Origin of the sequence: Streptococcus sp. HMSC065E03 (assembly GCF_001815045.1) — a bacterium.
In the GTDB taxonomy this organism is placed as follows: Bacteria; Bacillota; Bacilli; order Lactobacillales; family Streptococcaceae; genus Streptococcus; species Streptococcus parasanguinis_AD.
Genome location: NZ_KV818853.1, coordinates 385,934 through 484,817, shown reverse-complemented (window position 1 = coordinate 484,817; position 98,884 = coordinate 385,934). Strand labels below are relative to the sequence as shown.

Below are 98,884 nucleotides of genomic sequence, written 5' to 3'. Positions count from 1 at the left end.
ATTCACTAAATCTTAAAAAATAGCCATCTGGATCTAAAACTGCAAATTCATGAGGATAGATATACTGTTCACCAACACGAAATTTTCTTTTGTTATACCCTATGCTTTTTAGTGAAAGCGTTTCCTGTTTTAATTTAAATAAACTATAAAAAATGATATAATACATGTGAGTCAACCACTTTAAGGAGAACAATCCTGATGAAAAACAAAATAATATTAAGCTCTGTAATGCTTCTATCTGCATTTATACTAGCAGCATGCGGAAACGGAGAGAAGAAAGCAGCAGAAACTACGGCTGCATCAACGACAAAAGCTCAAACAACAACTCCTGGGTCTTCTTCTGGGTCAAAAGAAATATCCCTTGCAGATACTCAACGTATCGGAAATGAAAAATTTGGTTATATCAATATCCCTAAAGATTGGGTCGTATACAATGACAAAACTCAAAGTAGCCAAACGCTCAAATATTCATCACCAGACAAACACAATGCGTTAATAATGGGCTCAAACACTAAAGATACTGTTGAACTTGGCCCCAACGAAACCTTTGACGCAGAGTTATTTGCGAACCGTTTATATAGCTCATTCGGAAAACACAAAAATCGAACTAGTATAGAAGGTGTAAAAGCTATATTTGCCGGTGGGGACGCTTTCTTAATAAAAGTAACAGTTAAAGATGGGAGTACTTTATACGTATGGGTATTCCAAAAAGGAGATAAAGTATACACAATCATAATCCAAGGTTCAGAAGATATGATTAAATCCTTAAGACCTGTTCTCGAGCAATCTTGGGGATTAGATCCAAATATTCCTGGGAAATAATCCCCAAAAGACTAAAAGAGAGTGGGACAGAAATTGGTAATTCGTTAGAATTCGATTTCGTCGTCCCTCCTTCGCACAGTTGAGTAGGGCTGTAAAAGCTGATGAAATCAGCGTAGTAGAGCCCATCAACCACTGCGTCTTGCTCGACAATCCAAAAATAATTGAGAGGCTAGGACTTTTGTCCCAGTCTCTTTCTTTTTTTGTTTCTTTTTCTACTCTAGTGATCTATTTTCTTATTCACTAAATCTTAAAAAATAGCCATCTGGATCCAGAACTGCAAATTCATGAGGATAGATATAATGATCACCAACACGAAATTTTCTTTTAATTAATGGGCGATGAATTGGATAGTTAGACTCGATTACTTTTTGATAGAGTCTAGGGACATCTTTTATGCCGAAGGAGATATTAACTCCACGACCAAAGGGGTAGGTCAGTTCAGCTAGTTCCTCCTTACTCCCCTCCTCTATCATGAGCTGGCACTCTTCAAGAGAAAGAAAGAGGAAGTTCTCTTCTGGTCGCCCGTATTCGATGGTAAAACCCAGTAAATCACAGTAGAAGGAACGGGACTGCTCTATATTCGATACAATAAACTCAGGAATCACTGCATTGAAATTCATAAAGAACATCCTTACAAATCAATTTCTAATACAATTGGTGTATGATCTTGACGAGCGCCTGAGTCAATCATATCTGATTTAGTGACCTTGTCAGCAATGCGGTTTGAGGTCAACCAATAGTCGATTCTCCAGCCTGTGTTGTTGATTTTTGATGTCTTGCTACGTTGTGCCCACCAAGTGTAGCGTTCTGGGACATCACCATGGACATGGCGGAAGGTATCTGTAAATCCTTTGGCTAAAAGATTTGTAAATCCTTCGCGTTCTTCGTCTGTGAAACCTGGTGAACGGCGGTTGCTGGCAGGGTTGGCGAGGTCGATTTCCTTGTGAGCGACATTGTAGTCACCTGTAGCAAGAACAGGCTTTTGCTTGTCTAGTTCAGTCAAGTATTCCGCATATTTGACATCCCAGACTTGACGTTCTTCCAAACGTTTGAGTCCATCACCAGCGTTAGGTGTGTATACCTGTGTAACGAAAAATTTATCAAATTCCAAGGTAATGATCCGACCTTCCAAGTCCATGGTCGAAGGAGCTCCGATCTCTGGGAAAGTCACAACTGGAGTAAGCTCTTTTTTATAGAGGAACATGGTTCCAGCGTAGCCTTTGCGAGCTGGCTCTTGAGAAGAGCGCCAAGTGTTTTCATATTGAGGGAAGAGCTCCTCAAGGATTTCGAGGTGTTTTTTAGTAGGACCTTTGGCGGATAACTTGGTTTCTTGAATGGCAATGATATCCGCATCCTCAGCAACCAAGGTTTGGAGGACTTCTTGAGAGAGTTTGGCGCGTGCTGAATCACTAGTTAATGCAGCATTAAGCGAGTCGATATTCCATGAAATGAGTTTCATTGTATTTCCTTTTCTTGACATGATAGATTACTTTATTATAACAAAAAATATATTTTTTTCTGATTAGAATGCCTTGAATTCTCTCCTGAAATACATTATAATAGCTTGAATTCATTTGGAGAAAGGGAGTTCATTATGAAATTTTACTCTTATGATTATGTATTGAGTCAGATCAGTCAGCAAAATTGGGTGACCATTGGGATCTCTGGTTTGCTCATTCTACTGACTGGTTTTTTTGCGGTGAAAGCCTATCGGGATAAGCACGATAGCAAATTCCGTGAATTATCCATTATCTCGATTTTGACTCTGGTTGCAGTGGTCTTGATCGGCATCAGCAGTTTCCAAAATAGCCAAAGTAATAATGACCAATTTCAACGTTCTCTGCATTTTATTGAGGTCATCTCAAAGGAGTTGGATGTCAAAAAAGAAGACGTCTATGTCAATACTTCAGCAGCCACAGATGGGGCGATCCTGAAGGTTGGAGAGGTTTATTACCGAGCTATCGCAGGATCTGACCCAGATAGCTACCTATTAGAAAAGATGGATCTGTATAAAACAGACGTGGAACTTGTGGAGGTGAACAAATGATAGTAAATTTTTTAAACATCTTGATTAAATTAGCTTTGGGCTTGATTTCCTTGGTATTTGTCATCAATGTGACCGGGAAAGGAAACTTAGCACCAAATTCTGCAGTAGACCAGATACAGAACTTTGTTCTTGGGGGCATTATTGGTGGGGTCATCTACAATAGCTCCATTACCATTCTTCAATACATTGTGATTCTCTTAATGTGGACTATTTTGATCTTGCTCTTAAAATGGCTCAATACCAATGTTCGTTTTATGAAGCACTTGATTGATGGAAAACCAACTGTCATCATTAAAAATGGGAAACTGGATCCGGAAGCGTGTCGTTCCAAAGGACTTTCTGCTTCAGATGTTGCTTTGAAACTACGTGGACAAGGGATTTTTCAATTAAAAGATGTGAAGCGCGCTGTTATTGAACAAAATGGTCAATTGATCGTTGTCCGTGCGGGGGATGAGAATCCTAAATACCCAATCATTATGGATGGTGTGGTTCAGCTTGAAATTTTGGAAACAATTGGGAAAAGTGAAGAGTGGTTGCTAGCTGAATTGGAAAAAGAAGGCTATGACAACGTTTTGGATATTTTCATTGCTGAGTATGACAAAGGAAAAATCAATGTTGTGACTTATTAGAAAAAAAGATTGGGCGAGCATGTCCAATCTCAAATTGAAGACAAAATAGTCTTAAAAACTTTCCTTAGGTGAGTACGGACGTCAGCGAACTTCTACGAAGTTCCATGACTTAGTTTTGAACCTAAAGTTTCAAAACTCCCGAGTTCCTGAAACAATTGTGTTTCAGGAACTTTTCTCACGGCGGAAAGTTTCGACATATGCTTGAATAAGCTTAAAAATTAAAAATCAATATTTTTTCAACCACCTCACATAAGGTTGTACATGTAAAAAAGTTTGTGTTAATTTCAAGATTGGGCGAGCAGGTCCAATCTTTTTTCTTCATAAAATTCCAGGAAAGGTCCCTTCCTTTTCTTGAGATACTCTTGGAAAAATAGTAAAATGGAAGGTAAGTGTTGATTAGAAAAGAAGGATAGAACATTTCATGAAGAAGAAAATACGGAAGTTTGAGAATCATTCGATAACACGCAGACTCTATCTGCTGTTTAGTTTGATTTGCCTTCTTTTTTTGGTTCTGATTGCCCGACTTGGCTATATGCAGATCTCTCACCAAGCCTACTATACGGATAAATTGGCAAAAGCTACCAAAAAGACGGTCAAACAAGGGAGTGTGCGAGGGCAAATCTATGATGCTTCTGGTAAGCCCTTGGTGGAAAATGTGGGAAAACAAGTCCTGACTTTTACGCGCGATCGTAAAATGACGGCCCAAGAAATGCGAGAGACAGCTGGGAAACTCCTGCAGTATGTCGACGTAGAAAATCCTCAAGTAACCGAACGGCAAGAAGTGGATTACTATCTAGCCAATACCAAGGTCTACCAAGAGGTCGTGGAACACCTGCCTGAGAAAAAGAAATTTGATACTGATGGCAATCGTCTACCAGAAGCTAAAATCTATCAAGCGGCAGTGGACAGCATTGACCCTTCAAAACTCGGTTACACAGATGATGAGAAAAAGATTATCTATCTTTATAGCCAAATGAATGCTGTGGAGAATTTTGCGACGGGGATTATTTCGACGCAAGCACTAGGAGCTGAGCAGATTGCGACCATCGCGGCTGACAGTCGGGACCTTCCTGGAATTGCGATCACGACCAGCTGGGACCGCAAGGTTTTGGATACTCCTTTAGCTTCTATCATCGGAACGGTTTCGACTGAGCAGGCAGGACTTCCAGCAGAAGAAGTCGAGGAATATGTCAAAAAAGGTTATGCCCTCAATGACCGGGTTGGAACATCTTATCTCGAAAAGGAATACGAAAACGTCCTTCAAGGAAAACGCAGTGAAAAAGAAATTCTCCTAGATAAAAATGGCAACATGGATAAAGTTGTAGACATTTCAAAAGGAGCTAAGGGAGAAAACCTCAAGCTCTCGATTGACTTGGATTTCCAAAAAGGGGTGGAAGATATTCTCCGCTCCGCCTTTAGCGCAGAGTTGCAAGCTGGAAATGCGACCTACTCCGAAGGTGTCTATGCTGTAGCCCTTGAGCCTGATACAGGGAAAGTCCTTGCCATGGCAGGGATCAAACACCAGGCTGGTAGTCAAGATTTATCAACCGATGCTTTGGGAACAGTCACCAATGTTTTCGTCCCAGGATCGGTCGTTAAAGGAGCAACCTTGACTTCAGGATGGGAAAATGGTGCCATTTCCGGCAATCAGGTACTGACCGATCAGCCCATTGTTTTTGCAGGATCAGCTCCTATCAATTCTTGGTTTACCCAATACGGCAGTCGCTCCATCAATGCAGTAGAAGCTTTGGAATATTCTTCTAATACCTACATGGTCCAGATTGCTCTTAAGATGATGGGGCAACCCTACACTCCCAATATGACCTTACAAGTGGATCAGGTGGACCCTGCAATGAAAAAATTGCGTTCTACTTTTGCAGAGTATGGTCTTGGAACATCAACGGGGATTGACCTTCCCAATGAATCGACTGGTTTTATTCCAAAAGACTACACAGTCGGCAATTATTTGACCAATGCCTTTGGCCAGTTTGACAACTACACCCCTATGCAATTGGCTCAGTATGCGGCAACCGTTGCAAATGATGGGAAGCGGGTGAGTCCTCATGTCGTCGAAGGCATCTATGACAATAATGATCAAGGTGGCCTCGGTCAGTTGAAAAAAGCGATCGAAGCCAAGGAGCTCAATCAAGTCCATATCTCAGCGGAGAACATGGCTTTGATCAAGCAAGGGTTTTACCAAGTGGCCAATGGTACGAGTGGGTTGACGACAGGAAAAACCGTTGGTCGTGGGGCCAGTGTGCCCATCAGTGCAAAGACTGGTACAGCTGAAACTACTGTCGATGGAGGCAAACAAGCCATTAATACCAATGTGGTGGCGTATGCACCATCGAATAATCCAAAGATTGCGGTAGCGGTGGTCTTTCCACATAATACCAATCTACAGGCGACGGTTAGTCATTCCATTACGCGTGACATTATTAACTTATACAATCAGAAACACCCCATGAATTAGAAAGGAAACTATGCTTTATCCAGCACCTATTGCAAAATTAATTGACAGCTATTCCAAGTTGCCAGGAATTGGGATCAAAACAGCGACCCGTTTGGCTTTTTACACCATTGGTATGTCAGATGATGATGTCAATGAATTTGCCAAGAACTTACTCAATGCCAAGCGCGAGCTAGGGTATTGCAGTATTTGTGGCAATTTAACCGATGAAGAAACCTGCGAGATTTGTCGAGATGAAACGCGGGATCCATCCCTCATACTTGTTGTAGAAGATAGCCGGGATGTATCTGCTATGGAAAATATCCAGGAATACCATGGCCGTTACCATGTCTTGCATGGCTTGATCTCGCCCATGAATGGCGTGGGACCCGATGATATCAATCTCAAGAGTTTGATTAGTCGCTTGATGGATGGAACAGTCACAGAGGTCATTGTTGCGACCAATGCGACAGCAGACGGGGAAGCAACATCTATGTATATCTCGCGCGTGCTCAAGCCAGCAGGGATCAAAGTGACACGTTTGGCACGTGGTCTGGCAGTTGGAGCCGATATCGAGTATGCGGACGAAGTGACCTTGCTTCGCGCGATTGAAAATCGGACAGAATTATAAGAGAAGTTCTTTCGAAAGGGCTATCATTGTGGTATACTATCAAGTAAGAAATCAAGGGAACAATTAGGGAGAAACTATGAGTAAACAAGACTTAATCCTGTTGTATGGTGGACGTAGTGCAGAACGTGAAGTTTCTGTTCTTTCAGCAGAAAGCGTGATGCGCGCGATTGATTACCAAGCATTTTCGGTTCAAACCTACTTTATTACGCAGTCAGGAGACTTCATCCAGACGCAAGCTTTTGAAGAGAAACCAGCGGATGATGAGAAATTGATGACCAATGAGACAGTGGACTGGTCTAAAAAAGTGGCACCATCTGCGATTTACAAGGAAGGAGCAGTAGTCTTTCCAGTTCTTCATGGACCAATGGGAGAAGATGGTTCCATTCAAGGCTTCTTAGAAGTCTTGAAGATGCCTTATGTTGGCTGTGGTATCCTAGCTTCTAGTGTTGCGATGGACAAGATCACGACCAAACGGGTCTTGGAGTCTGCAGGGATTCCACAAGTTCCTTATGTAGCTGTAGTGGAAGGCGATGACTTGGAGGAGAAAATTGCTACAATTGAAGCTAATCTCCCTTATCCTGTCTTTACCAAACCATCCAATATGGGTTCAAGCGTAGGGATTTCAAAATCTGAAAACCAAACAGAACTTCGGGCTGCTCTCGAATTGGCCTTCAAATACGATAGCCGTGTCTTGGTAGAGCAAGGAGTCAATGCGCGTGAGATCGAAGTTGGACTGCTTGGAAACTATGATGTGAAGAGTACCTTGCCAGGTGAAGTTGTGAAAGATGTGGCCTTCTATGATTATGATGCCAAATACATCGACAACAAAATTACCATGGCGATTCCGGCTCAATTGGACCCTGAGGTTGTGAAAACCATGCGGACCAACGCAGAAAAAGCCTTTCGTGCGATCGGTGGTCTAGGTTTAGCACGTTGTGATTTCTTCTATACCGATAAAGGAGAGATCTTCTTAAACGAACTCAATACCATGCCAGGATTTACTCAATGGTCTATGTATCCCTTGCTTTGGGACAATATGGGACTCAACTATACAGATTTGATTACCAAGTTAGTAGAGCTTGGAAAAGAAGTCTTCCAAAAACACGAAGCGCATTTGTTGTAAGCAAAGAGAGAGTGGGACAGAAATCGGTAATTCGTTAGAATTCGATTTCGTCGTCCCTCCTTCGCACAGTTGAGTAGGGCTGTAAAAGCTGATGAAATCAGCGTAGTAGAGCCCCTTAACCACTGCGTCTTGCTCGACAATCCAAAAACAATCAAGAGGTTAGGACTTCTGTCCCAGCCACTTTTTTTGTGGTCTAGAATATGGTATAATGAGAAGAATTTGATAGGAGCGTCCAAATTTTTGAAGACGCTACGGAGAACTGAGGAGTCGGATATGAATCTCACATTACATGAAGTTGCTCATCTAGTACATGCAAAAAATGATATCAGCCAATTTGAAGATGTGGCCCTCGTCAAGCCTGAATTTGACAGCCGTTTGATTGGGCCTGGAGATCTGTTTGTTCCTTTAAAGGGAGCGCGTGATGGTCATGACTTTATTGAGACTGCTTTTGAAAATGGAGCTGTAGCCACTTTTTCAGAGAAAGTGGTAGAAGGCCACCCTTATATTTTGGTGGAAGATGTATTGAGCGCTTTTCAAACACTAGCTGCAGCCTATCTTCAAAAGACAAAAGTGGATGTTTTTGCAGTGACGGGGTCAAATGGTAAAACCACCACAAAAGATATGTTGGCACAGCTTTTGTCCACTACTTACCTGACCTATAAAACACAAGGGAACTATAATAACGAAATTGGTCTGCCTTATACGGTTTTGCATATGCCAGAAGGGATAGACAAACTCGTCCTTGAAATGGGGCAAGACCATCTAGGAGATATCCATCTCTTGTCAGAACTGGCGCATCCAAAAGCTGCTATTGTCACCTTGATTGGGGAAGCCCATTTGGAATTCTTTAAAGATCGAAGTGAGATCGCAAAAGGAAAACTCCAGATTGCGGACGGGATGCCAGAAGGCGGTCTTCTGGTAGTTCCAGCTGATCCGATCGTCAATGCCTACCTCCCTGAAAATCAAACAGTCGTTCGCTTTGGGCCAGACGAGGAGATTTTTATTACTGAGTTAATTGAGCGAAAGGATAGCTTAACTTTCCGAGCTAATTTCTTAGAAGAAGCGATTGATCTTCCGGTAACAGGAAAATACAATGCGACCAATGCCATGATTGCAGCTTATGTTGCTTTGAAAGAAGGAGTGAGTGAAGCTGCGATTCGTGACAGTTTTGAAACCTTGCAATTGACGCGCAACCGGACAGAATGGAAGAAGGCCAGTAACGGAGCGGATATCCTATCCGATGTCTACAATGCCAATCCAACGGCTATGCGCCTAATCTTAGAAACTTTCTCTACCATTCCTGCTAATCCAAATGGTCGAAAATTAGCCGTCCTGGCAGATATGAAAGAACTAGGGGAGCAATCCATTGATCTGCACAATCAAATGATCCTCAGCCTGTCGCCGGATGTTTTGGATACGGTTATTTTCTACGGCCAAGACATTGCAGGATTGGCTCAGTTAGCGAGCCAGATGTTCCCACTCGGACATGTCTATTATTTCAAGAAGACAGCTGAGGAAGATCAGTTTGAGGACATGGTCAAACAAGTCAAGGAAAGCTTGAAAGAGCAAGACCAAATCCTTATCAAGGGAAGCAATTCCATGAATCTGGCAAAATTGGTAGAGGAGTTGGAGAAAGCCTAGTGAAAAGAGAGGATTCATCTCTCCAAGGATAGGCTATTATAAACTAAAGGAATGTGAAAATGACACTTTGGGATTTATTGTTTACGAACCAAAAATCAGCCCCGCCTGAGTTTGGACTCTGGTATGTTTTCCTACCAGCTTCCTTGTTGGTGGTTGGCTACTTTTCTATCAAATATGCACAGTCTAAAAGCTACCAACGCTTTTGGTATTGGGCGCAGTTGATCCAAGTCTTGACTATTAATGCTTGGTATATTCTCGCCCACATGCCTTTGACGGATAATTTGCCTTTCTATCATTGCCGCTTGGCCATGCTTGCGATCCTCTTTGCGCCTAGAGGGACCTATATCAAGCAATATTTTGCCTTGTTGGGTGTTCTAGGATCCATTGCGGCTTTGGTTTATCCGGCCTTTGACCCCTTCCCATTCCCTCATATTACTGTACTCAATCTGATTTTTAGTCACTGGGCTTTGTTTGCCAATAGTTTGATTTACCTGCAGGATTTTTACCAGTCGGAAAAACAGGACACCTTACGAATTGTTAAGATCACCTTTGGTATGAATGCAGTCATCTTTTTGGTCAATCTCTTGACAAGTGGAGATTACGGCTTCTTAAAGCGTCCACCAATCATTGGAGACCATGGTTCTCTCTTAAACTACCTCTTGGTCAGCATCGTGATGGTGGCTGGTATTTGCTTGGTCAACCAGCGCTACAAATACAAGATGGCTGAAGAGACTGTTGTTTCGCGTTCGGAATAGAAAAAAGAGTAGATGAGGGAAAAAAATCATGGCACTTTGGAACTTATTTTTCACTAGTCAACCAACATCCCCTCCTCAATTGGGGGTCTGGTATTTCTTATTGCCGACTTCTTTGGTAGTGGTGGGAGTTCTGTCCGTTCGATTTGCTCACTCCAAAAGCTACCAAACCTTTTGGTATTGGGGACAGTTGATCCAGTTGCTGATTATCAACGCTTGGTATCTAGCTGCTCGCTTGCCTCTTTCAGAGAGTCTTCCTTTCTATCATAGCCGGATGGCCATGTGGATCATTCTTTTGGCGCCCAAGGGCAGCTTCAAACAATATTTTGCCCTTGTGGGAGTCTTTGGCTCCATTATGGCCTTGGTTCATCCTGTTTTTTATCCCTACCCTTTTCCTCACGTTTCCTCGATCAACAATGTCTTTGGTCACTGGGCCCTCTTGGCCAACTGTTTGATCTATCTGGTTCAATCCTACCAGGTGGAAGAAGGGGCTGTTTGGAAGATCTGTCAGATGACTTTTGGAGTCAATGCTATTATTGTTCTAGCCAACCTTGTAACGGGCGGAAACTATGGCTTTCTGCGTCGGCCACCTGTGCTAGGAGACCATGGCCTTGTGCTCAACTATTTCATCGTGACAGTCCTAATGACGGGGACACTGATCCTCATCAATACGATCGTTCAGTACAGTAAGAAAAGAAGAATACCTGAATCTGTTTAAATAAGGAGACTTTATGCATCATTTTTTCACTACAGAATCAACAGCACCACCAGCAATCTCAGCACTTTGGTATAGTGTGATGGTCTTGTTCGTTGTGACAGCGATCATGATGTCACTTCGCTATTATCAGAATGAGCAATTTCGCAAATGCTTTCAATACTTACAAGGCTTCCAGTTAATTTGCTTGTATCTTTGGTATTTTGCCTACCACATTCCTTGGTCCAACAGTTTACCATTTTATCATTGCCGCTTGGCCATGTTTGCGGTCTTGTTTTTACCAGACAGATGGAAAAGCAAACAGTTCTTTGCCTTGATGGGAGTGAGTGGAGCCATCTTTGCTTTGGGCTATCCAGTCTTTGATCCCTATACTTTCCCTCATATTACAAGCTTTTCTTTCCTCCTCGGACATTACTGTCTTTTAATCAATTCCTTGATTTATCTCTTGAGATGGTATGATCGAAACCTCTTAAAAAATAGTCAGATTGTTCTCTATACCTTTGCCTTAGATTTATTCCTGGTTGGAGTCAATCAATTGACGGGAGGAAATTATGGCTTGATGGCCCGCCCTCCGATTATGAGAGGGGATAAGGTGTGGCTCAATTATCTGGTTGTATCCAGTATTTTAGCCCTTGCTTTATTACTCTTTAATCAGTTCTTCAGTCGCAGAAGTGAGCGGGTGAAAGTGAGAAAATAACAAGTAGGAAGGTTGGGATATCTCGGTCTCAACCCTGTTTTATATCAAAGGAGAATATATGAAGCGTTTCTTGCTAATGATCTCCCTCGTTTGGAGTTTGTTTTGTACAATAACGACAGCACATGCAGATGATGAAGTTCGCTATTCGATTGAATCCTATGTAGGACACCTCCAATTGCAGGAAGATAGCCAAGCAACATTTACACAAGAGATTACCTATCAGTTTCAGACAGGCTATCATGGTCAATATGTGACCCTAGGAAGCGCAGATCCTCTTCCAAAAGGGTTTAAGATTCATCGTCATCCTGAGGTGGAAGCCTATGTGGATGGGGAAAAACGTGAGATTCGTGTAGAGGAGACAGACCTGGAAGATGGTCGGCAATTAAAAATATACAATGCCCGTATCGTCGGAGGAACGGTCAAGATCAAAGTAAAATGGAAGATTGATCATCTCTTGACTTTCTACAAGGATATTGCAGAACTGAATTGGTTTCCTATTTCAGATGGAGATGAGAAAGTCGCGAAATTAGATTTTTATGTAGATGGCTTGGATGCCAAGCAGGGAAAACTGTATGCCCATACTGGTTACTTTAATCCACCAGCCCAAGTCGAACGGACTGCAACTGGTTATCATATTTGGACAAAGGATTTTCCCAAAAATGGTAAGCTCGAACTGCATGCCTATTGGCCAATGACAGAGGCCCTGCGTCGAGACCAAGCAAATGAGATTGACAAGGGAAATGGAAAAGAGAAATTTCTCAAAAAAGAGAAATCCATTAAACAAAAAACGTTCCTCTATCGGACCCTTCTACTCAAGGTCGTTCCAATTGTATCGGTTCTTTTATTTATCCTAGCTTTCATTCCATGGATCCGGTATTTTATCAGTACCAGAACTCGTCGGATTGCAAAAGGAGTACGATTATACGAACCACCACAGAATTTACCTCCTCTTGTCCTAGCTAAGGCACTGTATCAACTTGATTTTGAACGGATGGTGATGTCTAGAGAGAAGGGGCAACTAAAATTTAATCATCTCATCCAGGCAACCATGTTAGATCTTATTGATCGAGGAAATCTTCGGTTGACTAGGGATGAAAATGGGGAAACCTTGACCTGTCTCCATTATGAAGGCTTGGCTGATTTTGAATTGAAGTTTATTGAAATGATCTTTGATCAAGAATCTCAAATCAATATCAGTGAAGTATTTTCAAGGTATAAAATCGACAAAGTAGCCCTAAAAAAAGACTTTCGAGCTGCTAAATCAGACACCCAACGAGACCGTATTCGAAAGGTCGGAAATGACGTTCAATCACTGTTAAAAAAAGATGCCCAGCAATTGTCAAAAGGGGTAGAGAAGGAGATTGCGAAATTAGGATTGCCTTCTTATTTTAGAGACTTATCTGAAAAAGAAGAAGCTTTTTCAAAAACAGGCTGTGCCTTACATTTTTGGCTCTTACTGATCTTATTTGTGAGCATGTGTTTCTTATCTTTTGGATTTGGTTCCCACCTATCTTCCTTCTATTTTTGGATGATTGTATTGTTGGTCGTTCTCTTCATTCCATTTTATATTCTTGTGAAAATTCGCGAAGAACATCTCCAATCCTTAGAAAACTTGGATTCACAATTCCAATGGATGGCCTTTCGAAATATGATCGAAAGTATTCCAAATTTCAACCAAGCAGAACTTGAGAGTGTCATCCTATGGAATCGTATCCTAGTCTATGCAACTATGTATGGTCAAGCTAAAAAAGTGAGTCAGGTACTCAAAAATCATCAGATTTCCTTACCATATGAGGATTGGGATGCTGTTGTTTGGATAACGACCTCTTCAAATTCCTTCCTAGACGGCTCTACCTTGATGAGTTATGCAGATGATTCCTATAGCGTTTCAAGCTTCTCTACTAACTCCTCAGATGGCAGTGGCGGTTTTGACGGCGGTGGCTTTTCTGATGGTGGCGGTGGCGGAGGATTTGGAGCCTTCTAACAGTCATGATAAGAGGACTAGAATCGACGGATTTTGGTCTTTCTTTTTGCTCTCAAAGAAGAATCATCGTTGAAAAAAGTGCCTATTTTCGCTATAATAGGACAGATAGAGAAATTGAGGAGAAATCCGATGTAGAGATGAATTTATAAATTTATCAAAAAATAAGAAGAGAAAGAATTAGGAACATGAACGTACAAGAAGAAATTAAAAAACGCCGTACCTTTGCCATCATCTCCCACCCGGATGCTGGTAAAACGACGATTACAGAGCAGTTGCTCTACTTTGGGGGAGAGATTCGGGAAGCTGGTACCGTAAAAGGAAAGAAAACAGGAAACTTTGCTAAATCTGACTGGATGGACATCGAGAAACAACGTGGGATTTCGGTAACCTCATCTGTCATGCAGTTTGACTACGATGGCAAGCGCGTTAATATCCTAGATACCCCAGGGCACGAGGACTTCTCAGAAGATACTTATCGGACCTTGATGGCGGTGGATGCTGCCGTCATGGTGGTAGACTCTGCCAAAGGGATTGAGGCTCAAACCAAGAAATTGTTTGAGGTTGTGAAACACCGTGGCATTCCCGTCTTTACCTTTATGAATAAGCTAGACCGGGACGGTCGTGAGCCACTGGATCTCTTGCAAGAATTGGAAGAAGTCTTAGGCATCGCGAGTTACCCGATGAACTGGCCGATTGGGATGGGGAAGGCCTTTGAGGGACTCTATGACCTCTATAACCAACGCTTGGAACTCTATAAAGGAGACGAGCGTTTTGCGAGTCTAGAAGACGGAGACAAGCTCTTTGCTAACAATCCTTTCTACGAGCAAGTGAAAGACGACATCGAACTCTTGCAAGAAGCTGGGAATGAATTCTCAGAAGAAGCCATCCTTGCGGGTGAATTAACACCAGTCTTCTTCGGATCCGCTTTGACGAACTTTGGGGTACAGACTTTCTTGGAAACCTTCTTGAAATTTGCTCCAGAACCACACGGACACAAGAAAACAGACGGTGAACTTGTCGATCCTTACGATAAGGATTTCTCAGGCTTTGTCTTTAAAATCCAAGCCAATATGGACCCTCGTCACCGTGACCGGATTGCCTTTGTGCGGATCGTATCTGGCGAATTTGAGCGTGGCATGAGCGTCAACCTGCCTCGTACCGGTAAGGGCGCTAAGTTATCTAACGTGACTCAATTTATGGCCGAAAGCCGTGAAAATGTCAGCAATGCTGTAGCAGGAGACATCATCGGGGTTTACGATACCGGGACTTATCAGGTTGGAGATACTTTGACAGTGGGCAAAAACAAGTTTGAATTTGAACCCCTGCCAACCTTTACGCCTGAAATCTTCATGAAAGTGTCAGCTAAGAACGTCATGAAGCAAAAATCCTTCCACAAAGGGATTGAGCAATTGGTGCAAGAAGGAGCTATTCAGCTCTATACCAACTACCAAACAGGTGAATACATGCTTGGTGCCGTTGGTCAACTTCAGTTTGAAGTCTTTAAGCACCGGATGGAAAATGAATACAATGCCGAAGTGGTCATGAGCCCAATGGGTAAAAAGACCGTTCGCTGGATCAAACCAGAAGACTTAGATGAGCGCATGTCTTCAAGCCGAAACATCTTGGCCAAGGACCGCTTTGACCAACCAGTCTTCCTCTTTGAAAACGACTTTGCCCTCCGTTGGTTTGCGGATAAGTATCCAGACGTTGAGCTGGAAGAAAAGATGGGGTAAGGAACGTTTTCAAAACTGATCCATAACAATAGAAATAAGAAAACGGAAGCTTATCTGTTTTCGCTTTTAAAGGAGAAATGATGGGATTACTAAGTGGTTTGATGGGCAATGCCTCTCAAAAGAATGTTGATAAAGTAGAAAGAGATCTGGAAGATATCTTGGTGCCGGGAGAGCAAGTCACACTTGCTTTTAGCTTGATTCGTGATTTAATCGTCTTTACAGAGTTTCGTTTGATCTTGGTGGATAAGCAAGGAGTAACAGGAAAGAAAACTTCCTACAAATCCCTTCCTTATCGCTCCATCTCTCGATTTTCAGTAGAAACTTCCGGTCATTTTGATTTGGATGCTGAATTAAAAATCTGGGTCTCTTCAGCAGTGGAACCTTCAGAAGTTTTACAATTCAAGAGTGACAACAGTGTCATTGAAATCCAGCAAGCATTAGCCAGTGCGGTCTTTAAATAAAAAATCATGTTGATAGAGAACAGTTGAGAAAGGAGACGGAATGTTTATCGATAAACAATTGGGTCAAGATCGGAAATGGATCAATATCGACTCGGATTTGATTGCTGAAAATTCATATCTTTATAAAAAATACGATATTGACAAAGAAACCATTGAGTACGCGATGGATAAGAACGAACGTGCCCATATGGATTACAATCGAGAAAACGGAACGATCACCTTTATCTACAATGTATTGGATTTAGAAAAGGACAAGGAATACTACGAAACCATCCCCATGACCTTTATCGTTCAAGATACGCGACTCGTGACCATCAGTAACCAGGACAATGCCTATATCATTGAACAAATGGTTCGTTATTTGGAAAGCCATGAGGAGCTGTCGATCTATAAGTTGCTTTTTGCAGGTCTTGAAATGATCAGTAATGCTTATTATCCGATTATTGATCGCTTAGATAAGCATAAAGATGAACTCAATCGTTTGCTTCGAAAGACAACGACGACAAAGAATCTTTATGCCCTGTCTGACCTTGAGACCGGTATGGTGTATCTGGTCGCGGCAGCCAAGCAAAATCGGATGTTGCTAGAACATATCAAAGCACATGTCATTTATCGCAGGATGAATGATGTTGAAAAAGAGCAGTTTGATGATGCCATGATCGAAGCGCGTCAGTTGGTTTCAATGACCGAGTTGATTTCCAATGTCTTACAGCAGTTGTCTGGATCATACAACAATATCCTAAACAACAACTTGAATGACAACTTGACAACCCTAACCATCTTTGAAGCCTTGTTGGCGGTCTTAGCCGTTATCACCGGTTTCTTCGGAATGAATATCCCTCTTCCTATGACAGAGGATCCCAATGCTTGGATCTATGTATCCCTATGTAGCTTTATATTATGGCTCATTTTGGCAAAGGTCATGCGTTGGATTGTGAAAAAAAGATAAAAAAAAGAGGCTTGGAGAAATCCGAGCCTCTTCGTATCTAGAATAATCTGAGAAATAGGAACCATCTAGACACCTGCCCTCCTCTCCAAAGAAGGGGCAGTGTGAATAGTTCATCGACTGTACAAAATCTTCTTGGAAATAGTAGGAATAGATTTAATAGTACTGAGTGGTTCTAAATAAATCAGAACTTAGAATAAATCGTTGAATCAGATAAAATGATCCTATTTCTTTATACAGAAATATTTTAGATACTAACTGTATTATACATATTTATTTGTAAAAACGCAAGATAAGAGTTACCAAAAAATAAAAGTTTTCCGATTTTTTTATACTCCAATGATGAAGTATATAAAATGGTCGCAAGAAGAAAACCAGTCCTGGCTAGGATTTGCGTCACTTTTCTGATTTCAAGCGATCCAGGATTTTTTCCTAAAAAATAAAATTAATCTCCTTTGACTATCATTTGCCTCTTCATTATGTTATACTAGATAAGTTGCAAACTTGTATGAGAGAAATGGTGGGGAGACTGAACAGATGGAAGGCTTCTGTTCGAAAGAAGACTCCCGCAAATAGGATCATGTTGCCTATTTGTTTGAAAAAACGATTCTAGTCAACAACATCCGTTAGGACGCAAAACATTTTTCTCTAAAGAAAATGTAGTCTTAAACAGACGGACTAGTTTTTCTTTAGATGAGTCTTGCGACAGGTAACCGGGAAGATGACTTCCTATGCAATCAGTGCGTATTCGCATTGAAAGAAGTTTGATAAAGTGGCTTCGCACCACTTTTTAGAAAGAAGAAAGAATTGAAATTCAATGAATTTAACTTATCTGCTGAATTATTAGCAGAAATCGAAAAAGCTGGCTTTGTAGAAGCAAGCCCAATCCAAGAACAAACCATTCCGTTGGCTCTTGAAGGAAAAGATGTCATCGGTCAAGCGCAAACAGGGACTGGTAAAACAGCCGCTTTCGGTCTTCCAACTTTGGAGAAGATCGATGTCGATAACACAGTGATTCAAGCACTTGTCATTGCTCCGACGCGTGAATTGGCGGTTCAAAGTCAGGAAGAACTCTTCCGCTTTGGACGCAGTAAGGGTGTCAAAGTGCGCTCTGTCTATGGTGGATCAAGCATTGAAAAGCAAATTAAAGCTTTGAAGTCAGGCGCTCACATCGTTGTGGGAACACCTGGACGTTTGCTAGATTTGATCAAGCGCAAGGCCTTGAAGCTCGATCATATTGAAACCTTGATCCTGGATGAAGCAGATGAAATGCTCAACATGGGCTTCTTGGAAGATATCGAAGCCATCATTAGCCGTGTTCCAGAAACACGCCAAACCTTGCTCTTTTCAGCAACGATGCCAGAAGCCATCAAACGCATTGGTGTTCAGTTTATGAAAGAACCCGAACACGTTAAGATTGCGGCCAAAGAATTGACAACTGATTTGGTCGATCAATACTATATTCGTGTCAAAGAAGGCGAAAAATTTGATACCATGACTCGATTGATGGATGTCGAGCAACCTGAACTTGCCATCGTCTTTGGTCGGACCAAACGCCGGGTCGATGAATTGACTCGTGGCTTGAAGATTCGTGGTTTCCGGGCAGAAGGAATTCACGGAGATTTGGATCAAAACAAACGCCTCCGAGTGCTTCGTGACTTTAAAAATGGGAACTTGGACGTCTTGGTAGCAACAGACGTTGCGGCACGTGGCTTGGATATTTCAGGTGTTACCCATGTCTACAACTACGATATTCCACAAGATCCAGAAAGCTATGTTCACCGGATCGGACGGACAGGTCGTGCTGGGAAAACAGGGCAATCCATTACCTTTGTATCGCCAAATGAAATGGGCTATTTGCAAATCATTGAGAACTTGACTAAAAAGCGGATGAAGGGAATGAAACCTGCAACAGAGGAAGAAGCCTTCCAAGCGAAAAAACAAGTAGCGCTGAAGAAAATTGAGCGAGACTTTGAGGATGAAAAAATCCGAACGAACTTTGAGAAGTTTGGTAAGGATGCTCGCAAATTGGCTACAGAATTCACTCCTGAAGAATTGGCTATGTATATCTTGAGCTTGACTGTTCAAGATCCAGACAGTCTTCCAGAGGTCGAAATTGCGCGTGAAAAACCATTGCCATTTAAACCATCTGGTGGTGGCTTTGGTGGGAAAGGCAAAGGCGGCCGTGGGAATGGCCGTCGTGGAGACCAACGCCGTGACCGAAATCGCAGAGATGACCGTGAAGGTAGACGCCGTGATTTCAAACGCAAGTCAAATAAAAATAGCCGAGATTTTGAGGGCAAAGGCAACAAACGTCCTCATCGTACTTCCAATGAAAAGAAAAATGGATTTGTCATCCGCAATAAAGGGGATAAATAAGTCCGAAGGAACGGTCTAGCAATAGGCCTTTTTTTTATATGAAAAATAAAAAATACAAGGGTTAACCAGCTGTTAACCCTTGTATATTTATAAGGAGACCTAAATGATAACTGACTCTTTTAGAAAAATGTATCATGATAAGGAGCATCCAAAAAAGTCAGACAACAGAAAGAATGAATTCCTAAAACGGAATATTTCTGTTAACATATTAAGTCTACAATTATTTCTAAGCTTTGTCAAGAATTTTTTCTTATTTTTTTAAAATTTTTAACTAGAAAAATAAAAATTGACAATCTCTTCTAAAAGGTTATAATGAATATAATAACTATACTAATTATAAAGAGGTGTCGTCCATGTTGATTGCATTAAAAAATGATGATCTAGAACTACAATTTAAAACATTTGGAGGGGAATTGAGCTCCATTCGAAGTAAAGAAGGCATAGAATATCTTTGGCAAGGGGATCCAGAGTATTGGTCAGGACAAGCGCCGGTTCTGTTTCCGATTTGCGGGAGCGTTCGTAATGGTCAAGTGCAGTATCATCTAAAAGATGGAGTGAAGACAGGCCAGCTTCCAAGACACGGTCTTATTCGCAAGAGAGAGTTTGAACTCAAAGAACAGACAGACCATCGTCTTGTCTTTGAAATCAGCTCTAACGACGAAAGCTTACAAAATTATCCCTACCATTTTCGAGTGGAAATCGCTTATGAATTGAAAGGGAAAGAAATCACCATCACCTATCGCGTGCAAAATCTAGAGTCAGATCAAGTCATGCCTTATTTCATTGGGGGGCATCCAGCCTTTCGTTGTCCCCTTTTAGCAGATGAAGACTATGAAGACTACGAGTTGATTTTTGAAAAAGAAGAAAGCTGTAGCGTTCCTCTCTTGTTCACAGAAACCGGTTTGGTTGATCGCCTGCAGCGGACGCCATTTTTAGACCATAGTCGTAGCCTACCTTTGCGCCATGAACTGTTTGAAAAAGACGCCATTATTTTAGATCAATTAGCTTCTAAATCTGTGCAGCTCCTCTCGAAAAAATCTGGTAAAGGTTTGGAATTTGCCTTTGCAGATTTTGAGAATCTCGTCCTTTGGTCTACCAATAACAAGGGTCCTTTCATTGCCTTGGAGCCTTGGACGGGTATTTCCACATCTGCAGAAGAGGGCGATTTCTTCGAAGATAAAAAAGGTGTGATCCAGTTGGCTCCCCAAGAGACACGGAGTCACCAGTACCGTATCACCATTTTGTAAATGAAAAACCGTTGGACTATGGAGTTCGACGGTTCTTTTTGATATAGTTTAGCTTTGCTTGGCGCGATTTCTTTTTAAAGAGAGCCTCGGCAGACATAGCAGAGGGTTTATCTGGATAGGATTCTTGGTAAAGAAGTTTAACAGGGAGACGAGCCCGTGTGTATTTGGCGCCTTTTCCAGCATTGTGAGTCTTTAGGCGTTTTTCGACATCCGTGGTGTAGCCAGTGTAGAGGGAGCCATCCGCACACTCTAGGACATACATGTAAGCTTTAGTTTCCATAGTAGATCTCATGAATCTCGTCTGTATAGCTGCCGTCTTCATTGTGAATAAAGAGGGGAGGCAGAATTTTTAAACCATCCAGTGAGCCATCCTTGATCGCCTCAATCAACAACATATTCGCCTCTTTGGTCACTTTTGGATAGACAAACTGGATCCGTTTAGGTGCAAGATTGTATCGTTTCATAGTTTCGATGATATCTAAAAAGCGATCTGGACGATGGACCATCGCTAAGCGACCATTTGATTTGAGAACCCGCTGAGCCACATGGCAAATCTCATCTAAATTGGTGGTAATTTCATGCCGAGCTAAGAGGTAGTGTTCACTCTCATTGAGATTGGAATGCTCATCCACCTTGAAATAAGGAGGATTGCAGAGGATAATATCCACCTTACTGCCCTTGATATGTTGGGGTAAATGCTTGAGGTCATCGGTGATCATGGACATTTGCTGGTTCAAGCCATTGAGAGCAATGGAGCGGGTTGCCATATCCGCCAGACGTTCCTGAATTTCGACACCAATGATCTGGGCCTCTGTCCGAGTACTCGCAAAAAGTCCCACAGCCCCATTTCCAGCGCAGAGATCTACGATCAAGCCCCGCTTGGGCAATTTTGGAAAGCGTGAGAGCAGGACGCTATCCACGGAGTAACTAAAGACTTCCCGATTCTGTATAATTTTCACATCACTTGAAAAGAGTTGATTGACGCGCTCACCGTCTTTTAATTCGATATCTGTCATGGCTCTATTATAGCATGAAAAGAGGCTTGGGGAAAGATGATAATTTTTAATATATTAAAATGATATATTTTTGTAAAAACGCTTTCTTTTCTTGTTTAAATATGTTACTATATATTAAAAAAAGTGGGAGGTTTTGTAAATGAGCAAAACGAAAAAATGGTTTGGCTTGGGGGTAACATTGCTTTCAGCAAGTATACTAGTAGCCTGTGGAAATTCTAGTAGTAAGTCTGATGATACTTCAAAAGAAGCTAAAACAGAGAAAAAGGCATCTACTGAAAAGAGTAGTGAAAAGAAATCAACCTATGCAATTGGTGATAAGATTGTTTTTGATAAACAAGCTGAGTACACTATTACAAATGTTGAATGGACTGATGAACGGAATGATTTTGATAAAACAAATCCCGATAAAGTATTAAAAGTGACCTATAATGTGAAAAATCTATCAGATAGTGATCTAGCAGTTGGGGTTGACATTGATCTATTTGTTGGTGGAAATAAAATGGAGACTTATCCTAATACAAATACAATGGGGTCAATTTCACCGGGTCGATCAATGGAAGGTGCTGTACAACATTTTGGTGTAAAAGGGGATGGCAAATTAGAACTGGAAATAAAACCATTTGCTGCATTTAATGAAAAACCTGCGATTGTTGCTTTTGATGCACCGTAAAAAAAGTTGAGAGTAAAACTCTCAACTTTTTTTAATCAAATTCATATTTTTGGAGAATCGTAGTGAGGATAAAGATTCCTGTAAAGATAGCCATCAATGCCAGATAAACTGGGAAAGTAGTGGCTGTAAGGAGGGAAATCTCGATCAAGTTTTTCAACACGACCGCAGATGCGTAGAATCCTACTACAGAGAAGAGGATGAGGAGGGCCCGCCAGATATTTAGTGGCAGGCAAGCACGGATAACGGATAGGAAACCGATGGATCCAAGTAAGTAGTAGGATACAGTAGACATATCGGCTGCAGACCAACCATGGCTTGCTCCCCAAAGGCGAATGAACAAGACACTAAAGACGACCATCAAGGCGCTTGGTAAGGCTAACAGAAGGGAACGTCTCAAGAAGTGCTTTTCAACAGGTTTGATATTGCGTTCAAAGGTCAACACAAATGGTGGGAATCCTTCGACGAATTGGTCAATCAGGGTGATTTGAATAGGGATGAAAGGGAAAATCAGCAAATAGTTGACGTTAAAGAAGAGAGCACTGGCAATACAGATGATAGCCAAGAGGAAGGAATAGATCGTTTTGATAAAGAAGATTGGAGCGATTCGTCCAATGTTGTTCACCACACGACGGCCTTCAAAAAGAATTTCTGGAACGTCATTAAAGTCAGAGTTCAAAAGAACAATATTGGCAATCTGACGGGTTGCTGGATCTCCTTCAGCCATCACGATGGAGCAGTCTGCTTCACGAAGAGCAAGGATATCATTGACCCCATCTCCTGTCATAGCAGTTGTCCGACCAGCTGCTTTCAAAGTTTGGATGAGCAGTTTTTTCTGGTAAGGAGACACGCGCCCAAAGATAGCTGTTTCTTCTGCTTGATCCACTAATTGATCATCAGAAATTTTTGAACAATCGATGTAGTTCTCATAATTTTTGAAGCCAGCTTGTTGAGCGATATAAGAGACCGTCACAGGGTTGTCACCGGAGATGATTTTGAGATCCACTCCTTGAGAGCGCAAATACTCAAGAGTATCTGAAGCCCCTTCACGAATGGGGTCTGTAATCTCAATAACCGCAATCCCTTCAAGATTTTCAGGCAGTTTCAATTCCTGCATGCTGATCAGTTCTGAACTATGTGCCAATACGAGAACGCGCGATCCACGGCCTTGTGCTTCGACGACAGCAGTTGGATTTTCTTGAAGGAGCATTTCAGGAGCACCGAGAAAGACAGTTCCGAGGTTGGATAGATGCATAGCTCCCCATTTTCGATCACTTGAGAAAGGAATAATGTTTTCCGCAGTATAAGCATGCTCCAACTCCCCATAAGCCTTACGAATAGCTTGAGCAGTAGGATTGGTGTCCTCACTATTTTGCATGTAAGCAGAGAGGATGACCTGGATCGTTTCCTCAGAAAAATGCTCGGATAAGCTATGGAGAGCTTCGACTGTCATCTTTCCTTGAGTGATGGTCCCGGTCTTATCTAGACACAAGGTATCCACACGCGCCAGGGTTTCCACTGAATACATTTCTTGAACAAGAACCTTGCGCATGCCGAGCTTAATAACCGCCGTCAAAAGAGACGTAACCGTCAGTAGGGCAATTCCTTTTGGCAACATTCCCAGGAGAGCTGTGGAAGAATTCACGACAGAATCCTTGATCGGCAGCATCTTGATCAACAATGCTTCAAAGAAGAGGGCAAGGCCAAATGGGATGATAATTTTACCAGTGAAGCTTGAAATTTTCGCTAAGTTATAAAGAATACGCGAATTGATAGGCTTCAAGGTTTTAGCTTCCATCATCAGTTTGTTGGCATAGTTGTTTGCTCCAACTCGCTTGACACGGGCATAGACTTGACCACTGGCAATATAACTACCAGAAAGCAGTTCATCACCAACTTCTTTTAAGACCAGATCACTCTCACCAGTTAGCATAGCCTCATTGGCTTCTGCGATACCTGACATGACTTCGGCATCACTAGGGATCTGCTCACCCGAAGATAAAAGCATTAAATCACCCAGAACAAGCTTTTCGGGTGGAATCGCATCTTTTTCCCCGTCTCGAATGACAGTCACTAGCTCACGACTCATGAGGTTGAGTTTATCAATCATCCGCTTGGCGCGCATCTCGGTCATGATCCCTGTAATGGCATTGAAGCAAATGACTGCGAAAAAGATCATATTGCTCCAGGCCTGTACAGCAGCCAAGGCCACGGCAATCACAAAGTTTAAGGTATTAAACAAGGTGAAGACGTTGCGCTTGATAATTTGCCAGGTACTGGTACTTGTATTCGTTGTAAAATCATTGGTTTGTCCGCGATCCATTTTCTTGCGGACTTCACTGAGGGACAAGCCCTTTAAATCAATAGTTTCCATAGACAATATGATATCATTTTTTTGAGAAAAAGACTATCTAGAATCGGTCCGCTGAGACAATTTTTATCTAAAAAAGGTTTGCGGTCAAAATCAGGATACGGTATAATAAGAAAGAACCTTTTACAGGATGGAATATCTTGTAGAGAGACGAATGAAATGGATTTGAGGAACAACTATGTTTTATACCTATTTACGTGGCCTTGTTGCCTTTATTCTGTGGGTTTTAAATGGGAATGCCCATTACCATCATAAGGACAATATTCCAGATCGGGAAGAGAACTACATCTTGGTATCCCCTCACCGGACTTGGTGGGATCCGGTCTATATGGCCTTTGCAACCAAGCCAAAGCAGTTTATCTTTATGGCGAAAAAAGAACTCTTCACCAATCGTATTTTTGGCTGGTGGATTCGCATGTGTGGGGCATTTCCGATCGACCGTGAAAATCCGGGAGCAGAAGCCATTAAGTATCCTGTCAATATGCTGAAAAAGAGCAACCGTTCCTTGATTATGTTCCCAAGTGGAAGCCGTCATTCTCAAGACGTCAAAGGCGGTGTTGCCATCATTGCCAAAATGGCGAAGGTCCGAATCATGCCAGTGACTTATACTGGTCCAAGAGACTTGAAAGGGTTGGCAACGGGTGAACGCATTGATATGAACTTTGGACATCCCATTGATATCTCGGATATTAAAAAGATGAATGACGAAGGAGTGGCAGAAGTTGCCCGCCGTATCCAAGAGGAGTTTGACCGCTTGGATGCGGAAGCACAAGCGATCAACACCCCAACAAAACCTTTTATCTTGATTCGTTTGTTAAAAATCCTTTTGATTCCCCTTGTCTTAGTCGTGGGCATCTTGACCTTGCTCTTTAGTTACCTAGCAAGCTTTGTATGGGATCCAGACAAACATCGGAAAAACAAGTAAAAAAACTGAGAGTTTTTCTCAGTTTTTTTTATTTTTACGAATAATAAAAGTGAGAGGAGGTTTCTTATGGAGGATATCATCGAAAAAATCAAAGAATATAAGCTCTTTTTAGCTCTTACTGCTATCGGACTCTTACTTGGAGGGTATTTTCTTTTTCATCGACCTCAGTCAAGTGCATCCACCATACCGGATCTTTATCAGTCTTCTAGTTCAACTTCGAGCAAAGAAAAGGTGCAGACCGCTAGTTCCAAAGAAGAAAAGACGGCGACTTCTGTGTCTGATGCACCTGAGATCATTACGGTCGATGTCAAAGGAGCCGTCAAACAACCAGGTGTCTATGAGTTGCGCTCCAATAGCAGAGTCCATGATGCTATTTATAAGGCAGGCGGGATGACAGCAGATGCCAATAGCCAATCGGTCAACTTGGCGCAAAAACTCTCTGATGAAGCAGTGATTTATGTTGCCAAAGAAGGAGAGGATGTTCCAGTACTTGGAAGTTCAGAAAGTCCTGCAACTTCGTCAGCGCCAGCAGAAAAAACAGGCAAGGTCCATTTAAATCGAGCGACCGAGTCAGATCTCCAGACAGTATCAGGCATTGGCCAGAAACGTGCCCAGGACATTATCGCCTATCGCGAAGCAAATGGTCCTTTTCGATCAGTGGATGATCTGAAGAATGTTTCAGGAATCGGAGAGAAAACACTGGAGAAACTAAGAGATGCTTTCACGGTGGATTAAAGACCTTCCTTTTTCGCTTGTCCATCTCGCTTTTGTACTCCTATGGCTGTATTTTAGTACCTATCAACCATCTTGGCTTTCGATCAGCGGTCTAGTAGTAGTGGGAGTTTTAGCGGTTCATCACTATAAAGGGGAGCGCTCAAGTTTGCTAGGGCTTGCTTTAGCAACCCTTTGTTTTGCGGCCTTCTTTGTCTTTCAGCGACTACAGGATCATCCAGTACAAGCAGAAAGTCAGCCCCCATCCCACTTACGACTGATTCCAGATACCATCAAGATCAATGGGGACGCCCTGTCTTTTCGTGCTAAAAATCAGGGAAAGACCTACCAAGTCTTCTACACTTTAAAATCAGAAAAAGAAAAACAGCAGTGGCAAAGTCAAACCCACTTGCTGGAGTTGACATATAAAGGTGTTATAGAAGAACCAGAAGGGCAGCGAAATTTTAGAGGATTTGACTACCGGTCTTATTTGCAAACACAGGGGATTCACTATCAAATAAAAATTGAAGCGATCCAATCCGCACTTCCTATACAGACTTGGAATGTTTTCGACTGGCTATCTCAATGGAGGCGCCAAGCCATTGTTTGGAGCAAGGAGCACTTTCCGCAACCGATGAACCAGTATATGACCGGCCTTCTTTTTGGCTATTTAGATACGGATTTTGAAGAGATGGACCAGCTTTACACGAGTTTAGGAATCATCCATTTATTCGCCTTATCTGGGATGCAGGTTGGCTTTTTCATCAATGGGATCCGGAAAGCTCTCTTACGTCTAGGAATCTTGCAAGAGACAGTCGATATCTGGATGGTTCCAATTTCTTTGGTCTATGCTGGCTTGACAGGTTTTTCTGTTTCAGTGGTTCGTAGCCTCTTGCAGAAGATCCTCTCTCAAAAGGGGGTCCGAGGGATGGAGAATATGGCGATGACCTTGATGATCTTAATGTTGCTCATGCCCAAGTTTCTCCTGACAGCTGGAGGGGTCTTGAGTTGTGCCTATGCCTTTATTTTGACCTTGGTAGATACCAGTTCTTATTCCGGACTTAAAAAGCTACTAGTGGAAAGTTTCTGGATTAGCCTGGGGATTTTGCCCCTTTTGACCTATTACTTTAGTGTTTTTCAACCCTGGTCACTCCCTTTAACCTTCCTCTTTTCTTTCTTATTTGACCTTGTTCTTCTTCCAGGTTTAACGGTGCTATTTATCTTATCGATTCTAAAGCCCCTTACAATTTTTAACAGTTTCTTTCTTCTCATAGAGGAGTGTATTCGTTGGATTTCAAAGCTCACGTCGCTACCTTTGGTATTTGGTCAGCCGACGGGAGCAGCTCTGATTGCTCTCTTCCTTCTTTTAGGGATCTTGTATGATCTTCGAAAGCAAAAAAAACGTCGTTTCCTGTTAATAGGCATGATTCTACTCATCTTTTGTTGGACCAAACATCCTTTAGAAAATGAGATTACCATGGTGGATATCGGTCAAGGAGACAGTATCTTTTTACGCGATTGGAAAGGAAGAACCATATTGATTGATGTCGGAGGACGCGTCACTTTTAAAAGTGGAGAAAAGTGGCAAGAGCGCAGTCAATCTGCCAATGCGGATCAAACCTTGATTCCCTATCTCAAGAGTCGAGGTGTTGGAAAACTCGATGCTTTAGTCTTGACTCATACAGACCAGGACCATATGGGAGATATGGTGGAGGTTGCCAAACAAATCCCAGTTAAAAAAGTGTATGTCAGTCCAGGTAGTCTAACTAATTCTCAATTTCGAGAGAAATTGAAACAGCTTCATAGTCCGATTAAAGTAGTCCAGAGAGGGGATCAACTTCCTATTTTTGATCATCATCTAGAAGTCTTATCCCCTGATGAAGTGGGGGATGGTAAAAATGATGATTCGATTGTCCTCTATGGGCAGTTCTATCAGAAACGATTTTTGTTCACGGGTGATTTGGAAGAAGCTGGAGAGAAAAAACTATTGAAAAACGATCCACAATTACAAGTAGATGTCTTGAAAGTAGGCCACCACGGTTCTAAAGGTTCCTCTAGTGATGTGTTTTTAGATCAGTTACATCCTCAGTTGGCCTTGATCTCTGTTGGAAAGAAAAATCGCTACCAGCATCCTCACAAAGAATTGCTCGATCGTCTAGAGGAACGCTCTATTTCTTATTTTCGTACCGATGAAAGGGGAGCGATTCGCTTGATTGGATGGAACCATTGGAGGGTAGAAACAGTCCGATAGAGACGAGGAGAGGTTTGCTTTCTATGCTGAAAATTGCTATTATAGAAAGTGAAATCAATGTAAAGGTAGAATTGTATGAACGCATTTAAGCAATTTTGGATACAGTATGCAGATTTTTCAAGTAAGACCAGTCGGGCCCATTTTTGGCTAGCTTTTTTCTGGAATTCCCTGATTTCTTTGCCTCTTTGGGTTTTTTACATCGTGACCTCTTTATCCCATCAAAATGCTAAAGAAACGCTCAATTTTTCAACTGTTCATTCTAAGACAGGTTTATGGGCGCTCGCTTTCTTAGCATTCTTTTACTTCCTCATTTTAGTACCCAGTCAAGCCATTTGTGTACGTCGCTTGCGGGATGCGGGAATCCATTGGTCTTGGATCTTTTTGAATCTTGGTCCGGTTCTGCTCTATTTGTTGACGGGGCTAGATATTTTCCTATTTCTTTGGGGGATTACAGTTATTTCTCTCTTGATTCTCATGATGCTTCCAGGGAAAAACACCTTCCCACAACCAGTAGAAACTCCTATGGGAGTGGCTTCTGAACCACAGGTCACAGCGACAGGGGGGAGCTTTGGAGGCAACTCCTTTGAGCAAATTCCTAATTTTGTAGCAGCACCTGATTTGTCTGATGAAAAACCACCATTGGAACAAAAGATGGCTACTGAACACGAAATCCACTAAACTGATAAAGATAAGAGAGTTTCATGCAAGCAATTATTGACACTAAACATCTGACGGTTCAAACTCTGCCTCCTATTCTTGTTTTGACGGGTGAGGATGTAGGTCAATTTGAATGGTTAAAAAAAGACATTTTAAAAAAAATAGGCTATGATCCCTCAGATTTGAATTATTCTTATTTTGATATGAAGGAAGCCTCCTATGCTGAGGTCGAGCTGGATTTGGTCAGTCTTCCCTTTTTTGCAGATGAAAAAATCGTGATTTTGGATCACTTATTGGATTTGACCACTGCCAAAAAACGCAATTTAACCGATGAAGATCTGAAGCAATTTGAAAATTATCTGGAAAATCCTTCTGAATCGACCCGTTTGGTGATATTTGCAGAAGGAAAATTAGATAGTAAGCGCCGCTTGGTCAAACTCCTAAAACGGGATGCCCAAATCATTGAAGCGACCACTCCTAAAGAGCAAGATTTAAAGCGTTATTTTTCTGGTCAGGCGCAAGAATTGGGCTTACACTTTGTGGGCGATTCCTTGGACCAGTTGCTCTTAAAATCTGGCTATGATTTTGGAGAGTTACAGAAGAATCTCGCTCTATTGCAGGCTTATAAAGAAGATGGTCAGATTACCCTCCAAGATATCGAGGAGGTTGTTCCAAAGTCCTTGCAAGATAATATTTTTGATCTGACACAGATGATTCTCAAACGCCAAATCGATCAAGTCCGAAATTTGGTTAAGGATCTTCGCTTACAAGGAGAAGATGAAATAAAATTGATCGCTATTTTGTTGGGGCAATTCCGAATGTTTTCTCAAGTTAAAATTTTCTCAGAAGAAGGCCAATCCGAAAGCCAAATTGTAGCGAACTTGTCGGACTTGTCAGGACGCAAGGTCAATCCTTACCAGGTGAAGTTCGCCCTACGGGATAGCCGCAGGCTTTCCCTGTCCTTTTTGAAGCAAGCTATGATGACCTTCATCGAGACGGATTATGCGATTAAAAGTGGAACATATGAAAAAGACTACTTATTTGATTTGGCCCTGTTGAAAGTAGCGAATAGCGTCTAACGATGAATGAAATCGCAAGCAGATTAGTTGAATAATTTAGCTGTTTGCGTTATCATCAAGTCAGTAATAAAGAAAAGAGGACCATAAAATGGCTATCATTTTACCAGAATTACCATATGCTTATGATGCATTGGAACCTTATATCGATGAAGAAACCATGCATTTGCACCATGATAAACACCATCAAACATATGTAAACAATGTGAATGCAGCTCTTGAAAAACATCCTGAAATTGGAGAAGACCTTGAAAGCTTGTTAGCTGATGTTGAATCCATTCCAGCTGATATTCGCCAAGCTGTGATCAACAATGGTGGTGGTCATTTGAACCACGCTCTTTTCTGGGAATTGATGACTCCAGAACAAACAGCTCCTTCAGCAGAACTTTCTGCAGCGATTGATGCTACATTTGGTTCATTTGAAGACTTCAAAGCAGCCTTCACAGCAGCAGCAACGACACGTTTTGGTTCTGGCTGGGCATGGTTGGTTGTCAACAAAGAAGGCAAACTCGAAGTGACTTCAACAGCAAACCAAGATACACCAATCTCTGAAGGTAAAACACCAATCCTTGGTTTGGATGTTTGGGAACATGCCTACTACGTGAAATACCGTAATGTACGTCCTGACTACATCAAAGCTTTCTTCTCAGTGATCAACTGGAATAAAGTGAATGAATTGTTTGCAGCAGCAAAATAATAAAATGAAGAAATCTATAAGAGCTAGTATTGGCTCTTATAGATTTTTTTATGTGCATCCGGAAAATCGGAGTATAATTTCTTGCGTTTGGTCAGGAAAATGATACACTAGTAGGAGTGTGTCTTACTTGTCTGAAGCCTGGTTTGAAGGGCCTAGGCAAGGAAAAGATAAACCTTAAAATGAAAACTGAAACATTCAGGGAGAAATGAAATGACTAGTATTACCATTACTAAAGGAGCCGTTGAGACGCCTATCTATTTGCGGATGTTGAATCGTCATGGCTTGATTGCAGGTGCAACTGGAACAGGAAAAACGGTTACGCTCAAGGTTCTAACAGAAAAATTAAGCAAAGAAGGCATTCCGGTCTTTCTAGCTGATATCAAGGGAGATTTATCTGGCTTAGCCAAAGCTGGGCAATGGACACCAAAATTGGAAGAACGCTACAAGCTTCTTGGGATCACAGATCCGTTTGAGCCACAAGCCTTCCCTGTTCGATTGTGGGATGTCTTTGGTCAAGCTGGTCATCCTGTTCGTGCGACTGTCGAAGGGATGGGGTCATTGCTTCTTTCTCGTCTGCTTGATTTGAATGAAACCCAATCAGGAATTCTCGCAATTGTCTTTAAAGTGGCCCAAGAGAAAGATTGGCCCTTGATTGATTTGAAGGACCTGCAAAGCCTTTTAAAGGAAGTCTATGAACACAGTTCAGACTATTCGGCCCAATATGGCAATATCACCAAACAATCTGTCGGAGCCATCCAAAGAAGTCTCTTGGTTCTCGAAGAAGAAGGAGCAGACCAGTTTTTTGGAGAGCCCGCACTTGATTTAAATGACTTCATGCAACTCGATGCATCTGGTCGTGGTTATATCAATATTCTTTCGGCTACAAAGCTCTTTCATTCACCAAAATTGTACTCAACCTTTTTGATTTGGATGCTGTCTCGTCTCTTTGAAACACTTCCAGAGGTTGGGGATCCTGAAAAGCCAAAACTGGTCTTCTTCTTTGATGAAGCGCATCTCCTCTTTAAGGATGCAAGCAAGCTCTTTCTTGAGAAGGTCGAGCAAGTGGTACGCCTGATTCGTTCGAAGGGTGTAGGGATTTACTTTATTACCCAAAATCCTCAAGACCTTCCAGAATCTGTTTTGGCACAGCTTGGAAATCGTGTTCAGCATGCACTTCGAGCTTATACACCCAAAGAAATGAAGGCGATCAAGGTTGCTGCCCAAAGTTTTCGTCCAAATCCAGATTTTGATACAGAAACAGTGATCACAGAATTAGGAACAGGGGAAGCCTTGGTTTCTTTCCTCAATGAAAAGGGACAGCCTAGTGTGGTTGAGCGTGCTTATATTCTCTCTCCTCAATCGAGTTTTGACCTCTTAAATGAGAGTGAACAATTGGCCTTGATCACGACATCGCCTTTCCATCAAAAGTATGCGACGACGATTGATCGAGAATCTGCCTATGAAAAATTAGCAGCTAAAGCAAGCAAGGAAGCACAAGAAAAAGAGCAAAAAGAAGCAGAAAAGGAAGAGGCTGCAGCAGATAAGGCAGCTCAAAAACGTAGTCCGGGTCGTCCAAGAAAATCTAGTCTTGAAAAGGCAAAAGATTCCTTCTTGAGTTCCTTATTCCGGACGATTGCGCGTGAGATCGCTAAGCTAATTATGGGCTCCTTTAAACGGAAATAACCCTTTTATGAAAAGAAAAAAACTTTTTAAAAAGAAACCGTTTTCTCTTTCTGATAATTCTTGTTATTTTCAGTAGAATCTTTTATAATTAATCTCGTATGAAAAAATATTTTAATCTACGCTCGATCATGATTGCGGTCAGTATTTTATTGTGCTTAGTGGGAACAAGCGCACTGGGCTACTTGCATCTTACGCAACCAACAGCATCAGCAATTGAAAAAAAAGCAAAGAAAACAAAAGAAGCAAAAGAACAAGATATCGAAAAGTCTACCCCTGAGACGAAAAAACCGCGTGTCAAATCTCCTGAAGCTAAGCAAGCAGTAGTAGATGCAGACATGGAAACGATGAGCGCTTATGGCCTTGTCTATGATTATGCTAATAAAGGTTTGGTAGAGGTTGTTCAGGATTTCCTAGCGGAAAGTGGAATTGATCCGTCACAAGTTGCCTTCACGTATCGCAATGCCATTACTGGAGAGCAATTTGCCATGAATGATCTTCAACCAATGACGGCAGGTAGTACCTATAAGCTACCCTTGAACATGTTGGTGGTGGATGAAGTCGCAAAGGGTAAACTCAATTTAACAGATCGATTTGATATTACCAATACCTACTATGAATATGTAGGGGAGCATGACAATTACGTTGCTGCCTTTGATGGAGCCATGTCTATCCCTGATATGCAGCGCTATTCATTGGTTTACTCTGAAAATACCCCAGCCTATGCTTTGGCAGATCGTTTAGGGGGGATGGAGCAAGCGCGCAAGTTATTCAGTCGTTATGGTCAATCCCGTTCACCAGAGGTTAAAACCTTTAGCGAAGATAATAAAACGACAACGGATTATTACATCCATGTCTTGGAATATCTTTGGAATCATCAAGAAAAATATGCGGATTTACTAGAACTGATCGGGGAGTCTTTCCCAGGTGAGTACTATAAAAAATTCTTGCCAGATTTGGTGATTCAACAAAAACCAGGATATGTTGCTGAAGCACTTAATGTGGATGCGATTGTCCGTGAATCGACTCCTTATTTGGTTGCCATTTACACTGCAGGACTTGGAGGTACGACTCCAGAAAGTTCTGAAATCAGTGGCGTTGGTCTTTATCAATTGGGACAATTGGCTTATGTTATCAATGAATGGCATCGTGTCAATATGAATGAATAATCGACAAAAGGTCTGAGTTTTGCTCAGACCTTTTCTTTTAACAAAGTATCATGAAAATGACTTGGTGTTTCGAATTACTTTTCTGTTCTAAAGAGACTTCTTTCCCTTTTCTATAAAAAGTATGTTATACTACTAATAGTAATAAGAGGAAGTATAGACATGATTACAAAGGAAGATTACCAGTTGCTCCGCTCGCATCCAGCCTTTTCTGAGCTACCAGTGGAGCTATTTGATAAATTAGCTGTTGAAATTCATGCCAGGGATATCCCTAAAGGACAAATTTTATTTTATGCAGGAGATAAGCGGGAGCGCATTTTTCTTCTGGCAAAAGGCTTTGCTCGTATTGAGCAATTTGATTCGTCGGACCAATTCTCCTATATGGATTATATAAAGAAGGGAGCTTTGTTCCCTTATGGTGGGATGTTCCAGGATGAGCGTTACCATTATACAGCTAGTGCGGTGACGGATTTGCGTTGTTTCGTGATCCCCGTCAATCTCTATGAATTATATGCCCAAGAGAGCAAGGAGCAGTTGCTCTTTATTACGAGAAAGCTATCCTCCATCCTAGAATTTCAAGAGTTGCGCTTGCGTAATGTCGTGACAGCTAGTGCCAGTGAGCGCGTGATTCAATCCTTAGCCATTCTGTGCAAGGATTATGAAAGTCTAGGAAATCAGCTTCCATTTCCAATTAGTATGAAGGAAATGGCCAAATTAGCAGCCACAACCCGAGAAACCGTCAATCAAGTTTTAAAGAAACTCATCGATTCTCATAAGATCCAGTATGAGAGAAAACAACTAACTTTTCTAGATACAGCCTACTTTTTAAAGAGTTTTGAAGAGATCAACTAATTTGTTGATCTTTTTTTATTTTTTACAAAAAAATATATATTCATAAAAATAATATAAAAGGCAAAATATGCAAAGAAAACGCTTCATATTAACTAAAAAATAGGAAAGATTCAAAAAAACGCCAAATTCTTTGCATTCAAAAAGTAGAATCCTTTGTGAAAGCGGTACCAATAAAGAATATAATAACAATTGTAATAAGCTTGTGAACAAGCTCAAAGAAAAAAGGAGGATGACAGATGTCAACTAAACCAATTCATGTTTTCTCAGAAATTGGAAAACTGAAAAAAGTAATGTTGCACCGTCCAGGTAAAGAGTTGGAAAACTTGATGCCTGACTATCTAGAGCGTCTTCTTTTTGATGATATTCCATTCTTGGAAGATGCACAAAAAGAACACGACAATTTTGCTCAAGCGCTTCGTAACGAAGGAATCGAAGTACTTTATCTTGAAAAATTGGCAGCTGAGTCATTGACTACTCCAGAAATTCGCGAACAATTCATCGAAGAATATCTTGATGAAGCAAACATTCGTGGACGCCAAACTAAAAACGCTATTCGCGAAATCCTTCGTGGTATTGAAGACAACCAAGAATTGGTTGAAAAAACAATGGCTGGTTTTCAAAAAGCTGAGCTTCCAGAAATTCCAGAAGCTGACAAAGGCTTGACTGACCTTGTTGAATCTGACTACCCATTTGCGATTGATCCAATGCCAAACTTGTACTTCACACGTGACCCATTTGCTACAATTGGGAATGCAGTATCATTGAACCACATGTATGCTGATACACGTAACCGTGAAACCTTGTATGGTAAATACATCTTCAAATATCACCCAGTATATGGTGGTAATGTAGATTTGGTATACAACCGTGAAGAAGATACTCGTATCGAAGGTGGGGACGAATTGGTCCTTTCTAAAGATGTCTTGGCAGTTGGTATCTCACAACGTACAGATGCTGCATCAATTGAAAAATTGTTGGTAAACATCTTCAAGAAGAACGTTGGCTTCAAGAAAGTATTGGCCTTCGAATTTGCGAACAACCGTAAATTCATGCACTTGGATACAGTATTCACAATGGTGGACTACGATAAATTCACCATCCACCCAGAAATCCAAGGCAACCTTCGCGTCTTCTCTGTAACATATGAAAATGAAGCATTGAAGATTGTTGAAGAAAAAGGTGATTTGGCTGAATTGCTTGCTGAAAACCTTGGTGTTGAAAAAGTTACATTGATTCCTTGTGGCGATGGCAATGTGGTTGCTGCTGCTCGTGAACAATGGAACGACGGTTCAAATACTCTTACAATCGCACCTGGTGTGGTAGTTGTATACGACCGTAACACAGTTACAAACAAGAAATTAGAAGAATACGGACTTCGTTTGATTAAGATCCGCGGAAGTGAATTGGTTCGCGGTCGTGGTGGACCTCGTTGTATGTCAATGCCATTTGAACGTGAAGAAATCTAATAGAGAAGACCGAGAGCTGGTCTTGAGGGATCAGCTCTTCCTTCTTACTGATCAATACTAGAAAGAAAATAGGAGACAATTAGAAATGACAGATTCAGTATTCCAAGGACGTAGCTTCTTGGCAGAAAAAGACTTTACACGTGCAGAGTTAGAATACCTTATCGGACTTTCAGCTCACTTGAAAGACCTTAAAAAACGCAACATTGAACACCACTATCTTGCTGGTAAAAACATTGCGCTTTTGTTTGAAAAAACTTCAACTCGTACTCGTGCTGCCTTCACAACAGCAGCTATCGACCTTGGTGCTCACCCAGAATACCTAGGTGCAAACGACATCCAACTTGGTAAAAAAGAATCTACAGAAGATACTGCTAAAGTTCTTGGACGTATGTTTGACGGTATTGAATTCCGTGGTTTCAGCCAACGTATGGTTGAAGAATTGGCTGAATTCTCAGGTGTTCCAGTTTGGAATGGTTTGACTGACGAATGGCACCCAACTCAAATGCTTGCAGACTACTTGACAGTTCAAGAAAACTTTGGACGTTTGGAAGGTTTGACACTTGTATACTGTGGTGATGGACGTAACAACGTTGCGAACAGCCTTCTTGTAACAGGTGCTATCCTTGGTGTGAACGTACACATCTTCTCACCAAAAGAACTCTTCCCAGAAAAAGAAATCGTTGAATTGGCAGAAGGATTTGCAAAAGAAAGTGGCGCTCATATCTTGATCACTGAAGATGCTGACGAAGCAGTGAAAGGTGCAGACGTACTTTACACTGACGTTTGGGTATCAATGGGTGAAGAAGACAAATTTGCAGAACGTGTTGCCCTTTTGAAACCTTACCAAGTAAACATGGATTTGATTAAGAAAGCTGATAACGAAGACTTGATCTTCTTGCACTGCTTGCCAGCCTTCCACGATACAAATACTGTTTACGGTAAAGATGTTGCTGAAAAATTCGGCGTAGAAGAAATGGAAGTTACTGACGAAGTGTTCCGCAGCAAATATGCTCGTCACTTTGACCAAGCTGAAAACCGTATGCACACAATCAAAGCGGTTATGGCAGCTACTCTTGGTAACTTGTACATTCCAAAAGTTTAAGACTTTATAACCGTATACCAACAGCTATAGGGGCTGGACTGCTAGCTTTAGTCCTGCTCCTATTTTTTATAGAAAGGGATACCTTATGTCAAGAAAAATCGTCGTTGCTTTGGGAGGAAATGCTATTCTCTCATCTGATCCTTCTGCTCAAGCTCAACAAGAAGCACTTGTAGAAACGGCAAAACACTTAGTCAAATTAATCAAAAACGGGGATGACTTGATCATCACTCACGGAAATGGTCCTCAAGTAGGGAACCTCTTGCTCCAACACTTGGCAGCAAACTCTGAAAAGAACCCTGCTTTCCCACTTGATTCATTAGTTGCTATGACCGAAGGAAGCATTGGCTACTGGCTTCAAAATGCTCTTCAAAATGCTCTTCTTGAAGAAGGAATCGAAAAAGACGTGGCTTCTGTTGTGACACAAGTCGTTGTTGATAAGAACGACCCAGCTTTTATCAACCTCAGCAAACCAATCGGTCCATTCTACTCAGAAGAAGAAGCAAAAGCAGAAGCTGAAAAATCAGGAGCAACTTTCAAAGAAGATGCTGGTCGTGGCTGGCGTAAAGTTGTGGCTTCACCAAAACCAGTGGATATCAAAGAAATCAATACCATCCGTACTTTGTTGAACAACGGTCAAGTCGTTGTAGCTGCCGGTGGTGGCGGTATCCCAGTTGTGAAAGAAGCAGATGGTAGCTTATCTGGTGTTGAAGCGGTAATCGATAAAGACTTCGCCTCTCAACGTTTGGCTGAATTAGTAGAAGCAGACCTCTTCATCGTCTTGACTGGTGTCGATTATGTCTTTGTGAACTACAACAAACCAGACCAAGCAAAATTGGAACATGTTAATGTGGCTCAATTGGAAGAATATATCAAACAAGACCAATTTGCACCAGGAAGCATGCTTCCTAAAGTAGAAGCTGCGATTGCCTTCGTCAATGGTCGTCCAGAAGGAAAAGCAGTTATTACGTCACTTGAAAACCTTGGCGCTTTAATTGAGTCTGAAAGTGGAACAATCATCCAAAAAGACTAATGAAAAATTAGGAAAAAACTAGTATTTTAAAGCTTATTGTGATAGAATAAGTTTATAGGTAAGCGTTTTACAAGAGACTCTTGTAAAACATCACTCACACTTTGTTGCGTTAGGAGGAAGACAAATGAGTGAAAAAACAAAAAAAGGATTTAAGATGCCTTCATCTTTTTCCGTATTGTTAATTATCATTGCTATTATGGCAGTGTTAACTTGGATTATTCCAGCTGGTCAATACAAGGTTGACGATGCAGGTGCTATCATTGCAGGTAGTTATGAATCTGTAAAAGCACATCCTCAAGGAATTTGGGATGTTTTGATGGCCCCAATCAATGCCATGCTTGGTAAAGCACCAACCAGTGCAGCGATTGACGTAGCCTTCTTTATCTTGATGGTCGGTGGTTTCCTTGGTGTTGTGAATGAAACAGGTACCCTTGATGTAGGGATTGCTTCTATCGTTCGTAAATACAAAGGCCGCGAAAAAATGTTGATTTTGATCTTGATGCCATTGTTTGCCCTTGGTGGTACAACTTATGGTATGGGTGAAGAAACCATGGCCTTCTATCCACTTCTTGTACCTGTTATGATGTCCGTTGGTTTTGACAGCTTGACAGGGGTAGCCATTATCCTCTTAGGATCCCAAATCGGATGTTTGGCGTCAACATTGAACCCATTTGCAACAGTTATCGCTTCTGATACTGCAGGTATCTCAAGTGCTTCAGGTCTCTTGCTCCGTGTAATCTTCTGGATTGTCTTGACAGGACTTAGCACATACTATGTATACCGTTATGCAGATAAGGTTCAAAAAGACCCAACCAAATCTCTCACCTATGCAACTCGTGAAGAAGATTTGAAACACTTCAATGTTGATAGTGGCGAAGAAATTCCTTCACAAATGAACAAGAAACAAAAACGTGTCTTGCTCGTCTTCATCTCAACATTCGTTATCATGGTTGCTGGATTTATCCCATTCAAAGATTTGGGTATTAAATTCTTTGAAACCTTCAACGAATCTCTCCATAAAATTCCAGTACTTGGTCAATTGATCGGTAACACAGATGCTCTTGGTACATGGTACTTCCCTCAAACAGCTATGCTCTTTGCCTTCATGGGAATCCTTGTTGGTATCATTTATGGCTTGAAAGAAGATAAAATCATTTCATCTTTCATGAATGGTGCAGCTGACCTCTTGAGTGTTGCTCTTATCGTAGCGGTAGCACGTGGTATCCAAGTCATCATGAACGACGGTATGATCACTGCGACAATTCTTCACTGGGGTGAAGAAGGACTGAAAGGTCTTTCATCTCAATTGTTCATTGTCTTGACTTACATTTTCTACTTGCCAATGTCATTCTTGATCCCATCATCATCTGGTCTTGCCAGTGCAACAATGGGTATCATGGCACCTCTTGGTAAATTCGTCAATGTACCAGGTAGCTTGATTGTCACAGCTTACCAATCTGCATCTGGTGTCTTGAACTTGATCGCACCAACTTCAGGTATCGTAATGGGAGCTCTTGCTCTTGGACGTGTTGACTTGAGTGCATGGTGGAAATTCATGGGTAAATTGGTCGTAGCGATTGTTGTGATCACCATTGCCCTTCTTCTACTAGGAACTGTGGTTCCATTCTTGCAATAGAATAAAGTAGGTGTTTCATGAAAAATAGAATAAAGAACGATGTAAAAGAGCAGTTTTTAAACTCGCTTCAAACCATCATTTCTTACCCCTCAGTATTAAACGAAGGGGAAAATGGAACACCGTTTGGACAAGCTATCCAAGATGTCCTAGAAAAAACCTTAGAGCTTGCTCGAGAATTAGGTTTTCAAACATATATAGATCCTGAAGGATACTATGGATATGCAGAGATCGGTCAGGGGGAAGAACTCCTGGCCGTTCTTTGTCACTTGGATGTTGTTCCAGCCGGTGATCTAAAAGATTGGCAAACGCCACCCTTTGAAGCGACTGTTGTCGGTGACTATCTAGTAGGTCGTGGTGTACAGGATGATAAGGGGCCGTCACTCGCTGCTCTCTATGCAGTTAAGAGTTTACTAGATGATGGCATCCAGTTTACCAAACGAATCCGCTTTATCTTTGGGACGGATGAAGAAACCTTGTGGCGCTGTATGAACCGCTACAATCAAATTGAAGAACAAGCAGATCTTGGGTTTGCGCCAGATTCTTCTTTCCCATTAACCTATGCTGAAAAAGGCTTGTTACAAGTGAAATTGCATGGCCCAGGTTGGGATGATCTTTCTTTACAGGCTGGTCAGGCCCTCAATGTTGTTCCAGACAAGGCGACCTATGCTGGTCATCGTTTGGAAGAGTTGCTTCCTGTTTTGGATCAAAGTGGGGTTCAGTATAGCCAAACAGAAGATTCTGTAACGGTTATGGGAGTTTCAAAGCACTCCAAAGATGCAGCCGAAGGAGTGAATGCCATTGTCGGTTTAGCGGAAAGTCTGTCCCTCATCCAACCCCACCCAGCCTTGCTCTTTATTGCAGATGCTGTTGGTGAGGATGCAACTGGAGAAGCCCTATTTGGAAAAATTACAGATGAACCAAGTGGGGATCTTTCCTTCAATCTTGCGACTCTTGTGATCGATCAAGAGCAATCGGAAATCGGAATTGATATTCGAATTCCAGTCCTAGCAGATAAGGAGAATTTAGTAGCTCGTCTGCAAGAAATTGCGGCTAGCTATCAGTTGGAGTATGAAGAATTTGACTATTTGGCTCCTTTATATGTACCGCTAGATAGTCCTTTAGTCAGCTCTTTGATGGCCGTCTACCAGGAAGAAACCGGGGATAGGACACCAGCCATGTCTTCAGGTGGTGCGACATTTGCGCGAACTATGGAAAACTGTGTAGCTTTCGGCGCTCTTTTCCCAGGTGCAGAACAGACCGAGCACCAGGCCAATGAACGAGCAAAAATTGACGATCTCTACGCTGCGATGGAAATCTATCGAGAAGCCATTCAGCGCCTAGCGACAAAATAAAAAGTTTGGAAACTAAGTTTCCAAACTTTTTATTTGCTAAAGAAGAAGGGTGGGGTGAATTCTTTTAATTTTTCAAAGCAATCCAAAGCTCCTTGGTTGTCTTCACAGATGACCAAGCAGACATCGTCCCCACAGATAGTAGCTACAATTTGATCCAGTTCCAGTGCATCTAAGATAGCTCCAAAGGATTGGGCAAGCCCTGGAAGAGTTTTTACAACGACCTGGTTTTGAACGGGCCGCAACATGACTAAGGCATCTTCCATATACATCCGCAGGCGCTTTTCCCAACGGGAAGGAGCGATGGTGTTCATGGCATAGTAGGAACTATCCCCCTCGTTAATTTTCACTAGATTCAAGGATTTAACATCCCGTGAAAGGGTGGATTGGGTCACGAGAACCCCATTGGCTTCTAAGGCTTCTTGGAGTTCTTGTTGGGTATGAATCCTACGCTCAGAAATGATAGAGCGGATCAAGCGGTGGCGGCTTTCAATTTTATTCATGAGAGACTCCTTTACTTGATGAACATAGCATCCCCAAAGCTGAAGAAGCGGTACCGTTCCTGAATAGCATGATGGTATGCTTCTAAGGTTAATTCACGGCCAGCAAAGGCAGAAACCAACATGACCAAAGTTGATTTTGGAAGGTGGAAGTTGGTTGAAAAGGCATCGACGACTTTCCATTCATAACCTGGTTTGATAAAAATATTGGTCCAACCTGAATCGGCCTGGATGTCTCCATCAAATTTGTTACCAATCGTTTCAAGGGTCCGAATAGAAGTCGTTCCGACGGCTACGATACGTTTCCCTGCAGCTTTTACCTGACGAAGGGTAGCAGCAGCTTCTTCAGAAAGTTGGTAAAATTCAGAGTGCATCTCATGGTCTTCAAGATTGTCCACGGATACTGGACGGAAGGTTCCTAGGCCCACATGAAGGGTCAAATAGACCAGGTGAACCCCTTTTGCTTCAATTTTTTGGAGCAATTCTTGGGTGAAATGAAGACCTGCCGTCGGAGCTGCAGCAGAACCATTTTCTTTGGCGTAAACGGTTTGGTAACGCTCGCGGTCAGCCAGTTTTTCATGGATATAGGGAGGAAGTGGCATTTCACCAAGGCTTTCCAAAACTTCTAAAAAGATCCCTTGGTAGTGGAAGCGAACGATACGGCCTCCGTGCTCTAATTCTTCCTCAACGGTTGCGGTCAACCGACCATCTCCGAAGCTGACTGTGGCCCCTACCTTTAAGCGTTTTGCAGGTTTTGCCAAGACTTCCCAACAGTCATCTTGCGTATTTTTAAGGAGAAGGAATTCGACGTGACCACCTGTTTCTGGTTTGACTCCATGAAGGCGGGCTGGTAGAACGCGCGTATTGTTCATGACAAGAGCATCTCCTGGCTCCAATTCATCCAAAATTGCATCAAAATGACGGTCTTGGAATTGCCCTGTTTTTCGATCGAGGATCAAGAGTTTAGAGGCATCTCGTTTTTCAAGAGGGGTTTGGGCAATCAGTTCTTCAGGCAAATCAAAGTCAAAGTCGTTGGTATTCATTTGCGCTCCTTTTATACTAAATTTGTGAGTAGATAGATGGTAGTCCCGACAGCTAAGAGCATCAGGCAAATTCCCATCAAAAAGATCAGGACCTTGAGAATCTTTCTTTGATGAATCAAGAAAGATAAGAGAAAGACAAGGAGTCCGATCAAAAAAATGATGAATAATAGTGATACAATCATACCTTTCATTATATCATGAATCGACTTGAAAATGAAAAAAATGCCAGAAAAAGATAGCGGTTTCACTTGACAAAAATTGGTCTATACCATATAATAAGAGCATAGAGAAATAGGAGGTCTATCCAATGAAAATTATTGAAGTAAAGGACCAAATTGAGGGTGGAAAAGTTGCCTTTGATATATTAAAAGAAACCTTAAAGGAAGGTGCTCAAACCTTAGGTCTTGCGACTGGAAGCAGTCCCCTTGAGTTTTATAAACAAATTCGTGAAAGTGATTTGGATCTGTCTAATCTAATCAGTGTGAACTTAGATGAATACGTAGGGTTGACGGGAGATGATCCTCAATCTTATCGGTATTTCATGGAGAAAAATCTCTTTGATGCCAAACCATTCAAAGAAAGCTATCTCCCATCAGGTGTAGAAGAATCTGCCAATCAAGAAGTAATCCGTTATAACAAAATACTCGAAGACCATCCAGTGGACCTTCAAATATTGGGAATCGGACGCAATGGGCATATCGGTTTTAATGAGCCAGGAACAACCTTTGATAGTCAGACCCACTTAGTTCAGTTGGATGATTCTACCATTGAAGCTAATTCTCGTTTCTTTGATAAGATCGAAGATGTACCAACCCAAGCCATTTCGATGGGAATTGCTAATATCTTAGCTGCGAAATCAATTGTCTTGTTTGCCTATGGGGAATCGAAAGCCCAAGCGATCAAAGGTACGGTAGAAGGTGAAAGGACAGAAAAAGTGCCAGCTAGTGCCCTTCAAGGACATCCAAATGTGACCATTATTGCGGATAAGGAAGCTTTGAGCTTGTTAAGTCGATAAAAAACAGGACCTATCGCCGATTTATTCGGGCCAGATAGGTTTTTTTCTGCTTCAAAGTATGGTACAATACAAGTAATCATCTGCTGGGATTAGCTCTTTTCATCTACTGGGAGACAAGAGGAAAGGGCATGAGGGCTAGAAGCTTGTTTTAGCGCCCAGCGAATATTCTGTTATAAAGGAAAAGTTTATGATAAAAAAATATTTGATCCATATTTGCCTCCTTCTGAGTCTCTTATGCCAGCCAATTCTAGCGAGTGCGGATGAATTGGTGGATATGGCGCAAAAGATGTACCCAAATGACAATGTCCAAGCCATTAACCGTCCACATTCTTCGCTTATTATTGACGGAAATACGGGCAATGTTCTTTGGAAAGACAATATCGATGAAGTCAGAGATCCTGCCAGCATGAGTAAGCTCATGACGCTCTATCTCTTGTTTGAAGATATGGCAAATGGCAAGATCAGTAAGGATACAGTGATCAAGGCGACCGCTTCAGACCAAGCGATCGGAAAGATCTATGAGATCTCCAACAATAATATTGTTGCTGGGGTAGACTACACCATTCCTGAGTTGATTACCATGACAGTGGTTCCATCCTCAAATGTATCGACCCTCATGTTGGCCAATCTCATGTCCAACAATGATCCAGATGCCTTTATCGAGCGCATGAATGCCAAGGCTAAGGAATTAGGGATGACCAATACGGTCTGGAATAACCCGAGTGGGGCAGCCATCTCCACCTTGCAGGGCTACTATCAGGTCAACAATTATCCAAATGATGCGGCCAACCAGACAACTGCGCGTGATTTAGGGATTCTGGTTTATCATTTTATCAATCAATACCCAGATATTTTAAACTATACCAATCAAGCACAAGTCACGGTCAAAAAAGGGACTCCATATGAGGAAACCTTTGATACCTACAATTATTCATTGCCAGGAGCCAAGTATGCCTTGAAAGGTGTGGATGGTTTGAAAACTGGTTCAAGCCCTCGTGGAGCTTTCAACTATATCGCGACCATCAAACGGGGCAATCAGCGCTTAATTGCTGTCATTATGGGCGTAGGAGATTGGGCAGACCAAGATGGGGAATATTACCGTCACCCGTTTGGCAATGCCTTGATCGAAAAAGCCTATAAAGATTTTGGCTATAAAAAATTGCTAGATGCAGGTGTCCAGAAGATTGACGGCAAGACCTATACACTTGAAAAACCCTTCTATGCAACGGTCAAAAAAGGTGCTAAAGAACCGACCCTTGCGGTAAAAGATGGCTATCTGACAGTAGATAATGATCTCTACACGTTGTCTGAAGGTATCCGAGATGATATGAAGGTAGAAGAAGGGGCCAAGCCAGAGCGTGTCAAAGAAACAGCAAGTGGGAAAAAGACAACGGCTAAGCACAGTAAATGGCTTTCGCTGGATCACTTCCTGATCTTGATTCCAATTCTCATTCTTGTCATCATTCTCTCGATTGAAAAACAAAGTCGTGAGAGACGCAAAAAAGAGGCTCAAAAGCGCTATAATAAAGAGTAAAATAAAACCTAACTGATTGTCAGTTGGGTTTTGTCATTGTCTCATTCCGATATTTTTAGAAAGGATTCATATGAAAAAATTCCGAAATTCTTATGCGGCTTATATGTTGCTCTATAGTTTTTATTTTATGTCCACATCTCTCTTTACGACCCTCATTTCCGTCTATTTGATGGGAAAGCACTATAGTGCAACCCAAGTGTCGACCTTGGTATCGGTTGCTTTTTTCTTATCCATGGTAGCCCAACCCTTCTTTGGTTATATCAATGAGCGATTTGGAATCGTAAAAATGACGACCCTCAGTCTGAGTGTGATCATTGGTGGTGTCTTCGGTTTTCTTTGGGCCCCCAATCTCTTTTGGCTGACCGTTTTTTACGGAATTGTTCTAGTCTGTTTGAATGTGACAGCTCCCATGATGGAAGTATTTGCAACGCAAAGTCCATACGCTTTTGGGAAGATTCGCGTTTGGGGAACCATTGGCTACTCGGTCGGTGTCCAAATAGCCGGCTGGGTCTATCATCAGTTTAGCCCCCAAGCTGTTTATTATACGGTTTTGATCACCATTTTACTCAGCATTTTCTGTCTAAGTGCGGTTCGAATGAAGAAAAAAGAGACAGTCGTAGAAAAGGAAAAACACCCTGTCTCTATTCGTCCTCTTCTTCACAATGGACCTTATCTCTTCTTTATTGTGTTGATTGGCTTGGCTTCAGGGGTTGGAAATATTGGTCATACCTATATTCCTGAGCTACTCATGGATAGTGGTCTACCAGTTCATATTGCCTCAACAGTTGTGGCTATCTCCGTCGTAGTGGAAGCTCCCTTGATCTTTTTCTCTGATCGATTCATGGACCACTGGCCTTTACGGGTTTTGATCGCTCTTCCAATCGGGATTATTTTTGCTCAATATGTTGTCTACGCTCTTCCAAGTCCTGTCTTCTTAAAAGTGCTTTTGACTCTTTTAGCCAAGCATACAACAGGGATGGTTTTGATTATGGTCTCCTTACGGTTTATTGCCCAACAGGTGAATGGCAAAGACTTGGTTCTTGCCATGGCTATTGTCCAAGGAGCTCGTTATTTAGGAACCATTCTTTTACAACCTCTCGCAGCCCTCTGTATTGAAAGAGGTGGTTACCAAGTCATGAGTTTCTTTTTAGCAGGGGTTGTAGGGATCGTCTTTTTGCTGAGCTTTGCCTTAAAAATGCCCCAAGGGAAGGCTCACGGCCTTTTTAGTGGCAAAGTAGACTAATAAAATTGTCACAATTGTATGACTAATCATCGAGGAGTTGGACAGAAACACTGATTTCACAGTGTTTTGTCCAACTTTTTTGCTATTATTAAGAACTAGTGATTAATTTGACAATCAAAGTATTCGATGGTAGAATGAGGTAAAATAAATATAAAGGAGACCATTTTATGAAAAAAATGATCTTATCGACAGCTGCTCTTTTGACGATTGTTTCCCTAGCTGCTTGTTCAAACAAACAAGACACAAAGAAGGAAACTTCAAACAGTCAATCAACTACTAAAGTGACGAGCAAATCTGCCAACACTTCAAAAAGCAAGGATACTTCAACAGATTCAGAAGAGACTTCATCTTCTAGCCTCTTAACAGACGCTGAAATCAGCAAGGCTAAAACAGTTGGAGACTTTAAAAAGTTGTTTGCAAAATTAATGGATCAATCTGTTTCTATTACTGAAGAAGCAGGTACTTCTGTGACAGGTTCTGCAAAAGAACAATACGATGCAATGATTAGTACCTTAAAGCAAGGATTAGAAAACCAAAAAGATATCTTTAATGAAGGCTTGGAAAGCATCGGTTCAGATAGCACAGTCGTTCCTAAAGAAGACCGTGAAGCTTTGATCGAAATCTTGAAAGATGCTCGTGAAGAGTTGGAAAGCACTCGTAAAGAAATGAAAGATATGCAGAAAGAATTGAGTAAATCTCCTGTTGCAGATGACGACAGTGATGATTCAGATTCAGATTCTGAAGAATAAAAAGAAGAAAAGGTTGGAATTTCCAGCCTTTTTCTTATTTTTTTTCGAATGATATAGATGAGGAGGTGGGTCTATGTTTATTGCCATGGATAACAATCAAAAGCGGTGGAACTGTATGGAAGAGATCCCAGCTGTGACAGAAGGGCCCTTCTATTGTCTAGCATGTCATAGTCCAGTGCGTCTAAAAAATGGCACGGTAATGCGGGCTCATTTTGCTCATGTAGAATTACAGCATTGTCCCTATCATCACGAAGCTGAGAGTTTTGAACATCTGGAATTGAAAGCTTGTCTTTATAACTGGGCCTCTAAGGAGTCTAAAACAGAGGTAGAAAGTTATTTAGCAGATTTTCAACAAATTGCTGATCTTTTGGTAGTAGACAAGAATTTAGCTTTGGAAGTGCAGTGTAGCTCCCTATCTTTAGAACGCTTGAAGGAGAGAAGCGATGCTTATCGATCCCATGGTTACCAGGTCTATTGGTTACTTGGTAAAAAGTTGTGGCTCAAGAAAAGACTAACAAAGCTGCAGGCTGGCTTTCTTTATTTTAGTCAGAATCGCGGGTTCCATCTTTGGGAATTGGATTTGACAAAGAAAGAGTTACGTCTGCAATACCTCATTCATGAGGATTTACGAGGGCGATTGCATTATCAAACAGAAATTTTTCCTTTTGGCCAAAGGTCTTTACTGGAAGTCTTACGGACTCCTTATCTTTCGCAACCCATGCAGCAAATGGCAGTCGAGCTCGATCGGACATTTTTAACGTATATACAGCAGCAACTCTTTTATCGTCACCCAAAGTGGCTGAAGCTTCAGGAAGAACTCTATTTGCAGGGACACCATCTGATGGAACTGGGGCTGGATTTCTTTTATCCTCTTTGTCGTCCGATCCTTTCACAGAACTTGCTTCAAATTGAAGAGGATGTAGAAGATTACTACCAGCAGTTTATGACCTATTATCAGTCGCAAGGGATCCAACCCGTTCAGATCCTTTATCCCCCACGTTTTTATGCTCAGCAGAAAAGCTAACTTTCTAAGATAGAAATCCTCCCGAAATGTTCATTTTTATGCTAAAATAGTACCATTGGAGGATTAATCGAAATGGTAAAACAACGTAATGAAATTGATGAAAAATACCAATGGGATTTGTCGACAATTTTTGCGACAGATCAAGCTTGGGAAGAAGAAGCAGCAAGCTTAGCTACAGATATTAAAGCAGCAAGCCACTATGCTGGCCATTTGTTGGATTCAGCGCAAACACTGTTGGATACAACCAATGCATATTTGGAATTGAGCCGTCGTTTGGAAAAGGTCTATGTCTATGCTCATATGAAAAATGACCAAGACACACGAGTGGCTAAATACCAAGAATACCAATCAAAAGGTATGTCTCTTTATAGCTTGTTGGGTGAAACCTTTGCCTTCTATGAGCCTGAATTCATGGCCATTACGGATGAGCAATACAAGGCCTTTGTGAGTGAAGTTCCAGCCTTGGAACAATATGGTCATTATTTTGATCGTTTGCTAGAGAAAAAAGAACATGTCTTGTCTCAAAAAGAAGAGGAATTACTTGCAGGAGCTGGTGAGATCTTTGCGGCAGGTGGTGAAACTTTTGAAATCTTGGACAATGCAGATATTGTTTTCCCAACTGTGCATGATGACAAGGGCGAAGAGGTTCAATTAACCCATGGAAACTATATTTCTTTGGTAGAATCAAAAGATCGTGCCGTTCGTAAAGAAGCTTACGAAGGCCTCTACAAGGTTTATGAACAGTACCAACATACCTATGCTAAAACCTTGCAAACCAATGTGAAAGTTCATAACTTTAATGCCAAAGTTCGCAAATTCTCTTCTGCCCGTGAAGCGGCCCTTTCTGAAAACTTTGTACCAGAAAGTGTTTATGATAGCTTGGTGGCAGCGGTCAACAAACACTTGCCACTCTTGCAACGTTATGTGCAATTGCGTTCAAAAATTCTTGGAATCTCAGACTTGAAGATGTACGATATGTATACGCCATTATCCGATACAGACTACAAGTTTACCTATGAAGAATCGTTGGCCAAAGCAGAAGAAGTCTTGGCTGTTTTGGGTGAGGACTACCTTTCTCGTGTGAAACGTGCCTTTAGCGAACGGTGGATTGATGTGCATGTCAACCAAGGAAAACGCTCAGGTGCTTATTCAGGTGGTTCTTATGATACCAATGCCTTCATGTTGTTGAACTGGCAAGATACATTGGATAATCTCTTCACCTTGGTGCATGAAACTGGTCACAGTATGCATTCTAGCTATACCCGTGAAACCCAGCCTTATGTCTATGGGGACTATTCCATCTTCCTTGCCGAAATCGCCTCTACAACCAATGAAAATATCCTGACCGAACGTCTGTTAGAAGAAGTAGAAGACGATGCAACTCGTTTTGCTATTTTGAATCACTTCTTGGATGGCTTCCGTGGAACCGTCTTCCGTCAAACGCAGTTTGCTGAATTTGAGCATGCTATCCATAAAGCAGACCAAGAAGGTACCGTTTTGACTAGTGAGTTCTTAAACAACCTCTATGCAGAGCTCAATGAAAAATACTATGGTCTTTCAAAAGAAGACAACCCTGAGATCCAATATGAATGGGCTCGAATTCCTCACTTCTACTATAATTACTACGTCTTCCAATATTCAACAGGTTTTGCAGCAGCTTCAGCCTTAGCTGAAAAGATTGTTCATGGAACACAAGAAGATCGTGATAAATATATCGACTACTTGAAAGCTGGAAATTCTGATTATCCACTCAATGTCATCCGCAAAGCAGGTGTGGATATGGAAAAAGAAGACTACTTGGACGCAGCCTTTGCGGTCTTTGAACGTCGGTTGAATGAATTTGAAGCCCTAGTAGAAAAATTAGGACTCGCATAAGATGGTAGAGTCTTATAGTAAAAATGCCAACCACAATATGCGCCGGCCAGTGGTTAAAGATGAGATCGTTGACTTTATGCGCACGCGTCAAAAACCGGTAGCAGGTGCCTTGGAGGAGTTAGAAGCATTCGCCCGCAAGGAAAATATTCCGATTATTCCGCATGAAACGGTAGCTTACTTTAGACTACTCCTGCAAGCCCTACAACCAAAGAAAATCCTGGAAATTGGGACAGCAATTGGATTTTCAGCGCTCTTAATGGCTGAAAATGCTCCCGATGCACAAATTACCACTATTGATCGGAATGAAGAGATGATTGGCTTTGCCAAGGAAAATCTGGCTAAATACGATCAGAGAAAGCAAATCACCTTGCTTGAAGGAGATGCGGTAGATGTCTTGCAGGATTTAACAGAGACCTATGACTTTGTCTTTATGGACTCTGCTAAGTCTAAGTACATCGTCTTTTTACCACGGATTCTCGAACTCTTAGAGGTTGGGGGAATTGTGGTACTGGATGATATTTTCCAAGGAGGAGATGTTGCCAAGGACATCATGGAAGTGCGTCGTGGACAACGAACCATTTACCGGGGGCTTCAGAACCTCTTTAATGCGACTCTCAATCATCCAGATTTGACCGCTAGTTTGGTGCCACTTGGAGATGGTATTTTGATGATTCGGAAAAATGCAGAGACGGTAACCTTGCCAGATCCTAGCTCTTTTTAGGTAAATTTAAGGTATTCTCTCTAATTTGTGGTAAAATAGAAGAAGTTTAAAAAGGAACGGAGAATAATTTTCATGAAGAAAAAACTTGTAGCGGGTGCTGTGACCTTGCTATCAGTCGTAACACTAGCAGCGTGTGCCAATGGCACAAACAAAGATATCGTGACCATGAAAGGGGACACGATCACAGTTTCTGATTTCTATAATGAAATCAAAACCAACCAAGGTGCTCAACAAGTTCTTTTCCAAATGACAATCAATAAAGTCTTTGAAAAAGAATATGGATCAAAAGTTTCTGATAAAGAAGTCGATAAAGAATTGGCTAAACAAAAGAAACAATTGGGGAACCGATTCGATGCTTACTTGGCGCAACAAGGCTTGACGGAAGAAACAGCGAAGAAACAAATCCGTAGCAATATGTTGTTAGAATATGCAGTCAACCAAGCTGCTAAGAAAGATATCAAAGAGTCTGACTACAAGGCAGCTTTTGAATCTTACACACCAGAAGTAACAGCACAAATTATCAAGTTAGATTCAGAAGACAAAGCAAAAGAAGTGTTGGAAGCAGCTAAAGCGGAAGGTGCAGACTTTGCCCAAATCGCCAAAGACAATTCGACAGATACTGCTACAAAAGACAAAGGTGGCGAAGTCAAGTTCGATTCAGGAACAGCAGATATTCCATCTCAAGTCAAAGAAGCTGCCTTTAAGTTGGATGAAAATGGGATTTCAGATGTGATCACAGTTTCAGCAGGTCAAAACTATTCTGCTAGCTACTATATTGTCAAATTGAATAAGAAGACAGAAAAAGGTTCTGACTGGAAGAAATACGAAAAACGTTTGAAAGAGATCATTGTTGACGGTCGTAAGCAAGATACCAACTACATCCGTAGCATTATTGCAAAAGCGATGACCAATGCTAATATCAAGGTCAAAGATGATGCCTTCAAATCAACATTTAACCAATATTTGCAAAATATCGGTGTTCAAACGAGCGATAGCAAATCATCATCTAAAAAATAGTTGACGGTTCCTTTTGGAACTTGTATAATGAAATAGTTGAGAATAAATCATTGTTACTCGGAATCAGAGAAGTGGCGGGGGTGCGAGCCATGGAAGAGAAATGATTTTGCTACTCGGCTGAGACAATTGCATATAAAATGAAGAATGACAAGTTCATTGAATGAAGGTGGTACCGCGGTTTTTCGCCCTTCGTTTAGTGGCTTGTTTTTTGTTTATGGGCAGTTGTCTGGAGCTTTTTAAAGGAGATCAAAAGATGCGAACCTATCAAGTGAAACAAAAATTTCGATTGGGTGGCGAGCGGTTCGATATCAAAGATGAGTTGGGAAATGTTGAGTACCAGGTTGAGGGATCTTTTCTTAAGATTCCCAAGACTTTTACCATCTACGATAAGAATGGACAAGAAGTGAGCCACATCGTTAAAAAAACAATCAGCCTTCTTCCTAAGTTTGTGGTTGAGTTGAAGGATGGGGACCGCTTTTTTATCCATAAAAAACTGACGCTCTTCAGGGATAAATACGATATCGAAGATTTGGGACTTCGGGTACAAGGAAATATCTGGGACCTAGAATTCAAATTATTCGATGATCGGGATCAAATCGTCGCTGAGATTAGCAAGGAACTCTTTCATCTAACCTCTACCTACCAAGTATCGGTCTATGAGGATGAATACGCTGATTTAGTCATCTCACTTTGTGTCGCCATCGATTATGTCGAAATGTTAGAAGCTGGCGCAAATTAAGCTTAAAAAAATTAGGAGAAAAATATGAAACAATTATCTAGTGCACAAGTCCGTCAAATGTGGCTTGATTTCTGGGCAAGCAAAGGTCACTCTGTAGAACCATCTGTTAGCTTGGTTCCAGTAAACGACCCAACGCTTTTGTGGATTAACTCAGGGGTTGCCACTCTTAAGAAATACTTCGACGGAACCATCAAACCTGAAAATCCACGGATTACCAATGCTCAAAAAGCCATCCGTACCAACGATATCGAAAACGTAGGGAAGACTGCCCGTCACCATACCATGTTTGAAATGTTGGGGAACTTCTCTATTGGAGATTACTTCCGTGATGAAGCCATTACGTGGGCTTATGAGCTTTTGACAAGTCCGGAATGGTTTGATTTCCCTAAAGACAAACTTTACATGACCTATTACCCTGACGACAAGGATTCATACAACCGTTGGATCGCTGTTGGTGTAGATCCAAGTCACTTGATCCCAATCGAAGACAATTTCTGGGAGATCGGTGCGGGACCTTCTGGACCAGATACAGAAATCTTCTTTGACCGTGGAGAAGCCTTTGACCCTGAAAACATCGGTCTTCGTCTGCTTGCGGAAGATATCGAAAACGACCGTTACATCGAAATCTGGAACATTGTCTTGTCACAATTTAACGCTGACCCAGCAGTTCCTCGTAGCGAATACAAGGAATTACCACACAAGAACATTGATACGGGCGCAGGTTTGGAACGTTTGGTAGCCGTTATCCAAGGGGCGAAGACTAACTTTGAAACAGACCTCTTCATGCCGATCATCCGTGAAGTGGAAAAGATGTCTGGTAAAACCTATGATCCAGATGGCGATAACATGAGCTTCAAGGTGATTGCTGACCACATCCGTTCGCTTTCATTTGCGATTGGTGATGGGGCTCTTCCAGGTAATGAAGGACGCGGTTACGTTCTTCGTCGTCTCCTCCGTCGTGCTTCCATGCATGGTCAAAAATTGGGGATTGAAGGAACCTTCTTGTATAAATTGGTTCCAACCGTTGGGAAGATCATGGAAAGTTACTACCCAGAAGTACTTGAAAAACAAGACTTTATCGAAAAAATTATCAAGAGTGAAGAAGAGTCATTTGCTCGTACTTTGAATTCTGGTCAACACTTTGCCCAAACCATCGTTGAAGACTTGAAAGCCAAAGGTCAAACAGTGATTGCTGGTCAAGATGTCTTTAAACTTTATGATACATACGGATTCCCAGTAGAATTGACAGAAGAAATCGCTGAAGAAGCTGGAATGACAGTCGATCGTGAAGGTTTTGAAGCAGCCATGAAGGAACAACAAGAACGTGCGCGTGCATCTGCTGTCAAAGGTGGATCTATGGGGATGCAAAATGAAACCCTTCAAAACATTACAGTTGAAAGTAGCTTCAACTACAATGCTAGCCAATTGCCTTCTAAGTTGGTGGCTATCGTAGCGGACAATGCAGAAGTAGAGGCTGTTTCAGAAGGAACTGCATCACTGATCTTTGCAGAAACTCCATTCTACGCTGAAATGGGTGGACAAGTTGCGGACCATGGTCAAATCTTGGATGCTGCAGGAAACGTCGTAGCGACGGTGACAGATGTTCAAAAAGCACCAAATGGACAACCACTCCATACGGTTGAAGTTCTTGCTCCTCTTGCCTTGAACCAAGAATACACCTTGGCTATCGATACCAATCGTCGTCATCGTGTCATGAAGAACCACACTGCGACTCACTTGCTCCATGCGGCTCTTCACAATATCCTTGGTAACCATGCAACCCAAGCAGGATCTCTCAACGAAGTAGAATTCCTTCGCTTTGACTTTACCCACTTCCAAGCCGTGACTCCAGAAGAATTGCGTGCTATTGAGCAACAAGTCAATGAAAAGATTTGGGAAGCGATCGCAGTCGAAACGATTGAAACAGATATCGATACTGCTAAAGAAATGGGAGCTATGGCCCTCTTTGGTGAGAAATACGGTAAGGAAGTTCGCGTAGTCACTATCGGGGACTACTCTGTTGAGCTCTGTGGTGGTACCCACGTAGGCAATACTTCTGAAATTGGTCTCTTCAAGATTGTCAAAGAAGAAGGGATCGGATCAGGAACTCGTCGTATCTTGGCAGTGACTGGTAAGGAAGCCTTCGAAGCATACCGTGAACAAGAAGACGCACTGAAAGCAGTAGCAGCAACCTTGAAAGCACCTCAACTTAAGGAAGTCCCTCACAAGGTGGAAGGTCTTCAAGAACAACTCCGTCAATTGCAAAAAGAAAATGCAGAATTGAAGGAAAAAGCGGCAGCAGCTGCAGCAGGAGATGTCTTCAAGAATGTTCAAGAAGCAAACGGCCACCGTTACATTGCCAGCCAAGTTTCTGTATCAGATGCAGGTGCTCTTCGTACCTTTGCGGATAACTGGAAACAAAAAGATTACTCTGACGTCCTTGTTCTTGTCGCAGTAATCGGTGACAAGGTCAACCTTCTCGTAGCTAGCAAGTCTAAAGACATCCACTCAGGTAACTTGGTTAAAGAATTGGCTCCAATCGTCGATGGACGTGGTGGTGGAAAACCAGACATGGCCATGGCAGGAGGAAGTAACCAAGCGAAAATCCAAGAATTGTTGGATGCCGTAGCAGGTAAATTGTAATCTAGAGAAGACCTACCCTCGGGTAGGTCTTTTTGCTTGTGTATTTTTTTATATATGGCTTGACTACTTTTGAAAACGTGATAAACTAATATCCTTTATCCATTGAGGAGGTGTTAGGACATGAGTGGTTTTTTCGTACAAAAGTCGGACTATGTTTTAGGTCTATCTGAATACAGAATTATCGTGAAAAATGGGAATGGTGAAATTTTCAGGGAGAGCTAGAAAAGGAGCTATTTGAAAAAGAGGAGGATGATGCTGTCATATGAACAGATGAGGGAAGTGAAATCTTTATCCGAGGTATGAGGGAAAGGATGCTGGAAAATCATCCATATGTTCAAGGTATAGCAAACGTTACAGTTTTTTCTATACTGCTGATCAGCAAATCAAAAGCTTGATCAGATCGTTTGAGGAGCTAGGTCCTCAATCTTATCGAACATGTGATACAGGAGATAAATAATGGGATTATTCTATCGTTTATCAGGAGATGAGAAAGAGTTCGCCAAGAAAAAGTCTCTCTTTTGCTCGATTATCTACGATATCACCAGCATTAAACGGAGCTTGAAATTGGCTAAACTTCTAGAGGTATTTGGTATTCGAGTGCAACGCTCTTGTTTTGAGGTTGATTTATAGTTAGAGGTCTCTAGTTATCAGCTTTTACTTGGTGCTCGTCAAAATTCTTATGATGCCAAGCAAGAGGACAACAATATCATCTATGTCGGTAGTTTGGAGGAAACCGTTCGTTTGAATGGGGTGAGAGATCAATAGAACGTGAAGATTGTTTGTTCTTCTAGCTGAAAGCTCTAGTAAAATATGGTATACTTAGGATTGTTTCCAGGTAGGAACTATACTGTGTGTTGATTCCCTTTTTGGGATGCAGCATATGAAGTAGGCCCCCCTAACCCTTGATAGTGGATTGAAAGAGCTCAAATTCCTTCTACGTTTGATGAAAGTTATGGAGGGCGTAAAGGTTCAAAATACAGCTTAATGACTGATGTTATACGCTTGCAATACATTCAATGTATCTATTATTCTGATATTGTCAGAGAAGCATCAGGGAGCTATAGGAAACAAGTTAATTCCAAGTTTTCATCTGATACAGAAGAGAAAATTATTGGTGAAATTATTAAATATTTAGACGATGAGTTATAAGAAAGGAATAAAATGGGAAGATTTAATAGAGCATTACTCAATTTACTATGTTTTGGGATTTTCTTTAGTACAATAGTCATTATGTTCATTTTCAAGGCTGGAAATGACCTATCTAATATCTATGATAGATTAGAGAAAGAGAAACAAGAGCAGATAGTGAAAAACCCTAATCCACAAGATCGTGAAATTGTTGGAAAAACTGATGATGGTGAATACTTACAATTCATCTTGTGGGATGAATACAACCAAAAAGAACACAAAATACACGTTCACCCCAGTGACTATGATATTTATAAAATAGGGGATATCTATTATACTGATAAAAACACAATTCATTAAAATCAAGGAGAAACTAAAAATGAAAAACACTAAAAAACGTAAGATTATTTTTAAGTAGGAAGCCACCAAACCCTCGAGAGGAGATGGAAACGGTCTTACAAATCTCATAAAAGCTGTACAAGTTCCAACTCCAGTAAATGATTCAAATAAGGAAGTTCCTCACAAGGTGGAAGGTCTTCAAGAGCAACTCCGTCAATTGTAAAAAGAAAATGCAAAATTGAAGGAAAAAGCAGCGGCTGCAGCAGCAGGCGATGTCTTCAAGAATGTTCAAGAAGCAAACGGACACCGTTACATTGCCAGCCAAGTTTCTGTATCAGATGCAGGTGCTCTTCGTACCTTTGCGGATAACTGGAAACAAAAAGATTACTCTGATGTGCTTGTTCTTGTCGCAGCCATCGGTGACAAGGTCAATGTCCTTGTAGCCAGCAAGACAAAAGATGTTCATGCAGGTAATGTGATCAAAGAATTGGCTCCAATCGTCGATGGACGTGGTGGTGGTAAACCAGACATGGCCATGGCAGGAGGAAGCAACCAAGCGAAAATCCAAGAATTGTTGGATGCTGTAGCAGGTAAATTGTAATAATCGGAGAGGTTGGATGTTTGTCCAACCTCTTTTTTCAAAAAAAAGCAGATCCAATTAGAAAAAGATTGCAACAAAAAAACCTTTCCGTCTGGAAAGGTTTCAGATTGAAGATAAAGTCTTCTAAAAAACTTTCCTTAGGTGAGTACGGACGTCAGCGAACTTCAAAGAAGTTCCATGACTTAGTTTTGGACCTAAGGTTCCAAAACTCCCGAGTGCTAGAAACATGATTGTTTCTAGCACTTTTCTCACGGCGGAAAGTTTTTAATCTTCAAAAAATAAAAGTCACTTTTTGAAAATCATCTATCTGTTTTATGTAAAACAATAGGTTGTCTATATTTAAAAACCTTTCCATCTGGAAAGGTTTTTGTCTTATAGGCCGTAGTTGTAATCGTCATCCTGCATGGCTTCTACTTCACCGAGAAGGTAACCATTTCCGACTTGAGAGAAGAAGTCGTGGTTAGAGGTACCGGTTGAGATTCCGTTCATGACGATTGGGTTAACGTCATCTGCTGAGTCTGGGAAAAGTGGATCTTGTCCTAAGTTCATGAGAGCTTTATTGGCGTTGTAACGAAGGAAGGTCTTGACTTCCTCAGTCCAGCCCACACCATCATAGAGGCTCTCTGTGTAGCCTTCTTCATTTTCGTAGAGGGTGTAGAGCAGATCATACATCCACTCTTTGAGTTTTTCTTGTTCTTCTTCTGGTAATTCGTTAAATCCAAGTTGGAACTTGTAGCCGATATAGGTTCCGTGAACTGATTCGTCCCGAATGATCAACTTGATGATCTCAGCTACGTTGGCCAATTTGTTGTTTCCAAGATAGTAGAGAGGTGTGAAGAAACCAGAGTAGAAGAGGAAGGTTTCAAGGAAAACGCTGGCGACTTTCTTTTCAAGAGGGGTCCCATTGAGATAGATTTCGTTGATGATTTCTGCCTTCTTTTGAAGGAAAGGATTGGTGTTGGTCCATTCGAAAATCTCTTCGATTTCTGACTTAGTATTCAAAGTAGAAAAGATAGAAGAGTATGACTTAGCATGGACAGATTCCATAAATTGGATGTTGTTAAAGACAGCTTCTTCATGGGGAGTACGAATATCCGCACGAAGAGCCTGAACACCTGTTTCAGATTGCATGGTATCTAGAAGGGTTAATCCCCCAAAGACTTTACCAACTAGGTCTTTTTCTTTATTAGACAACTTTCTCCAGTCATCCAAGTCGTTTGACAAAGGGATACGTGTATCCAACCAGAATTGCTCTGTCAGTTTTTCCCAGGTCGATTTATCGATGACATCTTCGATCGCATTCCAGTTAATGGCTTTGTAGTATGTTTCCATTTGCATCACTTTCTTTTTCTATTCATTCAATCGTTACTATTCTACCATAAATTGATAGAATACCGCACAAAAAGTCGGCGAACCGACTTTTGATAGCTATCTAGGATAGCGGATTAGATGACACAGCTTTCACATTGGTTGGCGCCAACTTCTCCACCATCATCTGTAAAGGTACGGACGTAGTAGATAGACTTGATACCCTTGTTAAAGGCGTAGTTCCGAAGGATAGACAAGTCACGAGTGGTTTGTTTGTTTTCCGTTTTCCATTCGTAAAGACCCTTTGGAATATCGCTGCGCATAAAGAGAGTCAGTGAAAGACCTTGGTCTACATGCTCAGTTGCAGCAGCATAGACATCGATGACTTTTCGCATATCCATGTCGTAGGCAGAAGTGTAGTAAGGAATCGTTTCCGTTGACAATCCTGCTGCAGGGTAGTAGATTTTACCGATTTTTTTCTCTTGGCGTTCTTCAATCCGTTGTGTAATTGGGTGGATAGAAGCAGATACGTCATTGATGTAGCTGATAGATCCATTTGGTGCCACAGCCAAGCGGTTTTGGTGGTAAAGACCATCTGCCTTGACTTTATCACGAAGTTCAGCCCAGTCTTCTGCACTAGGAATGAAAATGTCCTTAAAGAGTTCTTTGACGCGATCAGATTTTGGTACAAATTCTCCAGTCATGTACTTATCAAAGTATCTACCGTTGGCATAATCAGATTTTTCAAAATTGTGGAAGGTAACACCACGTTCGCGCGCAATGTTATTTGATTCTACGAGAGTCCAGTAGTTCATGAGCATGAAGTAGATACTTGTGAACTCAACAGACTCAGGTGATCCGTATTCAATCAATTGTTGCGCAAGGTAGCTGTGAAGTCCCATTGCTCCAAGTCCGAACGAATGCGCCAGTTTATTTCCGTGGTCAATGGTTGGAACGGCCACGATATGAGAACTATCGGTAACGAAGGTTAAAGCACGAACCATGGCACGAATCGAACGTCCAAAATCAGGTGAAGTCATCATGTTAACTACGTTGGTTGAACCAAGGTTACATGAGACGTCTGTTCCCATTTGGACAAATTCTTGGGCATCGTTGATCAAGCTTAGTTCTTGAACTTGGAGGATCTCTGAACACAAGTTACTCATGATGATTTTTCCATCAACTGGGTTGGCCCGGTTAGCAGTATCGATGTTGACTACATATGGATAGCCAGATTCTTGTTGCAATTTAGAAATTTCAGTTTCCAAATCACGTGCCTTAATTTTTGTCTTGCGGATGTTTGGATTAGCAACCAACTCATCGTATTTTTCAGTGATGTCGATGTAGTTGAATGGTACTCCGTATTCACGTTCCACAGAGTATGGGCTGAAGAGGTACATTTCTTCATTTTTACGAGCCAACTCGTAGAACTTGTCTGGCACGACGACCCCAAGTGAGAGAGTCTTCACCCGAACTTTTTCATCAGCATTTTCTTTCTTAGTTGAAAGGAAGGCGATGATGTCTGGGTGGAAGACGTTGAGGTAAACCACCCCAGCCCCTTGGCGTTGTCCCAATTGGTTAGAGTAAGAGAAGCTATCTTCGAAGAGTTTCATAACTGGAACCACTCCAGAAGCGGCTCCTTCATACCCTTTGATTGGTGCTCCAGCTTCACGAAGGTTGCTGAGGGAAATCCCAACCCCACCACCGATACGTGAAAGTTGAAGGGCAGAGTTGATGGAACGTCCGATCGCATTCATATCATCGGTTACTTGGATCAAGAAACATGAAACCAATTCTCCACGGCGGGCACGTCCAGCGTTTAAGAAAGAAGGAGTAGCTGGTTGGTAGCGTTGGTGGATAATTTCGTTTGCGATGTCTCGCGCGATAGCTTCATTTCCATCTGCAAAATAGAGAGCATTGAAGAAGACACGGTCTTCCATGCTTTCAAGATAGTATTCTCCATCATTTGTTTTCAAAGCGTATTGGTTATAGAATTTGTAGGCCGCCATGAAGGACTTGAATTGGAAGTTTTGGTCTTTGATAAATTGGGCCAATTCCTCTAAAAATTCAGGACGGTATTTCTCGATAAAAGCTCTCTCAATGTAATTGTGCTCGAGAAGGTACTGAATCTTGTCTGTAATCGAGTCAAAGGCTTTAGTATTTGGTACAACATTTTCTTTAAAGAATGCATCCAAAGCTTCTTTATCCTTATGAAGCATGATTTGGCCGTTTACTGGACGGTTGATTTCATTGTTAAGACGAAAATACGTCACATCTTCAAGAGATTTTAATCCCATAATAATCCTTTTCTAGTTCAAAAAAATGAAGAGGAGAAGTCCTCTCTTCCCAAGTAAAAAGTCTAGTGTTAGGTTGCTAACGCTAGACCCTATTTAAGCAAAATACTGTGTTTATTATGAAAGTTTCTTCAACTTAGCTGGTTGAAAACCAGAAAATACTTCATCCGGTGTTTGAATAACTGGAGCAGCATTGAAGCCAAGGTTCTTAACATGCTCTACAAATTCTGGCTGTTCGTCTAAGTTAATTTCGCGGTATTCCACATGATTGCTATCGAGGAATCGCTTGGTCATTTTGCATTGAACACAATTATTTTTTGAATAAATGGTTACCATTTCTTTTCCGTTCTCCTATCGAAATATAAATCTGTAAACAGTATAAACAAAATCCAGCAACTTGTCAACAAAATAAAACTAAATATTGTGCAAAGAGATGAAATGGAGTTTTCAAAGCACAATATATTGTGGTGAGTGAAAAGTGTGAAAATCGAAGAAATGGGATAGGAATAGGCTTTAAAGCATCTTTAATTAGTTATAATTTTTTGGTGAATCAATATCCTGTGGTTCAAGAGCTTCTTTTCATTGAAAGCGGAGGAAAATGTTACTTATAATATAGTAGAAAATTGAAAAGATATTTTCTCTGTTCTTCAGGTGCTTCTTAAAATGTATCTAAATTGGGATTTTTCGCAGTCTTTTTCTGTAAGTCAGTGATAAAAATCTTGAAAAAAATTTCAAAAGATGATATAATACCAAATTGTAAGGGTTATCAAAAGGTAACTCAAAAACTATTTTTAAAAAGGAGAGTCAAACTATGGCTTCTAAAGATTTCCACATCGTGGCAGAAACAGGTATCCACGCACGTCCAGCAACTTTGTTGGTTCAAACTGCTAGCAAATTTGCTTCAGATATTACTCTTGAATACAAAGGTAAATCAGTTAACTTGAAATCAATCATGGGTGTTATGAGCCTTGGTGTTGGTCAAGGAGCAGACGTTGTAATCTCTGCAGAAGGTGCTGACGCTGATGATGCTATCGCAGCTATCTCAGAAACAATGACTAAAGAAGGATTGGCTTAAAAATATGACAAAAATGCTAAAAGGAATTGCAGCATCTGACGGTGTTGCCGTTGCTAAGGCATATTTGCTCATTCAACCAGACTTATCATTTGAGACTGTTTCAGTCGAAGATACAAGTGCAGAAGAAGCTCGTTTGGATGCAGCTCTTGAAGCTTCACAAAACGAGCTTTCTCTTATTCGGGAGAATGCAGTAGCAAGCCTTGGTGAAGAAGCAGCGCAAGTTTTTGATGCGCATATGATGGTTCTTGCTGACCCTGAAATGATTGGTCAGATCAAAGAAACAATTCGTACGAAAAAAATCAATGCAGAAGCTGGCTTGAAAGAAGTCACTGACATGTTCATTGCGATCTTTGAAGGAATGGAAGACAATCCTTACATGCAAGAACGTGCAGCAGATATTCGTGACGTTACCAAACGTGTCCTTGCCAACTTGCTTGGTAAAAAATTGCCAAACCCTGCTTCTATTAATGAAGAAGCAATCGTGGTTGCACATGACTTGACTCCATCTGATACAGCACAGTTGAACAAAAAGTATGTAAAAGCTTTTGTTACGAATATCGGTGGACGTACCAGTCACTCAGCTATCATGGCTCGTACACTTGAAATTGCAGCTGTTCTTGGTACAAATAACATCACAGAACTTGTCAAAGATGGCGATGTTTTGGCTGTATCAGGGATCACTGGTGAAGTAGTGATCAACCCTACTGAAGAACAAATTGCAGAGTTCAAAGCAGCTGGTGAAGCTTATGCTAAACAAAAAGCTGAATGGGCTCTCCTTAAAGATGCGAAAACAGTGACTGCTGATGGAAAACACTTCGAGTTGGCTGCCAACATCGGTACACCTAAAGACGTTGAAGGTGTGAACGATAATGGAGCAGAAGCAGTTGGTCTTTACCGTACAGAATTCTTGTACATGGATTCTCAAGACTTCCCAACGGAAGATGACCAATACGAAGCTTACAAAGCTGTTCTTGAAGGTATGAACGGTAAACCTGTGGTTGTTCGTACAATGGATATCGGTGGGGATAAAGAACTTCCTTACTTCGACCTTCCTAAAGAAATGAACCCATTCTTAGGTTTCCGTGCTTTGCGTATCTCAATCTCTGAAACGGGTAACCAAATGTTCCGTACACAATTGCGTGCTTTGCTTCGTGCATCTGTTCACGGTAAATTGCGGATCATGTTCCCAATGGTTGCCTTGTTGACTGAGTTCCGTACTGCTAAAGGTATTCTTGAAGAAGAAAAAGCTAAATTGGTTGCTGAAGGTGTTGCCGTTGCAGACGATATCCAAGTAGGGATCATGATTGAAATCCCAGCTGCAGCTATGCTTGCGGATCAATTTGCTAAAGAAGTTGATTTCTTCTCAATTGGTACTAACGACTTAATCCAATACACAATGGCTGCTGACCGTATGAACGAGCAAGTTTCATACCTTTACCAACCATATAACCCATCTATCCTTCGTTTGATCAACAATGTGATCAAAGCGGCGCATGCTGAAGGCAAATGGGCTGGTATGTGTGGTGAAATGGCCGGTGACCAAACTGCTGTTCCACTTCTTGTCGGAATGGGCTTGGATGAGTTCTCTATGTCAGCGACATCTGTCCTTCGTACACGTAGCTTGATGAAGAAACTCGACACAGCTAAAATGCAAGAATACGCTAACCGTGCTCTTACTGAATGTTCAACAATGGAAGAAGTTCTTGAACTTTCAAAAGAATACGTGAACGTAGACTAAGAATTCAACAAGACTAAGACAAATCTGTCTTAGTCTTTTTTTACATTGTTCATAAAAATGTTCATTTTATTCGTAATAAACTAGTTAGTAATAAAAATAGTGATTTAAATGTTCGGTTTTTGTTTGATTTCCCTCGTATATATAGTATAATCGTAAGTAAGATAAGGAGGATGACCAAGGAAGGATCGAAAAGGTTCGGGAAAGAAAATGGAAAAACTTTTCCTGATAATTTTACATGATTTTACAGGAATCAACTTGAAAATTAAGTGATTTTATAGTAGAATAATATCAAATAGAAAACGCTTTCAAAAATAAAGAGGTGAGTATATGGATAGAAGCACAGACTTATGGACATTTGGAAGAGGGGATAATTTCCATCTTCAAGAGTACTTAGGAGCTCACAAGGAAACAAGGGGAGAACAAGAAGGCTTTACCTTCCGTGTTTGGGCTCCCAATGCTCAGGCGGTGGATCTGATTGGTGATTTCACTGATTGGGAAGCTCGTAAAATTCCAATGGTTCGTAATGAAGGAGGCGTCTGGGAAGTCTTCTGTTCCGATGCAAAAGAGGGAGATATATACAAGTATTTGGTGACTCGACAAAATGGCCATCAGGTGCAAAAAATCGATCCTCTAGCGTTATGGATGGAAAAGAGACCCAATACAGGTTCTATTATTAAGACGATTCCAGAGAAAAACTGGAAAGATGGTCTTTGGAGAGCACGCCGCAAAAAACTTGGTTTTAAGGAACGACCCGTTAATATTTACGAGGTTCATGCAGGATCGTGGAAACGTAATGAGGATCACAGTTCCTATACCTTCAAACAACTAAAAGAAGAATTAATTCCATATTTGGTGGAGATGAACTACACCCACGTGGAATTTATGCCAGTGATGGCCCATCCATTGGGCTTGAGTTGGGGCTATCAGCTCATGGGATATTTTGCACTCGAGCAGACTTATGGTAGTCCAGAAGAGTTTCAAGACTTCGTGGAAGAATGCCACCTCAACAATATCGGAGTGATCGTGGATTGGGTACCAGGACATTTCATTATCAATGATGATGCCTTGGCTTATTATGATGGAACACCAACCTTTGAATACCAGGATGAACATCGTGCCCATAACTACGGATGGGGAGCCTTGAACTTCGATTTAGGGAAGAATCAAGTCCAGTCATTCTTGATTTCTAGTTTGAAGTTTTGGATTGATACCTATCATTTAGATGGGATTCGGGTCGATGCTGTGAGCAATATGCTCTATCTTGACTACGATAGTGGTCCATGGACACCAAATATTGATGGTGGAAACCTCAACTACGAAGGCGTTCATTTCCTTAGACGTTTGAATGCGATTATCAAGAACGAACACCCAGATGTCATGATGATTGCAGAAGAAAGTTCTGCTGGTCAAAAGATCACGGGTCCTGAAGAAGAAGGTGGACTTGGCTTTGACTATAAATGGAATATGGGTTGGATGAATGATATCCTTCGATTCTATGAAGAAGATCCCGTCTACCGGAAATTTGACTTTAACCTGGTAACTTTTAGTTTCATGTATGCATTTTCTGAAAACTTCTTACTACCATTTTCACACGATGAAGTGGTGCATGGTAAGAAGAGTTTGATGCATAAGATGTGGGGAGATCGTTACAATCAATTTGCTGGACTCCGTAACCTCTTGACCTATCAGATTTGCCATCCAGGTAAGAAATTACTCTTTATGGGTTCAGAATTTGGTCAATTTTTGGAATGGAAGTCAGAAGAGCAACTGGAATGGGGCAATCTAGAGGATGAAATGAATGCTAAGATGCGTCGTTTCACTTCTCAGCTCAATCATTTCTACAAAGAACACAAGGAATTGTGGGAGATTGATGATAGCTTTGATGGCTTAGAGATTATTGATGCAGATAACCGGGATCAGAGCGTCTTGTCTATGGTTCGGAAAAATCGTAAAGGCGATCTTCTGGTGTGTGTTTTCAATATGGCACCAGTGGAACGCAAGGACTTTACGATTGGTGTGCCTGTATCAGCGGTCTATGAAGAAATTTGGAATACAGAATTAGAAGAATGGGGAGGTGTCTGGAAAGAGCACAATCCGACAGTTCAGTCTCAAGATGGACTGTGGAAGGATTATGAACAAACTTTGACCTTTACTTTGCCGGCTTTAGGGGCTAGTATTTGGAAGGTAAAACGCAAGGTGCGTAAGACAAAATCTAAAACATCAGATAAGAAATGACGATCGGTTGACTCTATGGGAGTCCAAGCTTTAAAAAGAGGAAGTAGTCAATGAAGAATGAAATGCTCGCTTTAATTCTTGCCGGTGGGCAAGGAACACGTCTTGGAAAATTAACCAAAAACATCGCAAAACCTGCGGTTCAATTTGGTGGGCGCTATCGGATTATCGATTTTGCGCTATCAAACTGCGCCAACTCAGGAATTCACAATGTTGGTGTGATTACACAGTACCAGCCACTTGCCCTTAACAGCCATATTGGGAATGGTTCCAGCTGGGGCTTGGATGGAATCAATACGGGTGTGTCTATTCTCCAACCTTATTCAGCTAGTGAAGGAAATCGTTGGTTTGAAGGAACTAGCCATGCCATCCTCCAAAACATCGACTATATCGACAGCATCAATCCGGAATATGTCTTGATATTATCTGGGGACCACATCTATAAGATGGATTACGATGATATGCTTCAAGCGCACAAGGATAATAATGCAAGCTTAACTGTTGCCGTCCTAGATGTACCTTTGAAGGAAGCAAGCCGTTTTGGAATCATGAATACAGATGCCAATAATCGGATTGTCGAATTTGAAGAAAAACCAGCTGAACCAAAATCTACCAAGGCTTCCATGGGGATTTACATCTTTGACTGGGCTCGTCTCCGCAATATGTTGGTTGCTGCTGAAAAGAGTGATATCGATATGTCAGACTTCGGTAAAAATGTCATTCCAACTTATCTAGAATCAGGCGAAAGTGTTTATGCTTATGAATTCAATGGTTATTGGAAAGACGTTGGTACGATTGAGTCTCTTTGGGAAGCCAATATGGAATATATCGATCCAAATAATGCCTTGGATAGTCGCGATCGTCACTGGAAAATCTATTCACGCAACCTCATTTCTCCACCGAACTTCTTTGGGGAACATGGCCACGTCGAAGATTCTCTTGTCGTCGACGGTTGTTCGGTAGACGGTACAGTCAAACACTCCATCTTATCAACAGAAGCTCAAGTTCGTGAAGGAGCAGTTGTCGAAGATGCTGTCGTGATGAGCAATGCCATTATCGGTAAAGGAGCTGTCGTGAAACGCGCGATTATCGGAGAAGGCGCAGTCATTGCAGAAGGTGTCGTGATTGATGGAACAGAGGAAGTACAAGTTGTCGGTTACAATGAAAAAGTGGGGGTAGCAACAGATGAAGATTGATAAATATTCAGCCATTTTAGGAAATACAGTTGGGTATCATGATATGTCCACTTTGACCAGCCATCGTCCGGTAGCATCCCTACCGTTTGATGGGAAATACCGCTTAATCGACTTCCCATTGTCTAGTCTTGCAAATGCTGGTATTCGTAGTGTTTTTGGGATTTTCCAACAAGAAAATATTAGTTCGGTCTTTGACCATATTCGTTCAGGTCGTGAGTGGGGCTTGTCTACTTTATTGAGCCACTATTACCTCGGAATCTATAATACTCCAGTTGAAAATACAACGGTAGGACCAGAATACTACCAACAATTATTAACCTATTTGAAACGGTCTGGTTCTAATCAAACAGTTGCTTTGAACTGTGATGTATTAATGAATATTGACCTCAATCAGATTTTCCACCTTCATAATACCATTGATCGTCCGATTACAGTGGTTTATAAAAAGTTGCATCTGCAAAACATTTCTGAAGTGAATGCTGTCTTGGAAATTGATGAAACAGACCATGTTACAGAGCAAAAACTTTTTGATGGTCAGAATCCTGATGAAGTCTACAATATGTCAACAGATGTCTTTATTGTAGATACTCCTTGGTTGATTGAAAAAATTGAAGAAGAAGCCAAGAAAGAATACCCACAAAAATTGCGCTATATCTTGCGTGATTTGGCGGTGGAATACAATGCTTTTGCCTTTGAATATACAGGTTACTTAGCCAATATTCATTCAGTTGAATCATACTACCATGCAAACTTGGATATGTTGGAAAACCAAAAATTCATGAAGCTCTTTTCACCAAACCAAAAGGTGTATACGAAAGTGAAGAATGAAGAACCAACGTATTATTCCAAGACTTCACATATTAAAACGTCTCAATTTGCTTCGGGTAGTATTGTAGAAGGAACCGTTGAACGTTCCATTGTTTCACGTCGGGTACGCCTTTATGAAGGTTCAGAAGTACGCAGTAGCCTTCTCTTCCCTGGTGTTGTGATTCATGAAAATGCAATCGTCGAACATGCCATTCTGGATAAGGGTGTTGAAGTGGCTGCTGGTGTGACGATTCGTGGGACAGAAGAAGCACCTGTCGTGGTTAAAAAAGGAACGATTGTTACAGAGGATATTGTCTAATGAAACTATTATTTGTTGCAGCTGAAGGAGCACCGTTTTCTAAAACAGGTGGTTTGGGAGACGTTATTGGCGCTCTTCCTAAATCCTTAGCGAAAAGTGGTCATGATGTGCGCGTGATCCTCCCTTACTATGATATGGTAGAGGCTAAGTTTGGAGATCAAATCGAAGATGTCTTGCATTTTGAGACCAAGGTTGGCTGGAGAAGTCAATATGTTGGTGTGAAACGCATTGTGCGCGATGGAGTCACCTTTTACTTTATTGATAACCAACATTATTTCTTTAGAGGTCATGTGTATGGTGACTTCGATGATGGCGAACGCTTTGCCTTCTTCCAGCTCGCGGCCTTAGAAACGATGGAACGAGTTGACTTCATTCCAGATGTTCTTCATGCCCATGATTACCATACGGCGATGATTCCTTTCTTGCTGAAGGAAAAATACCGTTGGATTCAAGCTTATCATGGAATTAAGACAGTATTGACCATCCATAATTTGGAATTCCAAGGTCAGTTCGACCCAGGAATGTTGTGGGATCTTTTCGGAGTTGGATTTGAACGCTATGCAGATGGAACACTTCGATGGAATGATTGCCTGAACTGGATGAAAGCCGGCATTCTATATGCTGACCGTGTGACAACTGTTTCTCCTAGCTATGCGCATGAGATTATGACTGCTGAATATGGTTGTGGCTTGGATCAGATCCTTCGGATGGAGTCTGGCAAGGTGACCGGAATTGTTAACGGGATTGATGCAGATCTGTATAATCCTGAAACGGATCCACTCTTGACGTATCACTTCAGTCTCTCAGATCTTTCAGGTAAAGCAGCTAGTAAACGAGCTCTTCAAGAACGTGTCGGTCTACCTGTTCGCGATGATGTTCCTTTGTTTGGGATCGTCTCTCGTTTGACACGTCAAAAAGGCTTTGACGTGGTGGTAGAAGAGTTGCATCAACTCTTGCAAAAGGATATTCAGATTGTCTTGCTCGGTACAGGAGATCCTGGATTTGAAAATGCCTTTGCTTGGTTTGGTCAAGCCTACCCAGATAAACTTTCAGCGAATATCACATTTGATGTCCAATTGGCCCAAGAAATCTATGCAGCGTCGGATGTCTTCTTGATGCCAAGCCGTTTTGAACCGTGTGGTCTTTCTCAAATGATGGCCATGCGTTATGGAACCCTTCCTTTAGTGCATGAAGTCGGCGGACTTCGAGATACGGTCCAACCGTATAATGCTGTTGATGGAAGTGGAACAGGCTTTAGTTTCAATAATTTGTCTGGCTATTGGTTTAACTGGGCAGTTGATGAAGCCTTGGCTGTCTACTACAATGACAAACAGGCTTGGTATGGTCTCCAAGAGCAAGCTATGACGCGTGACTTCTCATGGGATACGGCTAGTCAACGATACAATGATTTGTACCAATCCTTATAAATAGATCTATAATACAAACGCCTTTCGAGGCGTTTTTTGTGTTGCTTTCTTCCTATAAAGAAAACGGTTTATTTTTTTGAGTTTTAGAGCTTGCTAAAATAGAAGAAAAAAGATAAGATAGGTAAAGGTAAAAAATCACGGGAAGGTTCTTATTTCTGGAAAGGATCCCATCCTCTCTAAAAATAATCAGGTCCCTGCTCGAGGGTTAAATATTACTATATAGGAATTTTAGGATGAAAAAAGCGAAACAAACGTTTGAAAAAATGACCAAATATTCGATTCGGAAATTAACTGTCGGTGTTGGTCCGGTGGCCATTGGAGCCTTTTTATTAGGAGGAAGCTTGTTAGGAGCTCGTCCTGTCCAAGCTGATCAGATGACTCTACCTGCTCATGTTCACTTAGGATATGTGACAGAAGAAGAGCTGACTGCTGAAGAAAAAGCACAGGTGATTCATGCAATCCCTGAAGAGTATCAAAATGAAGATACTTTCTATCTCGTCTATAAGAAGAAGGAAGCAATTCAGTCGGTTCTTCCTCAAACAGGAAGTCAGGAAGTCGCCCTTTTTGGGCTAAGTCTAGCCACAGCTTCCTTTGCGGTCCTCTTACTCTCTAAAAAGCACCGGAAGAAGGTCATGGGCGTCCTTTTGATTGGAGCCATGGGACAAAGTCTTCTACTTCCAGTTGAAGTCGCAGCCCTACAAAATCAAGTTTTGCGCGCCTATAATCAGGATCTTGCGATCGCATCGAGCAAAGATCTTGCAAATGGCGTGATTCAAATTGACGGTTATGACTATATTGGTTATCTGCGCTACCCGTCAGTCCAAAAGACGAGCTTACGAGAGCCAAAGGCTATGCAGGAAACGAAACCTTCTGTAGAAGGAACGATCAAAACAAGTACAGGTATTCCACAAGTGGAAGCACAAGCTCGTGTGACCCCAGAAGTCTCTCCAGCCTTTCCTCAAGTTGAAAAACCAAGCCTGGAAGTCTCTACTGAGCCTGTGCCATTTGAAACTGTCAAACAAGCTGATCCTACATTACCTAAAGGGCAAACCAAGGTGCTGACTGCTGGTCAAAATGGGGAGCGGACCCTATTGACAGAAGTGAGTGTGGTAGATGGACAAGAAGTTCGCAGAGTCGTTGAAAGCAAGGTCACTAAAGAACCAGTTTCACAAATTCTTGCTGTTGGGACAAAAGAAGATGCCCAACCAACCCCTCAACCCAATCCTTCTCCAGTTGTAACGGCTAAGGGGACACAAGAAGAAGGTCATGTCGGTGAAGCTCCTGTTCAACCGGAGAAGCCAACCTATACAGGTGTGGTGGAAGATAAAGGAACACAGGAAGAAGGCCATATCGGCGAAGCTCCTGTTCAACCAGAGAACCCAGCCTATACAGGTGTGGTGGAAGCTAAGGGAACACAGGAAGAAGGCCATGTCGGCGAAGCCCCTGTTCAACCAGAGAACCCAGCCTATACAGGTGTGGTGGAAGCTAAGGGAACACAGGAAGAAGGCCATGTCGGCGAAGCTCCTGTTCAACCGGAGAACCCAACCTATACAGGTGTAGTAGAATCCAAGGGAACACAGGAAGAAGGCCATGTCGGCGAAGCCCCTGTTCAACCAGAGAACCCAGCCTATACAGGTGTGGTGGAAGCTAAAGGGACACAAGAAGAAGGCCATGTCGGCGAAGCCCCTATTCAACCGGAGAACCCAACCTATCAAGTAACGGAAGGGACGGTAACAGAGACAGAAACGGTAATCCTTCCATATGAAACAGAGTATGTAACGGACGCCAATCGTTACACCGATGAAGAAAGCCTCCTTCAGAAAGGCGAGGCTGGTAGCCAGGAGATTCGTCGAGTTTATAAGACGGTCAATGGTGAGAAGATTGGCGAGCCTCTCAGTACGACCACTGAAACGGTAAAAGCTCCTGTGACAGAAAAAATTAGTCGTGGGACTAAGGCGATTGAAGGCCAAACAGAGGATGTTTCGTTTGAAGAAATTCCATTTAAGACGGTAACCGAACAAGATGTTACCTTGCTAAAAGGAACCGAAAGGGTTTCTCAAGTCGGTAAAAATGGGAAGAAAAAAATCACCAAGGTCTATAAGACCATTAAAGGTGTCAAAACAACGGATGCTCCTACAATTTCTGAAGAAGTAGTAGAACAAGCCCAAGATCAGATCATTCAACAAGGGACCAAAGAACTTGATAAGCCTACCTTAACTTTGACCCAGGTCGATAAGGAAGAATTGAAGCGCAGTGCTAAAGCTACTTATCATTTGGATAAACCAGACGGTGTGACCATCAAGTCCATCCAGGCTGTATTGAAGAAGGGTGATCAAGTGGTGAAAACCCTGACCCTTTCAGAGACGGACTTGGCAGCTGCTTTAGCGGACTTGGACTACTACAAGGATTATACGCTCGCAACGACCATGGTGTATGACCGTGGAAATGGGGATGAAGAAGAAGTTCTCAAGGAAAAACCACTGAGAATTGATCTTAAAAAAGTTGAAATCAAAAACATCAAGGAAACCAGTCTGATTAGCGTGGATGACCAAGGTCTTGAGACCGATAGCAGCCTCTTGTCTGAAACACCATCAGATGTGAAGCCTTACTACTTAAAGGTCACTACCTATGATAATAAGGTTACAAAACTAGCCGTTGATAAAATTGAAGAAGTAACGGTAGATGGCGTGACCCTCTACAAAGTAACAGCCAAAGCTCCTGATCTCATTCAACGGACTGCGGACAACCAGTTTAGTGAGGACTATGTCCACTATATTGCAAAACCCAAAGCTCATGAAGGGGATGTCTACTACAATTTCAACGAACTTGTAAAAGCTATGCAAGCCAATCCGACTGGTACCTTTAAACTGGGTAGCAATATGAATGCGACTAATGTCCAGCCAGTAGGGAAATCCTATGTGACCAATGCCTTCAAGGGAATTTTGGAAAGTACGAATGGAAATAAATTTGCCATCCATAACATTACAAGACCATTATTTGGGAACATCGAAGGTGGCTCGGTTAAGAATCTCTTGCTTGAAAATGTCAATATTGACCTACCTGGGACAGATCGAGTAGCCCCAATAGCAGGTGTTATCAAAAATAATGCAACTGTCGAGAATGTTAAAGTAACAGGAAGTGTTGTTGGGAACAATGACGTAGCAGGGATCGTCAATAAAATTGATGGCAGTGGGAAAGTAAGTAATGTCGCCTTTATCGGGAAACTGCACGCTGCTGGGAACAAAGGTGGCTATCTAGCGGGTGTTGTTGGTGAGAACTGGAAGGGTGTCGTAGAAAAAGCTTACGTTGATGCTGAAATCACTGGGAATAAAGCCAAAGCTGCAGGTTTGGCTTATTCCTCTCAAAATGGTGGAAATAACCACACAGTAGGTAAAGAAGGGGTTCTCAGAAATTCAGTTGCTAAAGGTTCAATTGAACTGAAAGAAGCTGTTCAATCTGGTGGGTTACTGGGGACCAACTGGGCCTTGGGTGCTATTGAAGACAACATCACCATGATGAAAGTCAAAACTGGTGAGATGGTCTTCGGACACTCGGATATCGACGCAGATGATTATTTCACCTATTCAAGAACCAAGCGCAATTACAGTGTGGAAGGCGTGAGTGAAGGGAAGAAAACCTTTAACAACTCCCGTAAAATCCCTAGCATCTCGCTGGCAGAAGCTGAGCAGAAGATTGAAGCAATGGGAATCACTGCTGATAAATTCACCAGCAGGAAACCAATTGAAGATACGCTCAATCACCTTGTTAGCAAAGACGATCAATACAAGGCTATCACTGCTTACGATGCGACTCGTGAGCTAGCTTACCGCAATATTGCTAAATTGCAACCATTCTACAACAAAGAATGGATTGTCGACCAAGGGAATAAATTGGCTGCAACGAGTCCTCTCTTGACCAAGGAAGTCTTGTCTGTGACTGCTATGAAGGGCAATGATTTTGTTACTGAACTAGCTGATGCTGATCACATCCTGATCCATTATGCCGATAAGACAAAAGATATCTTTAGCATTTCACCGAAAGAGTCTAAAGTCAAACAAGTCAAAGAGTACAGTGTGGCGGAGCTCGGTGAAGTGGTCTATACGCCAAATATGGTGGACAAAGACCGGAGCGATCTCATTGGTGCGATCGTTGAAAAATTAAGCCCTGTCGAATTACAATCAGATCCAATCTACACACATCTTGGTCGAACAGGTCCTAACAAAGTCAATGCCATTAAGAACCTTTACCTTGAAGAAAGCTTCCAAGCAGTCAAGGATAATCTGACTCACTTTGTCAAACAACTAGTTGAAAACCAAGATCATCAATTAAATACAGATGAGGCTGCCAAACGGGCCCTTATCAAGAAAGTTGATGACAACAAGGCCGCTGTTCTTCTTGGTTTGTCATACCTCAATCGCTATTATGGAGTGAAGTTCGATGATGTCAATCTCAAACAGCTCATGTTGTTCAAGCCAGATTTCTATGGGAAGAATGTTGATGTCTTAGACCGCTTGATTGAAATTGGTTCAAAAGAAGACTACATCAAAGGGACTCGTACCCACGATGCCTTCCGAGAAGTCGTGGCTAAATCGACTCTTTCTGGGAACCTAAATGACTTCTTGAAGTACAATATGGAGCTCTTCACAAAAGAGACAGACTTGAATGATTGGTTCATTAAAGCAACCAAAGACAATGTCTATATTGTGGAGCCTGAGACGACCAATCCAGCTTTCGCATCTGCTAAGCATAGAGCCTATGAGGGCTTAAACAATGATGTTCACGGTAAAATGATCTTGCCACTCTTGAACTTAAAAGATGCCCATATGTTCTTGATTTCAACATACAATACCATGGCTTATAGTTCCTTCGAGAAATATGGTAAGAACACGGAAGCAGAGCGGAATGCCTTCAAAGCGGAAATTGACAAGGTGGCGAAAGGGCAACAAAATTATCTCGATTTCTGGTCACGTCTAGCAACGGATAAGGTTCGCAATCAACTCTTGAAGAGCAATAATATGGTGCCGACCCCTGTCCTTGATAACCAAAACTACAAGGGCATTAGTACAGACCGTTACGGCCATACCAACAGTGGCAAAGATGTCGCTCCAATCCGTGAATTGTATGGTCCAACCGATCGTTACCATGCGACAGATTGGCGCATGGGAGCTGTGGCGCGAATTTACGGAAACCCATATAAAGACGACTCTGTTTTCTTCATGGTGACCGATATGATCAGTGACTTTGGGGTCTCTGCCTTTACCCACGAAACAACGCACGTCAATGACCGCATGGTATACTTAGGTGGTTGGAGACACCGAGAAGGAACCGATATCGAAGCCTTTGCCCAAGGCATGTTACAAACGCCATCCGTATCCAATCCAAATGGGGAATACAAGGCCTTAGGTATCAACATGGCCTATGAACGTCCAAATGATGGGAACCAATGGTACAATACCAATCCAAATGATTTGAAGTCACGTGACGAAATTGATCGGTATATGAAAGGCTATAACGACACCCTCATGCTTCTGGATTACCTAGAAGGAGAAGCTGTCCTCAACAAAGGCAGTCAAGACTTGAACAATGCATGGTTCAAGAAGGTTGATAAACAATACCGAGGGGCTAACACCAAGAATCAATTTGATAAGGTACGTCCTTTGAGCGATGAGGAAAAAGCGATCACCTTACATTCAGTAGATGATCTCATCACCAACAACTTCATGACCAATCGTAGTCCTGGAAATGGAGTCTATAATCCATCTGACTTTGGCTCCGCCTATGTGACGGTACCGATGATGACAGGGATCTATGGTGGAAACACCAGTGAAGGGGCTCCTGGAGCCATGTCCTTCAAACACAATACCTTCAGACTCTGGGGTTACTATGGCTATGAAAAAGGCTTCTTAGGCTATGCTTCAAACAAGTATAAACAAGAATCCAAACAAGCAGGTCATGCGACTCTAGGGGATGATTACATCATTCAAAAGATTTCTGATGGGAAATTCAGTACCCTTGAAGACTGGAAGAAAGCCTACTTCAATGAAGTGGTAACCAGTGCCAAAAATGGACTTCAGGCTATTGAAGTGGATGGGACTACTTATAGCTCTTATGAGGACTTAAAACAAGCCTTTGCAACTGCGGTTGAAAAAGATCAGGCCAGTTTGAAGAATGGTTCTGTCAAATTTGACAATACCCTTGCCTTGAAAGAAAAAATCTTTAAGAAATTACTGCAACAAACAGACAGTTTCAAAACGTCTATCTTTAAATAATCGAATTCTCTCATCTGCTGAGCAGGTGAGAGTTTTTTAGAAGAAAAAATGAATAGAGGTGGACAAAGCGACTAAAAATTAAAAGAAATCAATCGTAGATAGGAAAAATTATCATATTAAAAAAATAACGTAATTTCACTAAAACGCTTACTTTTATAGGAAATATTTGACTATTATATCTTTTAGGAGTAAACTAAGGAGGTAAAATTTATAAAAGGAGAATTCATCATGAATTTAACATTTTTAGGTCTTTGTTTAGCCTGCTTTGGTGTATCACTGGCAGAAGGTTTGATGATGAGCAGCCTATTGAAATCTGCGTCTCGTCAACCAGAAATTATTGGTCAATTGCGTAGCCTCTTGATTCTTGGTGTTGCCTTTGTCGAAGGTACTTTCTTCGTAACCTTGGTTATGGCCTTCATTATCAAATAAGCACTTCTATTTTAGAAAAGGAGGTGTCAAAACTTGGAAGAAAGTATCACTCCAACGATAACTCTTGGACCTGTAACTTTTAATTTGACCCTACTTGCTATGACCTTGATTGCTGTTTTGGTGGTTTTTGGCTTTATTTATTGGGCCAGCCGTAAAATGACGATCCGACCAAAGGGCAAACAAAATGTGCTGGAATACGCATATGACTTTGTCGTAGGCTTCACCAAAGGAAATATTGGGGAACATTATATAAAGGACTATTCCTTGTTCTTGTTTGTTCTTTTCCTATTTCTTTTAGTGGCCAATAACATTGGATTGATGGCTAAAATCGAAACGACCAATGGTTACAATTTGTGGACATCACCAACCGCTAACCTGGGTTATGACTTTGCCTTTTCATTTTTGATCACCTTAATCGCCCATGTAGAAGGAATTCGCCGACGTGGTGTGAAGGAATATTTAAAGGCTTTTGTGACACCTGGATTTATGACCCCCATGAATATTTTGGAAGAATTAACGAACTTTGCCTCCTTGGCACTTCGGATCTTCGGAAATATCTTTGCGGGTGAGGTATTAGCAAGCTTGCTCGTGAACTTATCACACCAAGCTTTCTATTGGTATCCATTTGCCTTTATTGGTAGCATGGCATGGACTGCATTTTCAATTTTTATTTCATGTATCCAAGCCTATGTGTTTACCATGTTGTCATCAATCTATATTGGTAAGAAAATTAATGGCGAAGAGTAAGTAGAGGAGGAGTAGAAGAATGCATGTATCAATGAGTGAAATTATTGGTAACTTTATTCTCATTGCTGGTTCCTTCCTATTATTAATCTTTTTAATAAAGAAATTTGCATGGAACAATATCAATGGAATTTTAGAAGCGCGTGCCAAAAAGATTACAGATGATATTGATGGAGCAGAATCAGCTCGTCAAAAAGCTGAGGAACTAGCAAGTAAACGTGAAGAAGAGTTGGCAGGTAGCCGCAAAGAAGCTGCGTCTATCGTCGAAAATGCAAAGGAAACTGCAGAAAAGAACAAATCTCAGATCCTTTCAGAAGCCACTCAAGAAGCAGTACGTTTGAAAGAAAAAGCGCAACAAGAAATTGCGCATAACAAAGAAGAAGCATTGAACAGTATCAAAGGCGATGTGGCAGATCTCACTGTCAATCTTGCCGGCAAATTGTTGAGTCAACAGCTGGATGCTGAAGGTCAACGCCAACTGATCGATCGCTATCTTGATGAATTAGGAGAAGCCTAATGGACAAAAAGCAACTGATGGTGATTGAGAAATATACCCAGCCTTTTGTTCAATTGGTCTTTGAAAAAGGAGAACAAGATCTAGTCTTTGAAAAATTGACCCAAATCAAGGCTATTTTTGAAGAGACTGGACTTGCTAACTTCTTAGCTCATATCGGTGTAGAGGATGAAGAGAAAGCAAAAAGTCTAAGACTTTTTCAACCCTCTGATTCACAATTACTCGACCATTTGATTGAAGTGGTTATTCTCAATCATCGTGAAGCCTTATTTTATGACATTGTAACGATTTGTTTGGATCAGATTCAACTGTTGAGCAACGCTTTTGTCGTCACTGTTACGACGGTTGCTGGTTTGGATCCTGTTCAAGAGCAAAAGCTAATCCCCATTATCGAAAGAAAATTTGGGATTCAAGTTCGCTCGATCCAACAAAAGATCGATCCAGATTTAATTGGTGGCTTTGTCGTGACAGCCAATCATAAAACGTTGGATACCAGTCTCAAACACCAATTGCAAGTTATAAAATCTAAATTGAAATAGAAAGTGGTGTGAATTTTGGCGATTAACGCACAAGAAATCAGCGCTTTAATTAAGCAACAAATTGAAAATTTCAAGCCAAACTTTGACGTCACTGAGACAGGTGTTGTAACCTACATTGGTGACGGGATTGCCCGTGCTCATGGTCTTGAAAATGCCATGAGTGGTGAGTTGTTGATCTTTGAAAATGGCTCATACGGGATGGCCCAAAACTTAGAGACAACGGATGTCGGTATCATCATCTTGGGTGATTTCACGGATATTCGTGAAGGAGACTCTGTCCGTCGTACAGGTAAAATCATGGAAGTCCCTGCAGGGGATGCCTTGATTGGTCGGGTTGTCAACCCACTTGGCCAACCAGTAGATGGTTTGGGTGAGATTGTGACAGATAAATTCCGTCCAGTCGAAACACCAGCTCCTGGTGTTATGCAACGGAAATCTGTCTCAGAACCCCTACAAACTGGTTTGAAAGCCATTGATGCCCTTGTTCCAATCGGACGTGGTCAACGGGAATTGATCATCGGGGACCGTCAAACAGGGAAAACTTCGATTGCCATCGATACGATCTTGAACCAAAAGGGTCAAGACATGATCTGTATCTATGTGGCGATTGGTCAAAAAGAATCAACAGTTCGTACGCAAGTAGAAACTCTTCGTAAATACGGAGCCATGGATTATACGATTGTGGTAACCGCTTCGGCTTCTCAACCGTCTCCATTGCTTTACTTGGCACCTTATGCCGGTGTTGCCATGGCAGAAGAGTTCATGTATAACGGTAAACACGTTTTGATCGTCTATGATGATTTGTCAAAACAAGCCGTAGCCTACCGTGAATTGTCCCTTCTTCTTCGTCGTCCACCAGGACGTGAAGCCTTCCCAGGGGATGTCTTCTATCTCCACAGCCGTTTGTTGGAACGTTCAGCTAAAGTTTCAGATGAATTGGGTGGTGGCTCTATTACAGCCCTTCCAATCATTGAAACCCAAGCAGGAGATATTTCTGCTTATATCGCAACCAACGTGATTTCGATCACAGATGGACAAATCTTCTTGCAAGATAGTTTGTTCAATGCTGGTATTCGTCCAGCCATTGATGCAGGTTCTTCTGTATCCCGTGTAGGGGGAGCTGCCCAAATCAAGGCTATGAAGAAAGTTGCAGGTACCCTTCGTATCGACCTTGCTTCATACCGTGAATTGGAAGCCTTCACGAAATTTGGTAGTGACCTGGATGCTGCGACTCAAGCGAAATTGAACCGTGGTCGCCGAACAGTTGAAGTCTTGAAACAACCCGTTCATGAACCATTGACAGTTGAAAAACAAGTCGTGATCTTGTATGCCTTGACTCATGGTTTCTTAGATAGTGTTCCAGTAGACGATATTCTTCGTTTCCAAGAAGAGTTGTTTGATTACTTTGAAGCACATTATCATCAAATCTTTGAGACGATTCGTTCGACACATGATCTTCCAGCAGAAGAAGAACTGGATGCAGCCCTTACAGAATTTGTCAACCAGTCAAATTTCAAATAGAAATAGGAGTGGAAGATGGCAGTTTCATTAAATGATATAAAAAATAAAATTGCATCCACTAAAAATACTAGTCAAATTACCAATGCCATGCAGATGGTGTCTGCTGCTAAACTCGGAAAATCTGAGCAAGCAGCCAAGGATTTTCAGGTTTATGCCGCTAAGGTACGTAAGTTACTAACAGACTTGCTCCATGGACATGAAACAGAAAATGCTAAGTCCCATCCCATGTTGGTGAGTCGGCCGGTAAAAAAGACAGCTTATATCGTGATTACATCCGATCGTGGTTTGGTCGGAGGCTACAATGCCTCCATCCTTAAAACCATGATGGAAATGAAGGCAGAATACCATCCAACTGGAGATGACTTTGAAGTGATCTGTATTGGAAGTGTCGGGGCGGATTTCTTCCGTGCCCGTGGGATTCAGCCGGTTTATGAATTGCGTGGTTTGCCTGATCAACCTAGCTTTAAGGAAGTTCGTACGATCATTTCGAAAACAGTCCAAATGTATCAGGAAGGCTTGTTTGATGAGTTGTACGTCTGTTACAACCATCACGTCAACAGTTTGACTAGTCAAATGCGGGTAGAACAGATGCTTCCGATTATTGATTTGGACCCCAATGAAGCAGATGAGGATTATGTATTGAATCTAGAATTGGAATCTAGTCGAGATGCCATTTTGGATCAATTGCTCCCTCAATTTGCTGAAAGCATGATCTATGGTGCCATTATTGATGCTAAAACAGCTGAAAATGCTGCGGGGATGATGGCCATGCAAACTGCAACAGACAATGCCAAGAAAGTCATTGATGAATTAACGATTCAATACAACCGTGCTCGTCAAGCAGCGATTACGCAAGAAATTACCGAAATCGTTGCAGGTGCTAGCGCCCTTGAATAGTTGTCGGATACAATTTTAAATACAAAAACAGATGCTCGAAAGAGAACTTTTGAGCAGTAGAAATTACTTAGAATAGGAGAATGACATGAGTTTAGGCAAAATTTCTCAGGTCGTAGGTCCCGTCGTAGACGTTGCCTTTTCCGTTGGAGATAAACTTCCTGAGATCAATAATGCGCTTGTAGTCTATAAAAATGACCAACAAAAATCAAAAGTCGTTCTTGAAGTAGCTTTGGAACTTGGTGATGGGGTCGTACGGACTATCGCCATGGAATCAACTGATGGTTTAACACGTGGAATGGAAGTCTTGGACACTGGTCGTCCAATCTCTGTTCCTGTCGGAAAAGAAACCTTAGGACGTGTCTTCAATGTTCTTGGAGATACCATTGACTTGGATCAACCTTTTGCTGAGGATGCTCCTCGTGACTCCATCCACAAAAAAGCTCCATCCTTTGACGAGCTCTCTACTTCAGAAGAAATTCTTGAAACAGGGATCAAGGTTATTGACCTCTTAGCCCCTTATTTGAAAGGTGGGAAGGTCGGACTCTTCGGTGGTGCCGGAGTTGGGAAGACCGTCTTGATTCAAGAATTAATCCATAATATTGCCCAAGAACACGGTGGTATTTCTGTATTTACTGGTGTTGGGGAACGGACACGTGAAGGGAATGACCTTTACTGGGAAATGAAAGAATCTGGCGTTATTGAAAAAACAGCCATGGTCTTTGGACAAATGAATGAGCCACCTGGAGCACGGATGCGTGTTGCCTTGACTGGTTTAACCATTGCGGAATACTTCCGTGATGTCGAAGGTCAGGACGTTCTCTTGTTTATCGACAATATCTTCCGTTTCACCCAAGCCGGATCTGAAGTATCAGCCCTTTTGGGACGGATGCCATCAGCCGTTGGTTACCAACCTACTTTGGCAACTGAAATGGGGCAATTGCAAGAACGGATTACGTCAACGAAGAAAGGTTCTGTTACATCCATCCAAGCCATCTATGTGCCAGCCGATGACTATACAGACCCAGCGCCAGCAACCGCTTTTGCCCACTTGGATTCAACCACCAACTTGGAACGTAAATTGGTACAATTGGGGATCTACCCTGCGGTGGATCCATTGGCATCAAGCTCACGTGCCCTTTCTCCAGAAATCGTAGGAGAAGAACACTATGCAGTCGCTTCTGAAGTCAAACGCGTCCTTCAACGTTACCATGAATTGCAAGATATCATTGCTATCTTGGGGATGGATGAATTGTCTGACGAAGAAAAGACCTTGGTTGCTCGTGCTCGCCGGATCCAATTCTTCTTGTCACAAAACTTCAACGTTGCAGAACAATTTACAGGTCAACCTGGATCTTATGTACCAGTTGGAGAAACTGTTCGTGGCTTTAAAGAAATTTTGGACGGGAAATATGACCATCTTCCTGAAGATGCCTTCCGTGGTGTTGGATCGATCGAAGATGTGATTGCCAAAGCTGAAAAAATGGGATTCTAAGAAGAGGTGAAAGATGAGTCAAATGAACGTCCAAATCGTTACACCGGATGGACTGGTTTATGATCATCATGCCGCATTTGTATCTGTCAAGACAATTGATGGTGAATTAGGGATTTTACCTCATCATATCAATACCATTGCGGTTTTGGCTGTAGACCAAGTAAAGGTTCGTCGTGTCGACGATGACAAACATATTGATTGGATTGCAGTCAATGGGGGGATTATCGAAGTAGCTGATAATGTCATTACCATTGTTGCCGATTCTGCCGAACGTGCTCGAGATATCGACATTAGTCGTGCAGAACGTGCCAAACTGCGAGCTGAAAAAGCGATTGAAGAAGCCAAAGATCAGCATTCGGTTGATATGGAACGTCGTGCTAAAATTGCTCTTCAACGCGCCATTAACCGGATTAATGTCGGAAATCGTTTATAACATATTCAAAATAAGGTGGAGGTATGTCCTCACCTTATTTTTGTTGGGAGAGAATCAAAAGAAGAAAGTAAGGACCAAATATGGTATAATAGCTGTATGATTCAAATGATTTTTAATCTTTCAAGCCATCTATTGTTTATCTTTTTTGCCTATTACCTATTGATGAACCTGGTTCAATGGGAAAAGTTTTTAAAAGTAAGTGCTGAAAATGCAGTTAAAATCCGTTTTTTGATCTTGATGATCAGTGTCGGAATAGGCTATCTAGCGAGCTCATTTTTTATAAGTATCTATGAGATGAGTCGGCAGATTTTTATTGGCCAATTCTAGCCACATTTTATAAAAAATATGGTATGATAGAAAGCGTGACTTTAAGAAATTGGAGAACAATCCCGTATGGAAAAAATAATCGTTAATGGTGGTCATAATCGACTGGTTGGAACCGTCAAAATCGAAGGAGCAAAAAATGCTGTCCTTCCTCTTCTTGCTGCAACAGTTCTAGCAAGCGAGGGCGTGACAACCTTGAAAAATGTACCTGTTTTATCAGATGTCTTTACAATGAACAATGTTGTTCGTGGGTTGAATGCACAAGTAACCTTCAATGAAGAAGACAATACGGTTGTCGTAGATGCGCAAGCAAAATTATCAGAGGAAGCACCTTATAAGTATGTGAGCAAGATGCGGGCTTCTATCGTTGTCCTAGGTCCTGTCTTGGCACGCAATGGCCATGCCAAAGTTTCCATGCCTGGAGGCTGTACGATCGGTAGTCGTCCGATTGACCTCCACTTGAAAGGTCTGGAAGCTATGGGAGCTGAAATTACCCAAACAGCCGGCTATATTGAAGCAAAAGCAGATCGTCTCAAGGGAGCACACATCTATATGGACTTCCCATCAGTAGGGGCGACACAAAATATTATGATGGCGGCAACCTTGGCAGATGGAGTTACTGTGATTGAAAATGCAGCTCGAGAACCTGAAATTGTTGACCTAGCTCTCTTGCTGAATAAAATGGGGGCTAACGTCAAGGGTGCAGGAACTGAGACCTTGACCATTGTTGGTGTGGAGAGCTTGCACGGTGCAAACCACAATGTTGTGCAAGACCGCATCGAGGCTGGAACCTTTATGATTGGGGCAGCCATGACTGGTGGAGACGTCTTAATCGAAGATGCCATTTGGGAACACAACCGTCCGCTTCTATCTAAGATGCAGGAGATGGGTGTGACGGTAACCGAAGAAGAAAATGGAATTCGGATTCAGTCGGATATCAGTAAGCTCCGTCCAGTGACCGTTAAAACCCTTCCGTATCCAGGATTCCCAACCGATATGCAGGCTCAATTCACAGCCTTGATGGCCATGGCTAAAGGTGAGTCTACCATGATTGAAACGGTTTTTGAGAATCGCTTCCAGCATTTGGAAGAAATGCGTCGGATGGGCGTTCACTCGGATATTATGCGGGATACAGCTCGTATCGTTGGAGGGGAAAGCTTCCAAGGTGCAGAGGTTATGTCGACCGATTTACGAGCAAGTGCAACCTTGGTCTTGATGGGCTTGGTAGCAGAAGGAGAAACGAAAGTCAGCAAATTAAGTCACTTAGATCGTGGTTATTATCAATTCCATGAGAAATTGGTGGCACTAGGTGCAGACGTGAAACGTGTAGAGGAAGAAGACGATGAAAACTAATCTTCGCTATGTTGGAAAACAGCTAGGAATTGTCCTCCTGTTGGCTGTGATTGGAATCATCATTTTTGCAGTTGGTTTGGTCATTGGCTATGGAGTGATTGGAGATGGAAAAAATCCATGGTCCATTCTCTCTCCGGATACTTGGTCAGAGATCATTGGAAAGCTAACAGGCAAATAAGCTTTTAACTAAAATTGAGTAAAAAGGAGAGCAGCGAATCGAGTCAATGACCCATCTAGCGCTGCTCTTTTTTGGAGAGAGATATGGCAAAACAAACAGTAAGCAAACGAACCAAACAAACCCTAGCAGGTTTTGTGGTGGCAACGGCCCTAGCTATTGGGGGCTATTATTTTAATCAACCGGCGGTAAAAGAAGCGACGGATCAGGTTGTTTCGGTGGTAACTAGTAGCCAGCAAGAAACACCTAGTAAAGAGTTAGCTAGCTCTGTACTAACGAAATCTGCCCGTTCACAATTGGGGAATGACTTGGAATGGAATGGTGCTGGAGCCTTTGTAGTTAAGGGGAATCGCACAGATCTGGATGCTAGTGTGGCCAGTCAACCCTATGCCGATAACAAGACAAAAGAAGTGAATGGAAAGACCGTACCGACGGTTGCGAACGCTATTATGACCAAGGCGACTCGCCAGTACAGAGATCGAGATGCAACAGGTAGTGGCCTAACCGATTGGAAACCAGCAGGTTGGCATCAGGTCCATAATCTGTCCGGTGAGTATGACCATGCTGTGGATCGGGGCCATCTATTGGGCTACGCCTTGATCGGTAATCTCAAAGGTTTTGATGCTTCGACTAGCAATCCCAAAAATATCGCTGTGCAAACGGCGTGGTCCAATCAAGCCAATGATCCTCATTCCACTGGTCAAAACTACTACGAGACCCTGTTACGAAAAGCATTGGATAAGAACAAACGGATCCGCTATCGAGTAACCTTGATCTATAACCAGCCAGAAGATTTGATTCCATTAGGTTCTCAGATCGAAGCCAAATCGAGTGATGGAACCCTTGAATTCAATGTCTTTGTTCCCAATGTTCAAAGTGGGATTAGTCTGGATTACCAGACAGGAAAAGTAACCGTTCATCAATAAGCTGGAAAGCGGATGTGCTTAAGCCTTTTTTAAGTATGGTGCGATATAATTGTGTACCTTCTTTAAGAGAAAGGAGAATATATGAGAACCATTTTTCGGTTTTTCAGAGGAATCCTTCGCATGGCTTGGAGTCTTTTTTGGGGATTTTTCTGGACCATTGCCATCAGTTTTCTCGTTCTAGTGGGGATCATCTATTTCACAGATTCTCCTAGTTCTGGTATGGATGGAGTTGGCCGAGCTGCCCAAAAGGTTGTCTATCAAGTCGGCAATTTATTTGGTGATCAGGGTTTTGCATCGCGCTTCGGGATGACACCTAGCTCACAGACCACGCAGACGGACAATCATGAGCATAGTGGCGCTCGCTGGGAAAAAGCGGAAGCTACGGTCTATTTGGATCCCAATATCAATCAAACCTTTATAAAAGCTTATCGGGATGCTATTGAGGCTTGGAACCAAACAGGCGCCTTTACCTTCAAGCTGGTTACAAATGAAAAAGAGGCTAATGTGGTCTTGACGGAAATGGATAACGCATCGGTTTCTGCTGCAGGAGAGACTGCCTCTCAGACCAACCTCTTAACCAACCGCTTCACCCACATCACAGTTCGTCTCAATCGCCATTATCTTTTAAACTATGTCTATAACTATAGTTATGATCGGATTGTCAATACAGCTGAGCATGAGCTAGGCCATGCGATAGGGCTGGACCACACTGATGGAGAATCGGTCATGCAACCGGCTGGTTCCTTTTACAGTATTCAGGATACAGATGTGGAAGCAGTCAGACAATTATACAAGGAAGAATAAGTTTTAAAATACTTTCTAAAAGTTCTGAGCCTCAAGGGGCTCAGGATTTTTTTGATGGCTCGTCTTTCCTTGTTTAATCTGGAAAAAGATAGTAAAATAGGGACATGATTATTTTACAAGCCAACAAAATTGAACGCTCTTTTGCAGGGGAGGTTCTTTTTGATAATATCAGCCTGCAAGTGGATGAACGGGACCGGATTGCCCTGGTTGGAAAGAACGGAGCCGGTAAGTCAACACTCTTAAAAATCTTGGTGGGGGAAGAAGAACCAACTTCAGGTGAAATCAATAAAAAGCGGGATCTTTCTCTCTCCTATCTGGCCCAGGATAGTCGATTTGAGTCGTCCAATACCATCTACGATGAGATGCTCCATGTCTTTGAAGACCTCCGTAAAACGGAGAAAACTTTGCGGCAGATGGAGCTTGAGATGGGTGAAAAAACTGGGGCTGACCTAGAAAAACTCATGCAGGACTATGACCGTCTATCGGAAGAATTCCGTCAGGCAGGTGGCTTCACCTATGAAGCAGATATCCGCGCGATTTTAAACGGCTTCAAGTTCGATGAGTCCATGTGGCAGATGAAGATTGAAGAGCTGTCTGGTGGGCAAAATACCCGTCTAGCTCTGGCCAAGATGCTCTTAGAAAAACCAAATCTCTTGGTACTGGACGAGCCAACCAACCACTTGGATATTGAGACCATCGCCTGGTTGGAAAATTACTTGGTTAATTATAGCGGAGCTCTTCTCATTGTCAGCCACGACCGGTATTTCCTAGACAAGGTCGCCACCATTACACTGGACTTGACCAAGCATTCCTTGGATCGCTATGTCGGCAATTACTCCAGCTTTGTCGAGCAAAAAGAACAAAAATTGCTGACCGAAGCCAAAAACTACGAGAAGCAACAAAAAGAAATAGCAGCTCTGGAAGACTTTGTTAATCGCAATTTGGTGCGGGCTTCGACTACCAAGCGGGCTCAGTCTCGGCGTAAGCAGTTGGAAAAAATGGAGCGTCTAGACAAGCCGGAAGCTGGGACCAAGTCTGCCCATATGACCTTCCATTCCGATAAGACATCTGGAAATGTCGTCCTGACAGTAGAAGAGGCAGCCGTCGGCTATGACGATCAAATCCTCTCAGAGCCTATTAATTTGGATATCCGCAAGATGAATGCAGTCGCCATTGTGGGACCAAATGGGATCGGGAAATCTACTCTTATCAAGTCCATCGTCGGGCAGATTCCTTTTATCAAGGGTGAAGCTCGTTTTGGAGCCAATGTCGAGGTGGGCTACTATGACCAGACCCAAAGTAAACTAACGCCTCACAACAGTGTCTTGGATGAGCTCTGGAATGATTTTAAACTGACGCCAGAAGTGGAAATTCGCAATCGCCTGGGAGCCTTTCTTTTCTCTGGGGATGATGTCAAGAAAACCGTCGGCATGCTGTCGGGTGGAGAGCGGGCCCGCTTGCTTCTAGCTAAGCTGTCCATGGAAAATAACAATTTTTTGATTCTCGACGAGCCGACCAACCACTTGGACATCGATAGCAAGGAAGTGCTAGAAAATGCCTTGATTGATTTTGACGGCACCCTGCTCTTTGTCAGCCACGACCGTTACTTTATCAATCGGGTGGCCACACAAGTTTTGGAACTGTCAGAAGAGGGCTCAACTCTTTACCTAGGCGACTATGACTATTATCTGGAGAAAAAAGCTGAGTTAGAAGCCCTTGCTGCAGCGCAAGCAGAAGCTATGCCTGTTTCTTCGACCGAAGAAGTCACCAGCAATGATTATCACTTGCAGAAACAAAACCAGAAGGAACTCCGTAAAATCACCCGTCGCATTGAGCAATTGGAAGCAGAGATGGAAGAGCTGGATCAAAAAATCCAAGCCATCACCGAAACCATGCATAGCACCAACGATGCAGCTGACTTGGTACAACTCCAGAGCGAGCTGGACCAACTAACTGTCCAGCAGGAAGCGGTTATGGAAGAGTGGGCAGAACTGTCAGAGCAGGTGGAATAGATGGAAGATCTTGGAAAAGTTTTTCGTGAATTTCGAATCAGTAAGAATTACTCGTTAAAAGAAGCTGCAGGAGAGGCCTGCTCGACCTCCCAATTATCCCGTTTTGAATTGGGGGAGTCGGATTTGGCTGCTTCGCGCTTCTTTGACATTTTGGACAATATCCATGTGACGATTGAGAATTTTATGGATAAGGCCAGAAATTTTCAACACCATGAGCATGTCGCTTTGATGGCTCAGATTATTCCGCTTTACTACTCAAATGATATTGCAGGTTTTCAAAAGCTTCAAGAAGAGGAACTTGAAAAAGCCAAACATTCCACCAATCCTCTCTATTTTGAGCTGAACTGGATCCTGCTACAAGGCCTGATTTGCCAGAGAGATGCTAGTTATACCATGAAGCAGCGTGATCTAAACAAGGTGGCGGATTACCTCTTTCAAACGGAAGAGTGGACCATGTATGAATTGATCCTCTTTGGCAATCTCTACAGCTTTTATGAGGTGGACTATGTCACACGGCTTGGGAGAGAAGTGATGGAGCGTGAAGATTTCTACAAAGAAATTGGTCGCCATCGAAAACTGGTCTTGATTCTGGCTCTGAATTGCTACCAACATTGTTTAGAACACTGTTCTTTTGAAAACGCCAGCTATTTTGAAGCCTATGTAGAAAAGATTATCGGGAAGAGCATCAAGCTCTACGAACGCAATGTCTTTCATTATCTTAAGGGATTTTCTCTGTATCAGAAGGGGCAAACTGAAGAAGGCCGGCAGCAAATGCAGGAAGCCATGCATATTTTTGACGTGCTAGGACTGCCGGAGCAGGTGGCCTATTATCAAGAACACTTTTATAAATTTGTAAAAAATGAATGTTCTAAATAGGACAGTGATAAAGGAGATTTTATGAACCGACATGCGGTCCAATTAATTAGTCGTGGAGCTATTAACAAAATTGGAAATATGCTCTATGACTATGGAAATAGTGTCTGGCTGGCTTCGATGGGGACTATAGGAAAGACGGTATTAGGGATCTATCAAATTTCTGAGTTAGTGACAGGGATTCTCGTGAATCCTTTTGGAGGAGTGATTTCAGACCGTTTTTCTCGTCGCAAGATTTTGATGACGACCGACCTGGTTTGTGGACTCCTTTGTTTGGCGATTTCTTTTATCACAAATGATAGCTTGATGATTGCGGCTCTTATTTTTGCCAATATTGTTCAGGCCATTGCCTTTGGTTTTTCTCGACCTGCCAATAAAGCCATTATTACCGAGGTAGTAGAGAAAGACGAGATTGTGACCTATAACGCCCACTTGGAGTTAGTCTTACAGGTTGTTAGTGTCTGTTCACCTGTTTTTTCTTTCCTAGTTCTACAATTTGCCAGTCTTCATATGACCCTCTTATTAGATGCACTGACCTTTTTCATTGCTTTTGTCCTAGTGGCTTTCCTTCCGAAAGAAGAAGCTAAGGTTCAAGAGAGGAAACAGTTTACCGGGAAAGATATTTTTTCTGATATCAAGGATGGGTTAGACTATATCTGGCATCAGAAAGAGATTTTCTTTCTCTTATTAGTGGCTTCTAGCGTCAATTTCTTTTTTGCGGCTTTTGAGTTTTTACTTCCCTTCTCGAATCGTCTATACGGGGTTAAAGGAGCTTATGCGACTATTTTAACGCTGGGAGCTATTGGATCTATTCTAGGAGCGCTTGTTGCTAATAAAATGAAATCAAGTATGAAAATTCTCCTGTTTTTACTGATCATGGCAGGGGTCGGAGTGTTCATAATGGGCTTGCCCCTTCCGCCTTATCTTTCCTTTTCAGGAAATCTGGTCTGTGAATTTTTTGTGACCATTTTCGACATCCACGTTTTTACCCAAGTACAAACCAAGGTGGAAGATGATTATCTGGGGAGAGTCTTGAGCACAATTTATACCTTGGCTGTTCTCTTTATGCCCATCGCCAAAGGGTTGATGACTTGGTTGCCAAGCGTCCGTATGGAAACATTTCTCTTGATTGGAGCTGGGATTATTCTCTTTTCACTCTTGGCTCAGCTAGTAGCTAAGCAGCTTCAATCAAAAGAACAGTAGGGATCCTTTGATAAATTTGTAAACCATTATTTTTCCCAAATAGGGGACAAAATGAAAACCTCTTTCATGAACTGATACAATAGTTTCAGAAAATGAAGGAGGTTTTTTATGAATCGACATGCTATCCAGCTGATTGCTCGTGGGGCAATCAATAGAATGGGGAATATGCTCTATGATTACGGGAATAGTGTCTGGCTGGCCTCGATGGGGACTATAGGAAAGACGGTATTAGGGATTTATCAGATTTCTGAACTTGTCACCTCCATTCTAGTCAATCCATTTGGTGGCGTGATCTCAGACCGGTTTTCCCGTCGCAAGATTTTGATGACGACCGACTTGGTTTGTGGTCTCCTTTGTTTAGCGATTTCGTTTATCAGGAATGATCGTTGGATGATTGCGGCCTTGATTTTTGCCAATATTGTCCAGGCCATTGCCTTCGCTTTTTCTCGTACGGCCAATAAAGCCATTATCACAGAAGTTGTAGACAAGGACGAGATTGTGACCTATAATGCCCGCTTGGAGTTGATCTTACAAGTGGTCGGTGTTAGTTCTCCTGTGTTCTCTTTCCTTGTTTTACAATTTGCCAGTCTCCATGCAACCCTCTTACTGGATGCACTGACCTTTTTCATCGCCTTTGTTCTGGTCGCTTTCCTTCCGAAAGAAGAAGCCAAAGTTCAAGAGAAGAAAAAATTTACAGGAAAAGATATTTTTTCTGATATTAAGGATGGGTTACACTACATCTGGCATCAAAAAGAAATTTTCTTTCTCTTATTAGTAGCTTCCAGCGTCAATTTCTTTTTTGCAGCTTTTGAATTTTTACTTCCCTTTTCCAATCGCCTTTACGGGGTCAAAGGAGCCTATGCGACCATCTTAACCTTGGGCGCTATCGGCTCTATCATCGGAGCCTTGATCGCCAATAAATTTAAATCAAGCATGGAGATGCTTCTCTTCTTATTGATTTTAACAGGAGTAGGAGTCTTCATGATGGGCTTGCCCCTTCCGCATCTTCTTTCCTTTTCTGGAAATTTAGTTTGTGAACTCTTTATGACGATTTTTAATATCCACTTTTTTACCCAAGTGCAAACCAAGGTGGAAGGAGACTATCTGGGCAGGGTCTTAAGCACGATTTTTACCCTAGCCATTCTCTTTATGCCGGTAGCTAAAGGTTTGATGACCTGGTTACCAAGTGTTCGAGTAGAATCCTTTCTCCTGATAGGAGCTGGCGTCATTCTCTTTTCACTCCTAGCTCAAGTAGTCGCCAAGAAATTACAAGCAAAAGAAGGTACATCAGCATGAAAAAAGCACCGATCGGTGCTTTTTTAGTTGTTTTCTTTTTCTTCTGTCTTGATTTCTTTCTTTTCTTCTTCCAGTTGCTTTTGAGTGCTCTTGAGTTCTTTTTTTAGGGAGAAGCCCTTTGAAAAATTAACCAAGGTCATGACGAATGCACCCAAGAGGACACAGAGCAAGATCAGAATGATCAAGGGCAATTTAAATTGGACCAAGAGGAAATTTACGGTAACCGATTGCATGTTTGCAAGGGAAATACCAGCAATCAATAAAATTAAAAGTAATAAAGCAATGTAGTGTAGATTATTTTTGTTCATCATTATCTCCTTATTGTTCAGCAGGGGCCTTACTTTTCACATCAGCGTATTCTTCCGCTTTTTCTAGACTTAAAATATCATCATAAGTCGCTAAGACGATATCTTGTCCATATTTATTCTTTAGAGCTGTTGTCACCAAGCGATAGGCCAAATTGGCATTTCGGGACAAGATAGGACCGTGGAAGTAGCTGCCAAAGACGTTCTTGTAATGAACTCCTTCGCATCCATCTTCTTTGTTGTTCCCATTTCCATAGACGACCTTACCCAGCGGTTTTTCATCCTCAGCCAAGAAGGTCCGACCTTGGTGGTTCTCAAAACCATAGTAGGTCTCGTTGAACTCTTCATTATGGATTTTGATGTCGCCAATGTAGCGATTATTTTCTTGGTTGAGGGTATAGTGTCCCATAATACCAAGTCCCTCAATGCGCTTGCCAGAAGCTTCAATGTAGTATTGGCCTAGAAGTTGAAAGCCACCACAGATAGCCAGGACCACACCATCTTCATCAATGAAGCGTTCGATGTCTTCTTTTTTATCTGGTAGATCCTCGGATACAATAGTCTGTTCGTAGTCTTGGCCTCCACCGAAAAAGGCGATATCGTAGGCGTCTGGATCAAAGCGGTCTTTAAGAGAAACGATGTCCACCGTTACGCGAGCACCAAGCTTCTCCGCAACGTACTTGAGCATGAGGATATTCCCGTTGTCCCCATAGGTATTCATTAAGTTGCCATAGAGATGGGCAATGCGCAGGCTGTAGGGATACTGTGCCTGATCAGAAGATTCTAGGGAAGTATAAGTCATTAGTGCATCTCCTTTTCAATCAGGTGTTCTTGGGCCAAAAGTTCACGGAATTCTAGCATGGCTGTATAGGTAGCTAAAATGTAAGCGTGAGGGGTTTCCTGTTGCTGGATGCGTTGGAAAACCTCTTTTAATTCAGCCATTTCTGTGATCTTTTCTGCAGGATAGCCAGTGACCCGAAGTCGCCGAGCAATCTCAGAGTGGCGCACCCCGCCAGCGTTGATCTCTGGAATGTCCATCTGAGTGATTTGCTCGAAGTCGGCATCCCAAATCCAGCTGGTATCAATCCCATCTGCATAATTCGCATTGAGGAGAACCGACAAGCTAAAGGGATAAGGGGCTAGTTTGATCATTTCAATGGCTTGGGTCGCACCAACCGGATTTTTAATCAGGACTAGGGTACATTCCTTATCCCCAATCTTAAAGGTTTCCTGGCGACCAAAGACAGCGCGACTGCGATCAAATCCTTGCTTAATCACTTCAGGTTGAACCCCAAAGAATCCAGCAACGGAAACAGCTGCTAAGGCATTATAGATGTTGTAGAGACCACCGATATTGATGTGGTAATCTTGCCCTTGGATCCGGAATTGGGAAGAGCGCTGGGTTAATGAGAGGAGATCCGATACGGCATAAGTCAGAGAAGGCCTGTGGAAACCACAGTGCTCACAGATATAATCCCCAAGATTAGCATAGGTATTGAGCTTGTACTGGAGGATGTTGTGGCAATGCGGACAGAGGATTCCTTCCGTATTGTAATGGGCTAGTTGTGGCTCTGATTTGTCAGTATCAAATCCATAATATTGGATCGGATTGGATAAGGTCTGACTATTAAAGAGCGGACTATCACCATTTAACAAGACTGTTGCAGTTGGGACCTTGTGAATAGCATCCAAAATCATTTGGTAGGTCGTATAGATCTCTCCATAGCGGTCCATCTGGTCCCGGAAAATATTAGTGACCACAAAAAGGCTGGGCTTAATATAATCACAAATCCGAGAGAGGCTGGCCTCGTCAATTTCAAGTACCGCAATCGGTCGATTTGCTTTCGAATGCTTAGCACGTAAGAAGGTCGTTGTAATCCCAGAGATCATATTGGCCCCACTTGGATTGGTCAAAATAGGTCCAAAAGCTTCTTGGAGAATACCTACTGTTAGCGCAGTGGTCAGGGTTTTTCCATTTGTCCCTGTAATCACAACAATCTCATAGTTTTTTGCCAGTTGACTGAGAATATCTTTATCAAATTTGAGGGCTACTTTACCTGGTAGGGTTGATCCCCGCCCCATCTTTTCTAGAATAGAGCCGGAAAGCTTTCCTGCCAGAAGGCCCAAGGTTGTATTTATCTTCATAAATCATATTTTATCATAAAAAGCATCAGAAGGTTACAGAAAAATCTGTTGAAACGTGTTATAATAAGATGATGTCTTTTAGAGAAGTGGTAGGTATGAGAATATGAATATTCAACAGTTTTCAAATCCACAATTTTGGACCAGTTTGTTCCCAAATTGGTGGAGTGTTATTATCAATATCATCGATATTGCCCTGGTGGCTTGGTTGCTGTATTTTTTGATCAAGGCCATCGTCGGGACCAAGATCATGATTTTGGTGCGTGGAGTTATTATCTTTTTCTTGGCTCAATTTTTAGCCAATTTTTTGGGTTTAACGACTATTTCTTGGCTGATCAATCAAGTGATTACCTATGGGGTTATCGCGCTGGTTGTGATTTTCTCCCCTGAAATTCGGATTGGCTTAGAGCGTTTAGGTCGGGCGACAGAATTTTTTACGACGAGTGAAGTCAGTCAGGAAGAGAAAATGGTACAGGCCTATGTCAAGGCAGTGGCTTATATGAGCCCACGTAAGATTGGTGCCTTGGTAGCTATTCAAGGGGCCAGAACCCTTCAGGAATACATTTCCACAGGGATTCCACTAGATGCGGAAATTTCAGGAGAATTGCTGATTAATATCTTCATTCCTAATACTCCTTTGCACGATGGAGCGGTCATTGTCCGCAATGATAAAATTGCCGTTTCTTGTGCCTACCTGCCCTTGACGGAAAATACCGGAATTTCAAAAGAGTTCGGAACGCGTCACCGCGCAGCCATTGGTTTGTCTGAAGTTTCGGATGCCTTTACCTTTGTGGTATCAGAAGAAACGGGCGGGATCTCTATGACCTATAATGGAACCTTCCGACACGATTTAACTTTAGAAGAGTTCGAGGCAGAATTGAGATCCTTCTTGGTTCCTGAAGAGAATAAAACGAGTAGTTGGAAAGAGCGTCTATTTGGGAGGGTGACAAAATGAGATCGAAAAAAGAATTTCTTTATGTTTTTGCCTCCGTCTTATTGTCCTTTATCTTGTTTATTAATGCGTCATCCTTTAATTTTCAAAATAATAGCAGCGCTAGACAAGTAAGTTCAGAGACCTACACCAATACCTTGACCAATATTCCGATTGATGCCAAGTACAATGACAAGACATACTTTGTCAGTGGGTTAACATCGGAAGTAACAGTCTTTCTAAAGGGTTCAAACCGGGTCGCTCTAGCAAGCGAAATGCAGCCGGGAACTCGGAAGTTTCGCGTGGTAGCGGATCTTCGTAAGGCCAAGGAAGGTACCGTTGAAGTGCCGTTGATTGTGGAAGATCTTCCGGCTGGTTTGACCGCAACCGTAGAGCCTCAGAAAGTTTCTGTAAAAATCGGGAAGAAAGCGAAAAAATCGTTTGCGGTCAGGGCTACGATCCCGGACAATCAAATTGTGGATGGAATAACGGTTTCGGATATTTCTCTTGAAACCACCAAGGTAGAAGTGACCAGCGATCAAGAAACCTTGAGTCGCATTGATCATGTCCAAGCGGTCTTCCCATCCAGTGAGATCATTAGTGGAAATTATAGCGGAACTATTTCCTTAAATGCAGTAGATGCCCAAGGAAATGTTCTACCAGGTTTGGTCAAGCCGAGTGAAACACGGATTCAAGTGACCACAAAGAGTAGCTCGTCTACGTCAAGCTCAAGCAGCTCGTCGTCGACCTCCTCCAGTTCAAGTAATTAGAAAGTAAAAAAGGTAATGAAGAATGGGTAAATATTTTGGGACGGACGGTGTCCGTGGAGAAGCAAATGTAGAATTAACGCCAGAATTGGCTTTTAAACTAGGCCGTTTCGGTGGCTATGTGTTGAGCCAACATGAAGAAGAAACACCCTTGGTATTTGTTGGACGTGATACGCGTATTTCTGGTGAAATGTTAGAGCATGCCTTAATTGCTGGCCTCTTATCTGTTGGAATTCGCGTCTACAAGTTGGGTGTGATTGCAACGCCAGGTGTTGCTTATCTAGTTCGTACGGAAAAAGCCAGTGCCGGAGTTATGATTTCTGCTAGCCACAATCCAGCCTTGGACAATGGCATCAAATTCTTTGGTGGTGATGGCTTCAAATTGGATGATGATCGCGAACTTGAAATTGAAGCCTTGCTTGATGCTGCTGAAGATACCCTTCCACGTCCAAGTGCCCAAGGTTTAGGAACGGTCATGGAATATCCAGAAGGCTTGCGTAAGTATCAAGAATTCCTTGTATCGACAGGTGTCCAACTCGAGGGCATGCACGTAGTCTTAGATACAGCAAATGGTGCAGCCTCTACTAGTGCCCGTCAAATCTTTGCAGATCTGGGAGCTCAATTGACCGTCATCGGTGAAAACCCAGATGGTTTGAACATCAATGATGGGGTTGGTTCTACTCACCCAGAGCATTTGCAAGAGAAAGTCAAAGAAGTAGGCGCAGCGATTGGTCTAGCATTTGACGGAGACAGCGATCGCTTGATTGCAGTGGATGAAAATGGAGAGATCGTTGACGGGGATAAGATCATGTACATCATCGGTTCTTATCTTTCAAGCAAAGGCTTGCTCGAAAAAAATACGATCGTCACAACCGTCATGTCCAATCTCGGCTTCCACAAGGCATTAGATGCGAAGGGAATTCAAAAAGAAATCACAGCTGTTGGAGATCGTTATGTGGTCGAAGAGATGCGCAAGTCTGGTTACAACCTTGGTGGTGAACAATCCGGTCACGTCGTCATCATGGATTACAACACGACTGGTGATGGTCAATTAACAGGAGTTCAATTGACTAAAATCATGCAAGAAACCGGCAAGAAATTATCTGAATTGGCTGCTGAAGTAACCATTTATCCACAAAAACTCGTCAATATCCGGGTTGAAAATAGCATGAAAGATAAGGCGATGGAAGTACCTGCTATTCGTGAAATCATTGAAAAAATGGAAGCGGAGATGGCAGGAAATGGACGTATTTTGGTACGTCCAAGTGGAACTGAACCCCTCCTTCGAGTGATGGCAGAAGCACCAACCCATGAAGAAGTGGACTACTATGTAGATACCATTGCTGCAGTTGTTCAAGCAGAAATCGGACTTTAACCTTGTAAAAAACATGGCTCGCAAATAGGCGAGCAGAGGAGGTATATATGAAACAGGTTCGTCAAATTGTATGGGCACTTGCCTTAGTGCTAACGATTCTATTCACAGCTGGTTTGACTAAAACAATACATGCTGCAGAAGTCTCATCATATACACAGACAGCACGTCTAACGAAAGACGGTAACACGCTAACAAATGGGAGCAAGGTGTTGACAAATGAAAAATTGTCAGCAAGTATTTATTTAGCCTTTCCAGATTCGCAAACTATTCAAGCTGGTGATACCTTAACTCTTAGTTTGCCAAAAGAATTAGCCCTCTACACAGCACTGGAATTCAATGTTCTTGAGGAAGGTCAATCAAATGGTCAGACGGTGGGGAAAGCTGTCGTTGATACAGCTAAGAAAACAGTGACCGTTACCTTTAATGATTATTTCGCATCTCATCCACTCAACAAACGAGTTGCTCTTCATTTTGATGTAAAAGTAGACTCAGAAGTAGTTACAAAAACTTCTCCAATCCAGTTTAAACTAGGAAATACAGATTTTTCATTTAATTATGAAAAGACAGCTGGAGAAGCTGGAGACTATGAGATGAAATACGGTTACCAAGATAAGTCTGATCCAACCATTATCAAATGGCGGATTCTCTTAAATGCTCGCCAAGATATGCTTCGTGGAATGGTCATTAAAGACCAATTCGGAGATGGCTTAACATTGGTTGAAGGGAGCTTACGCGCTGTTCGTTATGCTCCTGTAGAAGGTGGGATTAAGAACGAAGCTCAGATATTAAGTCTCCCAGTTCTGGATAACTTTACTAAAAAAGCTGTTTTCAATAAGAATGCAGATGGAAAGATCACTGGTTTTACAATTGAATTTGGTGATAATTACAATTGGCCAATGTATATTGAATATTCTACAAAAGTGGCACCTGGAACGAAAGTCGGTGATGTTGTCCATAATACATTAACATGGACAGCAACCAATTTCCCAGCACCGCGTAGTTTAACCCGTGAATTGAGATTGGAATCAGGAACCGGAGAGGGATTAGGTGAGAAAGAACAAACACCACCGACACCTAGCTCAACCTCCTCATCAAGTTCTAGTTCTTCATCAAGCTCTAGTTCTTCATCAAGCTCTAGTTCTTCATCAAGCTCATCATCTTCAACGAGTTCCAGTTCTACATCGAACTCAACATCCACATCAAGTTCTTCATTGAAATCATCTTCATCTTCTGTTAAAGAAGAAGCCCCAAAACCTGGTAAGAAAAAAGTTCTTCCAAGTACAGGTGAAAAGATGACACCGGTAGTTCTTGTCATGGGTGTCTTCCTAGCAATTCTATCGGTTGGTATTTTACGTGTAAGAAAAGATTCTTAATATGATCAATGAAAGATCAGACTTCTGTCTGGTCTTTTTGTGTAGGCTCGATTTGAAAAATCCCCTATTTCGTGGTAAAATAGGGCTAATGAATTTATAGTAATCGAGGTATTAGAAGTGGCTTTTGGAGATAACGGAAAACGTAAAAAAACACCATTTGAAATGATCACGATGGTGGTCATTGTGATTATGTTGATTGTAACGGTTGGTGCAATATTTGCAACCGCAATTGGTGCTCTTTCTTACTAAGACGCACACAGAAATAAAGGAAATCATCTATTTATGAGTATGTTTTTAGATACAGCCAAGATTAAGGTCAAGGCTGGAAATGGCGGCGATGGCATGGTGGCTTTTCGTCGCGAAAAATATGTCCCTAATGGCGGACCTTGGGGTGGTGATGGAGGTCGTGGTGGCAATGTCATCTTCGTAGTAGACGAAGGCTTGCGTACCTTGATGGACTTCCGTTATAACAGGCATTTCAAAGCCCAAAATGGGGAAAAAGGAATGACCAAAGGGATGCACGGACGGGGAGCAGAAGATCTCTATGTACGAGTCCCTCAAGGAACGACAGTCCGAGATGCTGAGACTGGCAAGGTCATTACGGACCTAGTCGAGAATGGACAAGAGTACATTGTTGCCCACGGTGGCCGTGGCGGACGTGGAAACATTCGTTTTGCTACTCCTAAAAATCCAGCTCCAGAGATTTCTGAGA

The 98,884-nt window shown here is 42.0% G+C and carries 86 protein-coding genes and 2 pseudogenes (1 of these 88 only partly in view); 74 read left to right on the top strand and 14 right to left on the bottom strand.

Translation table 11 applies throughout. From position 1 onward, the window contains the following. Window positions 1-91 (bottom strand): annotated as a pseudogene (locus HMPREF3002_RS10740) (VOC family protein); the annotation flags it as partial. Between the two features lie 107 nt (window positions 92-198). Here HMPREF3002_RS10740 and HMPREF3002_RS09090 point away from each other — a divergent pair. Further along, a complete protein-coding gene (locus HMPREF3002_RS09090; protein ID WP_003006259.1) occupies window positions 199-822 on the top strand; it encodes a hypothetical protein in 624 nt (207 codons plus the stop codon). Window positions 823-1,055: 233 nt separating this feature from the next. Here the strand turns inward: HMPREF3002_RS09090 and HMPREF3002_RS09085 are convergent, their stop codons facing one another. Then, window positions 1,056-1,442 (bottom strand): bleomycin resistance protein, encoded by a 387-nt coding sequence (locus HMPREF3002_RS09085; protein ID WP_037607806.1) that lies wholly within the window; start codon window positions 1,440-1,442, stop codon window positions 1,056-1,058. An 11-nt stretch (window positions 1,443-1,453) separates the two neighbouring features. Then, a complete protein-coding gene (locus tag HMPREF3002_RS09080) occupies window positions 1,454-2,281 on the bottom strand; it encodes an exodeoxyribonuclease III (protein WP_070666319.1) in 828 nt (275 codons plus the stop codon). Window positions 2,282-2,416: 135 nt separating this feature from the next. Between HMPREF3002_RS09080 and HMPREF3002_RS09075 the strand changes: the two genes are divergently transcribed. From HMPREF3002_RS09075 to HMPREF3002_RS09005, 15 genes are all read left to right on the top strand, one after another. Next, the gene (locus HMPREF3002_RS09075) at window positions 2,417-2,869 is read left to right on the top strand and encodes a DUF3290 family protein (RefSeq protein ID WP_003011710.1); all 453 of its coding nucleotides are present in this window, start codon (window positions 2,417-2,419) and stop codon (window positions 2,867-2,869) included. Next, on the top strand, window positions 2,866-3,498 hold the full coding sequence (locus tag HMPREF3002_RS09070; protein ID WP_003006271.1) for a DUF421 domain-containing protein: 633 nt from the start codon (window positions 2,866-2,868) through the stop codon (window positions 3,496-3,498). The genes HMPREF3002_RS09075 and HMPREF3002_RS09070 overlap by 4 nt, the downstream gene beginning before the upstream one ends. Window positions 3,499-3,919: 421 nt before the next feature. After that, on the top strand, window positions 3,920-5,971 hold the full coding sequence (gene pbp2b / locus HMPREF3002_RS09065) for a penicillin-binding protein PBP2B (protein WP_070666316.1): 2,052 nt from the start codon (window positions 3,920-3,922) through the stop codon (window positions 5,969-5,971). 10 nt (window positions 5,972-5,981) lie between these two features. Continuing rightward, window positions 5,982-6,578, top strand: coding sequence for a recombination mediator RecR (recR, locus tag HMPREF3002_RS09060; protein WP_003002450.1), 597 nt, complete (start codon window positions 5,982-5,984; stop codon window positions 6,576-6,578). A 76-nt stretch (window positions 6,579-6,654) separates the two neighbouring features. Continuing rightward, the gene (locus HMPREF3002_RS09055) at window positions 6,655-7,701 is read left to right on the top strand and encodes a D-alanine--D-alanine ligase (protein WP_049473174.1); all 1,047 of its coding nucleotides are present in this window, start codon (window positions 6,655-6,657) and stop codon (window positions 7,699-7,701) included. A 273-nt stretch (window positions 7,702-7,974) separates the two neighbouring features. Beyond that, entirely contained in the window at window positions 7,975-9,342 is a 1,368-nt protein-coding gene (gene murF, locus HMPREF3002_RS09050; protein WP_070666313.1) for a UDP-N-acetylmuramoyl-tripeptide--D-alanyl-D-alanine ligase, read from the top strand. Between the two features lie 59 nt (window positions 9,343-9,401). Beyond that, window positions 9,402-10,097 (top strand): YwaF family protein, encoded by a 696-nt coding sequence (locus HMPREF3002_RS09045; protein ID WP_070666310.1) that lies wholly within the window; start codon window positions 9,402-9,404, stop codon window positions 10,095-10,097. Window positions 10,098-10,125: 28 nt separating this feature from the next. Beyond that, window positions 10,126-10,812, top strand: coding sequence for a YwaF family protein (locus tag HMPREF3002_RS09040; protein WP_070666307.1), 687 nt, complete (start codon window positions 10,126-10,128; stop codon window positions 10,810-10,812). A 13-nt stretch (window positions 10,813-10,825) separates the two neighbouring features. Further along, entirely contained in the window at window positions 10,826-11,506 is a 681-nt protein-coding gene (locus tag HMPREF3002_RS09035; RefSeq protein WP_003006294.1) for a YwaF family protein, read from the top strand. A 58-nt stretch (window positions 11,507-11,564) separates the two neighbouring features. Continuing rightward, window positions 11,565-13,490, top strand: coding sequence for a DUF2207 domain-containing protein (locus tag HMPREF3002_RS09030; RefSeq protein ID WP_070666304.1), 1,926 nt, complete (start codon window positions 11,565-11,567; stop codon window positions 13,488-13,490). Window positions 13,491-13,675: 185 nt separating this feature from the next. Continuing rightward, on the top strand, window positions 13,676-15,223 hold the full coding sequence (locus tag HMPREF3002_RS09025) for a peptide chain release factor 3 (RefSeq protein WP_023917622.1): 1,548 nt from the start codon (window positions 13,676-13,678) through the stop codon (window positions 15,221-15,223). Between the two features lie 80 nt (window positions 15,224-15,303). After that, window positions 15,304-15,684, top strand: coding sequence for a PH domain-containing protein (locus HMPREF3002_RS09020; protein ID WP_003015210.1), 381 nt, complete (start codon window positions 15,304-15,306; stop codon window positions 15,682-15,684). A gap of 40 nt (window positions 15,685-15,724) precedes the next feature. Then, window positions 15,725-16,633, top strand: coding sequence for a magnesium transporter CorA family protein (locus HMPREF3002_RS09015; RefSeq protein ID WP_070666301.1), 909 nt, complete (start codon window positions 15,725-15,727; stop codon window positions 16,631-16,633). A gap of 804 nt (window positions 16,634-17,437) precedes the next feature. Next, window positions 17,438-19,009: a degradosome RNA helicase CshA gene (locus HMPREF3002_RS09010; RefSeq protein WP_070666298.1), complete on the top strand. Its 1,572-nt coding sequence runs from the start codon at window positions 17,438-17,440 to the stop codon at window positions 19,007-19,009. A gap of 353 nt (window positions 19,010-19,362) precedes the next feature. Then, the gene (locus HMPREF3002_RS09005) at window positions 19,363-20,256 is read left to right on the top strand and encodes an aldose 1-epimerase family protein (RefSeq protein ID WP_070666295.1); all 894 of its coding nucleotides are present in this window, start codon (window positions 19,363-19,365) and stop codon (window positions 20,254-20,256) included. Between the two features lie 16 nt (window positions 20,257-20,272). On the opposite strand, the gene HMPREF3002_RS09000 is transcribed toward HMPREF3002_RS09005, so the two are convergent. Both HMPREF3002_RS09000 and HMPREF3002_RS08995 read right to left on the bottom strand, forming a co-directional pair. After that, a complete protein-coding gene (locus tag HMPREF3002_RS09000) occupies window positions 20,273-20,536 on the bottom strand; it encodes a GIY-YIG nuclease family protein (protein ID WP_004219743.1) in 264 nt (87 codons plus the stop codon). Further along, window positions 20,526-21,272 (bottom strand): tRNA1(Val) (adenine(37)-N6)-methyltransferase, encoded by a 747-nt coding sequence (locus tag HMPREF3002_RS08995; protein WP_021152863.1) that lies wholly within the window; start codon window positions 21,270-21,272, stop codon window positions 20,526-20,528. The genes HMPREF3002_RS09000 and HMPREF3002_RS08995 overlap by 11 nt, the downstream gene beginning before the upstream one ends. 139 nt (window positions 21,273-21,411) lie before the next feature. Here HMPREF3002_RS08995 and HMPREF3002_RS08990 point away from each other — a divergent pair, with 139 nt between their 5' ends. Continuing rightward, window positions 21,412-21,942: a DUF4352 domain-containing protein gene (locus HMPREF3002_RS08990; protein ID WP_070666291.1), complete on the top strand. Its 531-nt coding sequence runs from the start codon at window positions 21,412-21,414 to the stop codon at window positions 21,940-21,942. A 31-nt stretch (window positions 21,943-21,973) separates the two neighbouring features. On the opposite strand, the gene HMPREF3002_RS08985 is transcribed toward HMPREF3002_RS08990, so the two are convergent. Then, the gene (locus tag HMPREF3002_RS08985) at window positions 21,974-24,313 is read right to left on the bottom strand and encodes a cation-translocating P-type ATPase (RefSeq protein WP_070666288.1); all 2,340 of its coding nucleotides are present in this window, start codon (window positions 24,311-24,313) and stop codon (window positions 21,974-21,976) included. A gap of 175 nt (window positions 24,314-24,488) precedes the next feature. Between HMPREF3002_RS08985 and HMPREF3002_RS08980 the strand changes: the two genes are divergently transcribed. The 14 genes from HMPREF3002_RS08980 (at window position 24,489) to HMPREF3002_RS08915 (ending at window position 40,911) form a co-directional block, all read left to right on the top strand. Beyond that, window positions 24,489-25,235, top strand: a complete 747-nt coding sequence (locus HMPREF3002_RS08980) for a lysophospholipid acyltransferase family protein (protein ID WP_003006324.1) — start codon at window positions 24,489-24,491, stop codon at window positions 25,233-25,235. A gap of 66 nt (window positions 25,236-25,301) precedes the next feature. Further along, a complete protein-coding gene (locus HMPREF3002_RS08975; RefSeq protein ID WP_004219753.1) occupies window positions 25,302-25,970 on the top strand; it encodes a helix-hairpin-helix domain-containing protein in 669 nt (222 codons plus the stop codon). Continuing rightward, window positions 25,951-28,197 (top strand): DNA internalization-related competence protein ComEC/Rec2, encoded by a 2,247-nt coding sequence (locus tag HMPREF3002_RS08970; protein WP_070666285.1) that lies wholly within the window; start codon window positions 25,951-25,953, stop codon window positions 28,195-28,197. The genes HMPREF3002_RS08975 and HMPREF3002_RS08970 overlap by 20 nt, the downstream gene beginning before the upstream one ends. 75 nt (window positions 28,198-28,272) lie before the next feature. Continuing rightward, window positions 28,273-28,875 (top strand): DUF805 domain-containing protein, encoded by a 603-nt coding sequence (locus tag HMPREF3002_RS08965; RefSeq protein ID WP_070666282.1) that lies wholly within the window; start codon window positions 28,273-28,275, stop codon window positions 28,873-28,875. 23 nt (window positions 28,876-28,898) lie between these two features. After that, complete coding sequence (gene holA, locus HMPREF3002_RS08960) at window positions 28,899-29,933, top strand: DNA polymerase III subunit delta (protein ID WP_070666279.1); 1,035 nt, start codon at window positions 28,899-28,901, stop codon at window positions 29,931-29,933. A gap of 88 nt (window positions 29,934-30,021) precedes the next feature. Next, window positions 30,022-30,627: a superoxide dismutase SodA gene (sodA, locus tag HMPREF3002_RS08955; RefSeq protein WP_070666276.1), complete on the top strand. Its 606-nt coding sequence runs from the start codon at window positions 30,022-30,024 to the stop codon at window positions 30,625-30,627. A gap of 210 nt (window positions 30,628-30,837) precedes the next feature. Continuing rightward, a complete protein-coding gene (locus HMPREF3002_RS08950) occupies window positions 30,838-32,310 on the top strand; it encodes a helicase HerA-like domain-containing protein (RefSeq protein ID WP_049472134.1) in 1,473 nt (490 codons plus the stop codon). A gap of 98 nt (window positions 32,311-32,408) precedes the next feature. After that, complete coding sequence (locus HMPREF3002_RS08945; RefSeq protein ID WP_037599267.1) at window positions 32,409-33,476, top strand: serine hydrolase; 1,068 nt, start codon at window positions 32,409-32,411, stop codon at window positions 33,474-33,476. A 159-nt stretch (window positions 33,477-33,635) separates the two neighbouring features. Then, window positions 33,636-34,325 carry a Crp/Fnr family transcriptional regulator gene (locus HMPREF3002_RS08940; RefSeq protein WP_021152876.1) on the top strand — a complete coding sequence of 230 codons (690 nt, stop codon included), beginning with the start codon at window positions 33,636-33,638 and terminating at the stop codon, window positions 34,323-34,325. Between the two features lie 236 nt (window positions 34,326-34,561). Then, window positions 34,562-35,791, top strand: a complete 1,230-nt coding sequence (gene arcA / locus HMPREF3002_RS08935) for an arginine deiminase (protein WP_003017680.1) — start codon at window positions 34,562-34,564, stop codon at window positions 35,789-35,791. An 85-nt stretch (window positions 35,792-35,876) separates the two neighbouring features. Next, window positions 35,877-36,893, top strand: coding sequence for an ornithine carbamoyltransferase (argF, locus tag HMPREF3002_RS08930; RefSeq protein ID WP_021152877.1), 1,017 nt, complete (start codon window positions 35,877-35,879; stop codon window positions 36,891-36,893). Between the two features lie 85 nt (window positions 36,894-36,978). Then, entirely contained in the window at window positions 36,979-37,923 is a 945-nt protein-coding gene (arcC, locus tag HMPREF3002_RS08925) for a carbamate kinase (RefSeq protein ID WP_023917657.1), read from the top strand. A 124-nt stretch (window positions 37,924-38,047) separates the two neighbouring features. Further along, entirely contained in the window at window positions 38,048-39,559 is a 1,512-nt protein-coding gene (locus tag HMPREF3002_RS08920) for a YfcC family protein (protein WP_049490506.1), read from the top strand. Between the two features lie 17 nt (window positions 39,560-39,576). Continuing rightward, window positions 39,577-40,911, top strand: coding sequence for a dipeptidase (locus tag HMPREF3002_RS08915; RefSeq protein ID WP_070666273.1), 1,335 nt, complete (start codon window positions 39,577-39,579; stop codon window positions 40,909-40,911). 29 nt (window positions 40,912-40,940) lie between these two features. On the opposite strand, the gene HMPREF3002_RS08910 is transcribed toward HMPREF3002_RS08915, so the two are convergent. Next, window positions 40,941-41,411: an arginine repressor gene (locus HMPREF3002_RS08910; protein WP_009732532.1), complete on the bottom strand. Its 471-nt coding sequence runs from the start codon at window positions 41,409-41,411 to the stop codon at window positions 40,941-40,943. 11 nt (window positions 41,412-41,422) lie between these two features. After that, window positions 41,423-42,451: a tRNA preQ1(34) S-adenosylmethionine ribosyltransferase-isomerase QueA gene (queA, locus tag HMPREF3002_RS08905; protein WP_003006367.1), complete on the bottom strand. Its 1,029-nt coding sequence runs from the start codon at window positions 42,449-42,451 to the stop codon at window positions 41,423-41,425. Between the two features lie 307 nt (window positions 42,452-42,758). Between queA and HMPREF3002_RS08895 the strand changes: the two genes are divergently transcribed. The 13 genes and pseudogenes from HMPREF3002_RS08895 to HMPREF3002_RS08835 form a co-directional block, all read left to right on the top strand. Next, on the top strand, window positions 42,759-43,466 hold the full coding sequence (locus HMPREF3002_RS08895) for a glucosamine-6-phosphate deaminase (protein WP_070666270.1): 708 nt from the start codon (window positions 42,759-42,761) through the stop codon (window positions 43,464-43,466). A gap of 187 nt (window positions 43,467-43,653) precedes the next feature. After that, the gene (locus HMPREF3002_RS08890; protein WP_070666265.1) at window positions 43,654-45,000 is read left to right on the top strand and encodes a DUF1958 domain-containing protein; all 1,347 of its coding nucleotides are present in this window, start codon (window positions 43,654-43,656) and stop codon (window positions 44,998-45,000) included. Between the two features lie 70 nt (window positions 45,001-45,070). Beyond that, window positions 45,071-46,243, top strand: a complete 1,173-nt coding sequence (locus HMPREF3002_RS08885) for an MFS transporter (RefSeq protein WP_070666263.1) — start codon at window positions 45,071-45,073, stop codon at window positions 46,241-46,243. A 167-nt stretch (window positions 46,244-46,410) separates the two neighbouring features. Beyond that, window positions 46,411-46,992 carry an LptM family lipoprotein gene (locus HMPREF3002_RS08880; RefSeq protein WP_070666260.1) on the top strand — a complete coding sequence of 194 codons (582 nt, stop codon included), beginning with the start codon at window positions 46,411-46,413 and terminating at the stop codon, window positions 46,990-46,992. 73 nt (window positions 46,993-47,065) lie between these two features. Further along, window positions 47,066-48,016: a competence protein CoiA family protein gene (locus HMPREF3002_RS08875; RefSeq protein ID WP_070666257.1), complete on the top strand. Its 951-nt coding sequence runs from the start codon at window positions 47,066-47,068 to the stop codon at window positions 48,014-48,016. A gap of 72 nt (window positions 48,017-48,088) precedes the next feature. Next, window positions 48,089-49,891 carry an oligoendopeptidase F gene (gene pepF / locus HMPREF3002_RS08870; protein ID WP_049496751.1) on the top strand — a complete coding sequence of 601 codons (1,803 nt, stop codon included), beginning with the start codon at window positions 48,089-48,091 and terminating at the stop codon, window positions 49,889-49,891. Window position 49,892: 1 nt separating this feature from the next. Then, complete coding sequence (locus HMPREF3002_RS08865; protein ID WP_023917675.1) at window positions 49,893-50,612, top strand: O-methyltransferase; 720 nt, start codon at window positions 49,893-49,895, stop codon at window positions 50,610-50,612. Window positions 50,613-50,684: 72 nt separating this feature from the next. Then, window positions 50,685-51,629, top strand: a complete 945-nt coding sequence (gene prsA, locus HMPREF3002_RS08860) for a peptidylprolyl isomerase PrsA (protein WP_070666254.1) — start codon at window positions 50,685-50,687, stop codon at window positions 51,627-51,629. Window positions 51,630-51,882: 253 nt separating this feature from the next. After that, window positions 51,883-52,368, top strand: a complete 486-nt coding sequence (locus tag HMPREF3002_RS08855; RefSeq protein ID WP_070589439.1) for an LURP-one-related/scramblase family protein — start codon at window positions 51,883-51,885, stop codon at window positions 52,366-52,368. Between the two features lie 24 nt (window positions 52,369-52,392). Beyond that, a complete protein-coding gene (gene alaS, locus HMPREF3002_RS08850; protein WP_070666249.1) occupies window positions 52,393-55,011 on the top strand; it encodes an alanine--tRNA ligase in 2,619 nt (872 codons plus the stop codon). Window positions 55,012-55,467: 456 nt separating this feature from the next. After that, window positions 55,468-55,641: a CRISPR-associated endonuclease Cas2 gene (cas2, locus tag HMPREF3002_RS11360; protein WP_023917684.1), complete on the top strand. Its 174-nt coding sequence runs from the start codon at window positions 55,468-55,470 to the stop codon at window positions 55,639-55,641. Window positions 55,642-56,172: 531 nt separating this feature from the next. Further along, window positions 56,173-56,499 (top strand): hypothetical protein, encoded by a 327-nt coding sequence (locus HMPREF3002_RS08840; protein WP_023917686.1) that lies wholly within the window; start codon window positions 56,173-56,175, stop codon window positions 56,497-56,499. A 148-nt stretch (window positions 56,500-56,647) separates the two neighbouring features. Continuing rightward, window positions 56,648-57,079, top strand: a pseudogene (locus HMPREF3002_RS08835) (DHHA1 domain-containing protein); the annotation flags it as partial. 372 nt (window positions 57,080-57,451) lie between these two features. Here the strand turns inward: HMPREF3002_RS08835 and nrdF are convergent. From nrdF to nrdH, 3 genes are all read right to left on the bottom strand, one after another. Beyond that, the gene (nrdF, locus tag HMPREF3002_RS08830; protein ID WP_003011591.1) at window positions 57,452-58,411 is read right to left on the bottom strand and encodes a class 1b ribonucleoside-diphosphate reductase subunit beta; all 960 of its coding nucleotides are present in this window, start codon (window positions 58,409-58,411) and stop codon (window positions 57,452-57,454) included. Window positions 58,412-58,524: 113 nt separating this feature from the next. Continuing rightward, window positions 58,525-60,684 (bottom strand): class 1b ribonucleoside-diphosphate reductase subunit alpha, encoded by a 2,160-nt coding sequence (gene nrdE / locus HMPREF3002_RS08825; RefSeq protein ID WP_070666247.1) that lies wholly within the window; start codon window positions 60,682-60,684, stop codon window positions 58,525-58,527. 114 nt (window positions 60,685-60,798) lie between these two features. After that, window positions 60,799-61,017: a glutaredoxin-like protein NrdH gene (gene nrdH, locus HMPREF3002_RS08820; protein WP_003006408.1), complete on the bottom strand. Its 219-nt coding sequence runs from the start codon at window positions 61,015-61,017 to the stop codon at window positions 60,799-60,801. 475 nt (window positions 61,018-61,492) lie between these two features. Here nrdH and HMPREF3002_RS08815 point away from each other — a divergent pair, with 475 nt between their 5' ends. The 24 genes from HMPREF3002_RS08815 (at window position 61,493) to HMPREF3002_RS08700 (ending at window position 91,279) form a co-directional block, all read left to right on the top strand. Further along, window positions 61,493-61,756: a phosphocarrier protein HPr gene (locus HMPREF3002_RS08815; protein ID WP_003006411.1), complete on the top strand. Its 264-nt coding sequence runs from the start codon at window positions 61,493-61,495 to the stop codon at window positions 61,754-61,756. A gap of 4 nt (window positions 61,757-61,760) precedes the next feature. Then, window positions 61,761-63,494 (top strand): phosphoenolpyruvate--protein phosphotransferase, encoded by a 1,734-nt coding sequence (ptsP, locus tag HMPREF3002_RS08810; protein WP_023917692.1) that lies wholly within the window; start codon window positions 61,761-61,763, stop codon window positions 63,492-63,494. 327 nt (window positions 63,495-63,821) lie between these two features. Further along, window positions 63,822-65,729: a 1,4-alpha-glucan branching protein GlgB gene (glgB, locus tag HMPREF3002_RS08805; RefSeq protein WP_023917694.1), complete on the top strand. Its 1,908-nt coding sequence runs from the start codon at window positions 63,822-63,824 to the stop codon at window positions 65,727-65,729. A 50-nt stretch (window positions 65,730-65,779) separates the two neighbouring features. Then, window positions 65,780-66,922, top strand: coding sequence for a glucose-1-phosphate adenylyltransferase (locus HMPREF3002_RS08800; protein WP_014713084.1), 1,143 nt, complete (start codon window positions 65,780-65,782; stop codon window positions 66,920-66,922). Beyond that, entirely contained in the window at window positions 66,912-68,048 is a 1,137-nt protein-coding gene (gene glgD / locus HMPREF3002_RS08795; protein WP_023917696.1) for a glucose-1-phosphate adenylyltransferase subunit GlgD, read from the top strand. The genes HMPREF3002_RS08800 and glgD overlap by 11 nt, the downstream gene beginning before the upstream one ends. Further along, window positions 68,048-69,475, top strand: coding sequence for a glycogen synthase GlgA (gene glgA / locus HMPREF3002_RS08790; protein WP_003006424.1), 1,428 nt, complete (start codon window positions 68,048-68,050; stop codon window positions 69,473-69,475). The genes glgD and glgA overlap by 1 nt, the downstream gene beginning before the upstream one ends. 233 nt (window positions 69,476-69,708) lie before the next feature. After that, entirely contained in the window at window positions 69,709-75,744 is a 6,036-nt protein-coding gene (locus HMPREF3002_RS08785; protein ID WP_070666244.1) for a ZmpA/ZmpB/ZmpC family metallo-endopeptidase, read from the top strand. 228 nt (window positions 75,745-75,972) lie between these two features. Next, complete coding sequence (locus HMPREF3002_RS08780) at window positions 75,973-76,173, top strand: F0F1 ATP synthase subunit C (RefSeq protein WP_003006433.1); 201 nt, start codon at window positions 75,973-75,975, stop codon at window positions 76,171-76,173. Between the two features lie 33 nt (window positions 76,174-76,206). Then, the gene (atpB, locus tag HMPREF3002_RS08775; RefSeq protein WP_004219958.1) at window positions 76,207-76,920 is read left to right on the top strand and encodes a F0F1 ATP synthase subunit A; all 714 of its coding nucleotides are present in this window, start codon (window positions 76,207-76,209) and stop codon (window positions 76,918-76,920) included. Between the two features lie 19 nt (window positions 76,921-76,939). Then, window positions 76,940-77,434, top strand: a complete 495-nt coding sequence (atpF, locus tag HMPREF3002_RS08770; protein WP_003006439.1) for a F0F1 ATP synthase subunit B — start codon at window positions 76,940-76,942, stop codon at window positions 77,432-77,434. After that, window positions 77,434-77,970 carry a F0F1 ATP synthase subunit delta gene (locus HMPREF3002_RS08765; protein WP_049483899.1) on the top strand — a complete coding sequence of 179 codons (537 nt, stop codon included), beginning with the start codon at window positions 77,434-77,436 and terminating at the stop codon, window positions 77,968-77,970. Before atpF ends, HMPREF3002_RS08765 begins: the two co-directional genes overlap by 1 nt. A gap of 15 nt (window positions 77,971-77,985) precedes the next feature. Next, complete coding sequence (gene atpA, locus HMPREF3002_RS08760; protein ID WP_049496722.1) at window positions 77,986-79,491, top strand: F0F1 ATP synthase subunit alpha; 1,506 nt, start codon at window positions 77,986-77,988, stop codon at window positions 79,489-79,491. A gap of 15 nt (window positions 79,492-79,506) precedes the next feature. Beyond that, entirely contained in the window at window positions 79,507-80,388 is an 882-nt protein-coding gene (locus HMPREF3002_RS08755; protein WP_003017744.1) for a F0F1 ATP synthase subunit gamma, read from the top strand. An 85-nt stretch (window positions 80,389-80,473) separates the two neighbouring features. After that, window positions 80,474-81,880 (top strand): F0F1 ATP synthase subunit beta, encoded by a 1,407-nt coding sequence (gene atpD / locus HMPREF3002_RS08750; RefSeq protein ID WP_003006453.1) that lies wholly within the window; start codon window positions 80,474-80,476, stop codon window positions 81,878-81,880. 13 nt (window positions 81,881-81,893) lie between these two features. Continuing rightward, window positions 81,894-82,313: a F0F1 ATP synthase subunit epsilon gene (locus HMPREF3002_RS08745; RefSeq protein ID WP_003002471.1), complete on the top strand. Its 420-nt coding sequence runs from the start codon at window positions 81,894-81,896 to the stop codon at window positions 82,311-82,313. 96 nt (window positions 82,314-82,409) lie between these two features. Continuing rightward, window positions 82,410-82,640 (top strand): DUF1146 family protein, encoded by a 231-nt coding sequence (locus tag HMPREF3002_RS08740; RefSeq protein WP_049474822.1) that lies wholly within the window; start codon window positions 82,410-82,412, stop codon window positions 82,638-82,640. Window positions 82,641-82,706: 66 nt separating this feature from the next. Continuing rightward, window positions 82,707-83,990 carry a UDP-N-acetylglucosamine 1-carboxyvinyltransferase gene (gene murA / locus HMPREF3002_RS08735; RefSeq protein ID WP_049474821.1) on the top strand — a complete coding sequence of 428 codons (1,284 nt, stop codon included), beginning with the start codon at window positions 82,707-82,709 and terminating at the stop codon, window positions 83,988-83,990. After that, entirely contained in the window at window positions 83,980-84,168 is a 189-nt protein-coding gene (locus tag HMPREF3002_RS08730) for a DNA-directed RNA polymerase subunit beta (protein ID WP_003006464.1), read from the top strand. The genes murA and HMPREF3002_RS08730 overlap by 11 nt, the downstream gene beginning before the upstream one ends. A gap of 83 nt (window positions 84,169-84,251) precedes the next feature. Further along, a complete protein-coding gene (locus tag HMPREF3002_RS08725) occupies window positions 84,252-85,091 on the top strand; it encodes a DNA/RNA non-specific endonuclease (RefSeq protein WP_023917705.1) in 840 nt (279 codons plus the stop codon). Window positions 85,092-85,172: 81 nt separating this feature from the next. Beyond that, a complete protein-coding gene (locus tag HMPREF3002_RS08720; protein WP_023917707.1) occupies window positions 85,173-85,895 on the top strand; it encodes a M57 family metalloprotease in 723 nt (240 codons plus the stop codon). A 104-nt stretch (window positions 85,896-85,999) separates the two neighbouring features. Continuing rightward, a complete protein-coding gene (locus HMPREF3002_RS08715) occupies window positions 86,000-87,907 on the top strand; it encodes an ABC-F family ATP-binding cassette domain-containing protein (RefSeq protein WP_023917708.1) in 1,908 nt (635 codons plus the stop codon). Then, window positions 87,908-88,783 (top strand): XRE/MutR family transcriptional regulator, encoded by an 876-nt coding sequence (locus HMPREF3002_RS08710; protein ID WP_023917710.1) that lies wholly within the window; start codon window positions 87,908-87,910, stop codon window positions 88,781-88,783. Between the two features lie 21 nt (window positions 88,784-88,804). Then, the gene (locus HMPREF3002_RS08705; protein WP_023917712.1) at window positions 88,805-89,983 is read left to right on the top strand and encodes an MFS transporter; all 1,179 of its coding nucleotides are present in this window, start codon (window positions 88,805-88,807) and stop codon (window positions 89,981-89,983) included. A 108-nt stretch (window positions 89,984-90,091) separates the two neighbouring features. Then, entirely contained in the window at window positions 90,092-91,279 is a 1,188-nt protein-coding gene (locus tag HMPREF3002_RS08700) for an MFS transporter (RefSeq protein WP_023917714.1), read from the top strand. A 23-nt stretch (window positions 91,280-91,302) separates the two neighbouring features. Here HMPREF3002_RS08700 and HMPREF3002_RS08695 read toward each other — a convergent pair whose 3' ends face one another. The 3 genes from HMPREF3002_RS08695 to murT are packed head-to-tail and all read right to left on the bottom strand — an operon-like array spanning window position 91,303 to window position 93,729. Further along, window positions 91,303-91,587: a LapA family protein gene (locus tag HMPREF3002_RS08695; protein WP_003017726.1), complete on the bottom strand. Its 285-nt coding sequence runs from the start codon at window positions 91,585-91,587 to the stop codon at window positions 91,303-91,305. Window positions 91,588-91,597: 10 nt separating this feature from the next. Next, window positions 91,598-92,386, bottom strand: coding sequence for a lipid II isoglutaminyl synthase subunit GatD (gene gatD, locus HMPREF3002_RS08690; RefSeq protein WP_003017742.1), 789 nt, complete (start codon window positions 92,384-92,386; stop codon window positions 91,598-91,600). Then, window positions 92,386-93,729: a lipid II isoglutaminyl synthase subunit MurT gene (murT, locus tag HMPREF3002_RS08685; protein ID WP_023917716.1), complete on the bottom strand. Its 1,344-nt coding sequence runs from the start codon at window positions 93,727-93,729 to the stop codon at window positions 92,386-92,388. Before murT ends, gatD begins: the two co-directional genes overlap by 1 nt. Before the next feature lie 103 nt (window positions 93,730-93,832). On the opposite strand from murT, the gene cdaA reads away from it, so the two are divergent. From cdaA to obgE, 6 genes are all read left to right on the top strand, one after another. After that, a complete protein-coding gene (gene cdaA, locus HMPREF3002_RS08680) occupies window positions 93,833-94,681 on the top strand; it encodes a diadenylate cyclase CdaA (protein ID WP_023917718.1) in 849 nt (282 codons plus the stop codon). Continuing rightward, window positions 94,678-95,427, top strand: coding sequence for a CdaR family protein (locus tag HMPREF3002_RS08675; protein ID WP_023917720.1), 750 nt, complete (start codon window positions 94,678-94,680; stop codon window positions 95,425-95,427). Before cdaA ends, HMPREF3002_RS08675 begins: the two co-directional genes overlap by 4 nt. Window positions 95,428-95,449: 22 nt before the next feature. After that, window positions 95,450-96,799, top strand: coding sequence for a phosphoglucosamine mutase (gene glmM, locus HMPREF3002_RS08670; RefSeq protein ID WP_023917722.1), 1,350 nt, complete (start codon window positions 95,450-95,452; stop codon window positions 96,797-96,799). Between the two features lie 47 nt (window positions 96,800-96,846). Beyond that, window positions 96,847-98,172: an LPXTG cell wall anchor domain-containing protein gene (locus HMPREF3002_RS08665; RefSeq protein WP_070666242.1), complete on the top strand. Its 1,326-nt coding sequence runs from the start codon at window positions 96,847-96,849 to the stop codon at window positions 98,170-98,172. A 117-nt stretch (window positions 98,173-98,289) separates the two neighbouring features. Continuing rightward, window positions 98,290-98,421 carry a DUF4044 domain-containing protein gene (locus tag HMPREF3002_RS08660; protein ID WP_003011566.1) on the top strand — a complete coding sequence of 44 codons (132 nt, stop codon included), beginning with the start codon at window positions 98,290-98,292 and terminating at the stop codon, window positions 98,419-98,421. Between the two features lie 33 nt (window positions 98,422-98,454). Continuing rightward, window positions 98,455-98,884 carry the beginning of a GTPase ObgE gene (obgE, locus tag HMPREF3002_RS08655; protein WP_023917726.1) on the top strand. The gene runs 884 nt beyond the window's last position, so 430 of the gene's 1,314 nt are visible here — the first part of the coding sequence; it begins with the start codon at window positions 98,455-98,457; its stop codon lies beyond the right edge, outside the window.

Excerpts from the sequence above, each read along its gene's own strand:
- HMPREF3002_RS09045 (WP_070666310.1), top strand. The coding sequence starts at position 9,402 with ATGACACTTTGGGATTTATTGTTTACGAACCAAAAATCAGCCCCGCCT.
- HMPREF3002_RS08815 (WP_003006411.1), top strand. The coding sequence starts at position 61,493 with ATGGCTTCTAAAGATTTCCACATCGTGGCAGAAACAGGTATCCACGCA.
- HMPREF3002_RS09075 (WP_003011710.1), top strand. The coding sequence starts at position 2,417 with ATGAAATTTTACTCTTATGATTATGTATTGAGTCAGATCAGTCAGCAA.
- recR (WP_003002450.1), top strand. The coding sequence starts at position 5,982 with ATGCTTTATCCAGCACCTATTGCAAAATTAATTGACAGCTATTCCAAG.
- HMPREF3002_RS08705 (WP_023917712.1), top strand. The coding sequence starts at position 88,805 with ATGAACCGACATGCGGTCCAATTAATTAGTCGTGGAGCTATTAACAAA.
- HMPREF3002_RS08970 (WP_070666285.1), top strand. The coding sequence starts at position 25,951 with ATGCTTTCACGGTGGATTAAAGACCTTCCTTTTTCGCTTGTCCATCTC.
- HMPREF3002_RS08700 (WP_023917714.1), top strand. The coding sequence starts at position 90,092 with ATGAATCGACATGCTATCCAGCTGATTGCTCGTGGGGCAATCAATAGA.
- prsA (WP_070666254.1), top strand. The coding sequence starts at position 50,685 with ATGAAGAAAAAACTTGTAGCGGGTGCTGTGACCTTGCTATCAGTCGTA.
- HMPREF3002_RS08910 (WP_009732532.1), bottom strand. The coding sequence starts at position 41,411 with ATGAATAAAATTGAAAGCCGCCACCGCTTGATCCGCTCTATCATTTCT.
- nrdE (WP_070666247.1), bottom strand. The coding sequence starts at position 60,684 with ATGGGATTAAAATCTCTTGAAGATGTGACGTATTTTCGTCTTAACAAT.
- HMPREF3002_RS08730 (WP_003006464.1), top strand. The coding sequence starts at position 83,980 with ATGAAAACTAATCTTCGCTATGTTGGAAAACAGCTAGGAATTGTCCTC.
- arcA (WP_003017680.1), top strand. The coding sequence starts at position 34,562 with ATGTCAACTAAACCAATTCATGTTTTCTCAGAAATTGGAAAACTGAAA.
- HMPREF3002_RS08780 (WP_003006433.1), top strand. The coding sequence starts at position 75,973 with ATGAATTTAACATTTTTAGGTCTTTGTTTAGCCTGCTTTGGTGTATCA.
- pepF (WP_049496751.1), top strand. The coding sequence starts at position 48,089 with ATGGTAAAACAACGTAATGAAATTGATGAAAAATACCAATGGGATTTG.
- HMPREF3002_RS09055 (WP_049473174.1), top strand. The coding sequence starts at position 6,655 with ATGAGTAAACAAGACTTAATCCTGTTGTATGGTGGACGTAGTGCAGAA.
- HMPREF3002_RS08985 (WP_070666288.1), bottom strand. The coding sequence starts at position 24,313 with ATGGAAACTATTGATTTAAAGGGCTTGTCCCTCAGTGAAGTCCGCAAG.
- HMPREF3002_RS09040 (WP_070666307.1), top strand. The coding sequence starts at position 10,126 with ATGGCACTTTGGAACTTATTTTTCACTAGTCAACCAACATCCCCTCCT.
- HMPREF3002_RS08710 (WP_023917710.1), top strand. The coding sequence starts at position 87,908 with ATGGAAGATCTTGGAAAAGTTTTTCGTGAATTTCGAATCAGTAAGAAT.
- cas2 (WP_023917684.1), top strand. The coding sequence starts at position 55,468 with ATGGGATTATTCTATCGTTTATCAGGAGATGAGAAAGAGTTCGCCAAG.
- HMPREF3002_RS08895 (WP_070666270.1), top strand. The coding sequence starts at position 42,759 with ATGAAAATTATTGAAGTAAAGGACCAAATTGAGGGTGGAAAAGTTGCC.
- HMPREF3002_RS08855 (WP_070589439.1), top strand. The coding sequence starts at position 51,883 with ATGCGAACCTATCAAGTGAAACAAAAATTTCGATTGGGTGGCGAGCGG.
- HMPREF3002_RS08945 (WP_037599267.1), top strand. The coding sequence starts at position 32,409 with ATGAAAAAATATTTTAATCTACGCTCGATCATGATTGCGGTCAGTATT.
- HMPREF3002_RS09025 (WP_023917622.1), top strand. The coding sequence starts at position 13,676 with ATGAACGTACAAGAAGAAATTAAAAAACGCCGTACCTTTGCCATCATC.
- HMPREF3002_RS08950 (WP_049472134.1), top strand. The coding sequence starts at position 30,838 with ATGACTAGTATTACCATTACTAAAGGAGCCGTTGAGACGCCTATCTAT.
- nrdF (WP_003011591.1), bottom strand. The coding sequence starts at position 58,411 with ATGGAAACATACTACAAAGCCATTAACTGGAATGCGATCGAAGATGTC.
- HMPREF3002_RS09080 (WP_070666319.1), bottom strand. The coding sequence starts at position 2,281 with ATGAAACTCATTTCATGGAATATCGACTCGCTTAATGCTGCATTAACT.
- HMPREF3002_RS08990 (WP_070666291.1), top strand. The coding sequence starts at position 21,412 with ATGAGCAAAACGAAAAAATGGTTTGGCTTGGGGGTAACATTGCTTTCA.
- HMPREF3002_RS09015 (WP_070666301.1), top strand. The coding sequence starts at position 15,725 with ATGTTTATCGATAAACAATTGGGTCAAGATCGGAAATGGATCAATATC.
- HMPREF3002_RS08920 (WP_049490506.1), top strand. The coding sequence starts at position 38,048 with ATGAGTGAAAAAACAAAAAAAGGATTTAAGATGCCTTCATCTTTTTCC.
- HMPREF3002_RS08745 (WP_003002471.1), top strand. The coding sequence starts at position 81,894 with ATGAGTCAAATGAACGTCCAAATCGTTACACCGGATGGACTGGTTTAT.
- glmM (WP_023917722.1), top strand. The coding sequence starts at position 95,450 with ATGGGTAAATATTTTGGGACGGACGGTGTCCGTGGAGAAGCAAATGTA.
- HMPREF3002_RS08800 (WP_014713084.1), top strand. The coding sequence starts at position 65,780 with ATGAAGAATGAAATGCTCGCTTTAATTCTTGCCGGTGGGCAAGGAACA.
- nrdH (WP_003006408.1), bottom strand. The coding sequence starts at position 61,017 with ATGGTAACCATTTATTCAAAAAATAATTGTGTTCAATGCAAAATGACC.
- HMPREF3002_RS08885 (WP_070666263.1), top strand. The coding sequence starts at position 45,071 with ATGAAAAAATTCCGAAATTCTTATGCGGCTTATATGTTGCTCTATAGT.
- HMPREF3002_RS08880 (WP_070666260.1), top strand. The coding sequence starts at position 46,411 with ATGAAAAAAATGATCTTATCGACAGCTGCTCTTTTGACGATTGTTTCC.
- HMPREF3002_RS08840 (WP_023917686.1), top strand. The coding sequence starts at position 56,173 with ATGGGAAGATTTAATAGAGCATTACTCAATTTACTATGTTTTGGGATT.
- HMPREF3002_RS09000 (WP_004219743.1), bottom strand. The coding sequence starts at position 20,536 with ATGGAAACTAAAGCTTACATGTATGTCCTAGAGTGTGCGGATGGCTCC.
- HMPREF3002_RS08740 (WP_049474822.1), top strand. The coding sequence starts at position 82,410 with ATGATTCAAATGATTTTTAATCTTTCAAGCCATCTATTGTTTATCTTT.
- glgD (WP_023917696.1), top strand. The coding sequence starts at position 66,912 with ATGAAGATTGATAAATATTCAGCCATTTTAGGAAATACAGTTGGGTAT.
- HMPREF3002_RS08695 (WP_003017726.1), bottom strand. The coding sequence starts at position 91,587 with ATGAACAAAAATAATCTACACTACATTGCTTTATTACTTTTAATTTTA.
- HMPREF3002_RS08665 (WP_070666242.1), top strand. The coding sequence starts at position 96,847 with ATGAAACAGGTTCGTCAAATTGTATGGGCACTTGCCTTAGTGCTAACG.
- murF (WP_070666313.1), top strand. The coding sequence starts at position 7,975 with ATGAATCTCACATTACATGAAGTTGCTCATCTAGTACATGCAAAAAAT.
- HMPREF3002_RS09090 (WP_003006259.1), top strand. The coding sequence starts at position 199 with ATGAAAAACAAAATAATATTAAGCTCTGTAATGCTTCTATCTGCATTT.
- HMPREF3002_RS08725 (WP_023917705.1), top strand. The coding sequence starts at position 84,252 with ATGGCAAAACAAACAGTAAGCAAACGAACCAAACAAACCCTAGCAGGT.
- atpD (WP_003006453.1), top strand. The coding sequence starts at position 80,474 with ATGAGTTTAGGCAAAATTTCTCAGGTCGTAGGTCCCGTCGTAGACGTT.
- murT (WP_023917716.1), bottom strand. The coding sequence starts at position 93,729 with ATGAAGATAAATACAACCTTGGGCCTTCTGGCAGGAAAGCTTTCCGGC.
- sodA (WP_070666276.1), top strand. The coding sequence starts at position 30,022 with ATGGCTATCATTTTACCAGAATTACCATATGCTTATGATGCATTGGAA.
- HMPREF3002_RS08965 (WP_070666282.1), top strand. The coding sequence starts at position 28,273 with ATGAACGCATTTAAGCAATTTTGGATACAGTATGCAGATTTTTCAAGT.
- queA (WP_003006367.1), bottom strand. The coding sequence starts at position 42,451 with ATGAATACCAACGACTTTGACTTTGATTTGCCTGAAGAACTGATTGCC.
- arcC (WP_023917657.1), top strand. The coding sequence starts at position 36,979 with ATGTCAAGAAAAATCGTCGTTGCTTTGGGAGGAAATGCTATTCTCTCA.
- HMPREF3002_RS08720 (WP_023917707.1), top strand. The coding sequence starts at position 85,173 with ATGAGAACCATTTTTCGGTTTTTCAGAGGAATCCTTCGCATGGCTTGG.
- cdaA (WP_023917718.1), top strand. The coding sequence starts at position 93,833 with ATGAATATTCAACAGTTTTCAAATCCACAATTTTGGACCAGTTTGTTC.
- HMPREF3002_RS08915 (WP_070666273.1), top strand. The coding sequence starts at position 39,577 with ATGAAAAATAGAATAAAGAACGATGTAAAAGAGCAGTTTTTAAACTCG.
- HMPREF3002_RS09070 (WP_003006271.1), top strand. The coding sequence starts at position 2,866 with ATGATAGTAAATTTTTTAAACATCTTGATTAAATTAGCTTTGGGCTTG.
- glgA (WP_003006424.1), top strand. The coding sequence starts at position 68,048 with ATGAAACTATTATTTGTTGCAGCTGAAGGAGCACCGTTTTCTAAAACA.
- HMPREF3002_RS08715 (WP_023917708.1), top strand. The coding sequence starts at position 86,000 with ATGATTATTTTACAAGCCAACAAAATTGAACGCTCTTTTGCAGGGGAG.
- HMPREF3002_RS08980 (WP_003006324.1), top strand. The coding sequence starts at position 24,489 with ATGTTTTATACCTATTTACGTGGCCTTGTTGCCTTTATTCTGTGGGTT.
- glgB (WP_023917694.1), top strand. The coding sequence starts at position 63,822 with ATGGATAGAAGCACAGACTTATGGACATTTGGAAGAGGGGATAATTTC.
- alaS (WP_070666249.1), top strand. The coding sequence starts at position 52,393 with ATGAAACAATTATCTAGTGCACAAGTCCGTCAAATGTGGCTTGATTTC.
- HMPREF3002_RS09035 (WP_003006294.1), top strand. The coding sequence starts at position 10,826 with ATGCATCATTTTTTCACTACAGAATCAACAGCACCACCAGCAATCTCA.
- HMPREF3002_RS08890 (WP_070666265.1), top strand. The coding sequence starts at position 43,654 with ATGATAAAAAAATATTTGATCCATATTTGCCTCCTTCTGAGTCTCTTA.
- HMPREF3002_RS08875 (WP_070666257.1), top strand. The coding sequence starts at position 47,066 with ATGTTTATTGCCATGGATAACAATCAAAAGCGGTGGAACTGTATGGAA.
- murA (WP_049474821.1), top strand. The coding sequence starts at position 82,707 with ATGGAAAAAATAATCGTTAATGGTGGTCATAATCGACTGGTTGGAACC.
- HMPREF3002_RS08865 (WP_023917675.1), top strand. The coding sequence starts at position 49,893 with ATGGTAGAGTCTTATAGTAAAAATGCCAACCACAATATGCGCCGGCCA.
- HMPREF3002_RS08995 (WP_021152863.1), bottom strand. The coding sequence starts at position 21,272 with ATGACAGATATCGAATTAAAAGACGGTGAGCGCGTCAATCAACTCTTT.
- HMPREF3002_RS08675 (WP_023917720.1), top strand. The coding sequence starts at position 94,678 with ATGAGATCGAAAAAAGAATTTCTTTATGTTTTTGCCTCCGTCTTATTG.
- HMPREF3002_RS09030 (WP_070666304.1), top strand. The coding sequence starts at position 11,565 with ATGAAGCGTTTCTTGCTAATGATCTCCCTCGTTTGGAGTTTGTTTTGT.
- HMPREF3002_RS08785 (WP_070666244.1), top strand. The coding sequence starts at position 69,709 with ATGAAAAAAGCGAAACAAACGTTTGAAAAAATGACCAAATATTCGATT.
- HMPREF3002_RS08975 (WP_004219753.1), top strand. The coding sequence starts at position 25,302 with ATGGAGGATATCATCGAAAAAATCAAAGAATATAAGCTCTTTTTAGCT.
- HMPREF3002_RS08765 (WP_049483899.1), top strand. The coding sequence starts at position 77,434 with ATGGACAAAAAGCAACTGATGGTGATTGAGAAATATACCCAGCCTTTT.
- holA (WP_070666279.1), top strand. The coding sequence starts at position 28,899 with ATGCAAGCAATTATTGACACTAAACATCTGACGGTTCAAACTCTGCCT.
- HMPREF3002_RS09005 (WP_070666295.1), top strand. The coding sequence starts at position 19,363 with ATGTTGATTGCATTAAAAAATGATGATCTAGAACTACAATTTAAAACA.
- argF (WP_021152877.1), top strand. The coding sequence starts at position 35,877 with ATGACAGATTCAGTATTCCAAGGACGTAGCTTCTTGGCAGAAAAAGAC.
- HMPREF3002_RS08755 (WP_003017744.1), top strand. The coding sequence starts at position 79,507 with ATGGCAGTTTCATTAAATGATATAAAAAATAAAATTGCATCCACTAAA.
- HMPREF3002_RS09020 (WP_003015210.1), top strand. The coding sequence starts at position 15,304 with ATGGGATTACTAAGTGGTTTGATGGGCAATGCCTCTCAAAAGAATGTT.
- atpF (WP_003006439.1), top strand. The coding sequence starts at position 76,940 with ATGCATGTATCAATGAGTGAAATTATTGGTAACTTTATTCTCATTGCT.
- HMPREF3002_RS08940 (WP_021152876.1), top strand. The coding sequence starts at position 33,636 with ATGATTACAAAGGAAGATTACCAGTTGCTCCGCTCGCATCCAGCCTTT.
- pbp2b (WP_070666316.1), top strand. The coding sequence starts at position 3,920 with ATGAAGAAGAAAATACGGAAGTTTGAGAATCATTCGATAACACGCAGA.
- ptsP (WP_023917692.1), top strand. The coding sequence starts at position 61,761 with ATGACAAAAATGCTAAAAGGAATTGCAGCATCTGACGGTGTTGCCGTT.
- gatD (WP_003017742.1), bottom strand. The coding sequence starts at position 92,386 with ATGACTTATACTTCCCTAGAATCTTCTGATCAGGCACAGTATCCCTAC.
- HMPREF3002_RS09085 (WP_037607806.1), bottom strand. The coding sequence starts at position 1,442 with ATGAATTTCAATGCAGTGATTCCTGAGTTTATTGTATCGAATATAGAG.